Source organism: Sphingobium sp. TomMM15 (assembly GCF_055397045.1).
This window is the reverse complement of sequence record NZ_AP027315.1, coordinates 475,001-590,343: the sequence shown is the minus strand read 5'-3', so window position 1 is coordinate 590,343 and position 115,343 is coordinate 475,001. Positions and strand designations below refer to the sequence as shown.

Genomic DNA, 115,343 nt, shown 5'->3' with positions numbered 1-115,343 from the left:
CGACCTGACCGCGGGCCTGTTCTACTTTCATGAAAATACCCCGGCGACAGACATATTGGGAATCTTCCAACCCGTGGCGAACGGCGTCGTCGTGGATACATCCACCGTGGGCGTCATTCCCAACGTACCGGTTGGACCAGTTGCCGCCGACATCAACGGCGACGGCGTGGTCAATGCGGCCGACTTCAACCCATCGCTCGACAGCATATTCGGCAGCGGACTGACGCGGACGCGCGCCATCAATGACAGCTACGCAGCCTATGGGCAGCTCACCTATCATCTGACCGATACGATCGATTTGACGGGCGGCATTCGCTACACGATCGACAAGCGGGAAAACCGGATCTTCGCAGTATCCGGCGGGCAGGGCGGCCAGTTGGGCGTCGGCGACTACAAGGTCGATTACAAAAAGGCCACCTGGGCGGCGATCGTCACCTGGCGGCCGACCAATCAGGTGACCGCCTATGGCAAAGTGTCCACCGGCTATGTGGCTGGCGGCATATTGAGCGGCATCCCCTATAAACCCGAAACGCTAACAGCCTATGAGCTCGGCCTGAAGACGCAAAGCTGGGGCAACCGGCTGCGGACCAATATCGCTTTGTTCTACAGCGATTATAAGGATCTTCAGACCCAGAACTTTATCAATGGCCGCCAATTCTTTGACAATGCAGGAAAGGCGAGCATCAAGGGTTTTGAACTTGAGGCCGATCTGGTGCCGGTGCGCGGGCTAACATTGAGCGGCAATCTGAGCTATACTGACCTTGATTATAAGAGCTTCATCCTGAACGGGGTCGAAGTTGCCGACATTGCCCGCACCACCTTTGCCTCCAAATGGCAGGGCCGCGCCTCGGTCCAATATGACAGCCCTGACATGAACATGGGCGGCCATATCTCGGCACGGGTGGACGGCCGTTATCGCAGCCGCGCGCCGCTGGTCTCAACGCCCTTCTTCGACCTTGCGGGCAATAGCGCGGACCTGAACCGATATGCCTACACCAAGGCATATTGGCTGGTTGATGGCAGGATCGGCTGGGTGGACATGCCCTTGGGCGGGACAAAGGCGTCTCTGTCGCTGTTCGGCCAAAACCTGTTCAACGAACATTATAATCCGTTCGGATCGCCCGTGCTGCAACTGATAGCCAGCTACGAACGCGGGCGGACCTATGGTGTCGAACTTGGGGTGAGTTTCTAAAAGACAGAATGAAGAGGAGAGACATGATGGAAAACGAGATTGCGGCGCGCGTAAGCAGCGCGGATTTTGAATATTATAATGGCTCGGGGCCGGGCTTCACGACCGAAAGCTCCGTCTTGATCAGTTCTTCGCCCTATCTCAACCACCCGCAACTGCGCGCGCTGATCGCTCAGGAGATGCTGCGGCGGAACGGCGCTGAACTGCCTAACACGGCCTATATTCCCGATGTCGTGAAGATATTGATGGAACTGGAAAACTGGCCCCGTATCTTCCAGCTGTTCGAGGAAGAAAAGGCGCGGCTTCCTGAATTCAAGACATGGCTGGACGGCAAAAAAGTCTCGCTGTTCAAAAATGAGGAACTGGCCGGTGCTGAGCCCGGCACGCTACGTGCCGTGATCTACGATTTCGTGGTCAATAGCGGCTATAATATGGACCATTTCTTCCAGGGGATGGAGATAGAGACCGATTTCGACTTCTACATGAAGGAGCGGACCCATACCCATGACATCGAACATATGATCACGGGTTTTGAAACCAATCATGCCGGTGAAATAGCGCTGCTGGCAGCGAACATGCGAGCGCTTTATAAATATTTCACGCCCGAACTCGCATCCTTCTTCAACCGCGTCAGTTCCTATCTGCGCGCCAAGACGATGATGAAGAGCGGGCTTTTCTATCCTGAATCAGTGAAGATAGAGCTCGATGCTGAAGACATTGGCGCAGCACAAGGGCGTAACTGGAAGCATCCCCTCTTCCTCATACCTTATCGCGATTATCTCGACTGGCAGGTCACAGATATTCGCGAGGAATTTGGCATCACTAATCCGCCAAAGCCCGGTGAATGGGCATGGACCACCGCAATCAGCGAGGACCCGAGGCCAAGCCATCAGGGCATGCCCTCCATGGCGGCGGAGTAAGATCAGGATTGGCGCTGCCCCTCTGATGAGGGGCAGCCGCCTACTACATTGCCGCGAAGTCGATCACCGTTACAGCATCGCTGCCGTCCCAGTCGCGGGCCGCCACGATCCCCGCTTCGCACATGCCGCGCATATCGGGGCCGCAGATAAACTCGAACAATTGGCCAGGCTCGCCGGGGACGCGCAAATAGGCGACGCGCGTGGCAGGGTTATGCGCCGTGAAAAGCACTTCCATGCCTCCCGCCACCGCCATTTCAACGGCAGCGTCCAGATCATCGACTATGCGAGCGATGTGGTGAAGGCCCAGCAAGCGCGACCCATCATCAGCCCGATAGGGTGACGGGGCGTCGTTCGTGGCCTCGATCAACTCAATTTGCACGCCATCCTGATAGGATAATCCGACGTGCATGGTGACGCGCGTCGGTTCGCCACGATATTGGCCATCCAGCGCGACATTGCGGAATACGGTCCATGGACCCACGCCCGAATGACTGATCCAGCGATTTATGCTGGCATCGAGATCGTCCACCAATATCCCGATCTGGTCGATCGCACCGAATTTTGCCAAATTCATATTCCCATTTGCAAGGACAGGGTGCGAACGGCCTGCACCGCCCGCACCCTTTTTCTTTATTCAGCGGCTTCCAACGAAGCCAGCGCGTCATTCGCCGCGGCGGTGGGCACCAGATATTCGCCCGGACGGGCGCCGGTATAGCGGTTGCCGTCGAAGGTCTTGACCCCATTCACCAGCGTAAGCCGCATGGGCGCAGCCGGACGAGTGAAGCGCCATGTCGTACCGCCATCGCCATCGGGCACGTCGAACCGCTTCTCCATATTGCGATATTCGACCTCGCTCAGGTTGAAGACGGCAATGTCGGCGCGCCGCCCGACCTTGATCTCGCCCGTATCATGGAGGCCGAAGAAATTGGCGAGCTTGCCCGTTTTTACATGGATCGCCTGCTCCACCGTCAGCAAGCCTTCCCGCACATATTTGGTGAAGAGCAGGATATTCTCGCCGCCACCGCACAGCATCTGAAGATGCGCGCCCGCGTCGGAGATATTCCCCACCGTCTGCGGGTCCAGCATCAGCTGGATGGTCAGGTCCTCATCCTTCGGGAAGGGCGCCATATGCACGGTGGATTTGGTGCCATTCTCAAGAATCCACTGCGCCATTGCGTCCGAACGGTGCAGGCCACGCGACTCCGCAAATTCCTTCAACGTACCGCCCACGGGGCCGGTGCCATTTTCGCTATCCAGCAGATACAGGTCCTGCGGATTATTCATCGGCGAATGGGGCCATGCCTTGGTGTCCCAACTCTCCCGCGCCCGCGCCCGCCAATCGGGATCAGCAAGCAAGCGCGCCTTCTCCTCAGGTGTTTCGGCGAGGACAACCTCATGCCAGACATAGTCATTGGACTGGGCGAAGATCAGCGACTTGACGAGGCTCAGCGTGCTGGTCGGCGAGACGTGCGCATAGCCGGGCCAGACATCGATCCCCTCTTCCTTCAGCTTCGCAAGGGTGTCCTGCAACCGGGGCAGAATATCCTTCTGGAATTCCAGCGTCGGAATGCCACCCGCCACCTGCATACGGATCGCCCGGCCTTTCGTCAGCCGCCCAAGCCGCTCCAGGCTTTCCGGGCCCGTCTTGCGCATGAAGGTGTCGATGATGACCTGATAAGTCGTGCCGGGATAGCGCTCCATCACCGCAAATAGCGCTTCGAATTCCGCATCATCGGCGAGCAATGTCGGGATGGCGCGGTCGTCGCCATCATGATCGTGCAGATTGTCCGACAACCCAAGAGCGCCAGCGGCCAGCGCATCCTCCAGCAATTCGGCCATGCGCGCAATCTCTTCAGCCGTTGCCGCGCGATCCCATGCTTCAACGCCCATCGCAGCGAGACGCAGGGCAATATGACCAACGAACGCAGAGTAATTGGCAGGCAGGCTGATGTTGCGCGCCATCGACGCCTTATATTCCGACCACTTCTCCCAGTCCCAGGGGACATTCTGGAGGAAGGGCTTCAACGGAATATCCTCGAAGAAGGAGAAAATCTTGATCATCTCCAGCTGCGCGGCCTTCTCCTTCGAAAGCGGCGCGGCGCTAAAGCCGCAATTGCCCAGAATTACCGTGGTCGCTCCGTTGCCGGGCAAGGGGTCCAGATCCGGTTGCCACCACATCGTCGCGTCATAATGGGTATGGCTTTCGATGAAGCCCGGCGTCACATAGCACCCACTGGCATCCACCACTTCCTCACCGGCGACGGCGGTCAGACCCGCGCCGATCTCGGTGATCCTGCCGCCTGCCACGCGCACGTCAGCAGCATAGCCGGGCGCGCCTGTGCCATCGACCACCGTGCCGCCACGGATCAACATGTCCGTCATCTCTCTCTCCTCTTGAGGCTTGTTTTCCCTCGAGCCGAAGCCATTGCATCTCTGTCGCCCGTTCACCGGCGATCGTGCTGGATGCAGGCTATCGCGACCCGGCCGACCACCGCAAGTTCACTGCCGGACAAGTGGGTGACAGGATCATCGAGTGATCCCGATCGGGATTGATGGGTGATCCCATCCATCGGGACCAGGATGCATCGGTCAACTGGAGGCCATCAAGGCCCGGCGGCGCAAAGCGCCCTGACCAGGACGATAACGCTTCCCTATCAAGCCGCCGATTGAAGCCCTCCGTCGACTCCCTGATCCGCAATGCCCGTAGCTGTAGAGAGCCGTTCAGGCTCCATCATAAGTGCGACAAAATGCCACCACGCAGGAGTAGCGGGGCGCAGTGCCAACAACTGCCCCTGGCGACGCACCGCAACCCAGCGGCCATCTTCGCGTTCAAATTTCCACTGGGGATCGCAGTTGAGCGGCACCTGTTCGAATTCAGGCGCACCATTCTGCCGAGGACCGATCGCCCGGAGCTGACTGGGAACTTCGTGGCAGACGCCTCCGGGAAACTCGACGAGAACGGACATGATCTACTCCATGCCAGCGGGTGGTCAAACCGCCGCCTCGTCCAAACGCACGACAAATGATTGAGTTCTCGAAATAAGGATAGAACATGACGCATCATGTTCGGGATAGGGCCGTCGAGAGCAGCAGAGCCGCTCTCCTACAGGCATCGACAATCACGCCGAACCCCGAATGTCGGGGGTTCGGCGTGACATTCAATCGTCAGTCGACATTCTCGATCACCAGCGCGATGCCCTGACCGCCGCCGATGCACATGGTGATAAGGGCATAGCGGCCGCCGATCCGCTTCAGTTCATAAGCCGCCTTGATCGTCAGGATTGCGCCGGTCGCGCCGACAGGATGACCAAGCGCGATGCCCGACCCGTTCGGGTTCAGCTTTTCCCCATCGAACTGCAACGCGTTGGCTACCGAAAGAGCCTGCGCCGCGAAGGCTTCGTTGGCTTCGATCACGTCCATCTGATCCAGCGTCAGCCCGGCCCGTTTCAGGGCAACCGGCACCGCCTTGATCGGGCCTTCACCCATATATTCCGGTTCCACGCCCGCATGGCCCCAGGCAAGTATCTTCGCCAGCGGCTTCAGCCCGCGCCGTTCCACTTCGCTTGCCGTCGCCAGGACGACGGCGGCCGCGCCATCATTGATGCCGGACGCGTTGCCTGCGGTAACCGTCCCATCCTTCTTGAACGCAGGACGCATGGCGGCCAGCGTCTCGGCGCTGGTGTCGGCGCGGGGATGTTCGTCCGTGTCGAAAATGGTCACGCCCTTGCGCGTCTTGACCTCGACCGGCACGATCTGCTCCTTGAACCGGCCTTCCGCGATAGCCCGCACCGCGCGCTGATGCCCTTCGGCCGCCAGCGCATCCTGCTGTTCGCGCGTGATGCCATGCCGTTCGGCGCAGTTTTCCGCCGTCACGCCCATATGGTATCCGCCGATCGCATCCTGAAGCCCGCAGACCAGCGCGTCCTCTACCGGATTGTCGCCCATCTTCCGGCCCCAGCGCGTGCCATGATCATGATAAGGCACATTGGACATCGATTCAGCGCCACCCGCGACGGTGATCGACGCTTCACCCAGCTTCATCATCTGCGCGGCCGATACGATCGCCTGTACGCCCGATCCGCAAAGCCTGTTCAGTGTCAGCGCCGGAACCTCAAACGGAACCCCTGCCTGCAAGGCGATGGCGCGCGACAGCATGCCATCGCGGGCACTGGTCGGCATCACCTGACCCATCACGACATGCTCAACGTCGGAAGCCGACACACCGGCACGGGACAGCGCTTCCTTCACGACAATGCTGCCGAGCTGCGAAGGCATGAAGGGCTTCAGCGAGCCGCCGAAATCGCCAATCGCCGTCCTGACGCCGCTGACAATATAAATATCTTCCATCTCTGATCCTCTGAGCAATGGGATGCGCCGTTCCGCACTTGCAGGCGCTCATGCGCCCCCACACGCAACTGTCAAGGACAATGCGCACCGTGCCACATGGGTGGCGGCGGCGCCTGACCATATAGGAATGGCTATGCTTGCCGACCAGATCAGCCACGACATATGGCCAAATCCCGGTCGGCCCGTTACGAACAAACCCATGACCAGCACCGCCCAGCGCGCCATCAGCGAACATGTCGTCCAACGCACCAGCAAGGGCCAGCGCACCGCCGACCGCTTGCTCGACACGGCGGAACTGCTGTTCGCGCAGAAGGGCTATGAGGCGACCGCATTACGCGACATCGCAGCGGCGGCAAATATCCAGCAGCCCGGCCTGTACAAGCATTTCGAAAGCAAGGACGCCCTGTACCGGCAGGTTCTGCAACGGGCGCTCCAACCCTTGGCGGACGAGATGGAAGCGACCATCAGCCGGTCGCCGCGAGAAGCCTCCTTTCGCACGCTGTCCGACAAGCTGATCGATGTGCTGGCACAGCATCCCAATGTGTCCATGCTGCTTATCCGGTCGATCCTGTCGCCCCCATCGGATCGGGACGAGATCGGCATGGCCTGGGTGGAACGGCTGATGGATTATGGACGGCGGATCACACGCGCGGCCGAGGTCGAGCCTCCGGCCGAGGATCTGATCCTCCAGATCGTTGCCATCTTCAACATGATGTTCGGCTATTTCTGGGCCGCCCCTCTTTCTCGAGGATTGGCAGGCATTGACCCGCTGTCTCCAGAGATGATCGAGCGGCAAAAGGCGCTGCTAAGCCGATTTATCGCGACGATCGAACAGGACCAGCCTGACGGGAAAGTCATGGCAGGCGCCTCACCGGAATAGCGGTCAACGTGCATCTGCCTTGTTTCCGATCCGTAACGCCTTAAACTGCCTTCTCACATTTTTCGCGAGGCGGGACGCCGATCGCCCAGCCTGGTCCCGGAGTAATAGTACAAACGATGTCCGCCACCCGTCTTTCCAGCGTCGGTCGCCGCGCTTCCATCATTGCAGCGGCCAGGGCGGTTTTCGCGCGCCACGGGTTAGAGGGCGCGCGGACGCAGCAGATCGCCCGCGCCGCTGGTGTGTCGGAAGCCCTGCTGTTCCGCCATTTTCCAACCAAGACGCACATTTATCGGGCCGTATTGCGCGAGGTGATCGCAGACCAGAATAAGGTCTTCCGATCATTCGGTGACGCCGAAGCCAGCACAGAGGGCTTGCTCGAAATTTTGCGGCGTACCTTCAGATATGCGACCGCCGGGATGTACGCCCTCAATGCAGAAGGCTTGCGCATGGTCTTAGGCAGCCTTGCCGGCGACGGAGGCTACGCTCGCCTCGTCTATCGCCGGGCCTTGCGCCTGACACTGCCCAATCTGGAAAAGGCGTTGCAGGCGGCACGGGCCGACGGGGGAATACCCGGAGAGGCGCTTTCGACAACGAATGTCGGCGCTTTCATAGAACATATCAGCACGATGATGCTGGTGGCGCGCTGCCATGAAAAGACTGCGATACCCTATGAGGAAGATCGCGTGTTGCGCGACGCGATCCTCTTCTGCGCACGCGGGCTTGGCGTCGCGGAACCACGCATCCAGCGATTCCTGGAGCAGATGAAATCATGCGAGCCCGAAACCGCGGCATTCATCCGATCGGGAACGCCTGTCACGCCGTAGGATGTGAATTGGGAACCTTCTTCACCAGCTTCGGTGGATTCGAGATAGGCTCAAAGCACTGCCACGAACCCCCGCAGGAACATCAACGCCGCACGTTCCGCATAATGCCGCCGTTCAAGCTTTGAGATGGAATGCCCGCCCGCCAGCAGACGATTGCCACGCATCGCAAGCACCAATAGTTGGCGCGCGTGCCAGTCCGCACTCTCCTTGATGCCCAGGCTTTCCAGCCAGGGGATCAACCCCGTCACCCACGGCCTTCGCAGGATAAGGTAGACGTCCCGCGCCAATGCAGCGTCCCGGCGAGACTGACTGATGACGACGCGGTGCAACCGGATTGAGCGACTGGAAGCCAGGTTATCCAAGGCCGCTTCCACATATCGGCTTAATGCCGCCGGATCGGCTTCACCCGACGGCAACGCTGGCGACTGTGCCCCGCGCGCGCAGTCTTCGGCCATTATACGCATTGCAGCCGCAAACAGCCCGGCCTTGCTGGCGAAATGCCGGTAGAGCGTACCCCGCCCAACCCGTGCCTCTTCCCCGATAAGGTTCAGGTTGGCGCCTTCAAAGCCCTCATCCAGAAAATGGCGCCCTGCTACATCGAGCAAGGTCCGGATATGAGGAAGCGGCTCCTCACGCAGTGGCGGCTCGGCGTCGAATAACGGCTCCGGCGAAGGCAAGCCATTCGACTCTCCCGGCCGGATACCCTGAACGAAAAGCGCCACCGATTGTTGCACTATCCGCTCGCGATGTTCTGGCGAAGCGGGAGGAAAGCCCATGAGGACAACCGGGCCTTCCACCGCAAGCGATCCGAAATCCAGCGCCAGTTCCAGCGGCACCGGGCGGTCAACGCCCTTCTCCCTCGCATAATCCTCCAGCGCTAGCCGCACCGGCTCCAGCCGCATGCCCTGCCCGTTCTGCAACGACGACGCCAGGTCCGGCATCTTGTGCGCGACGCCAGCCGCAACCCAGAGCGCGCCGAACATTCCCTGATCCAGCGCCGAATCCAGAATCGCCCGTGCAAGTCCCGCCAGTTCGGACCCGCCTGTCGCGGCACTTTCATGCGCCGCCGCCGCGCGAGCATCGAACTCCGCGCCCTGCGCATCCAGCGCCGCCCGGAACAGCGCTTCCTTGTCGGGGAAGTAGCGGTAGATTGTTTCCTTGCTGACACCTGCGGTGCGGGCGATCGAATCGATGCTCACCGCGTCAAAACCGCGCTCGACAAACTGGGCGCACGCCGACGACAGCAAATGCCGGACGCGCGGCGACGCCAGTTGGCTCCCGGCCTCCGCTACCACTTTCATTCAGCATCCCCGCACATTGGAACCTGCTATAACAGGCTCAGGCACCGATGCACCCATGCTTCTTGACGAAAACCGAACGGTTCGATACCGTTCGGTCATATAGAAAGATGGAGAGCGATAAAATGGCATTGCCATGGACGGAGCGGCCGCTCGAACCGTTCGGCGTCGAAATCGGCCTTCGGCTGCAATGGCCGCTGCCCGACGGATTCGAACAAAGGCTGACCGAGCTATTTGATCGCCACAAGCTCATCCTGTTCCGCAATCAGAAGCTCAGCGAGGCCGATCAGGTCCGGCTGCTCGAAAATTTCGGCCGCGTCCTGGGATCGCACGGTGAATATCGCGAAATCTCCAGCGATGGCGCCCTCGGATCGGGGCCGCTCACCTGGCACAGCGATCTGGCTTTCACCGAAGAACCCTTCAAGATCATCTCGCTGCATGCCGTGGCCGTAAATGACGGACAAAGCTGGACCGACTTCGCCAACGGCGCGGCTGCGGCCGCCGCCCTGCCGCCCCAGCTGAAAGCCGCCGTCGCAGGCCGGGAGGCAGTCACGGTGATCGCCCCGATCCAAACGCACCGTACGGTCGGCTACGACAGTTCGACCGACCTGCCGCATCAGATACGCCCGGTCATCATCCCCCACCCCCGGACCGGCGAGTCCATCCTCTATATCAGCGACATGCAAACCGCCCGCATCACCGGCATGGACCAGCCGGAAAGCGACGCCACGCTGAATGCCCTGTTCGCCGAACTCTATCGCGAAGATCGCGTCTACCGCCACCACTGGAATAATGGCGACCTCGTCATCTGGGACAATATCGCCCTCCAGCATGCCCGCTGCGACCTCACCGGCATGACGCCCCGCCGGCTCCAGCGCATCGTCGTCGCGGACAAGAGCTTCTTCGACCTGCTGCCGCAATTCAAGGTGGGGGATGAACGGATCAGCGCCTGGGGTTCAGGCAACAAGCAATTGGTACTTGATTGAAGGAACGACAAAAGATGGTCGACATTCCCTATCTCGCACGCGGCCTGATGCCCGTCGAAACGGACAGCAGCATACTCATCTCATCGTCCAAATATCTCAACAATCCGCGCCTGCGCGAATGGCTGGCGATGATCCTGTTGCGGCGAAACGGTCCCGACGTGCCCCCGCCTGCGGAAATGTACGAGTTCCTCCCGATCCTGGATTCACTCCGCGACTTCGACGCGATCGAGGACATGTTCACGCAGGAGAGAAAGGTAAATCCCGAACTGGACGCCTGGTTCAGCGAAGGCTTCCTCTCCACCTACAAGATCGAAGATTTCCAACAATATGAACCCGGCTCCCTGGGCGGCATCTTCTACCAGCAGATGACTGCCGGAGATTATGAGATCCAGATCACGCCCTGGAAAGAGCCGGAAACGCAGCTTCAATTTTACAATCTACGTTCCGGCCAGACCCATGACTTCGAACATATCCTCTGCGGCGGCGGCTTCAATTTCATGGGTGAGCTGGTGCCCTATTGGTATCGCCTGACCAACGTGCCCAAACATATGCGCAACCCGCATCTCGCGGCGGAGGTCAACATGATCCAGATTTTCGGATCGCTCCGCTACACCGTGCGCACGATGCTGCATTATCCCGAAGTGTGGCCCACCGCCGTCAACGCCATTCAGCGCGGCATGAAAGTGGGCCAGCAAAGCGACGCCCTCTTCATGAAGAAGCTCGAAACCGTATTCCACCTGCCGCTGGCCGAAGCGCGGGAAGCGCTAGGCGTGCGCGGCGTCGAAGAGGTCGATACGTCACAAGAAGGCGCCTTCTGGGCGTCCGACGGCAAGACCAGCCTCGAACCCATCGCGAGGGCAGCCGAATGAACGCATGCGACCTGCTGATCCGTGGCGGCACCATCGTCGACGGCAGCGGCGGCGAGCCCTTCATTGGCGATGTCGCCATCCATGATGGAAAAATCGTCAGCGTCGGCGCCTTTACCGGAGAAGCTCGCGAAGTCATCGACGCAACGGGCCTCACCGTCACGCCCGGCTTCGTCGATATCCATACCCATTATGATGGTCAGGCCATCTGGTCGGAGGAACTCTCCCCCTCCTCCTCCCATGGCGTGACCACGGTCGTGATCGGCAATTGCGGCGTGGGCTTCGCGCCTTGCCGCCCTGCTGATCACGACCGTTTGATCCGCTTGATGGAGGGTGTCGAGGATATCCCCGGAGTCGTCATGGCCGAAGGGCTTAGCTGGGATTGGGAAAGCTTCCCAGACTATCTGAACGCCCTCGAAAGCCGTCCCCGCGACATCGACATTGCCGCCCTTCTGCCGCACAGCCCCTTGCGCGTATTCGTGATGGGCGAACGCGGCGCGCAGCGCGAAACCGCGACCCCTGCCGACCTGCAAAAGATGCAGGCCCTCACCCGCGAAGCCTTGGACGCGGGCGCGATCGGCTTCGCAACCTCGCGCCTCCTCATCCATCGCACAAAGGCCGGAGAGAATATCCCCAGCTATCAGGCCGATGTCGAGGAACTCAAAGCCATTACGGGCGCCATGCGGGATGCGAATACCGGCGTGTTGCAGATGGTGCTGGACGCCCCCTTCTCCAGCTGGACCGACGAGCTTTCTCACCTTCTCACCGTCGCAAAGGCGGCAAACCGGCCAGCCACCTTCACGCTCGGCACCTCCAACACGGGTGAACCCGTCTGGCAGGACGCGCTGCGCATCTGCGAGGAAGCCAATGCGCGGGGCCTGAAGATCAGCCCGCAAATACTCCCCCGCCCCGTCGGCATGATCTGCGGCTTTGAACTGTCCAGCCACCCCTTCTCGCTCTGCCCAAGCTATGAGGCGATCGCCGCTCTCCCCCTCGATCAACAACTCGCGCATCTGCGCGACCCGGAATTTCGCGCAAAGCTCATCGCGGAACAACCGCATGAGGGCCATCCCCTGGCGATGATGACCCGCAACTGGGACTGGATCTTCCCCCTGTCCGACCCGCCCAACTATGAACCACCGGCGGAAAGCAGCGTCGGAGCGCAAGCGCGCAGCGTGAACCTCACACCGGAAGAGGTCGCCTACGACCTGATGATGAACGGCGGCGATGGCAGGGGGATGCTCTACAACACCCTCGGCAACTTCTATAATGGCAGCCTCGACACGGTGCATGACCTGATCACGCATCCGGACACGGTCATGGGACTGGGTGATGGCGGCGCCCATTATGCGGCAATCTGCGACGCGAGCTATCCCACCTTCCTGCTGACCTATTGGACCCGCGATCGAGCCGGACCAAAGCTCAGCATCCCTCAGGCCGTCCGCGCCCTCACCTCACGCCCGGCAGAGACCATGGGCCTGCGCGACCGTGGCAGGATCGCGCCCGGCTACAAGGCGGATATCAACATTATCGATCTTGAAACCCTGCATCTTCATGCGCCCCATATACGTTATGATCTGCCGGGAGGCGGCAGGCGGCTGGACCAGAAAGCCACCGGCTTCGTCGCCACCATCGTCTCGGGCGAAGTCATCCGCCGCACCGACAACGCGACCGGCGCGCGGCCGGGGCGGCTGGTCAGGGGTGCTCAAACCGCACCAGCTAACATGGTGGAGGAATATGCCGGAGCGTTGTAACGTGGGTCACTGACCCACGGGAGAGATGCAAATGGCAACAGCGGTACATGTCCCGCAAGCTGACTGGTCCGCCCTGCGCGCCATGTTCGGCGATCGGTTCAGCGATAGCGCTGCCATCCGCGATCATCATGGCCGGGCGGAGACCTTCTACCCGGCCATGCCCCCGGACGCGGTTGTCTTCCCCCTCAGCACAGAGGAAGTCGCCGCAGCGGTCATCTTCTGCAAGGAACGGGGCATCGCCGTCACGCCTTACGGCACCGGCACATCGCTGGAAGGCAATTTTCTGGCGGCAAGAGGCGGTCTTTGCATCGACCTCTCCCGCATGGATCAGGTGCTCCGCGTCAGCACAGAAGACCTGGACTGCACCGTGCAGGCGGGCGTCACCCGGAAGCAACTCAACAGCGAACTGCGCGACACGGGCCTGTTTTTTCCCGTCGATCCGGGCGCGGATGCGTCCATCGGCGGCATGGCTTCGACACGCGCCTCCGGCACCAACGCGGTTCGCTACGGCACGATGCGGCAGAATGTGCTGGGACTGAAGGTGGTGCTTGCCGATGGCCGGATCATCCACACCGGCGGGCGGGCGCGTAAATCCGCGGCCGGGTACGACCTCACCGGGCTGTTCGTCGGGTCCGAAGGCACGCTCGGCATCATCACCGAAGTCACCTTGCGCCTCTATGGCCAGCCAGAAGCCGTATCCGCCGCCGTTTGCGAATTTGAAACAGTGCGCGGCGCGGTGAACGCAGTCATCCAGACGATCCAGATCGGCCTTCCCGTCGCCCGTATCGAATTGCTCGATCCGCTACAGATCCGCGCGATAAATGCCTACAGTCGGACCAACTATCGCGAATGCCCGACGCTGTTCCTCGAATTTCACGGCACGCCTGCGGGCGTTGCGGAACAGGCGGAAAACTTCGGACAGATCGCCACCGACAATGGCGGCGGACAGTTCACCTGGGCGACGAAGACGGAGGACCGAACCGCCCTCTGGGAAGCACGCCACAAGGTCCATTATGCCAATCTCGCGCTGCGGCCAGGGTGCAAGGCGATCGCAACTGATGTCTGCGTCCCGATTTCGCGGCTTTGCGACTGTATAGAGGAAACGCGCAGCGCCATTGAGGCAAGTGGCCTTACCGCACCGATCGTGGGTCATGTCGGCGACGGAAACTTCCATGTCATCCTCATCTTCGATCCGAACTCGGCCGAGGAAACGCAAAAGGCGAAGGCATTATCCGAACGGATCGTAGGCATCGCTCTCGCCATGGAGGGCAGCTGCACTGGCGAGCATGGCATCGGCATTGGCAAGAAAGCCCATCTCGTTACGGAGCATGGCGCCGCTGTCGAGGTCATGCGCCAGATCAAACGGGCTCTTGACCCGGCTGGCATCATGAACCCTGAAAAGGTTATCGACCTTTGACGCAGCCCTCGTTCATCGGAATCTGAGGATCACGCGGAAGGCAGGCGGCTTTCAGCGTCCAGCCTTCCGCTTCTGCTCCCGCGCTTCCAGCTGATCACAAGGATCGACAGCAAATGTCCAACGGCGGGACCGATCGCAAAGAACAGATGTACGCCCGCCACCCCTTCCGATCCTGAAGACCTTGGATCAAATCCGAGCAAGCCCACGACGGACAAGGCGATGCCCACGGCCACCGCATAGGCTGCGTTGGTCGTCACATTGAACACGGACGAAAACAGCCCGGCCCGCTCCACGCCGCTGCCCTCGCGATGACGGTCTGCCACATCATAGATCATTGACCGCAGCATCAGATTACCCGATCCCTGCGTCAGCCCCTGTCCCACGATCAGCAGGATGAACAGCCACATGCGATCCGGCGTCAGGAACAGTACCATCAGGTTGATCGCAACCTGCACGCCCTCGGCCATGATCAGCGTTCTTAGCCTCCCGAACCGGTAACTGATCCGCGCCCATAGCGGCGCTGCGAACATACCGAATGCATATTGCAGCATCAGCAGCATGGCCGGTGAAGCCATGCCCATGTAACGCGTCACGAAGAACAGGAACACGGCAGTGCGAAAGCCCTGCCCCAGCGCGACGAAGAAATCCGACGCCACGATCCGCCAAAGCGCTGCATCGGTCAGCACCGCCTTCAGCCCCTTCTGCCAGTTCGCGCCTGTGGGCGCGCGTTCCGGCAGCGGCGGCTCGCGAAAGAGAAAGGCGATCAGCACCATGCCACCAGCGAGGACAGCGGCGACCAGCGCCCCCATCGATCCAACCCGAACCTCAGGATTGCCCCGGCCCAGCGCGTCCAGCACGGCAGGCAATACCAGCACCAGAAAGATGCCGATGGAAGACCCTGTCTGTATATAGGCCTGGATACGCGCTCGCTCGACCGGCGATGACGCCATTTCCCCACCCCAGGCGTAAAGCGGCGTGGACGTGGCATTCCACCCCAGGCACAGCAGCAACAGCCACCCGCCAAGATAGAGCGGCGTGGCTCCGGCAGGCGGAGAAAAGACCGCGAGCAGCGACAGAAGGAACAGCATGCCGCCACCCAAAATCCAGGGTTTCCGCCTTCCAATGCGTGTGCGTGTGTGGTCCGAAGCCCATCCGATCACCGGATCGGCCGCAGCGCTCCACAAGCGGCTGATCATGAAGACCAGCCCGACGGTCGCCAAATCCATGCCGATGACCGTCGCGTAAAAGGCAGGCAAATAGGTCTGGAGCGGAATATTGAACCCGCCGGTCGCGATGCTCGTCACGGAAAATGCCGCGAGGCGCGGCCCCGACTCACGCGTCTGCCCGGTCATGCGAACCGCCATTCGTGAAGGTGAAAGAGCACACCAATCATCCCGGCTGAAACCTCCCTACTCTGTTCATTAGGCGCTGTCAGCCGCCGATCCCATCCCATATCCGCCAAATTCCGAACCCGAAACGCAAATTGCATTTTTTGCAACACAGGGTGTCTTATTATTCGTTTTACAGCGTGCTATCGGCCCCTTGTCTATCCACAAGGGGATTATCATGAAGCTTTCTTTTGCCTTCGCGGCGGCTCTGTCGCTCTCGCTTTCCGCTGCGGCGATCGCCGCTGACGCGCCCGCGATCAAGGCCAATGCACTTGTGAAGACGGTCGACGGCCGCAAGGTCGGCTTTATCGACCGCGTCCTGAAGAATAACGCTGGCGAAACGACCGGCGTCCAGATCATCTACAGCGGGCGTTTCGTGGTCATCCCGGTGACGACGCTCACCGCCGCAGAAAAGGGTCTGGTCACCAGCCTGACCGCCAAGGAAGTGAACCGCCTCTAAGGCGTGCCGGGGCGCTGCTGCGGGTCGGCTACGGCTGACCTGACCGCAGCGCCCTCTTCCCTAGCGCGGTGCGATGGCAGTCCTATTGCCGTTGCGAGTTGATGTTGCCGCCGTCCACGACGATCTCCGCGCCCGTCATGTAACTCGCTTCATCCGACATCAGGAAACGGATAACGCGTCCCAGTTCTTCCGGCGCGCCATAGCGGCCCAGCATGATCCGCCGCTCGAAATGCCCCGGCAAATGCGCCTTGGTCTCCGCAATGATCGGCGTATCGATCATACCAGGGCTAACCGCATTGATGCGCACCCCATCAGCAGCCAGTTCATCCGCCATCGAATGGACCAGCGATATCACCGCACCCTTCGCGGCGCTGTAGATCGGGATCATCCCATTGCCCAGCGTCGCGTTGATGGATGACAATGCGACAATAGCGCTCCCCGGCGACTTACGCAGGTCTTCACGAAAAGCCTGTGTCATAAGGACGATCGACCGGACATGCAGCGCCAGTCCCGCATCCCAGTTTTCCGGCGTCACTCCGTCGATGCCCGTGGCTTCGGCCGTGCCCGCGCAGTGCACGATGCCACCGATCGCGCCGATCGCCGCCCGTGTCGCGATGGCGGCGGGGGTTACGGCCTGCGGGTTGCGCAGATCGACGCTGAAACCCGCCGCGCGCACGCCATAGCGGCTCTCGATGATGCTCGCCGATCCGGCCGCACCTTCCGCATTGATGTCCCACAGGGCGACCGGCCGACCGACGGCAGCCAGCGCATGCGCCGCCGCCAGTCCGATACCGGAAGCTCCGCCCGTGATCACGACGCCAGTGCCGGGCGATCCCAGCCGGGGCGTGAAGTCGGCGTCATTGTCCAATATCGGCATGGCAGCGTTCCTCCTTATTGCTTCTCCAGATCGCGATAGGCCGCCGCGACAATCTCAGGCCGCATGCTGCCGTTCAACCAGGTCGGCCAATATTGCGTGAGATACAGGAGGAAGAACTTGCGCTCCGGGTCCATCCAGCATGCCGTCCCCGCAGCACCCGGCCAACCGAACACACCCGCTGGCACCGAACCCGGCCAGTCAAAGAAGCTGTTGGTCTGCTCACTCGCCTTCAGCGATACGGACATGCCTGCGCCCATGCCGACGTTCGACAGCGTATAACCGATCGGCACGTCCACATGCGTCACCGCGTCGGGCAGCAGGTTCGATCGTGCGATCCGCACCGTCTCCGGCTTCAGAATGCGTACGCCGTCCAGCTCCCCCTCGTTGAGCAGCATGGCGGCAAAACGCGAATAATCATGCGCCGTCGACACCATGCCGCCGCCGCCCGACGGATAATAAGGCCGCGCATAGAGGCTGTCCGCCGCATCATCGGCCAATGCCCATGTCCCGTCCTCCTCCTGCTGGGGAAGATCGGCAAAGCGGGCGGCCTGATCCGCCGTGATGGCAAAGCCCGTATCCACCATGCCCAGTGGATCGAACAGGCGCGTCTTCAGGAAGGTTTCGAACGGCATGCCCGACGCCACCTCGATCACCAGCCCAAGCACGTCCAGCGCGACGCTGTAATCGAACCGCGTGCCGGGATCGGTCGCCAAGGGCAGGGCGGCAATACGCTCGCCCAATTCGGCAAGCGTTGCCGGCACCGGGAGATCCCCCGGACCCGGCACCCAGTCCCGCGAACCCGGCGCCACGCCATGCTTCGTATAAAGCTCGCCCAATGTCATGCCGTCCATGCCAAAGCCCGCCGTATGGGTCAGCAGGTGGCGGACAGTGATCGGGCGAACCGCTGGCCGCGTCACTTCCGGGTCATCACCCTCGATGACGCGCATCTCGGCGAAAGCGGGCAATATCTCCCCGATCGGCTGGTCCAGACCAATGACGCCATCCTCGATCAGCATCATCGCGCCGATGCCGGTGATCGGCTTCGACTGGGAAAAGACGCGGAAGATGGACCGCTCGTCCACGCCATCCTTGCGCGCATAGCCCAGCACACCTTCGCCATGGTAGCGAACCGGACCATCCGCGGTTCCCCACGCAAGGATGCCGCCCGATATGACGCCCTGCTCGACAAATTCGCGCAGCTTAGCCTCGGTTTCCGGCAGGCTGATGACGTCCGGGCTAGTCTCGATCATGGCAGCAATCCTTCTTAGATGGCGAACGGTCAGCGCGGTCCCATGCGGATCGCGCCGTCCAGACGGATCACCTCTCCGTTCAACATCGGATTTTCAATGATATTCTGAACCAGCTTCGCAAATTCTGCTGGTTTACCCAGCCGCGACGGGTGCGGCACCTGCTTGCCCAGCGAATCCTGCGTCGCCTGCGGCAGGCCTTGCAGCATCGGCGTCAGGAAAATGCCCGGCGCGATCGTCATCACCCGAATGCGATGTTGCGCCAGATCGCGCGCGATCGGCAACGTCATGCCCACGACACCGCCTTTGGACGCTGCGTAAGCAGCCTGGCCGATCTGCCCATCAAAGGCAGCGACGGACGCCGTATTGACGATCACGCCCGCTTCTTCGCCATCCACTCCTGCGGCGGAGAGCAGGGCGGCAAAGCGCGAAATGACGTTGAAGCTGCCGATCAGGTTGATCTCGACAGCCTTGCGGAACGCGTCCAGCGGATGGGGCGAACCATCCTTACCCACGACACGAAAGCCCGGCGCCACGCCGGCGCAGTTCACCAGCACACGCGGCGTCCCCAGCTTCGCTTCGGCCGCTGCCAGGCCCGCATCGACGGACTCGGCGCTGGTCACATCGACCTTATGGAAGCTGCCGCCCAACCGTTCGGCGAGCGACGCGCCAGCTTCCTCGTTCAAGTCGAAGATCGCCACGCGAGCGCCAAGCTCGGACAGCCTTTCCGCAGTCGCACTGCCCAGTCCCGAAGCGCCGCCGGTGACGACAGCGCACAAATTCTTAATGTCCACGACCGTTCCTCCGTGGCTTAGAAATCAAGGCTGAACGACTGGTCGAACTGAACGAAGCGGCGCGCGATCTTCCACCCGTCGCTTGTCTTCACCACCGTATCCCGCTGACGGCCGGTTACGACGATCTTGGCGCTCATCGGCGCATGCCCTGCGTTGACGTTCATGAAGGCATATTCCGCATATACTGCGTCGTCCTTCTCGAACACGATCATGTTGAAGTTATAGTGGCGGTTCTTGCCTTCGGTCTGGTTGGCCGACTCCTTGGCATGTTCAACCTGAGCCTCGACGCCTTCATAGCGGATGGGCAGGCCCTCCATCTCCGTCACAACCTCGGGCGTGAAGAGGGAGGCAACGCCTTCCCAATCGCCAAAGTCGGAACAGCGGGTGAAACGCGCGACCAGTTCCTGAATCGCGATCTTGTCTTCCAGCGTGATCATCTCAATTCTCTCCGTTGATTTATTTATCGCCATACCAAGGGAAGAAGGACGGCATTTGCGACGCCTTCCCCGTGAAATCCGCTGGCCGTTTTTCATTGAAGGCGCGAACCCCTTCGCGGCCGTCCGCCTGACTGGTGTAGAATACCGCCAGCGATTCCGTCAGATGCGCCTGCCACGGATCGGGCTGCGCGCTGTTGCGGTTCAGCATCTGGCGGATCAGTGCGATCGAAACGGGCGAACGGTCCTTGACCAGTGATCGGGCAAAGGCCTTCGCCTCCTCAACCAGCGTCTCGGCCGGGAACACGCCGCGCACCAGTCCCTTGTCATGCGCTTCGGCGGCATCGAAGATATCGGCCTTGTACGCCCACTCCATCGCCTGCTCCAAACCGACAATGCGCGGCAGGAAGAAGGACGAACACGCCTCCATCGTGATGCCCAGCCGTCCAAAGACAAAGCCGAAGCGCGCCTTGTCCGAAGCAAAGCGGAAATCCATCGGCAGCAGCATGGTCGATCCAATACCCACCGCCGCGCCATTCACCGCGCCAACGATCGGCTTCAGGCAATCATACATCGCCATCGCCACGCGCCCGCCGGTATCCCGCACGCCTTTCAGGATCGCCGGATCATCGCCACGCTCGCGCAGATCCTCCATCGTCGGCGTCATGCTTTCGTCCAGGCCAAAGACATTGCCGCCGACCGACAGGTCCATGCCCGCACAGAAGGCACGGCCCTCGCCCGTCACCACGATCACGCGCACCGCATCATCCTGGCTCGCCCGGCCATAGGCGTCGACCAACTCTTCGCACATCTCGACCGTAAAGGCATTCAGCTTGTCCGGCCGGTTCAGCGTCAGCAGCAGGACGCCGTCATCCTCGACCTCATAGCGAATTGTATTGTAGCTCATGTTCATGCCTCCCCGGTCAGCGCCACGGCGCGGCCCAGCGCCTCGCGGCATTCGCCCACGATGCGCTCGATCAGTTCGGCGCATGTCGGAATATCGTCCATCAAACCGATGCCAAGCCCGGCCCAGACCAGCCCGCCATCCACTTCGCCACTCTCCAGCGCAGCGCGTCCACGCGCACCGGCGACCAGCGGCCGAATATCCTCGAAGGTCGCGCCGGGCTCCCGTTCCTTGACGTTCACCTCCTCCGCGACGGCATTGCGGAATACGCGCGCCGTGTTGCGCAACTGGCGGAAGATCAGCGTCGTGTCGCGCTCCGTCCCCTGCACCACCGCCTGCTTGATCGCCTCATGGATCGGCGCTTCCTTGGTCAGCATGAAACGGGTGCCCATGGTCACACCCTCCGCGCCCAGGGCCAGAGCCGCCGCCATGCTGCGCCCGGTCGCCATGCCGCCCGCCGCCAGGATCGGGATGTCCAGCGCCCGCGCCGCAGCGGGGATCAGCACCATGCCCGGAATATCATCCTCGCCCGGATGACCCGCCGCTTCGAACCCGTCGATCGACACGGCATCGACGCCTGCACGCTGGGCCGACAGCGCGTGGCGGACGGCGGTGCATTTGTGCACGATCTTGACGCCCGCCTGCTTGAAACGAGCGATGAACTCGGCGGGACTGCGCCCGGCTGTCTCGACCACGCCAACGCCTGATCCAGCAATGACTTCGGCATAGGCTTCGTAGGGAACCGGCTGCGCGGTCGGCAAAATGGTCAGGTTCACGCCGAACGGCTTGTCCGTCATCGTGCGGCACCGCTCGATCTCGGCCGCCAGCGCCTCGGGCGTCGGCTGGGTCAGCGCCGTCAGTATGCCCAGACCGCCAGCATTGGACACCGCCGAAGCCAACTCGGCGCGGCCCACCCACTGCATGCCACCCTGGATAATGGGATAGCGCGTGCCAGTAAGCTCGGTAATCCGGGTCTTCATTCCACCATTCCCCTTTGATCAGGCCGCTTCCGCCTCGCTCCATCCCAATTGGGCGAGCAGGGGATATTGCGCCGCCAGTTCTTCTGCATGCGCCGATGCGGCCGTTCCGCGTAGTGCCCTTGCCTTAATGCCATGATAGATGGCCGCAAGCCGGAAAAGAGCGAAAGCGCGGTAAAAGCCCATATGGTCGATCCCGTCCCGCCCGGTCCTGCGGCAATAGGCGGCGATATACTTCTCCTCGGGCATCAGCTTGAGCGCAGCGAAATCGGCGCCCCGCAGGCCAGACAAGATGGCGGGCGGCAGCCGGTACATCATCAGGTGATTGACGAAATCCGCCAACGGATGGCCAAGCGTCGAAAGCTCCCAATCCAGCACCGCCGCAACGCGTGGCTCGGTCGGATGGAACACCATATTATCGGCCCGATAATCGCCATGGACGATCCGGCTTTCATCCCCAGCGGGAATATTCGCTGGCAGCCATTCGATCAACCGGTCCATATTGACGTCGCGGCCAGCCGCCTCGTCATTCAGATATTGGCGCGACCATCGCGCGATCTGCCGCTCGAAGTAATTGCCCTTCTTCCCGAAATCATCGAGACCCAGAGCCACGGGATCGAAATGGTGAAGCTGCGCCAAAGTCGCGTTCATCGCGTCGAAATAGGCAATCCGTTCCTCCGCCGCGACAGTCTCGAAACGCGAACTCCAGAAAACGCGCCCTTCGACGCACTCCATGACATAGAACCAGCTGCCGATCACCGCATCGTCCGTGCAAAGCCCGTAGATGCGGGGCACCGGAAAACCTTCCTTGCCCAGCGCCGCGATCACCCGCGCCTCGCGATCCACGGCATGGGCGCCGGGCACCGTAACGCCGGGCGGCTTGCGGCGCATGACGAAAGAACGGCCCGGAACGTCCAGCCTGAAGGTCGGATTGGACTGCCCGCCCTTGAACTGCCGCACGGTCAGCGGCCCTTCCGCCTCGGGCACATGCTCCTTCAGCCACGCCCGCAACGCGCCCTCATCGAACCGATGCGCCTCGCGCACTTCGGACAGCCCGGCGTTCAGTTCCTCGGCATTCATGACTTTGCCAGCGCCTCGCGCTTGATCTTCTTGGCAAGCGACCATTTATGCACCTGCGTCGGCCCGTCATAAATGCGGAAGGCGCGGATTTCGCGGAATACCTGCTCCACGATCGTGTCATGGCTGACCCCAGTCCCGCCCATCACCTGGACGCACCGGTCAGCCACCCGAAACAGCGTCTCCGACACAGCCACCTTCGCCATGGAGCTTTCCGTGATCGCCTTGTCCCCAGCGTCCAGCACATCCGCACACCAATCGATCATCAACTCGCACTGCTTCAGGTCAATCAGATTGTCCGCCAGCATGAAGCCAACGCCCTCATGGTCGATCAGCGGCTTGCCGAACGCCTGACGCTTCACGGCATAGTCCGTCGCAATCTCATTCGCGCGCGTCGCAGCGCCCAGCCAACGCATGCAATGCGTCAGCCGCGCGGGAGCCAGCCGGACCTGCGCATAGGCGAACCCCTCATGCGGCGCGCCCAGCACGGCCTCGGGCGGCAGGCGCAAATCATCAACCTTCACCACCGCATGACCGCCCGGCATCGAGCTGTCGATCGTGCCGATCAGCCGTTCCTGCACCAGCGCGGGGTGCGGCAGCGGCACCAGGAACATAGTCGCTGCCGCCGCGCCGTCATCCCGCTCCGTCTTCGCCATCAGGATAGCAAAGCTGGCTCCAGCAAATCCGGTCGCGAAAGCCTTGCGTCCATTGATCACCCATTCACCGCCCTCCAGCTGCGCCCGGGTCTGCATCATCGACGGGTCCGACCCAGTCCCGCCTTCCGTCGCAAGTTCGGTCATCAGGAAACAGGAGCGCCCATTCCCCGCAACCATCGGATCGAGGTAGCGGCTCTTCTGCTCTGCCGTAGCGACCTTGCCCAACAGGAACATATTGCCTTCGTCTGGCGCATTGGTGTTGCAGGCGAGCGGCCCCAGCGGCGACAATCCCGAAGCGCGCAGCACCCGCGCCGTCGCCCGGTGGCTAAGATGCGTTCCGTCCGCGCGGATATGCGGCGTCAGGACACCCGCCTCCCGCGCTTTGGCCCGCATTTCCTGCACCAGCGCATCCAGCGGACCATGATCGTCCCGACGGCCATCCGTTTCATAAGGAACGACCACGTCGCGGACGAAATTCTCGACCCTTCGAGCAATCGCCGCATCACCCTCATGATCTGCCATGGCTTGTCTCCGCGCCTCTCGTTTCTTGGCGCTTGCCAAGGGAAGAACCGCAATGCAAGGTGTAATTAGAAAGCCATATAAGAGCTTTCGTGCCCGTCATAGCAGGGCAGGTCGCACGGAGAGGACCGATAAAGAGATGAAGCATCTGCCACTCCGCAAGGAAGTGCATCACGGCAGGCTGGTCAATTGTCATCAGGATCGCCCCGCAGACATTTACGCCATGTTCCTGGACGCCGTCAGCCGGTCGCCCGACGCGATCGCACTGGTCGACGGCAACGAGCGGTGGAGCTACGCCGTTCTCGCCGCCCGCGTAGCCGCCTGCGCCGCGCGTTTGACATCTCTCGGCCTCGCGACGGGCGACAGGCTCGCCATCCTGCTGTCCAACCGCGCCGATTATTCCACGCTGCTACTGGCGGCGGCAAGACTCGGCCTGATCGCCGTGCCCATGAATATCCGCCAGCGCGCGCCGGAAACCGCTTATATTCTGGACGACAGCGGCGCCGCAGCCATCATCTATGACGACGCGCTGGAAGACCAGTTGCCCGGCCGCTCCGACCACCCCCAACTGCGCCACTGGCTCCGCTATTCCGACGAAGCCGCCCATTGGTCCAAAACCACACCCGAAGCGCTGACCGACGCCCCCCACCGATCGGCTGTTAGCGAAGATGACCCCTTCTGCATCCTCTACACCTCTGGCACCACGGGCCGCCCCAAGGGCGCGGTTCTCACGCATCTCGGCATCGTCACCATCTGCATCGGCAGCCAGCAGCACCTGCAATTGAAGGATGGCGAATCGATGGTCCTCGCGGTCCCTGCCTCGCACGTCACCGGGATCGGCCTCATCCTGATGCTCAGCATCCGGGTCGCGGGGAAGGTGGTGATGCAGCAGGCGTTCAAGGCCCGCCCCTTCCTGGAACTCGCGCAGGCCGAACGCATGAGCTACGTCGTCATGGTCCCGGCCATGTACAAGCTATGCCTGATGGAACCGGATTTCGCGGACTTCGACCTGTCGAGCTGGCGCATTGGCGCGTTCGGCGGGGCGCCCATGGCCGAATCCAGCATCGAAACACTTGCCGTACAGCTCCCGCAACTGACGCTGGTGAACATCTACGGATCGACCGAAACCTCCTCCCCGGCCGTCATGATGCCGCTTGGCGACTGTCCCGCTCATCCGGACAAGGTGGGGAAGGCGCTTCCTTATGCCGACATCATGATCATGGATGAGGAGGGCCGCGAACGCCCGCGCGGGGAGCAGGGCGAAATCTGGATCGCGGGCGCGATGACGATACCGCGCTACTGGAACAACCCCGAAGCAACGGAACGGGGCTTTACCGCCGGCTATTGGAAATCGGGTGACATCGGCACGATGGACGCGAACGGCTATATCCGCGTGCTCGACCGGATGAAGGACATGATCAATCGCGGCGGCTTCAAAATCTATTCGGTCGAGGTCGAAAACATGCTCATGTCGCATGAGGCCGTCACCGAGGCCGTCGTGATCGGCAGGCCCTGCCCTGTCCTGGGCGAACGGGTCGAAGCGTTCGTTGTCGCACCCGACCAGGCAGACGGCGCAATCCTGCGCGACTTCTGCGCACGGCATCTGTCTGACTACAAGGTGCCCGACCATGTCTACATTGTGGAGGGGCCGCTTCCCCGCAATGCCAACGGCAAGCTGTTGAAAACCGCGGTTCGCGAATGGCTGCCCCAAACGCCGGTCAGCGGCCCCACATGAAATACATCAATCGTTGTCATAACTTGCAGCGAGGGCCGGAATAAGTTAGGACTCTCTTGGTTAGCGAGCCGCCTCAGCTTTCCCTGTCTACAAATTAAGGGGCGGCCGACGATGTAGGTACTCAGGAGAGTTCACATGACCACCCAGTTCCGCCCAGTGGCCCCGCCCCAGATCATCGAAAGCGCCTATACCGACGACCAGCATCGCCGCATGCTGAACGTCGTGCGAGAAAACGGCCCCTGGTCGTTGATCCTGGCACAACATTTCAAGTCACCCGAAGAAGTCGTTGCGACGACCTCGGGCGGCCTTCCCCCAGGCTTTACCCCCACATGGGACATGTTCCTTTCGCCGGTATTCCGTGGCTATCTCGCGCAAGGATCGACGGTCCAGCATCCCGATATCGAAGACTGTTTCTTCAACAAGAAATTCCTCGATCTGGTTCGGGGATATTGGAAGGCCGAGTACGCCCGGCCCGAAAATATGCTGTTCAACATTCAAGGGCCGTGTCCCGGCGCTGGGGCGCCCCATGTCGACGGCACCCGCTTCCGTGGCATCTCCATGCAGACATCGCCGGTATGGCTGATGAACATCATGGTGAAGTCCGGCCTGTTCGAACATTGGCGCGCGAAAAAGGCGCAGGTGATCACCTGGTATTATAAGGGCAAGGTCGGCGGCGGCTTCAACTACTGGCCCGATGGCCCGCAGGGCCAGCCCGCCCAGATCAAGGCGCCGATGTGGAGCCGCGCGGTCGTCGTTGAAAATGAAATGATGTACCACACGGCAGAAGCCAGCGGCCCCGCCGCCCTGCGCCGACCCGAAGGGCTCGCGATCAATTCGCTCATGAGCGCCGATCCCGAAGATCCCAATGGCTGGCAGATCACCACGGACGGCAAAGTCATCCAGAAGATACCGGAAGACGAGTTCCGCTTCCTCATCCACTGGGGCGCGGACATCTTCATGGACTATCGCGAACTCAAACAGTCGCTCGACCACACCGACGACATCAGCCATGATCAAGTATTCGACATGCTGATCACCGATCTTCGCGCACGCGGCGCCACTTTCGAAGTGCCCAGCGATCCGCTCACCGATCAACAGTTCATCCGCCTGCTGGTCCAGACCTATGATCCCGGCAAGCCGTCCATCTTCCCGCCGGAACCAGAGGAAGCACTGGCAGCCTGATGCCTCTCTCCTTCGGCCTGGCGGGCAGGACCGCGCTCATCACCGGGGCGAGCAGCGGACTCGGCGCGCATTTCGCGCGCACGCTCGCTGCTGAGGGCGTTCAGCTGGTCCTGGCCGCCCGTCGGGGCGACCAGTTGGAAAGCCTTGCCGCATCGCTCCCCCACGCGCGCGCCATCTCGCTCGACGTACAGGACGCCGCGTCCGTCGATCGCTTGTGGGAAGAAGTCGGCGCCGTCGACATCCTGATCAACAATGCTGGCGTCGTAAGCGCTGGTCCAATGCTTGATCAGGATGCGTGGCAATGGGATCGCGTCATGGATACCAATGCGCGCGGCGCTTATCTGGTCGCGCGCGGGGCGGCGCACGCCATGATTGCGGCCGGTCGGCCGGGCAGCATCATCAACATCGCGTCCATCCTTGGCCTTCGGCAGGGCGCACAGCTTGGCCCCTATGCCATTTCAAAGGCCGCCTGGGTGCAGATGACCAAGGTCATGGCGCTGGAATGGGCGCGCTACGATATCCGCGTGAACGCCCTGTGCCCCGGCTACATCGTAACGCCCTTGAATGAGCATTTCTGGGGAACGGACGCGGGCAAGGCGATGATCAACCGGATACCGCAGCGCCGGATAGGAAGCTCGGAAAATCTGGACGGCGCCCTGCTCCTGCTCGCGTCGGACCTTGGCTCCTACATCACGGGCGCGGAACTGGTCGTAGACGGCGGCCATCTCGTCAGCTCGCTCTAACCGCCTCCGCCTCTCCGGAACCCACGGCTGGACCCTTGACGCCGGGTGGATCGCTGTTGCTTCCTTGCTCACGGAAGGAACCCGATGCGCATTCTCGTCCTCGGCGCGACCGGCTATCTCGGATCGCACATCGCCCGGCACCTTACGGCGTCCGGCCATCACGTGAGCGGCCTCAGCCGCACTGGCGAAGGCGATCGCGCGCTTACCGATCATGGCATAGCCCCTCTACGGGGAGACCTGTCGCCTCTGGACGCCGTCATCGACATGATGCGCCAGCACGACGCCACCATCTACGCCGCCCAACTGCTGCTTCAACAGGAACATGACACGGTCAGAAGCTTGCTCAATGCAGCGGACGGGCGCGGTCATCAGTTCATCTTCACCAGTGGCACCGGCCTCCTGTCGCAACGCACGGACGGCCTGTGGAGCGAGGACAGTTTCGCCGAGGATGACCCGTTCGAACCCTCCAAATATATCGGCCTCCGGTTCGACACGGAAAATATGGTCCGCCGCGCAGGATCATCGGGCGGAGTGCGCGCCATGGTGATCAGGCCGCCGATGATCTGGGGGCATGGCGGCTGCGGCCATCTGCGCATGTTCTACAGCGACGCCGGACGCACAGGCGAAGTCGGCTATCTTGGGCAGGGCCTCAACCTCTATTCCAACGTCCATGTCGACGACTTGGCAGAGGTTTACCGCCTGGCGTTGGAACGGGGTTCACCCGGCGCGCTTTATCACGCCGTCGCAGGCGAAGTGAACAACCGCACTCTGGCTGAGGCAGTCGCCCGCGACCTCGGCATAGAGGCGCGCAGCATCGACTTCACCGAAGGCGTTCGCCGCTGGGGAAAGTTCGAAACGCTGATCGGCATGGCGACATGCAGCCGCTCCCGCAGCCCCCGCACCCGCCGGGACCTCGGCTGGACACCCCGCCACCTCGATGTGCTGAGCGACATAGGCCATCCCGCCTATCGAGCGCTTGCCGGTCGATAGCTTCCGCCAACCCGGAAGAGGCGCAGCACCGCTTTAACACCGCCGCCTGCCCCGCTTCAGTGAAGCCATCATTTTCAGGAGAGGCCCATGCAAAGCTGCGAAACCTTGTACGAACGGGCCGACATAGCCCGCGCCGACCGTCCCATACGCCTCGGCTCCCTGCTCTTCACCATGGTCGAGCCGCGCCCCGGCCATGAGGTCGCCTATAATCGCTGGTATGAGCGCGATCATTTCTACAGCGGCTGCATGATCGGCGCCTACACCGTCTCGGGCGCGCGCTATGTCGCCACCCGCGCGGAAAAGACCAAGCGCTTCGGTTCAGGCACCATGGACCTGTCGAAGGGCTCCTATCTCGCGCTCTATTGGATTTTGGACGGGCATCATAAGGATTGGGACGCATGGGCCGTGCGTCAGGTCAATGACCTCCATGCCACCGGCCGCATGTTCAAGGAACGCGACCATATCCACACCAGCTTCTACAATTTCGACGCGGAATATAATGCGCCGGGCAGCGCCATGCCGATCGAACTGGCGCTCGATCGCCCCTATGGCGGCCTCGTCGCCTTCATCGTCGATCTCAATCCGGGCAAGACCAGCGCGGACCTCTCCGCCCTGCTCCGCGCCCGCGACCTGCCGGGCGATGTGGCGCTGACCGGCTCCCCCCTGCCGCTCGATCCCACCAGCCCCAAGGATGTGCCGGTTGAGGAGAACGACCGCGCCGTCTTCCTCAGCTTCTCGATCGAGGACCCCAAAGCCGTCTGGGACACCGCCTATGTGCCGCTCGCCCAAGCCATCGAGGAAAGCGGCATCGGCCGCATCGCGATAGCCTCGCCCTTCATACCCACGATCCCGGGCACCGACAGCTACACCGACCAGCTTTGAAAACTAGGGCCGATCGACATTCAGGAGATGGCGAGCCGAAAATGGTGGTTTTCCGCGACCCGGAGCGCAGCGTACTCACAGTACGTGAGCACCGGAAGCGCGGAGAGCCGCCATTTGCAGGCCGCCAGAACTGAATGTCGATCGGCCCTAAGGGGCGGCACAGGAAAGGCCGTCCCCTTATTGGATGCTCACCGCCCCGTTCCGGCGAATGCGATCATTATAGCGGTAGATGACCGACTGCATGCCCGACAGCATCTGCCGCACATCATTGTCGTTCACGAACAGCGGATCGCCCACCACGCCGATCGCATAGGAAGCAACGCCATGCGGCACCCGCAGCGGCATGGCGATCGAGTCCACAGGAATGGTCGCGCTCCGGCGGCACAGCGCAAACCCGCGCGCCCGCGTCGTGGAAATCCGGTCCACCAGATGTTTCATCAGCGTCGGCCCCTTCGGACCCAGGCCCAGCCGCTGCGTCCGGGTCGCCAGCTGTATGATGTCGACATTGGATTGCTGCGCCAGCATCGCCGCCGCAAAATTGGTGCCCGGCCGCCAGCTATTGTGCTGGAAACAGATCATCTCAGTGGAATAATAGGGTTCAGCGTCAGGCTTCGCCGCCCAGCCGCCGGACATTTCAGCAACACTCTCCGACCAGCAGTCATTTTGCTGCGTGACGAAGACTGATCCGCCGGTCTCCCGCCGCATATCCTCCATCACTTCATTGATCCGGCCGCTTCCAAAAAAGCTCTGCTCGATCGACGAAGCATTCGCGACCAACTTGTAGGATGGTGCATAGAGCTTCGTCGCCTGATTATAGGTTAGATAGCCAGTGCTCGCGAGCGTGCGCAAGATTTCGTCAGCGCTTGAATTGGGGATGCCCAATGCTTCGCTGATCTCGATCGTGCGTGCAGGCTCGCCCGACTTCATGAAATATTCCAACACCTCCAGCGTCCGCAGGCACGACTTCACGCTGCCCCTGCCGCCAGACCTGCCTTCCGCCTGTGAGTTAGCGCTCATCCCGCCTCCTATAACGTCCTTGCGGGCGCCGGTTCTGCCGGTCACCGGAATTTTGGTGGCGATTACCATATTCCGGGCGCCGCATCGATTCAAGCGTCCGGAATCCGCCACGGCGGCAACGATTACGGGCATATGGAAAGCCGTCATTGCGGGTCGCCAGCGCGCTTTCAATACCCTCTATATTCGAACAATGCACGACAGACAAAGTCGCCCCCACATCAGCACGAAGCCTGTAAAGCGCCGCTTTCGCAATGGCCGCATGCCGCTCAGCTATACCGAATGGACGCATGAAGGCGCGCCGCTCGCCATCCTCCTTCATGGCAGCCGGGACCATAGCCGCAGCTGGGACGCGCTGGCGAACGCACTGCTTCCCGATTACCATGTGATCGCCCCCGACCTTCGCGGCCATGGCGACAGCAGCTGGTCGCAGGACGGGCGCTACGACTTCGCCGCCTATCTGTCCGATCTCGCCGCGCTTGCCGAACAATTGGCGCTGGGTCCGCAGCGTCAGGCCATCCTGATTGGCCACTCCCTCGGCGCGCACATCGCCTTGCGCTTTGCCGCAATCTATCCCGAAACGATAAGACGCGTCGTCGCGATCGAAACCGTTGGCGCGCCTCCCGATATCGAAGCCTATCGCTTCAGCCAAAGCATCAAACAAACGACCCGCAACTGGCTTGAAGAGCGCCGCGCCGCTTCCCTTTCCGCCCCGCGCATCTTCGCGTCCGTGGACGAAGCGGTCGAGCGTATGCGGGAACGCCATGCCTTCCTCACGCCTGCGCAGGCACGGCACATGACGCGCCATGGTCTGCGGCGGGCTGGCAAGGCTGGATGGCAGTGGAAGCATGATCCCTATCTCGCCGTATGGGCATTCCCCGACATCTCCATGGAGGATGTCCGGGCGCTGTGGCGCAACATCGCCTGCCCGACCCTCCTCCTTTACGGCGAACGCAGCTGGCCCTCCGGCCTGCCCGCCGACCTACTCGCCCATCTCCCTGACGTGCGGGAAGTGCGCCTGCCCGGCAGCGGCCACTGGCCCCAGCATGACGCCTTCGACGCATGTCTGGCGGCGATCATGCCCTTCCTAGGGCCGATCGACATTCAGGAGATGGCGAGCCGAAAATGGTGATTTTCCGCGACCCTTGAAGCGAGTCACGCGCCTCGCTTCAACGCAGCGTACTCAAAGTACGTCAGCACCGGAAGCGCGGAGAACCGCCATTTGCAGGCCGCCAGAACTGAATGTCGATCAGCCCTAGCCGAGTGAACCGCTATTCGTTGCTCTTCTTGGTCGCCATCACCCTTGGATCGAAATGGTTGGCGGCCATCCACCCCCCATCCACGAACAGGCTGTGACCCGTCACATATTCCGATAGTCCGGACGCCAGGAACAGCACAGCCCCAGCCACGTCCCGCGTCGTCCCCGGCCGTCCGATCGGCAGCACGCTCGCCTCCATCAACGCCCGCGATTCCGCCGTTTCAGGCAATCGTGGCGTGGTGATGCTCCCCGGAGCCACGGCATTGGCGCGAATGCCATGCCGCCCCCATTCGGTCGCCATCGACTTCACCAGATGCATGAGGCCCGCCTTGGCCGCGCCATAGGGCGCATGCATCGGCGACCCAACCGCTCCGTCCACCGAACCGATGCAGATCAGCGATCCCGGCACCCCGCGCGCAATCATGGACTGGGCGACCGCGCGCGCCGTCACGAAGAAATAGCGCAGGTTCCGGGATTGATCATGATCCCATTCCTCCAGCGTCACGTCGAGCAGCGGCTTGAACAGCGCCTGCCCCACGATCGTCACCAATATATCGAGCCCGCCCAGCGCCCCCTCGGCATCCGCCACGGCTTTCTTGACCGATGCCTCATCCAAAATATCGGCCTCGATCGCTATACCCGCGCACCCAATCGTCCGCACCTCGCTCGCGACCTGCTCGGCCCGCTCCATGACGCTGTCCAGCACGGCGACATCGCATCCCGCCTCCGCCAGCAGCAGCGCGCTCGCCTCGCCCATGCCACGGCCGCCCCCAACGATCAGCGCCTTCTTTCCTTCCAGGCCCAGCAATGACACGCTCATCCTCCCCATCCTCTCTGTTGTGTGCGCCCGCTCATGCGGCGTCGGCCAGGAACATCTTCTTGATTTCGGTCAGGCTGACCTTCAGCGACGGCGTGCGCGGCAGCGCGTCCACGATCCGGATTTCCACCGGCACATGGGTCGGCGGCAGTTCGGCCCGCACATGCGCCAGCAGCGCCTGTTCATCTACCGCCCCGGCGCTCCGGCTCAGTTCGACCGCCGCCACCGGCACCGCGCCCAACCGCGCGTCAGGGATACCCACCACCGAAGCATCGACAACAGCCGGATGCTGGCGCAGCACATCGACCACCCGTTCAGGCAATATCTTGAAGCCCCCGCGCACGATCGCTCCGTCATGCCGCCCGCGATGGAAGACATATCCGTCCTCATCGATCATCACCAGGTCAGTGGTCCGCACCCAATCAGGCCGCACGGACGGGCAATGGACCTCCAGCAATCCTTCCGCCCCGCGCGCCACTTCCGCGCCGCTTTCCGGATCAACGGCCCGTATCTCCACGCCGGGCATGGGAAGGCCCGTGCTGCCGCGCTTGCTGTCTCCACGCTCCGCCCGCATCTGTGGCGTCCAGCGAACGATGGTGCCGCAAAATTCCGTCGCGCCCATGCCCCACAGGATCGGCAGATTGTAACGCTGTTCAAACCGCTCCTGCAGGTCGGGGTCTAGATAGGCCGATCCCCCAGACACACTCTTCACGCTCGCCATGTCCCCGACCGACACATTGGCATCCATGATCATCGCAATCGCCGTCGGATTGAGGCCCAGCGTATCAGGCCGGTGACGGCGCAGTGCATCCACTAGCCCATCGACCGTGAACCGCTCCATCAGCACCAGCGGCGTATTATTGACCGCAGCGCCCGTCAGCAGGCACACGCCCCCCACACCGCCCAGCGGCCAAATATTGATCTGCACCGGCGGCGCGCTGCCTGACTCCGCGCCAGGCGCGCTCATCACGGCCCGCTCCAGCAGCTTCAGCGGCATCGGAATGCGCTTGGGCGTCCCCGTAGTCCCGCTCGACAGCACTTCGATTCCGCCATCGGGCAAGGCATCGTCGAACGAGGATCGCCTGCACTTCTCCAATCCATCGACCAGCATGGGCGCGTCATCGATCCCGCCAAGAGCGATTCCGGCGCAACCAGCCTGTCCCGCAGCCTCCCAAAAGTTCGGCCAGTCCTGCTCATCCGCCAATATCGCGGCGGCGCCCAAATTCTCGATATTGTCCGAAATCGCCGTCGCGGGAAGGAAGGGATAGACGAAACTCACCGACCGCCGGTGCGCCAACAGCCCCACCACCGCCGCCGCATGGGCCAGCCGGTTGCGGATGATGATGCCGACCTTCGCCGATGGCGGGCATCCGGCGGCGTCGAGCAGCGCGACAACGGCATCGCCATAGCGCGCCACCTCGCCCCAGCTCACCCACCGGCCCTCAAACTCGATGCCGCGATCATCTTGATGGTCGCGCAGATTGGCGCGAAGCTGCTCTATAACGTCCTGGCTCACTTGGCGTCGTCCTTAATTGCGCACGCCTTCCAACAGGCCCTTGAGGTTCGACGACATCACCATTTCCTTCTCCGCCATCGAATAGCTCGCCAATTCATGAAGGAAATCGAGTGGATGTTCAGTCCCCTCCGGATGCGGATAGTCGCTGCCGAACAATATCCGGTTCACCTGCATATGTTCTCGCAGTTGCCCGAAATCATCCTCGACAAAGGGCGTCACGAAAATGTTCCGATGAAATTGGTCAACGGGATCATTCATGAATTTCTGCGGCATCTGACCATAAACATGCTTCAACTGCTCGATCAGCGGAATGACCCACTTCGCGCCATTCTCGACACTCACCACCCGAACCCCGGGGAAGCGGTCGAAAACGCCACCACAAATGATCGCCGCGATCGTATCGGAAATCGCCCGCTCGATAATCCGCAGGCAGTTGACGAACGGATCGGATTCAAACGGCAGCCACTCGGCGCCGCCTGTCCACATCTCGATCAGATGATCATAGTCAGAATTGGACGCATGGATCGACACGAATATCTTCGCCTCCTCGATCCGCGCCCAGAAGGGATCGAAATCCTTCAGCCCCATCGACCGCCCACCGCGATAACCCGGCACTGGTGAAGGCCGGATGCAGATCGTCCGCGCGCCCTGCTTGATCAGCCAGTCCGTCTCGGCCAGCGCCCGATCCATGTCCGCCAGCGACACCACCGGCACGCCGAACAGCCGGTTCTCCCGCGCAAAGCCCCACTCCTCGCTCGTCCATTGGTTCAACGCATGCAAAGCATCATGCAGAAACTCATGGTCATAGCTCATCCACTTTTCGATCACCGAAAAGAGCGTCGGGAACATGAGCGCCGCATGCACATTATGGCCGTCCAGCACCGCCAGCCGCTCCTTGCCCGTCCGCCAGGATTCCGGCGGAGCGATCGGCTTCCCCGTCATCTGCCGCATCGTCAGACCTTCGGGATTGTCGGCCTTATAATATTTGACGTGCGTCCCCGGCGCCGCGACCCGCTCGAAGGTCGGATTGGGGATATAGTCCGAAATCTGCCCCTTGATCGCCAGCCGCTTGCGGCCATCCACTTCCACGAAGCGAAAATCCTTGTGCCACTTCTTGGGCAAATGCCGGAACAGCGCATCCTCTGGCTCGTAAAAATGATTGTCCGCGTCATAGACGGGGAAGGGAAGGCTGGGCGTCGTCATCGCAATGTCTTTCGGTCAGCTATGATAAGTTGGTACTTGTTGTCCTGCACCCGCCCGCGTCTGGCAATTAAGCGGGACGGCTTTCCGGCTACGCGGAATCCTCGGAGCCAGTAGATTTCAGCGCTTTTACAAAGGCAGCAATCGCCGCGACCGCATCCCGCGCTTCGCTGGTTTCAGGCGCCAGCAAAGGCCAGACATGGCCCATGCCCGGCGCAACATGCAGCGTGACCCGCCGATCCGCCAGCGCCAGCCGCTTGGCAAAGGCAACCGCCTCATCCAGCAACACCTCCGCGCCTCCCGTCAGCACCAATGTCGGCGGAAAGTCCGCCGGGTCAGCATCCAGCGCCGAAACCAGCGGATCGCGCGGATCATGCCCCTGCAAATAAAGCCGCGCGCTATCCAGCACGGCGGACTTCGAAAACATAGGATCACGCGCCGCATTGCGATCAAGGCTCTCGCCCCGCGCCGTCAAATCCAGCATCGGCGACACCAGAACAGCACCCGCAGGCCGCTCACCAGCACGCGCCGCCAATATGCACAGCGCCGCCGCCAACCCGCCTCCGGCCGAGTCCCCCCCGACCACCACCGACTGCCTGTCCTCCAACCCCCGATAAACCGCCACAACAGCATGCAAAGCCGCCGGAAAAGGATGCTCAGGCGCAAGCGGATAAAAGGGCAGGATGACCCGCCGCCCCGCCGCATCCGCGATCCTTTGCGCATAATCCACATAGGCAAGCGGCGACCCCAGCCGATATCCCCCGCCATGCAGGTAGATCATCTCGCCCTGCGCATCATGCTCGCGCGGCTCAATGACCAAACAACGCACACCGCCAATCACCGCCTCGCCCGCCCGCTCCGCAGCATCAGCTGGGCCAGCCGCCCGCGCCCGCCGCTCGACCAGCGCATCATCGGCAGCATAGCCCGCCCGCAACGGCGGCAACTCCCAGGCGTCGGCTTGCGTCACAGCACAAACACCCCGCGCGCCAGCTTCCCTTCCTCCAGATCGTGGAAGGCCCGTTCGAAGTCGGCAAGATCATAACGCTGCGTAACCAGCTCATCCAGCAGCAGCTTACCCTGCCGATATTGCGCAATATAGGACGGGATATCCTGATGCGGCCGCGACGCCCCATAGCGCGCGCCCATCACCCCGCGATCGACAAAGGAGAGCGGCGTCAATGATACCTCCGCCATCGTCCCCATCGCGGTCGTCCCGACGATCACGCAATTGCCGCCCCAACCAAGGCTCGCCATCGCATCGTTCAGCACCCGCGTACTACCGACGCATTCGAACGCCCAATCGACGCCGCTGCCGTGATCGGGATTTCCGCCCGACACGATGTCCTTGATCCGCTGCGGCACATCACCCTGCGATGCATCGATAAAGTCAGTCGCGCCGAACTCCCGCGCCTTCTCCTCGCGCGTTGCCAACAAGTCGATCGCGATGATCCGGCTCGCTCCCGAAAGCCGCAAGCCCTGCAACACGTTAAGCCCAATGCCGCCGATGCCGAACACCGCCGCCGTCTCGCCCGGCTTCACCCGCGCCCGGTTGACGACCGAGCCCACCCCGGTCAGCACGCCACAACCCACGACGCAGGCAATGTCGAGCGGCACCGTCGGATCAATCCTGACCGCCTGATTGGCCTTCACCACCGTCTTCTCGACAAAGGTCGACGTCGCCGCAAAGCTCGATACCGGCTCTCCATTGCGGCTGAACGGCTGGGCGCGATTGCCATAGGACTGGCGGCAATGGGTCGGCCTGCCACTCTCGCACGGCCCGCAGCGCCCGCAATTGGCCAGCGTATGCAGCGCCACATGGTCGCCCACTGCCAGTTCGCTGACGCCCGGCCCCAGCTTCTCGATGACGCCCGCCCCTTCATGGCCCAACACCGCAGGCGCAGGCCAGTCGATCGTGCCGTTGATGACCGAAATGTCGGAATGGCAAATGCCGCTCGCCACGATGCGCACCAGCACCTCGCCGGCGCCCGGCTCCCGCACTTCCACATCCTCGACAAAACGGATCTTGCCCTGCCCTTCATAGATCAGCGCCCGCATGTTCAGCCTCTCCCAACTTCATTCATCTGCTTTTCCGGCTCGTCCGGCGTCGCGCTGGCTATCCGGCAATGCCGCGCAACGGCTTCGCCCAGAACGGTGATACGGCTCAGCGGCAAAGGCCGGTCAAAACCGAACAGCGACAATGTACAAAGCACCGCGCCATCCGCACCAAATACGGGGGCGGATATCATCATCACCGGATGCAGCCGGTCGGGCTGCGCCTCGATCATCAGATAATCCTCGCCCATCTGCCCGATCCGTTCGGCAACGCGCTTCTGCCAGTCTCCGGCCAGCGGCTCTTCCGCCATGCCAAGCACGGCCAGCCCGGCCGCCGCCTGCTCGGGGCTGCGTTGCGTCACGGCATAGCCGCGCTGCCGCACCATCGCGAGCGACTGGCGCAGCCGGTCAGCGTCGATCGCCCCCGCCGCCTTGGCGAGCCAGCCATCCACCTCCCGCTCGTTCGCCCAGGCAAGAAAGGGCGTACCAAGCGGCGGAATGAGCGGAACCCGCTGCCCCACCGCCAGACCCGGCATACGTCCCGGCCCTTCCGACGCAAGCGCGATCAACCGGTCATCCAGCCGCGCGGTCAGCAGGCTGTCCAGGTCCAGTTCGGCGGACAGCAGCGCGATCTGGTTCCGCGCAGCCGCCACCACCGGATGGCATTGCAGAGCGGCATGCCCAATCGCGATCAACGCCGGGCCAAGCCTATAAACCCGCCCCCGTTGCGCCCTGACGAGATATCCATCCCGCGTCATTGCGCCCAACAAGGCGTGGCAGGATGCGGGATTAAGGTCCAGCTGCCGCACCAGCTCCGTCAACGAATAGCCGCGCAGTGGCGCCGCCGCCATGAAGTTCAAAATGTCGATGGCGCGGGACGCGGCCAGGGCCGGACGGGGCATCGCTATTCCCTCAGCTCAGTTCCAGATCGTCCCAGTTCACCACCGTGCACATGCGGTGATAATCGGGGCTGAGCCACGGCGCATTGACCTGAAGCCTGCGATGCTCGCGGTTCACATAATAATTCTTCTCGATACCGCCCTCGGGCGTCATCTGCAGCCAGCCCTGCGCCTCGGCATCCAGTTCGCGATTATAGCGCTCGTACGCCTCGGCCTTCACATCGACGCGCTCCTTGTCTTCCTTCAACATGCGCATGACGCACTGCGCGGCATAGCTCGCCCAGATCAGCCACCATTGCGGCAGGCCCGTGCCCCCCGTCAGCGGCTGCGAATTGGGGCCGTACAGCATGAACAGGTTCGGGAATTGCGGCACCATCATCGACAGATAGGCACGCGGCCCATCGCCCGCGTCCCATGTGTCGTGCAGGTCCTTGCCCTCCAGCCCCTTGTACCGCGCGGGCCAGAGATATTTGAGCACATCGAACCCCGTCGCGGCGATGACAACGTCGAAGTGCCGCTCCGTCCCATCCGCCATCACAAAGCCCGTCTTCGTGAACCGCTCCACCGATCCGGTCAGCAACTCCACATTGTCGCGGGTCAGTGCGCGATACCATCCATTGTCCACCACCGGGCGGCGCGACATCGGTGCATAGTCCGGGATCAGCTTCTCGATCAGATCCTCGCGACCACCGGTTTCCTGCCGGATATAATTGGTCAGGAAGGCGCGCATCTCGTCATTCGCCTTGCTGACCTTCCCCCCCTGCGCCTGCCATTCGCGATCGACGCGCTGCAACCGGTCGATGTCGAACAACGGCATCGTCGCGGTATAGCGCGACCAGTTCCAGTATCCGGGCATATTCTCGTTGAGCCAGGCCAGTTCCGGCTCAATCGGCGCGCCATATTTCTCGCGCGGGCTGATCCATTGCGGGGTCCGCTGCACGACGCTGACATGCCCCGCCTTTTCCGCCACGGCGCTCAGCAATTGCACGCCCGTCGATCCATTGCCGATGATGGCGACCCGCTTGCCGGTCAGGTCCAACCCCTCCGGCCAGGCGGATGGATGGATGATCTGCCCGCCGAACTCCTGCACGCCCTCAATGTCGGGCACCTGCGCATTGGCAAAGGTGCCGCAAGCGGTGATCACCACATTGGCGACAATCTCCTGACGCCCGCCCGGCGTTTCGACATCCAGCCGCCAGACGTTGCGGCCTTCGTCAAACACCGCCCCCTTCACATCATGGCCAAAGCGGCTGTTCGCCATCACCCCATATTTGCGCGACACATGTTGCAGATATTCGCGGACATCCTCACCCCGGTTGAAATGCTCGCCCCAGGGATACAGCTTCTCGAAACTATATTCATAGGTGATGGACGGCGTATCGACCCGCACATCGGGATAGCGGTTGATCGTCCACGTACCCCCCGCCTCAGGCTGACGATCGAGCAACAGATAGGGCAGACCCAGCAACTCACATTGCACGCCCGCCGCGATCCCCGCCGGGCCGCTGCCGATGATGACGATGCGGAAACCCTCTGGAATCTCCGGCTTCTCACCCTTCCATTCGACGGCGCAGGGAACGGCACGGAAGGCCGGAAGGTCACGCCGCGCCTCAAACTCGACATCGGTCATCTCGCCCGACAACATCGTCATCAATCGGCGCAGATCCTCTTCAGGCGGCTCCGACAACTCCACCGCACCGGCATTGTCCGCCAGCCACTCGACCGCGCGCTCCTTCAGCAGCGCCTTCTGCCCTTCGCTCATCTGCGCGGCGGCAGGCAGGGCAGCAATCTCCCCATCCCCGCTGTTCTGATACAGCGCGATCCGCAGCGCGTTCAGGTCCGCCAGTTCAACCGCGCGCCGAATGCCATCAGTGTCGATCGCCTTTGCCGCCGTCGCCATTCATCCCGTCCCATCTGCTGTCGAGCGCATGCGAGCGCGCCAATCTTGTTTTTTGCAATATCGAATCTCTGGCCCGAGGTAAGCCGAACCCGCCCCAATTCCGCCATGCCGGAACAGGTGCCAATTGCGGCTCGTCAGTAACCGAGAAAATTGGACTCGCGCCGCTCCATGAAGGCCCGCGCCGCCTCGCTCGCATCATGCGAAAACAAGCTGATCTGCGCGTTCGCAGCCGCCTCCTGCGCCATGCTTTCCTCCAGCGCGATGACCCCCGCCGCATTGAGATTACGCTTCATCGCCGCAATGGCCGCTGTCGGCCCGCCCGCCAGCTTCGCCGCCAAAGCCGCGCACTCGGTCTCAAGTACCTCATCCTCGACCAGCCGATTGACCAACCGGTTCGCCAGCGCTTCATCCCCCAGCATCGGCTCATCCAGCAGGAACATCTCCCGCGCCCGCGCCGCGCCCAGCAGCCGGGTAAGCAGATAGCTCCCCCCCGGATCGCCGCACCGCCCAGCGCTGGCGAAAGCGAGCTTGAACTTCACCGTCCGCGACGCAATCCGCAAGTCGCACGCCGCCGCTATGACCAAGCCGCTCCCAGCCACCGGCCCCCGCAAACAAGCGATGGTAGGCTTGGGCATGCGATGCAGCAGCAGCGGAATCTCAGCATGAATGCTCATCCGCGCCGCGGCCTCATCGGCCCGCATCGGCTCGTCCCGCGCCGCCTTGCCCTCACCCGACAAATCATAGCCCGCGCAAAAACCGCGCCCTGCCCCCGCCAACACGACACAGCGCACCGCCGGATCAACGGACCAGCCACGCAGCATCAGCGCGATCTCATCCAGCATCGCCTCCGTCACTGCGTTCAACCGATCGGGCCGGTTCAGCGTCAGCGTGGCAACACCCCCATCCACCTGCGTCAGGATACTCATGAGTGCGACTTCACCTTGTCCATGCCAGCGACGATGAACTCGCCAGTCTGGCCATAGGCCGACGCATGGCCCAGCTGGTGAATATCGAAACAGCTTTGCAGCGCCGTGCTCTGCCCCATGATGTCCAGCGTCTGGTTCACCGCGCGCTTCGCCATGGCCAGCGCGTGCGGGTGCATCTGCGCAATCTCGCGGGCCAGCGCCAATGCCTCTGCATCCAGATCCGCGCGCGGCACGACCCGGTTCACCATGCCCCGCCGTTCCGCCTCATGCGCGTCGATCGGCTTGGCGGTGAACAACATCTCCTTCGCCTTGCGCGGCCCCAGCTCCCATGTGTGGCCATGATATTCGACCCCGCCAATGCCCATCAGCACCACCGGATCGGAAAAGCGCGCATCATCGGCCGCGATGATCAGGTCGCACGGCCAAGCCAGCAACAGCCCGCCCGCGATGCACGCCCCCTGAACCGCCGCGATCGAGGGCTTGGGAATATCGCGCCAGCGCTTGGAATAGCCGAGATAATGTTTGGCCTCCCATTCATGGATGCCCAGCAACCCGCGCTCCGGTATCGTCTCGCGAATGCGGTTGAACGACCCGTCGCGAATGGCTTCCGCGCTGACATCATGCCCGGCGGAAAAATGCTTGCCCTCCGCGCGCAGCAGGATGACCCGCACGCACTCATCCGCCGCAGCTTTTTCCCACGCCTCATTCAGCTGCTGCAAAAAAGGTTCGTTCTGCGCGTTCGCCCGGTCGGCGCGATCCAGCGTGATTGTCGCGACCCGTTCCTCGACCGCGTAACGGATATATTCTACCATCTGCCTTACTCCTGGACCGCTGGTTGCGCGCGATCGGCGCTGCGGGCATCCGCTACCAGCGCCCTTCCGCACTACCGGAAGCGCGCTGCCGCCAAATTGACATCCTACGCTTCAGGATGGCCAAGCAGGAAGGCGCGAACAAGATGGAATTGGCATGAATCTCGAACTCAGCGAACAGCAGGCGATGATGCAGGAAACGGCCCTGCGCTTCTTCGATCGGGAAGAGGTAGTGCAAGCCGCACGCGCGTCGAACGGCGCAGTCGATGCCAGCCTCTGGAGCGAGGCTGCGCAAATGGGTTTCATCACCATGCGCGCGCCAGAAGATCGCGGCGGCCTCAACATGGGCCTCATGGAAGCAGCGCTGGTCTGCGAAGCGGCGGGGCGGGGGGCTGCACCATTGCCGATCGCCGACGGCATCGCCGCCTGCGCGCTGCTAGGCCAGCTTGAAGGCGAAGCCGCCGCCGCACTGCTCGAACAAGCAACGTCCACCCCCATCAGCCTCGACCCGCAGAACGGCTGCATCCAGCTAAGCTGGGAATCCGACGCCATCCAAGCCCTCCTGCCCACCGGCGAAAGGCGCGCCATCGCCAGCGGCAATGCAGCAAGGCAGTCCTTCGAAGCCGCCCTCACCGAACGAACGCTGCTGCGCTCCGCATGGCTCGTCGGCGCAGGCACCCGCGCCATCGAAATGGCCGCCGCCTACGCCACCGACCGCAAGCAGTTCGACCAGCCGATCGGCGCATTTCAGGGCGTGGCCTTCCCCCTCGCCGACTCCATCACCGACATGGAGGGCGGCCGCCTGCTGCTATGGCGCACCATCTGGGGCGTAGCGCAGAAGCAGCCCGAAGCAGGGGCGCTCGCAGCCCTCACCAGTTGGTGGACCGCCACCACCGCCCGCGCTGCCGTGCGCCGGGCGCTACGCACCTTCGGCGGCTACGGCCTTTCCAACGAGTATGACATCCACCTGTATTTCCTCGCGATCGACCGCGTCGCACTGGCGGAAGGCGACCCCGAAGACCGGCTGGCCGAGGCAGGCGACCGCCTTTGGGCCGGTGCAACAACCGCGTTGCCAGACGCAGGCGACCCCGGCGTAGAAATGGGCTTCACCCCGGCCGAAGAAGCCTTCGCGGCACAAGTACGCGCCTTCCTCGAAACCGCAGTCACCCCCGAACTGCGCGCCGAAGCCGCCACATCCACCGACGGCCACCTTCCAGACCTCCACCGCCAGCTAGCCGCCGCTGGCCTCGCCTATCCCGATTGGCCCCGCGAATGGGGCGGACAAGACCGCAGCCCCATGGAAGTAACCGCGCTCGGCCGCGTGTTCGAGGAATATGGCCTCTCCCGCATTCCCATAGGCTGCACCAACATGGGCGCGCGCATGACGATGAAGTTCGGCTCGCCTGAACTAAAGGCCGAAGTCCTCCCGCGCCTCGCCGATGGCTCCGCCCTCGCCTGTCTCGGCTTCACCGAGCCCGCGTCAGGATCGGACATGTACGCCGCCCGCACCCGCGCCGTGCGCGATGGCGATGACTGGATCATCACCGGACAGAAGATGTTCACGACCGGCGCCCATATCTCCGATTATATACTGATGCTCGCCCGCACCGATCCCGACGCGCCCAAGCATAAGGGCATCACCCTCTTCTTCTTCCCCATGAACCTGCCGGGCGTCACGATCCAGCCGGTCGACACGCTCCCGGATGAACGCACCAACATCACCTTCTACGACGATGTGCGCGTGCCCGACCGCTATCGCCTCGGCGACATCAATGGCGGGCTTAAGGTCATGGCCGCCGCCATGGAAATCGAACATGGCGGCGAAGGCTATCATATCTATCACCACAGCCTGATGCGCGCCGCCCTCGATTGGGCCAACAGCAGCGACGCGTCGGGCAAGAGCCCGATCCACAAGCCAGCCGTCCGCGCCCGCCTTGCCCGCGCGCGCGCGCATCTGGAGATTGCCGACCTGCTCTGCCGCCGCGTCACCTGGGCGATCGAAGCGGGCCGGATGACCCGCGCCATCGGCCCCATGGCCAAGATGTTCACCACCGAAATCTACATGGCAGATGCCGCCGATCTCGCCGCCCTCGCCGCGCCCGGCACGCTCACCCACCAAACGCCCGCCTTGGCGAAGATCGAGGAATCCTACCGCCAGTCCATCGGCCAGACCATCTATGGCGGCACCAGCGAAGTGCATCGCACCATCATCGCGCAGCATCATCTCGGCCTGCCGCGCGCCTGACCTGCGGGCTTCCATATGCGCGGAAAGTTGCGCGCCCGCGTTGATCCTGACGGCGATCCGATGATCTTGGCCCCATGACTAAGCCGTTGCGCAAGACGGCGGCTCCATGGGAGACAAGCTGATGACGAACCCGGCACCGCTGATCATGTCGGACGCACTCCCAACGGCCGACCCCGATGCGCTCGCAGCATCCGCGCCGCTCAAGGCGCAACGCCGCACAGCAATGCTCCTGATGCTCGCCTTCATCTACAGCCTCAACTATCTCGACCGCCAGATCGTCGTCATCTTGCAGGAACCCATAAAGGCCGACTTCCAGCTCGCCGACTGGGAACTCGGCCTGCTGACCGGCGGAGCGTTCGGCATTTTCTACACCTTGATGGGCATTCCCATCGCCCAGCTGATCGACCGGGGCGTCAATCGCGTACGGCTGATCGCGGTCTTCACCGCCAGTTGGAGCGTCATGACGGCCCTGTGCGGCCTCACCCGCAGCTTCGGAGCCTTCTTCACAGCACGCATGGGCGTCGGCCTTGCCGAGGCAGGCTTCGCCCCCGCCGCCCACTCCCTCATCTCAGACCTCTATCCGCCGCGCGAGCGACCCGCTGCGGCAGGCATCTTCGCCATCGGCGTGCCCGTCGGCATCATGGCGGGCCTTTCCATAGGCGGCATCGTCGCGCAGGCGACCGACTGGCGCACGGCCCTTCTGCTGGCGGGCGCCCCCGGCATCCTGATCGCGATCCTCTTCCCCCTTATCGCCCGCGAGCCGATCCGTGGCGGCACGGAAGACCCCTCCGATCAACCGGCCGAAGCCACCCAGTTTTTGAGTTTCCTTCAAAGCCTGCGTGTCCTCTCACAACGGCGCGCCTTCCTGCACATCGTCGCCGGAACCGCGATCATGGCCTTCGCCCAAACCGGCATTTCGACCTGGCTGCCCTCCTTCCTCATCCGCAACCATGGCATGAGCCTGGCGCATGTCGGCGTCGGCCTTGGCCTGCTGACCGGCATATGTGGAGCTATCGGCACCTGGGCAGGCGGCTGGCAAGGGACGCGGCTTGCCAAATCGGGCCTCCACATGGCGCTCTGGCTGCCGATCGCGGGCATGCTCCTCTGCATCCCGCTGGACATCATCGCGCTCAGCATGGCGGATGGGCAGGCCGTTCTCCTCGTCCTCATCCCCAGCTACATCGTCGGCTCCTTCTGGACCGCGCCCTCGATCGCCCTCACCCAAAGCCTCGCGCCCGTATCGATGCGCGCGCGGGCAAGCGCTGTGAACATCGTCGCGGCGAACCTGATCGGCGTATCGATGGGGCCTCTTGTGGCAGGCGTGCTGAGCGACGCCTTCGCCTATCTGCGCGGCGGCGACGCGGCGCTCGGCCTGCGGGACGCCATGATCTGCCTCACCGCCTTCTTCCTGTGGGCCGCCTGGCACTGGACCATGGCGATGCGCGCGCTGAAGCAAGAAAGTACAACGACTGTACGAATTGATTGCACAGCGCAACGGTTATAAAATACAGGTGAACCGAAACACCGGACGAATATCGGAGAGAGGATAAGCCATGGCTACCGGAAACGCGAAGAGGCAGGTCACGCACAATATGGGCGCAATGGACACACGCCCCGTAAAACCTCTGGAATTTGACGGCCCCCTGCCGCAACCGACCAAGGACATGGACCAGATCCGCGCCGATCTTGACCGCGCGGGCTACGCCATCGCGGCCGAGGTCGTGACCAAGGACAAGGCGCGCGAAATGCGCGACTTCCTCGCCGCCGAAATCGCCCGCGAAGAAGCGATCGATGAAGAGCGCGTCCGCCGCTTTTACACCGATAATGACGACCTTAATCGCCGCATGTCGGGATGCCATCTGATGAACCGGGAACGCTTCTTCCGCGACATCCTCGAACATGAACTGCCGCTTCAGCTCACCCGCGAACTGCTGGGGCCGCAGACGCTGGACGAATCCTATCTGGTGCACAGCTATGGCGCCAACGTCACCCGCCCCGGCAGCGCGCAACAGGGCATCCACCGCGACCGCAGCGGCGCGATGCCGCTGTCGGCAGGCGCCGCGCAGACCCGCTTCATCTGGTGCCTCGATGATTTCGTCGAAGCCAATGGCGCGACCCGCATGGTTCCCGGCAGCCACCGCGACACGGAGCCACAATCCTGGGCCGTCCAATATGAATCCGTGCCCGCCGAAGCGCCCGCCGGATCGGTGCTTATCTATACCGACCTGCTGCTGCACGGCACGGGCGCGAACACGTCAACCGACCTTGAACGCGCTGGCGTGATCATCGGCTATTGCCCGCCCTGGTGGAAACCCATGATCAACTTCCCGATGACGATCGACCCCGAAGTGATGAAAGGATCGTCCAAAATCCTGCGCCAGATCCTTGGCTACAGCTCGGTCTCCGTCGGCTTCGACGAACCCTGGACCTATGCTCCCGACGCGGTGAAGGAACTGATCGTCACGCCCGAGATGGAATGGTGAGGTAAGAATGCGGGGCCTGCCGCGACCGATCCGGCCAGGCCCGCTTCTCCGCTTTCAGCTCCTCTGCACATCAACGGCTTCACCTTCGGCCGATGAGCTGCCGCACGCCTTTTCCGGATAGGCGGCAAAGCTGCGCCTATGGGTGAACCCTATTCCATATTGGGAATAAATCTTCGCCGTACAGCAGAACCAACGAGAGCGAACCGGCGCATGACATCGCAGACATTCGATTTGATCATTCGCGGCGGCTTGGTGATCGACGGCACCGGCCTCCCCCGCCGCCGGATCGATGTCGGCGTCAAGGACGGCCATATCACCGCCCTCGGGCTCCTCGCCGAAGCGACGGCGGAGCAGGAGATCGACGCCACCGGCATGATCGTCGCACCGGGCATAGTAGATCCGCACACCCATTATGATCCGCAGATCACCTTCGATCCCTACGCCACCATGTCCTGCTTCCATGGCGTCACAACCGTACTGGCGGGCAATTGCGGCTTCTCGGCGGCGCCCGTGCGCAAGGATGATCGTGAATTCCTGACCGACATCTTCGCCAGCGTAGAGGATATGAACCCCATCGCCCTGTCCGGCGTACCGTGGGACAATTTCGAAACCTTCCCCGAGTATCTGGCGTCCTTGAAAGGCAGGCTCGGCGTCAACTTCGCCTGCTATGTCGGCCATTCCAATATCCGCCGCTGGGTCATGGGCGAAGGCGCCTACGACCGCGACGCAACGGCCGAAGAGATCGCCGCCATGCAGGCGATCGTGGATGAAGCGGTCAAGGCGGGCGCCGCTGGCCTCTCCTCTTCGGCCGCCCCCACGCATCTCGATATCAAGGGACGCCCAGTACCCTCCCGCCGCGCCAGCCGGGACGAACTTCTGGCGCTCAGCGCCGCCGCCGGACGGACGCGGCCGGGCACCATCTGCTACCTGCCCGCGAGCGCCATCGGCGGCATGACGCAGGAGGATTATGACCTCCTGCTCCAGATCGGCGAGGCATCGGGCCTCCCCGTGATCATTCAGGGCATCGGCGGGGCAAGCAAGGTCGATGTGCCAACCGCCAGCTGGGACACGGCGTCCCGCTTCCTCGACGATGCAACCGCGCGCGGTACGCCTGTCTATTCGCTGCTGATGAGCCGCCCGTTCGACCGCACCGTCGAAATCGGCCCCAACAATGTCCACTATAAGGCGTGCTTCGCCTTCAACGACCTGTTGAACCTGCCCGACGCGGAAAGGCGCGCCGCACTGCGCGACACAATATGGCGCGACCGGGTTCGCAACTCCGTCGAAGAGTGCAACCGTGACCCATCGAAGGGCACCACGCTCCCCCCGCCGCAATGGCCCGACGTCTATGTGGTGCAAGTTGCCGAGGAACGGAACCGCCCCCTCGAAGGCAAGTCGATCGCCGCGCTAGCGCAGGATTGGGGCGTCGCGCCTATGGACGCGATGCTCGACCTGGCGCTGGACGAGGATCTGCGCACCACCTTCCGCTGGCGCACCGAAAGCCCCGAATGGGCGGCGGCGGTCGATGTGGCACAGGGGCATCCCAACATGATCGTCGGCGTGTCGGACGGCGGCGCACATCTGCACAAGGATGATGGCGCGGACTGGAGCTCCTATTTCCTGCGCTCCTGGGTTCTCCAGCGCAAACGCTGGACGCTGGAAGAAGGCATCCGCCAGATAACGCAAGTCCCGGCCGCGATGCTCGGTTTCGCCGATCGCGGCACGCTCCGCGTCGGCGGCTGGGCCGACATCATGATCTTCGACCCCGAAACCATCGGCCCATGGCGCAAGGAATTCGTGCATGACCTGCCCGGCGGCATCGGCCGTTGGAAGGCACTGGGCACCGGGGTCAAGGCGACCATCGTCAACGGCCAGCCGATCGTCATCAATGGACAGCTGACCGGCGCCCTGCCGGGCCATGTCGTGGCGCCGGGCGCCCCTCTGGCCGCTGCCTGAATCATCGGAAGGAAATCGTCATGATCGAAGTCATCAAGCTGACCGGCGCGATCGGCGCGGAAATAAGGGGCGTCGACCTTTCCACTGATCTGTCGCCCGAAACCGTCGCCGCGATCAGCGACGCGCTCTATGACAATTATGTCGTCTTCTTCCGCAATCAAAAGCCCTTGTCGGAGGAAGAACATATGCGCGCCGGGCGTCATTTCGGCACGCTCGACCTCTCGGAAATTCAGCCTGATCCCGCCGCCCGGCGCGAAGTGCTGTGGATGGAAAGCAATTCAGCCAAGGGCGCGGGCGCTGAATATCTCCACCGCGACCGCACCTATCTCGAAGCGCCGCCGATGGGCTCGCTGCTCCAATGCATGGTGAAGCCCGACGTCGGCGGCGACACCTGCTGGATCAGCTCGGTCGCCGCCTATGAAGCGCTGTCCCAGCCGATCAAGGACCTGATCGATGGCCTCAGCGCCCTTCATTCCATCCAGCCGCTCGCAACCCGCAGCCAATCCATGCGCGACATGCTCGGGGACAAGGTGCATAGCTTCTCCACCGCCATCCACCCGCTGGTGGAAGTGCATCCGGTCAGCGGACGCAAGGCGCTCAACATCAACGCCAACTGGACGACGCAGATCATGGGTGTGTCGCAGGAGGAAAGCCGCATGCTGCTCGACTTCCTGCTCAATCATGTGAAGCGGCCGGAATTTCAGGTCCGCTTCTCCTGGAATGTTGGGGACATCGCTTTTTGGGACAATCGCACGACACAGCATTGCGCGATCGCGGATTACAACACCCGCCGCGTCATGAAGCGCGTCGCTCTCGTAGGCCATCCGCCCAAAGGTCCGCATGATCCCGTAACTGCCTCAGCGCACTGACAACCGTCGCATATTCACGGGCAGCACTTCATATTTGCGGATTGGATTACCTATGCGCTTGCGAATCCGATGCATCTGCGCCATCCCTCCCTGAATAATTGCATCCGGCCATGAAGTTTTTGCGACGCGGACCGGTTGCCTGCCAATGTGAGGAGAGAATGATGGCGCCGACGGAGGAACGCCCGGCCCACGCGGGCTATGCGCTCTATATCTTGCTGCTGCTGCTCGCGATCAATTCGTTGAGCTACGCGGATCGCCACGTCTTCTCCGTCCTTATTCCCGCGATCAAATCGGAATTCGGCGCGTCCGATTCGCTCCTCGGCCTCGTCGGCGGACCCGGCTTCGTCGCCAGTTACGTGTTGTTCAGCATGCCGCTCGCGCGCCTCGCAGACCGTTGGTCGCGACGCGGGGTCCTCACTCTGTCCGCAACCTTATGGAGCGCGGCAACGGCAGCATGCGGCGCGGCTGGCAATATATTACAGATGAGCATCGCTCGCCTGATGGTCGGCATCGGCGAAGCGGGTGGCCTGCCGCCTGCGCAATCGCTCCTCGCCAGCCTCTATGACGAACGCCGCCGGTCTAGCGCCATGGGTGTCCTTTCCGCCTCCACCTATATCGGCGTCGTCCTCGGCCTGACCGGCGGCGCAGCCGTGGCCGCGATGTGGGGCTGGCGCTGGGCCTTTTTCGCGCTCGCCATTCCCGGCTTCCCCCTGGCGCTGCTGCTCTGGCTTACCGGCCCCCGCCGCAGCAAGGCTATGCAGGTTACCGTCGATGGGCCGTCCGAAAGCCTGTGGCGCGCCATCCGCCGCTGCTGGTCGATCCCCTCCTTGCGCCTGCTTGGCCTAGGCGTCGGCACCTTCAACATATTCGGCTATGCCGCCGCCATCTGGACGCCCGCCTTCTTCATGCGCTCCCATGGCATGACCCTTGTCGAGGCAGGCACTTGGCTCGGCATCGGCGCGGCGATCGGCGGCATCACGGGCAGCCTGCTGAGCGGCGTCATCGTGGACCGCCTGCGCGTCCGTGGCGAAGCTTGGCAACTGCGCGTGCCCGCCATCGCCTTCCTCCTCGCCTTCCCGGTCTTCATCGTCATGTTCACCCTGCCGGGCGGAACGGCGGTGCAGATCGGCGGCCTGCGCGTCCCTGGCGTCGCACTGCTTTCCATCCTCACCGGCATGATGGCGGCCATGTGGGCAGGCCCCTCCTTCGGAGCCGCCGCCCGCCTCGTCCTGCCGCATCAACGGGCGCAGGCAACGGCGATGCTGGTTGTCATCATCAACGTGATCGGCAGCGCATTTGGCCCAGTGATAGGCGGGGTCGTCAGCGACTTGCTGGCTGACCGGTTCGGCGCCGAATCCCTCCGCGTCAGCCTCTTCTCGCTTTCGGTACTGACAATTTTCGGCGGGCTGCTTTTCTGGCGGGCTTCGGTTCATTATCCCCACGATCTGACCCGCGTCGGCGGCCCTGATGAAGCCCCCTCGCCGCTCGGCCAAGGGAAGCTGAAAGAATCGACGCTCTGATCGCAGAGACAGGAGAAGAGAGCATGAAAACGCACGCAATCGTGACCGGCGCCGCCGGCATATTGGGCCAGGCCGTCACTCAGGCGCTAAGCCAGGCAGGCTATAAAGTGACCGGCATAGACCGCGCCGACAGCGCGGGCCCCGCGACGCAGGGCGCCTATCTGGGCGGCATCGACCTCGCCGATCCCGGCGCAACGGCAACTGCGGTCAATCAGGCGATCAACGCCAACGGCCCGGTCGCAGCGCTCGTCAATGTCGCGGGCACCTTCCGCTGGGAAACCGTCGCGGATGGCGATGTCTCGACTTGGGCGACGCTGTTCGACATCAACCTGCGCACCGCCGTCAACGCCGTCCGCGCTGCCCTCCCCTCCCTGCGCGACGGCGGCGGCGCCATCGTCAGCATCGGCGCGGCCTCCGCCATCAAGGCTGGGGCAGGCATGGGCGCCTATGCCGCCAGCAAGGCGGGCATCGCGAAGCTGACCGAAGCGCTGGCCGAGGAAGAAAAGGACAATGGCGTTCGCGTCAACGCCGTCCAGCCCTCCATCATCGACACACCCGCCAACCGCGCGGACATGAGCGACGCGGACTTCAGCCGATGGGTGTCCCCCGCGCAGGTCGCCAGCGTCATCGCCTTCCTCCTGTCGGACGGCGCAGCCGCCGTGACGGGCGCCTGCATCCCCGTGACGGGCCGCTGCTGATGCGCGCCGCCATCTTCCGCGGAGCAGGCCAGCCGCTCGCCATCGAAACCGTCGCCGATCCGGTGCCAGCCGCCGACCAGGTCATCCTTGAAGTTGCCAATGCCGGGATTTGCGGGTCAGACCTCCACATGGCGGAAAGCGCCCATACGCCCTCGGGCCTCATATTGGGGCATGAGTTCGCCGGGACCATCGCCGCCCTTGGCCGCGATGTGAAAGGCCCGTGGAAAGTCGGCGACCGCGTGACGGCCCTGCCGTTGAACGCCTGCCATCACTGCCCCGCCTGCGATGCCGATCTGCCCGCGCTCTGCTCGACCAACCTCTTCACCGGCACCAACCTCCTCGCGCAGGGAGCCTATGCGCAGCTCGTGACGGCCCGCGCCGACATGGTCCAGCGCCTGCCCGAAGGCGTCACCCTTGAAGAAGGCGCGCTGGTCGAGCCGCTCGCCGTCGGCCACCATATCGTGTCCCTGGCCCACATGCCCAAGGATGCGGCGGTTCTGGTGCTGGGCGCTGGCCCCATCGGCGTTGCGGTCGCCCTGTTCGCCCGCCACGCCGGTGCGCGCCATGTGGTGGTGAGCGAGCGCTCTCCCGAACGCCGCGCGCTGGCGCAGCAAGTCGGCGCCACCGCCGTCATCGATCCGCAGGCGCAGGATGTCGCCGCCGCCTTCGCTCAGGCAACCGGCGAAAATGCGCCCCGGATCATCTTCGAATGCATCGGCGTTCCCGGCATCTTCAACCAGGCGATGCAGCTGGCCGCCGTCCGCGCGCAGATCATCGTCGCGGGCGTGGTGTTGCACGATGAAACGATCACCCCCGTCATCGCCCTCGGCAAGGAACTGACGATCCGCTACAGCCAGGCCTACAACGAACGGGATTTCGAAGCGGTGATCCACGCCATCGCCACCGGCGCGATCAAGCCAAAGCCTATCCACACCTCCACCGTCAGCCTGGATGAACTGCCCGCCGCCTTTGAGGCGCTGCGCAGCCAGCCGCGCGAATGCAAGGTGCTGATCCGACCCTGAACTGGCGGCGATGCACGCTAAAATCGCCCGCCAGCTACGCAAGAAGTTGACATTATGGCCCGGAAGGGCACAGTTCGCGTGAATATTGCGGGAGGGGATTAGCGCAGCGGCCTGATGGCGGCAGCGCTCCCCGTCCGCTTTGGAACCCGGATCGGAATGGGGCTATAATGAGCAATTGGGACAAGGAAGTCGACATTCTGGTGGTGGGGTCGGGCGCGGGCGGCCTGCTCGCGGGCCTCGTCGGCGCGAACAACCGCGCAGACGTGCTGATCGTTGAAAAGGCCGACCTGTGGGGCGGCACATCGGCCACATCGGGCGGCGGCATCTGGATTCCGGGCAGCGACGTCGCCAGGGCGGCGGGCTTTGAAGATAATCTCGACAACGCCTTCACCTATCTGCGCGGCCTGTCCGCCGACAATGTCCCCGACGAAAATATCCGCGCCTATGTCGATAATGCCGCGCCCATGCTGCGCTGGGTCATGGCGAACACGCCGGTCCAGTACATGGCCTTCCCCTATCCCGATTATCATGCGGAAAATCCCGGCGGATCGGCGCAGGGCTATCGCACCCATTTGCCCATGCCGATCGATGGCAAGCCGCTCGGCAAGGAAATCCGTACCCTGCGCTTCGCCTCGCCTGCGGCCAGCCTGTTCGGCTATCTCAACTGGCATTTCAGCGAAACGAGCGAACTGCTCTACCGCACGAAGGGCTGGATAAAGAACCTCGTCGTCAACATGTCGCGCTATTGGCTCGACCTCCCCTTCCGCCTGACTTCACGCAAGGATCGCCGCCTGACGCTCGGCAATGCGCTGACCGGCGGCCTGCGCATGGCGCTCGACAAGGCGGGCGTGCCCGTGTGGCTCAACACCCCGCTTGGCGAACTGGTCCGCGAAGGTGGCCGCGTCACCGGCGCCGTGGTCGAAAAGGATGGCACGCCCTACCGCATCGGCGTGCGCAAGGGCGTGGTCCTCGCCGCTGGCGGCTTCGACAAGAATCAGGCGATGCGCGACGCCAATTCGCCCCTCTATCCGACCTCGCGCTATTCGGGCGGCGTCACCAGCAACACCGGCGACGCGATCCGCGCAGGCGAAGCTGTCGGCGCGAACATGCTGAACCTGCAATCGGCTTGGGCCGCGCCCGTCTTCTACGTGCCCGGCGAGGATCGGGGACGGCTCTGCACCGTCGAGCGCGCGCTCCCCGGCTGCCTCATGGTCAACCAGAGCGGCAAGCGCTACCTCAACGAAGCCGCCTCCTACCATATTGTCGGCCAGCAAATGGCCCGGCGGGAAGCGGAACATAATGACGCCAGCCCCAGCTGGATGATCTTCGACCACACCTATCGCCATAAATTCCCGATGGGTCCGCTCTATCCGCTCATGCCCACCTTCATCCATAACAAGGGCGTGCGCAGCATCCTGAAACAAGGCCGCTCTATCGAGGAACTGGCAGGCAAGATCGGCATCGATCCTGCGGCCCTTTCGGCCACCATCGCCCAGTTCAACACCCATGCGGCCAAGGGCGAAGACCCCGAATTCCACCGTGGCGAAGCCGCCTATGACAAAATGTATGGCGACTTCCGCCACGGCCCCAATCCCTGCCTGCGCCCACTCGACAAAGGCCCCTTCTACGCCATGCCCATCTATCCGGGCGACATCGGCACCAATGGCGGCCTGCTCACCAATGCAAAGGCGCAGGTTCTGGACGACACAGGCGCGCCGATCACCGGCCTGTACGCGGTCGGCAACAACGCCGCCTCAGCCATGGGCGAAAGCTATCCCGGCGCAGGCGTCACCATCGGCCCCGCAATGACCTTCGCCTATGTCGCCGCTCGCGACATGACGGGCGGGAACGCCTGATCCTGACAATGGAGAAATGGCGCGCGCGGCTGACCGGAAACGGCAGCTTGTGCGCCATTTTTTCAGCGGGGAGCTGAAGGCTGGAGCATAATCATGTTTAAGTGATCGTCACCCCGGACTTGATCCGGGGTCCCGCTTCTTATCTGACGCTGCCGAGGCAGCGGGACCCCGGGTCAAACCCGGGGTGACGGAAAAGCAGCCTTAATGACGATGCTTCCGTGTAAGAAGATCACGCACCGCCCATCGCCCGAGCCACATCCGTAACCACACGCCGCCATTCGATCCGCACCAGATCATCGCCAATCGCGGCCTCCAGGAACAGCCGGTTGCCCTCAAACGCATAATGGCGTGGCTGGTCTGATCCGATCCAGTCCGGATACCATGCGCCATCGACATGGTGTGTGATGATCCCCGCTTCCGCATCGATCGAAAAGCGCCCGAAATAGCCGCTATAGCCGCGCATCGACGCCCCAAGCGCCGTGTCGCTCACCTGATAGACGCTGGGCTCACCGAACCTCTGCCGGTTCGCCTGCATCAGGTGGCAGCTCATATGTCCGTCGGCGCTGTACATGATCTGGCCGACGGCATCGGTGCCGAACGGATGGTCGCGCGTGCCATCGGCATGAAAAGTCGTCCACAGGACCAGCTGCCACCCGCCAACAAAGGCGGCAAAGGCCTCTTGCGCGCTCATGTCCGGGCGGGTGAGCCGCTCGGGCAATCCGTTCACAGCCATTTCTCGTCCTCTCTCCGGTTCATTCTACCGCCGATGATGCCTCCCGCGCCTCGCATGTCCACAAAGAAAAAGGGCCGGGTTTCCCCGGCCCTCCCTGATCATTCTCCGCCGAAGCGATATTTCAGGCGCAGCCCGTACATGCGGGGTTCGCCATAAAGGCTCGTTTGATACAACAACCCACCCTGCTGATACACATTGCTGTTGCTGATCCGATAGAGCTTGTTGGTCGCGTTGGTGACGAACAGGCCGACATCGAACCCGCTGCCCGCAACGCCGTTCCAGTCAAGCGACATGTTGAGCAAACCGAACGGTTCCAGATAGGCGCCCGGCTGTAGCGCGGGCACGTTGCCGGGATCAGTATACTGACGCGAGCTGTGCGAATAGTTCGCAAAGAAGTTCAACTCACCCATGTCGTCGCCCACCGGCACCGTAGCATTGGCATGAATGCTCCAGATATAAGGCGAGACATATTGGAAGGGCAGGCAGCTCAGGTCCACCGTGCCGCCCGGCGCCACGACGCCGTTACAGCCGAAACCGCCGGTGGACGTGGTGAACTCGTAATTTTTGTACTTCGCGTCGGTGTGGCTGAAGTTGCCGCCGATCTCCAGACCCTTGAACGGCTGCATCGAAGCTTCGACTTCGACGCCCTTGATCCGCGCATCGGCATTACGGACAACCGCGCCGCCAGCAGCCGACGCCGGATTATAGTCCGCTCCCGCCCGCTGAATGTCCTTATAGTCCAGCAAATAGGCGCTGGTGTTCAGGCGGAACGGAACATCGGCAATCCGGAAGTCGGCTTTAAAGCCAGCTTCATAGGATGTGACGGTTTCCGGCTGGAAGGTGCGGGTAGTGGTGAACACGGCCTGCTGGTTGAAGCCGCCCGCCTTGTACCCACGGCTCACCTTGCCGAACAGCAGCACGTCGCGCATCACCTTGTAATCAAGGCCGATCAGCCAGGTCGAAGCCTTGCTGTTCAGTTCCGCGGTGTAGGTGCAATCCGCAAGCGCAGTACCGATCGGCACGATGGCGCTGGTCGATCCACATTTTGCGGTCGTCCCGCCGATCTGCGGCAAGAAGGAAGTGGAGAAACCACGGATCTTGTCCCAGGTGTGACGATAGCCGCCGGTCAGGCGCAGGCTCTCCAGAGCAGGTGACACCGCCCCGAAATCAAACGTTGCCTGAGCGTAAAGCGCCTTGGACGTCTGGGTCGTGCCGTAGGTGCTGTAGTTCGCAGGGCACACGGCAATGCCCGGAGTGCCGACATTTGTCCCGGTGAACGCCGCCGGGCAGTAAACGATCGCGGCGCCAACCTGCTTGCCGCTTGGGCGCTGGTCATAATAGAACCCGCCGACTGTGTAGGTCAGATGCTTGTCCAGCGCGGAACCCTGCAACTGTAGTTCTTCCGTGAACTGCTTCAAGTCGTCGCGCGGGAAGCCCGGATCGGATGCGTTGAAATAGGTGAGCGGCGTGTTGTCGCCGGGCAAAACCACTCGGCCCGGTGCAGGCAGGCGATTGGGATCGACGTCGTGCTGCTGCAGGATCGTGCCGTCGCTGTCATAGGCATAATCCAGCTTCAACTTCTGGAAGCTGACGATATTGCGCAACGTCAGTTCGTCACTCAACTCGATGTCGGTCGTGTTGGAAACGCCCCAGGTCTTGGTGCGCGAAAAGATATCAATGCCCAAAGCGGTCTGACGCGGCCCTAGTGCGTTCGCCTGTGCCGACGCGGCGCGGTAGACATCGCACGATGCGATAGCGCCAGGAATGGTCGCGCCTTCATAGCACAGGTTAAGCGCAGACAGACCGGCGATGTTAAAGCCATTGTGGATAAAGCCCGCGCCGTTGTTCTTGGAATTCGAGCCATAGATCATCGTATAGTTTTGGATGGTCTCGGTGGGCTTGAAGGTGATGCCGATGCGACCGGAATACCAATGTTCGTTGTCGCGATCCTTGTTCCACACGACATCGCGCGTAAAGCCGTCGCGATCATGGAACGCCCCCACGACGCGGACCAGCAACTTGTCCTCGATCACCGGGACATTGACCGCGCCTTCGACGTATCGGCGGTTATAATTGCCAATCTCGCCCTTGATCCAGCCGCCAAACTCGTTCGTCGGCTTCTTGGGCACCAGCAGCACCGCGCCGCCGGTCGTGTTACGGCCGAACAACGTACCCTGCGGGCCGGACAGGACCTGCAAATTCTCCAGGTCCACGAAGTTGCCGGGTCCGCCTTGTTGGCTGAGCGTGATGCCAGCGGGCAGCGGCACTTCGTTCATATAAACGACGACGCCCGGCGATGCCTGGAACGTGGCGCCCTGGCCGCGAATGGTGAAGGATTGCGACTCGCGCGACCCTTGTCCGTTGGGGCCAACGACCAGCGACGGAACGCTCGCCTGAAGGTCCTGCTCCTTGGCAATGCCCTGCTGCTCCAGCCGGTCGGCGGACAGCGCGGTGATCGCGATCGGAACGTCCTGATTGCGTTCCTCGCGGCGGTTGGCGGTCACGACGATGTCGGTCAGGCCGATATTCTCGTCCGCGCCCTGCGGCTGCGCTTCGGCCTGGGCCAGGGCCGCCGGCACAAACATTGTAACGGCAACACCAGCCATCATGCTGGTGGCAAGCAGCGGCAACCGCCGCCGCGCGCGGATAACAGACGACATTCACACTCTCCTATGCATATGATGCAGGGCTGGCGGCGTTCTCACCGCCACCCCGATCCTCTCCACTGTGTTTTTTTGGTTAAGCTGATCAGCGCCACAGAGCCGAAACAGCCCCGCCTCCGCCGACATGGCGATGGTTCAGGCTGGCGCGTCGATGTTCGAAATGAATGGTGCCGCGGCGTCTTCGTATGCGTTCATCTCACGATGTCATGCAGGCCGCACTCTAACTCCCCCTTTTTAAGGCCCGTGCCCCACCCCCGTTCGCCGGGTGTTGTGTAAGCACTCACTTTCACAGGCCTATTAACACGACATGTTGTGAAATCAATATCTCAACCGCTGTCAATTCTGCATTTCATTCATTATTTTGAAGCCAACATCCCAATCTTCCGTCCACTGAAAAGCAGATCAAACTGCCTCTCATGTGGTAATTTCCCTACGCCAGGACAGGCCGTTAACGCGCGAAGGCTTGCGTCGGGTAATCGGACAGCTTTACCCTGCCCGGATAGCATAAAGGAGAGTGAACATGCCGCGCTGGGTGCACCGGCCCGAAGGGTCGAATTGGGGCGATTTCGGTGAGGATGATCAAATCGGCCGGATGAACCTGATCACGCCCGAACGCCGCCGCGCCGCCATGGCGGAAGTCGTCGAAGGCATAGCCTTCACGCTCAGCCTGCCGCTCAACGTCCCAACCATTCCCCTCGCGCCTTTTCGTCGCCCTCCGCTGCTCAGCGCAGCCTGCGATGAGGAGGGCGAAATGTACAACCGCCTCGACCCCAATGGCGAAGAATCCACCTGCGATGACCGGGTCCTGCTCTACACCCAGCATTCCACGCAGTGGGACGCGCTGTCACATCGCGGTCGCGCCTTCGATGCGGACGGCGACGGCGTAGCGGAGCTGGTCTATTATAACGGCTTCCGCGCTGGCGATCATATCGGCGGACCCCACGGCCCGGCTGGCGAGAACTGTGCCCGCGCGCTCGGCATAGAGACATTGGCGATGGCGGGCGTGCAGGGTCGCGGCGTCATGGTGAACCTGAAAGCCGCCTATGGCACGGAGTACCGGCCCATCTCCCGCGACGATCTGCTGCGCGCGATGGATGCACAGGGCGTGGAGGTGCGTACAGGCGACTTCCTGCTCCTCTATACCGGCGTCGACCGGATGGTTCTCGACCGGGAAGCGAGCGGCAAGGATACGCCGCTGGCCATGGCGGGGTGCGCGCTGGACGGCCGTGACGAAAGCCTGCTCCAATGGATCGTCGATAGCGGCATCACCGCCATCTGCTCCGACAATATCGCGATCGAGGCGCTCGACCTCATCCTTTCGCCTGAACCACCCCCCATCCGCCTGCCCATCCACGACCTATGTCTTTTCCGGCAGGGAATTTTCCTGGGCGAGCTTTGGTATCTGGAGCAACTGGCCGCATGGCTGCATGAACGAAAGCGCCATGCTTTCCTGCTCACCGCGCCGCCCCTCCGCCTGCCGGGCAGTGTTGGTTCACCCGTGACGCCGATCGCGACCGTATGAGGGCTAACCGGAACCGCGTCAGTTCTTCTTTGCGGCGCTATCCTCGTTCAACATTGCGCCTGCGCCGTTCAGGAACAGGCTTGTCACGGTTTCGGCATTGGCCTTGATCTGTGCCGGGGTCATGGCCTTTGTATTATAGATCACGCGATACTGCCACCGCCGTAGCAGCAGGGCGACATACAAATCAGCCAGCATTTCAGCACGCGGCTTGCTGAAACCATGCTCCCTTAAAATCTGCTGCAACGGATCAAGCTGGAACCGCTCGAACTGACGGCGCGACACGTCCTCCAGTTGAGGAAAGCTGATGCTTTCGCGATAGATGATGCGGGCCAGCCTGACCTGCCGGTCATGGTTTATCCGGGTGCTTACATGCAGCGCGTAGCGCATCAGCTGCTCACGCAGCGTGCCCTTGCAATCCCCCGGGAAGTGATGACGGATGGCCGACATTTCCAGACAGGCTTCGAACAACGCGACCTTGTCGGTATAGCGATTATAGACCGTCCGAGTGGATACCCCCGCGCGCTCGGCGATCGAGCGCACCGAGGCACCATGGAAACCATGGTTCGAAAATTCCTCCAGCGCCGCTTCCAGCATTGCCTCTTGTTTCAGCTCAGCCTCGCGCGCATTGGGCCTGCCTACCCGCCGCGTTGCCCCCTCAACCCTTTTTTCCGCCTCGCTGCTGATCATCGACTGGCCTCGTCCCCCCTTGGCCTGGCACCATGAACCCGCACGAACGCCGTGCAGCTCTAACGCTCGGCTATAGGATATATTGACCGGTCCAGATAGTGGCGGAACGCGCAAGAATGCTTCCGACAGCGGATCCCGGGCGGGGACCCGATCAGGGCACAAGTTGGAGGCCGCTTAGCGCGCCTTCATGCCACGACCGTTGGCACGGGCGGCATGTCCGGCACATTATGGGCGTAACCCATTTCCTCATATCGTTCCGCGATCCTCCACCCCTTGTCGGTGCGGATCAGCTTGTCGCGATACCAGAGGCCGATGAAGAACACCTGCTCCGCGCCATCTTCGCCCTTATAGACCATGGGATTGAAAAGAACGGTCCGGCTGCGCGCCGTGCCCCCGTCCAGTTCCAGCTTGGTCGTTGCCACCATATGCTGGAATAGCGGGAATCGCTCCATGGCCACGGGCAACCATGCCTTGATCTGAGCGACACTGCCCTTCGCGCCGCCGGTTTCGCTGTAATCAATCACCGCGTCGGGCGTGAAGACGTCGTCCAGCCCATCCCAGTTCCGCTCATCAATGGCATAGCTATAGCGCGACAGAAGATCCTGAATCTCCAGCCGATCCGATATTTCCTGAAGCGACAGCATCAGACATCCTCCTTCTGATTTTATAAACCGAAACAGGCCCGTCGGGTTCGCGCTTGTCAAGTTTTTCCGTGTATGAGCCTTGAATTGCGTAGCAAACTGACGCAAGCATCAACCAACAAAATGACAGGTTAAGGAGAGGTAGCATGCGTCTGGATGGCAAGACGGCGATCGTGACCGGCGCGGCTTCGGGAATCGGTCTGGCGGTGGCAAAGCGGCTGGCGGCCGACGGCGCCAAGGTGATCATCGGCGATCGCAACGCGCAGGGTGTAGAGGAGACGGCACAGGCCATCGGTTCGGCGGCTACCGCCCTCGTGCTCGACGTCGCGGATGAAGCATCCTGCCAGGCCATAGTTGATCGCGCGGTCGCACTTCATGGCGGGCTCGACATCCTCTGCAACATCGCTGGCGTGCTGGATTTCGGCCGCTTCGAAGATGTCGACCGCACCCGGTGGGACCGCGTCATCTCCGTCAACCTGACCGGCGTCTATCAGATGTGCCGCGCCGCTATGCCTCACCTGGTTCAGCGCCGCGGCAATATCGTCAACATGGCGTCCGCTGCTGGCCTCGTCGGCGTACCCTATAATTCGGCCTACACCGCGTCCAAGCACGGCGTAGTCGGTCTGACCCGCGCGCTGGCGCTGGAATTTTCGAAGGAAGGCGTGCGCGTAAATGCCGTCTGTCCGGGCGGCGTGGACACGCCGATGCTGCATCAGACCCCGCCGGACAATATCGACTGGCAGATGGTCATGCGTTCGGCTTCCTGGCTCGACAGCGGCGCAATGGCGACCACCGATGACATCGCCGACACCGTCGCCTTTCTGGCATCACCAGAGGCCCGGCGCATCACCGGCGTTGCCTTCCCCGTCGACGGCGGCCAGACCGCAGGCTGATCCTATCCAACCCCAAGCTTTTTGAAGAAGAGTGACGACCATGGCGACCCAGCCCGACCAGATCCCGACCCAGCCCCTCGAACGGGAGGCGCTGCTGCAACAGGCGCGTGAAAGGGCAGGACTCGCCGACTTCGGGGACGAATGGTTCTTCGAACCGATGGATCACTTCATCGAAGCATCGAACCGCGAAGGACGCCTGACCCCGGCCGGGCGCGCTTCGACAACGGAAGTGATCGTCAAGGGCCTGGTCAGCCGCCTGCGCATGGTGGAGGACATCAAGCGCCACCCTGAAATCCTTGACGAACAGGTAGACGTCGCGGGCATCATCCTCGGCCTGCCGCGCACCGGCAGCACCATCTTCCAGCGCCTGCTCGCCAGCGCGCCGGGCATGACGGGCCTGCGCTGGTACGAGGCGCAGAATTTCGCCCCCTTCCCCGGCGAAGAACGCGGCAATCCGGTGGACCGCCGCGCCTATGCGCAGGCGATGATCGACGGCTGGCTCCAGCTTTCACCCGAACTGGCGTCCATCCATCCGCTCGAACCCGACGCGCCGGACGAAGAAATCCTGGTCCTTGGCCAGATGTTCGTCAGCACGATGATCGAGGGCATGAATTATGTGCCCAGCTTCACCCGCTGGCTTAACACTTACGACCAGTCCAAGGGACATGAGGACCTCAAGACAGTCCTCAAATATCTCCAATGGCAGGACCCTTCGCGCAAGGGCCGCAAGTGGATATTGAAGAGCCCCTCCAACCTCCCCTATGCGGAGGTCGCGGCAAAGGCTTTCCCGGACGCGCTGCTCATCATGACGCATCGCGATCCGTTGCAGACCGTCCCCTCATACGTCTCCATGCAGGCCGCGCTTTACAAGCTCAGCGCCACCCTCACCGACGCGGAAGTCGGTGCCTTCTGGTTCCCGCGCCTCGTCGAATGGATGCGCATGTTCGAAACGGCGCGTGAACGGATCGGCGAGGACCGCTTCATCGACATCGACTATCGCGAAGTCGGCAAGGAACCGATGGCGCAGGCCGAACGCGTCCTTTCCCGCATGGGCATCCCCGTCGATGCCCAGCTTGGGGAAGTGCTTGCCGAATTCCTCGCGGGCAACAAGCGTGAGCAGCGCCCGATGCACGATTATTCGCTCGAACGCTTCGGCCTGGATGAAGAAGCGATCAAGCGCGAATTCGCCACTTATCGCGAACGCTACATTTCCTGACGATGGAAGTCCGGCCTGGCATATTGCGCACACCCGAAGCCTGCTTCGATGCGCTGCCGGGCTATGACTTCGAGCCCCATTATGTGGAGGTGGCGGATGCCCGCCTGGGGCCGCTCCGCATGCATTATGTAGACGTAGGGGATCGGAACGCCCCTATCGTCCTCATGCTGCATGGTAATCCGACCTGGAGCTATCTCTACCGCCACATGATCGGCCCGGTCGCGGCGGCCGGTTACCGGGTCATCGCGCCCGACATGATCGGCTTCGGCAAATCCGACAAGCCCGCCTTTCGCGCCGATTACAGCTTCGACCGCTTCGTCCAATGGATGCGCGCCTTTATCGAAACACTCGACCTGCGCGGCGTCACCCTCGTCTGTCAGGATTGGGGCGGCCCCATCGGCTTGCGCGTCCTGTCCGAGTGTCCCGAGCGCTTCAGCGCTGTCCTGGCCACCAATACGCTGCTGCAAAATTGCGACCCGCCGCCGCTCGGCGTCCCCAACTGGCCCGGAGAACAGATCGCCGCCTGGGTCGAAACCTGCCGCACCAGCGAAGACTTGCCGCTCGACTTACTCGTCGGTCGCGCCTGCGTCACCGATGTTCCGACAGAGGTGCTCGCCGCCTATGCCGCGCCTTTCCCCGACGCCGCCTACAAAAAGGGCATGCTGCAAATCACCTGCGGCATCCCGATCGCCGAAGGCGCGGAAGGACTGGAGGCCAACCGCGCCGCCTGGCGCTTCCTCGAAAGCTGGGACAAGCCGTTCCTCACCGCCTTCAGCGATCAGGACCCGGCCACCATTGCCTGGGAAGCGATCTTCCAACGCCGCATCCCCGGCGCAGAAGGCCAGCCGCACACCCGCATCTCCAATGGCGGCCATTTCGTCCAGGAAGATCAAGGCGCAGCACTCGCGCAGGTGCTGATCGAATTTCTAAAGGCCAATCACTAAGTCCGTTCGCTTCGAGCGCAATCGAGAAGCGAGAGCACACCGTGTCTCGACTTCGCTCGACACGAACGGCAATTGAGTGCGAACTCCAGTTACCACCCCTAATGAAACCCCTGCCGGAACGCGCGCGGCGTCAGCCCCGTAGCCCGCCGAAACGCGGCACTGAAAGCGCTCGCCGTCGCAAAGCCCAACGCTTCCGCGATCCGGTTCATCGGCAGCAATCCCCCCCGGATCATGTCCTGCGCCCGCTCCATCCGGATCGCGGCGGCATGGTCGGACAGCGCCATGCCCGTCGTCGCCGCGAAGGATCGCGACAGGTGCGACCGGCTGATCCCGCACAGGCTGGCAAGCGCCTGCGTCGTCGGCCATTCCCCATCGCTTGACCGCAGTGCTTCCTCAATCCGCGCAAGCTGCCAGGGCGCAAGGCCACCCTGCGCCGCATCAGCCTGCCGCGCCCGCCGGAACAGCCGCGCCAGTTCCACCATCGCCAGCTGCACCAGCGCCTCAACCGCCATCTCCGCGCCAAAGCCCGGCGTCACCGTTTCCTGCTTCAGCCGCTCCGCCAGCGCCATCAGCACAGGTGAGTTGATCGCCGCGCACCGGCTCAACCGCCGCGAGTCCCAGTCCGACAATCCCGTTACAGCGGCAAAGCGCACCGGGTCGAACCGGCAGGTCAATATGTCCAGCGTGCCCCCATCGCCCCGCGAATGCATCGCGATGCCACCGGGCCGCAACATCAGGCGGCCAACCTTGTGCCGCCTCCGGTCACCCATATCGAACATGATCTCGCCCTGCGTACCTTCGGCGCGCGGCATGACAATCGACAGGATCGGCGCTTCGTCCAGTTCCCACATCTCATTGGGCCGGGGCAGCTCATAACGGCGAAGTTCGACACACGCAGCACTGCTGACGGCAGAGGCCAGCACCGTCCACGGCCCGCCATGGCCGCTCGGCGTAGCTTTGGCATCGGTCAAAAGCTGCTGCGTCATAACCACAACGATAATCTCATGCGACCGAGAGAACAAGCACTGGCTATGCGCAGAAAAAACTGCCATCTACAACGCAACAAAGCAAAAGATGGAGAGTGTTTCATGAGCAGAACCATAGTCGTAACCGGCGCTGCATCGGGAATCGGCGCCGCCACCCGCGACAGGCTGGAACGTGGCGGCCATCGCGTCATTGGCGTCGATCTGCGCAATTCCGACATCGATGCCGATCTGGGCACCGTCGAAGGCCGAACCGCCATGGTCGATCAGGTGACGCGCCTTGCGCCCGATGGCATCGATGCCGTGCTTGCAGGCGCGGGCATCTCACGTCAGGATATGGACCGCGAAACCATCGCCATCAATTATTTCGGCGCGGTCGCAACGCTGGAAGGACTACGACCCCTGCTGGCGAAATCCGCCCGGCCCCGCGCCGTCGCCATCTGCTCCACCGCCGCCATGTTGCCGTCGAACAGCAAGGTGGTCGAACTTTGCCTAGCCGATAAGGAACAGGCCGCGCTTGACGCCATGGCCGCCGACGGGGGCAACGCCTATGCCACGTCGAAAAACGCCTTGTCCCACTGGATGCGCCGTGCAGCGGTAAGACCTGAATGGGGCGGCGCAGGCATCCTGCTGAACGGCATCGGGCCGGGCGTCGTAAAGACGCCGATGACGACGCCGCTGCTCGATCAACCGGAAATGGTCAAGCTGATCAACCAGAGCAATCCGATCGCGATCAAGGATTATGCGGGACCCGAAGACATTGCCGAACTGCTCGATTTCCTGCTCAACATGGAAAATAACTATCTTCTCGGCCAATTGATCTTCATCGACGGCGGCAGCGACGCGATATTGCGGCCTCAGCAAGTCTGACGCCAAAGGGGCGGCAGCCCACGATAAACAGAAATAGGCCAAGGAAAGGAACAGCGATGTCGGCTTTGCAAGGCAAGGTTGCCCTGATAACCGGAGCGGGACAGGGCATTGGGCAGGGCATCGCCCTCGCCCTCGCCAGTGAAGGCGTCAACCTGCTCCTCGCCGGGCGGACGTTTGAGAAGGTGCAGGAAACCGCGCAGCTTGCGCAGGAACGCGGCGTCCGCGCCGTCGCCGTCTCCTGTAACGTCAAGGACGCGGACGATCTCGCCGCCGCCGTCGACCGGGCAGTTACCGATCTGGGCGGCATCGACATCCTGATCAACAATGCGCAGGAAGTGCCGCTCGGCCTGCTCGATGAAGTGACGGACGAGGCTTTCCTCGCCGGATTTGAATCCGGCCCGCTCGCCTCCTTCCGCCTGATGAAGCTGGTGCGTCCCCATATGGCGTCGCGCGGCGGCGGCACCATTTTCAACTTCGCCTCGTCCGCTGGCATCCGCTGGGACATGACCGGCTATGGCTGTTACGGCGCGGTGAAGCAGGCGACCCGCGTCCTGACGCGCGCGGGTGCGGCGGAATGGGGGCGCCAGAATATCCGCGTCCTCACCATCGCGCCGCATGCTGAATCGCCGGGCCTCAAATGGTGGATCGAAAATAATCCCGAAGAGGCAAAGGCCTTCTTCCGCACCATCCCGCTCGACCGCATCGGTCGGCTGGAGGAAGATATCGGTCGGGCCATCGTCGCCCTGTGCGGATCGGACCTGTCCTATCTGACTGGCGCCACCATTCCGCTCGATGGCGGACAGGCCAATTTCGACTGACCTGAAAGATTGATGGAGAGATCTGAATGGAAAAGCTGATCTATGCTCTTTGGGCGCCGGAGGGCGCAAGCCGCGCCGATTATGCGGAACGATTGAAAGCCACACTTCCCGCCGCACTCAGGGAAGCGGGCGCCAGTGCGATCCGCCTCAATGTCCGCGACGCAACCGTGGAACCCGCCGTGCCACTCCTGCAGACATGGCAACAGCCGCAGCAGGACGCGCTTGTGCAATTCTGGCTGCCCACCGCCAATGCCCATTTCCGCGGCCCTATCGACAGCATAATGGCCAAACATAGCGGCCGGTTCGCGGCATGGCTGGTTGCGGAATCCACCATCATCCCCAACCGGGATCATGTGCCGCAGGCGGGGGCGCGCACCTGGGGCTGGTCGCAGGCCAGCTTCATCTCCTTCCGTTCCGACATGAGCTGGGACGATGCCGTCGCGCACTGGCACAGTCACCACACCCGCGTCGCCATCGATACGCAGGCGAACTTCGAATATGTCCAGAATATCATCGTCCGTGCGCTAACGCCTGACGCGCCCGACTATGACGCCTTTGTCGAGGAATGCTTCTCGCCCGAAGCGATGACCGTTTCCCCCGCCTTCTTCGACGCGGTGGGCGATGAGGAAAAATTCGCGCGCAATACAAAGGACATGGCGGAAAGTTGCGCGGGCTTCATCGACTTTTCGCGCATCGACATCATCCCGACGAGCCAGTTCGACTTCGCGCATCTGGACGGCAACTAAGGTCTCGAGACAGTTAGGCTAACCCGCATCCGGCTGCCGATCCGGATGCGCCGCCTGAACAGCAGGCAGCGCCAGGGCAGCCTCTCCCGCCGCCACCAATCGGGGATAGGGCGACAAATCGACCCCGAACCGCCCAGCATTATAAAGCTGCGGCACAAGATAGCAGTCGGCTAATGTCGGTCCGCTCCCATAAGCGAAGCCCGCCCCATGCCGCGCGACCAACTGCTCAAGCGGCGCAAAACCCTCCGCGATCCAATGCCTCACCCACTCCTTCACTTGATCCTTGGATGCGTGAAACTGGCTCTGCAATCGGTTGAGGACACGCAGATTGTTGAGAGGATGGATGTCGCAACCAATCAACGCCGCCATCGCACGCACAACCGCAACTTCATCCGCATCGTTGGGCAGCAAAGGCGGCTCGGGCCACTTGCCGTCGATCCATTCGAGGATGGCGGGACTTTCTATGAGGGTCCTACCCTCCGCCTCCAAAGCGGGCACCAGGCCATGAGGCGCGATAGCGAGGTAATCGGCGTCCCGCTGCTCCCCCGCGCGCAGGTCATGACTGACCTGAACATAGTCGACGCCTTTGAGGTTCAGCGCGATGCGCACGCGATAGGCGGCGGACGACCGCCAATATCCGTGCAGGGTGACAGGCGCGGTCATGCCGGCATCGCCACGGCCCGGCATTCGCCAAAGCCGATCGAAACGAAACCCGGCGCGTTAGCCGTCGCGCGCAGGAAAATCTCGTCGCCGTCCTCGACAAAGGAACGCTTCTCTCCATCAGGCAATATCAGCGGCTCTCGCCCGCCTTCGGTCAGTTCCAACATGCTGCCATAACCCTCCCGCCCCGGCGCGGAGATCGTACCCGTGCCCAACAGGTCACCCGGATTGAGGTTGCATCCATTGGACGCATGATGCGTCACAATCTGGTTGACCGTCCAATACATATTGCTGGCTGGCCCGGTGCTGAGGCGAAATGGCGGCTGCCCCTTCTCCCGCATGCGCTGCGTCTGGATGAATACTTCCAGCGTCAGGGCAAGCGCCCCATGTCGCTGATCCGCATCCGAAGAAAGATAGGGCAATGGCAGCGGATCACCCTCCGGCCGAGCAGGTTGAGCCATGCGGAACGGCGCCATGGCCTCGGCCGTCACGACCCAGGGTGAGATAGTCGACTGGAAATTCTTCGCCAGAAACGGCCCAAGCGGCTGATATTCCCACGCCTGGAAATCCCGCGCAGACCAGTCGTTCAAAAGGCAGAACCCGGCAACATGATCCCCCGCCTCATCGATCGGGATCGGGCTGCCCAGATCATTGCCCGTCCCGATCCAGACACCCAGCTCCAGCTCATAATCAAGCCGCGCGGTCGGGCCAAAAACAGGCTCCCGCGCATCTGGCGGCTTGCGCTGTCCACACGGCCGCCGCACCGGCACGCCGGACGGGCGTATGGACGACGCACGGCCATGATAGCCGATGGGCACATATTTATAGTTGGGGAGCAGCGGATTATCGGGCCGAAACTGTCGTCCGACATTGTTCGCATGATGAATGCCCACATAGAAATCGGTGTAATCGCCAATGCGCGCGGGCAACTGCATCTTAACTTCGCCTGATGGATAGAGCATCGCCTCCACCGCCGCACGGTTCGTAACGTCGGAGAGCAATGCGCTGATCCGCCACCGCAGAGCTCGCCTCTGTTCCGGCGCAAGCGCGAGCATCCGGTTCAACACCGAGTCCGCGCAGACCTCCTCCCAATTCCCGCCAAGCAGCCCCGCTTCCGCGCAAGCTCGCAGGTCGATGATCATGTCGCCAATCGCCACTCCGATCCGCGCATTCTCCTCACGCGGCGCGAAGATGCCCAAAGGCAGATTCTGGATCGGAAAGTCCCTATGCCCCTGCGCGCTTTCAACCCAACTGGTCAGCGCGGGATCATGGGTCTCATCGCATTCCCACCAGTTCATCAGCGCTCCTCCTCCGGCGGCGAAGGAAGCTGCGCCTTGGCAAAGCCCTTCCAGCAGCCATCATAATCGCGCTGAAGCAGCGGCGTCTCCATCGCCCATCTAGTAGGCGCATAGGGCAACCGGCTTTCGAACATGAACGCCATCATCGCGTCTGCCTTCACCGGGGCGAGCTCAGCCGAAACCGCCCTGCCATGGCTTTCGACATCCGGCCCATGCGCGGACATGCAATTGTGGAGCGACGCGCCGCCGGGCATGAATCCGGACGCCTTGGCATCATATTCCCCTTCGATCAGGCCCATAAATTCGCTCATGACATTGCGATGAAACCAGGGCGGCCGAAATGTATCCTCCGCCACCATCCATCGCGGCGGAAAGATCACGAAGTCGACATTCGCCGTGCCGGGCGTATCGCTGGGCGACGTAAGGACCGTGAAGATCGATGGATCGGGATGGTCATAACTCACCGTTCCCATCGTGTTGAATCGGCGCAGGTCATAGCGGAACGGTGCAAGATTGCCGTGCCATGCGACCACATCGAACGGACTATGGTCCGCCCTGCTCGTCCAGAGCGACCCCATATATTTCTGCACAATCTCAAACGGCCGCTCGACATCTTCATAGGCCGCCACCGGCGCTTCAAAGTCCCGCGCATTGGCAAGCCCGTTCGCCCCGATCGGCCCAAGTTCCGGCAATCGAAAGGCCGCCCCGTGATTTTCGCAGACATATCCCCGCGCTGCCCCGTCGAGCAGTTCGACACGAAAACGCACGCCCCGCGGTATCAGAACCATGTCCAATGGCGCAGCCGTCAGGACACCCATTTCGGTCACGATCCGCAACGCCCCTTGCTGCGGCAGGATCAGCATTTCGCCATCAGCAGAAAAGAAGGCCCGGTCGATCACGGACCGATTGGCGGCGAACATATGAACGGCGCAACCCAATCCCTGCACCACGTCGCCATTCACCGCATAGGTAACCAGCCCGTCGATGAAATCAGTCGGCGCTTCCGGCATGCCCAACGGGTCCCACCGCAATCTGTTCGGCGACATGAGACCGTCAGGAAGCGGCCCCGATCGCAAAAGCCGCGCACCTTCATAAGGCTGATACGGACCATGCTCCGCCGATGGCCGCATCCGGTAAAGCCAGCTCCGCTGGTTCTGGTGCCGGGGCGCGGTGAAGGCCGTGCCCGAAAGCTGTTCGGCATAGAGGCCATAAGGCGCATGCTGGGGCGAATTACGCCCAATTGGCAGCGCCCCCGGCACCGCTTCTGTCGAATGGACATTGCCGAAACCGCAAAGCGTCATGTCAGCCTCACTCGTCAACAGTGATTACGCCGCGCCGTATCTGGTCCAACTCAATACTTTCGAACAATGCCTGAAAATTGCCGTTACCGAAACCTTCATTGCCTTTCCGCTGGATGATTTCGAAAAAGATCGGCCCAAACATATTCTCCGTGAAGATCTGGAGCAATATGCCCTCTCGCTCCACGTCACCGTCAATGAGTATCCGGTTCTTCCGCAACCGCTCCAGATCCTCGCCATGTCCGGGCACGCGTGTGTCGACCAGCTCATAATAGGTATCGACAGTATCCTGCAGCCGAACGCCTCGCGCACGCAGCTTTTCCACCGTCGCGTAGATGTCATCCGTGGTAAGCGCCAAATGCTGGATGCCCTCGCCATGATATTGGCGGATGAATTCCTCGATCTGGCTCTTGTCGTCCTGACTTTCATTCAGCGGTATTCGGATCGCCCGATCCGGTGCGATCATGGCCTGGCTCAATAGCCCGGTAGCTTGTCCCTTGATGTCGAAGAATTTCTGTTCCTCGAAATTGAAGAGCGTGCGATAGAACTGGCTCCACACCCGCATATGTCCCCGCCGGACATTGTGCGTCAGGTGGTCGAGCATATCGAGACCCACATTGTTCGCGGTCTCCGCCCACCGCCATCCGGGGAACTCCGCCCAATTCTCATAAAGATCTTCGCCGTCCCTGACGAAGTAGAGATACGATCCCCCAATGCCCTGAATGACCGTATCATCCTCCTCGGTCGGCTGCGCGCCATGTTCAAGCGCCCACGCCATCGCTGCGTCCGGGTCTGCCACCCGGAAGGCCATGGCGCTGGCCGACGGGCCATGCTCGCCGCGAAACGCCGCGACCCGCCCCGCATCGTCCCGGTTCAGCATCAGGTTGATGCGACCCTGCTTATACCGCGTGATGTTCTTGGAAGGATGACGATGCGTCGGGACAAAACCCAATTGCTCAAACTGCGCCGCCATTGCATCGGGGTCTGGCGATGTAAATTCGACAAATTCAAACCCGTTGAGGCCCAATGGATTGTCAGCCATTTGTATCACCCTCTTTTCCTTGATCTTGCATAATCCTGCGTTCCCCGGCTGAAGACTTGGTCCTGAGGGATGATTTCGTCCGCCTCTATGGACTCCTCTTGCTTCAGCTCTTCATAAAGCGGGGCAAAGTCCGTCTCGACTGTCTGGCGCAGCAGGTCATCGAAGCTGTCGATGACGAAATAGGACTGTTGATAATCATCGATCCGATATTTGGTGCGCATGAGCCGCTTCAGGTCGAAACCAATCCGGTTGGGCGATGGATCATCCAGCGCAAACAGGGACTCGCCATGAGAAGAGACGATCCCCGCACCATAGATTTTTAGGTCCGGCCCCTCGCGCATCAGGCCGAACTCGACCGTATACCAATAAAGGCGCGCCAGCTTCTCGATCGCGCCCATGCCGTCCGCGCGCAGCCCGCCCTCGCCATAGGCCTGCATGTAATCGGCGAACACCGGATGGGCGAGCAGCGGCACATGGCCGAACACGTCATGGAAAACGTCCGGCTCCTGCAAATAATCCAGCTGATCCGGCCTGCGAATGAAGCGTCCCGCCACAAAACGCCGGTTCGCCAGATGTTGGAAGAACGTCCTGTCCGGCACCAGCCCCGGCACCGCGACGACTTGCCAGCCTGTCCTCTTCATCAATCGTTCGGACAATTCCTCGAAATGGGGAATGCCCGGCTTCGCGATCCGCAGAATGTCCAGACCGTCCGTAAATTCCTTCACCGCCCGGCCCGGCAGCAGGGCCGCCTGCCGGGCGAACAGCTCATCCCAAACGGCATGCTCCTGGGGCGTATAGCTTCCCCAGTCCTGAGAAATCGTCCAATCCTCCGCAGCGCCTGCGGGGCGTTCGATGGTTGAGGCAGCCATCTGAAGGTTATGACACGGCCCCCATGTGAGAGGGTTTCAATTTCATGCAAAATCGGCGAGTTTAAGAAACCAAGTCATCACGTCAGGCCACAACATGAAAGATTTTCGTCAGATTGATGAGATTGACCGCAGGATCATCTCGATTCTCCAAAAGGATGCCACGGTCAGCCATGCCGAACTGGCCGAACAGGTCGGCGCCTCTACCGCTTCATGCTGGCGCCGGATAAAGGCGCTGGAAACGGCCGGCATCCTCACTAGCGCAGTCCGCCTCGTGAACCCGGAAAAGGTCGATCGCGGCGTCAATGTGCTCTGCAACATCCGGATGCGCAGCCATGCGCGCGACGCAAGGCAGGCGTTTGAGGATTTCGTGGATGGCCACCCGGAAATCGTGGAGTGCTTCTCCATGTCGGGCGAGTGGGACTATCTGCTCCGCATCGTGGTTGCCGACGTCGCGGACTATAATCTGTTCCTAATGCACACATTGCTGGGCCATCCGTCCGTCGCCAGCGCCGCGTCCCATTTTGCCCTGTCGATGACCAAATATACGACCGCCCTACCCGTGTGAGCAGCAGGAAGCGGCCTGCGACCGTCAGGAGCGTCTCGTCCCGCCTCCCGGGGCAAAGCGGGACGCTTTTTTCGTGGGCGGCCGGGTCTTGCGCTTGGCGGCCGATCAAGCCAAGCAAGGATCATGCACCAGGGAAATAGGCGAAGCGGCGCAGGTCGGCCGCGCGCGGCAGAGATTGAAGAACGCGCGGAAGCCTTGCTCGAAGCGGCCGAACAGGCGTTGATAGAACTCGGCTATGAACGCGCCACCCTGACCTTGATCGCCCAGCGCGCGAGCGTTTCGAAAAAGACCATCTATGCCAAATATGGCGGCAAGCCGGGATTGTTGCGGGCCGTGCTGGACCGGATTGCCGACCGGAACATGGCCGCCGATCTCCGCCTGCTCGATCGAGATAACCCCGTGGAGGGCCTTTACGAGTGGGCTCGCATGATCATGCGCAGCACCCGGACCAGGGCTGCGCATGCCGTCACCGCGATCAGCATGCGCGAAGGACTGCGTTTCCCGGAATTCCGCGATGCGATGGGGGAGGCACGGACCCTGCGCCAGCAGACCCCCCTTCGCTCCTATCTGGAACGCCTACGGGCGCGGGGGCTTATCCGGCCCGTCGACTGCGAAGAGGTCTCGTCGATGTTCCTGTGGATATTGTCGCAGGACATGGTCGACGCCGTTTCCGCGGGCACGGTCGAACCGCTGACCGACGAAGAAGCCGATGCAAAGGCGCGACGCGTGGCAGAACTGATCGCGCAGGGATTGATGCCCAAAGCGGACAACGCCTGCACCCTTTAAGGTTGTGTGGCGATTCAGTTCAGGGCGAGGCGAAAATGGTGAATTTCGAGAACCGGCGCGCAGCGTACTTCAGTACGTGAGCACCGGAAGCGCAGAAAGTCCCCATTTGCAGGCCGTCATGGGCTGAATCCCCACACAACCTAAAGCGCGATAAGGAGCGGCCTTGGCCGCCCCTCGTCATAGCCGCTCAATATTGACGGCCAAGTCCACCGTCATGATAGATGGACGCCCCAGTCACAAAGCGGGACTCATCCGACGCCAGATAGACAAAGGCATGGGCCGTATCTTCCGGGAAGCTTTCGATGCCCAGCGGACACATGTTCACCAGCTCCTGAATACCCGCCTGCGCCGACTCGTAGAGGCCAAGCTGTACATATCCCTCATAACCTTCCTTCAGCAGCGGCGTCGTCGTCTGCCCCGGATGCACTGAATTGACCCGGATGCGCTTGGGGCCAAATTCGATCGCGCCGCACATGGTCAACATGCGCTGCGCCGCCTTCGACACATGATAGCTGAGGTTATGGGCGTTGGGCATGTGAGACGCCATGGACACGGTATTGATCACCGAACCACCGCCCGAAAAGCGGTTCACGGCATCGGCCAGAGCAGGCGCGCAATGCTTCATGCCCAGAAAGCCGCTATCGTGATTGACAGCCATAACCGTGCGCAGGTCCTCCAACGACGTAGCTTCGATACCGCCATGGATGGAAATACCGGCATTGTTCACCAGAACGTCGATCGCGCCGAATTCCGACATGACCGTCGACACCAGCTTGGCCCAGTCCGCTTCCAACGTCACATCCTGCGTGACGAGCTTGAACCGGCCCGCACCATGCTTTCCGTCCATCTCGTTGCTGACTGCTTCGTCGGTACGAAGATCGGTAGCGATCACCGCGCGCGCACCTTCCCGCAGGAATGCGTCACATACCGCCACGCCGATATTACCCTGACGGCCTGCTCCCGTTACGATCGCGACCTTGCCTTCCAAACGCGCCATTATTCCTCATCCTTTCCATATTTCGGGAAATGGGTATCGATGAGTTCCATAACGAGTCAAGGCAAGAATATGGATTTCAAGCCATGACAGGATGCGCCAGACCGATACGTCTGGCCGATCCGAGTTTTTTGACAGCCGCCTGCCGGGGGCGCATGGGCATCCTATGCAACTTGCCCATTTCGACATCGACATTTTCCTCCGCGATTATTGGCAAAAGCGGCCGCTGTTGATCCGCAATCCGTGGAAGGACTGGGACAATCCGCTCGATCCGGACGAACTGGCCGGACTCGCCTGCGAAGAGGGCATCGAATCCCGCCTTATCACGCGACAAGCTATTCAACTGACGATGGAAAGCGGTCCCCTGCCAGAGACGCGCTTTGGCGAACTCGGAACCGGGCCATGGACGCTACTGGTGCAGGCGGTGGACCACCACGCCCCCGGCGTCGCGGCCCTGCTGGAGCCCTTTCGCTTCATCCCCGACTGGCGCATCGACGATGTGATGGTCAGCTACGCCACGGACGGGGGGGGCGTCGGGCCGCATTTCGATCAATATGACGTCTTTCTGGTGCAGGGCCTCGGCAAACGACGCTGGCGCGTCGGACCAATATGCAGTTCGGCGACACCTTTGCTGCCGCATGACGATCTACGCCTGATCGCCGACTTCGAAGCGGAGGGTGACTGGATATTGGAACCCGGCGATATTCTGTACGTGCCACCCTGCTTTGCCCATGATGGCGTGGCGGTTGGCGATGATTGCATGACCTATTCGATCGGGTTTCGTGCGCCTTCCCGCGCCGACCTTGTCGAAGGCTGGTCCGCGCATCAGGCGGACGGCTTGGCGGAGGAGGATCGTTATGCCGACTCCGATCTCGCCCGACAGTCCAATCCGGGAGAAATCACCGCGCCTGCGCTCGACCGGCTGCATGCAATGGTGATGGAGGCATTGGCCGATCGCGATGCCTTCGCCCGCTGGTTCGGACTTCATACCAGCGCGCCTAAATATTCCGATGCCGATTGGCGGCCCGATGAACCGATTGCAGCCGATGCATGGCTTGCCCAAGGGGCATCGCTCCAGCGCAACCCGGCCAGCCGGTATTCCTTCATCCGGCAGGGATCATCCATTCTGCTGTTCGTGGACGGCCATTGCTTCGATTGTGGGGCCGACACTGCCTCCCTCGCCGAACAACTCTGCTCAAGCCCCCTGGTCGCGACCAATCCGGACCTTGCGCAAAACCCCGGCGCGGTCGCGCTCATCAAGGCGCTGATCGATCAGGGCAGCCTCGCCTTCGATGAGGAGGATTGATCAATGGCCCTCATCCTCTTCAACAAACCCTATGGCGTGCTGTGCCAGTTTACCGATGAGAGTACCGGACCCCCACGGCCAACACTCGCGGCGTTCATCGACAGGCCGGGCGTCTACCCTGCCGGGCGGCTCGACCTCGACAGTGAGGGGCTGCTGCTGTTGACCGATGACGGGCGGTTGCAGGCGCGTATCGCCGACCCCCGGTTCAAGACGCCCAAGACCTATCTGGTTCAGGTGGAGGGCGATCCCGGCGAGGCGGAACTGGAGGCGCTGCGAAGCAAGGTCAAGCTGAAGGACGGGCTTACCCTGCCCGCGCTGGTGGAACGCATCGACCCGCCTGCCCTCTGGCCGCGCGATCCGCCGGTGCGCTTCCGCAAGAGCGTGCCCGACTGCTGGCTCCGCCTCACGATCCGCGAAGGGCGTAACCGGCAGGTGCGCCGGATGACGGCAGCCGTCGGCCACCCCACCTTGCGCCTTGTCCGGTGGAGCATTGGAGACTGGACGCTGGACGGCATTGAGCAGGGACAATGGCGGGAGGCATGATATCCCGCAGGCCTCTCAGCCTTCGATTAGCCGTTTCAACGCTTTGAGATCGCGGTTGACCCATCGGATGTCGGCCGCGAACCTTTCATCATCCATGCCCGGCTGGCGAAAGAGCGTCAGCATGACTTCCGCGCCTTCCCCATTTTGCACGACGCGCAAGGGGACATGGACCTGATCGCCAGCTCCCAGATCCACCTGATGATCCATCACCCCCAGATCATTATGGGGCGTGAAGCGGATACGGATCGGCCCTTCCGGTCCATCGGCCAGCCAACCGTCCCCATCTTCGCGCAAACCCGATTCCGCCAGGCCAGAGGCCCATTGGGGGAAAAATTCGGGACGCCACATCCTTTCGTAAAGAGCCCGCCATTCCTGATTGATCGACACGCTGAAAGTCCGGGCGGGTAACACTGCTGTCTCCTGTCGTGATGTAACGGAAAACCCCTTTAGCCTGTTTCATGAATGTCCGAAAAGGCCGCAAAGCTTGCCGACCTAGGAACATCCTGCCTTCCCAGTGGATCGGCAAAGCGAAAAGGGCCGCCTTCTCTCTTGACGGCTCGATTTACCCGCGCAGGGAGAATGCATGACCTATCGCCGGATCAGTTCGACACGCCTTTGCATCCTCGCCCTCGCCACCGGCATGGCGTCCGTCGCCGCGTCCGCGGCAGACCCGGCGCCCTTCGACCTCCCCGGCCCCGAACTGCTGGTGACGGTCAGCCGCGCAGGGCGAACCCTGCCGATCGGGCAAGTGCCCGCACTGGCGTCGGGCGACGTCGTCAGGATCGAAGCCAATCTGCCCGAAGACCAGTCAGTCCGCTACCGCTTGGTGTCGGCATTCCTGCGCGGCGTCACCAACCCGCCACCCAAGAGCTGGATTTCCAGCGCCGAAACATGGCAGAGCAAGGACCGGAAACGGATATTGAAACTGACCGTGCCGGATCATGCGCGCCAGCTGGTGCTGTTCATGGTGCCCGATACCGGCGGCGACCTCAGCACCATTTCCGACGCGATCCGGGGCCGTCCGGGCGAATTCGTCCGCGTGACACAGGACATCAACAAGGCTTCGCTCGACCGGAGCAGGCTCAATGCCTTCATCCTCGGCATCCGATCGCAGGAAAACAGCCACCCTGAATATCTGAGGAATGTCGCCCCGATCCTGTCCTCAAGCCTTGCCGTCAAACTCAACCCCGACTGCCTGGCGAAAATCGTCGAGTTCCAAGCCGCCTGCCTCGTTGAAAATCGCGACAGTCTGGTGCTGGGCGACATCCACAGCAATTCGCTCACCGAAACCATCATCGGCGCCCCGACCGACCTCGCCCTGCAACTCAGCGCGACGCGAGAGGGGGGCTATGGCTTTTACAGCCCTTATATCGGCGTAGTCCGCGACCTTGCGCGCATATTCGGCGCGTTCAACAATCCGGAATTCAACTATCTGCCCGCGCTCGGCATTCAGAATGGCAAGTCCGTGTCCTTGTTGCTGAACAGTGCGCCCTCCTTCCGCAAGCCCAAGTCCGTGCTCGTGGCCGCCTTGCCCGCGATCGAAAAGAATGTTCCCCCACCCCTACGCCGGAGCAGCGACGCTCCGATCTGCGGGACACGGCCGGGCATCGTCCTGGGCGTCGATGGCGCGCCGCTCGTCTTCGCCACCGACTATGCCCACAACATGGTCTTGCGGCTGACGGACAAGGACGGCCACATGGTCGAAGCACCGCTCATCGCGCAAGCCGACAAAGGCGGCTACATATTCGCGCCTTCCTTCAAAGTTGAGGACTTGAGCGGGCCGATGAAGGGCCGCTTGCACGGCCACTGGGGTTTTGAATCCTTTGACGGGCCGGAATTTGCCCTCCAATTCCCGCAAGCGGGCAGCTTACGTCCCTCCGCCGACCAGCGCCTGATAGCGGGAAGGAATGACAGGCTGCTGCTGACCGGCCCCACGACCGCTTGCGTGAAGAATGTTGCCGTCCAGCTGCCGGAAGGGCGGAGCGTCGCGGTAAAATGGCAGGCATCCGGCGACGACGCCATTGCCATCGACATGCCTCTCTCAGACGTCACGACGGCAGGCAATGTGACCGTCGCGATCCAGTCGTTCGGCGGGGAAAAGCCCGAATTGCTGACCATCCCCGTCGAAGCGGATCAGAGCCTCTCCCAGCCGCCTCCCCCTCTATAATGCTGGCAAGACGCGCGGCGGGTGATAAGGCGCGCTTTTCCTCAAGCGCCCCCGGCGCATCAATAACGGATCGAGTGGCATGAAGACCAAGCACTGCCTTGAAGCAAATGATGTAAAGGCGATCCTCGCCGCAGCTGAAGCAGAGGCTTTGGCCAATGGCTGGGCCGTGACCATCGCGATCGTCGATGACGGCGCGCATCTGCTTGGCCTCATCCGTCTGGATGGCGCCGCTGCCAGCACCGTGAAGATGGCGGAGGCAAAGGCATCCACATCCATGCTCGGCCGCCGGGAAACGAAGGTCTATGAGGATCTGGTGCTCAATGGCCGCGTTTCGATGCTGTCGGCGCCCGGCATGCCCGCCATGCTCGAAGGCGCCGTCCCGATCGTCATCGACGGCGACTATGTCGGCGCCGTGGGCGTTTCCGGGGTGAAGTCGGATCAGGACGCCCAAATCGCGCGCGCCGGAATCGCCGCGATCCTGCCGCAGGGCTAAGCAAGGGCCGCGACTCTCGCCACCCATTTTTGCAAGGCTCCCGCTTCACGCCGCCACCAACATGGCTTGCGCGCGTTGAAGCGTCGTTCGATGCTTCGAATGTAGGAGCCTGCTCTGGAAAATCTTGCTGGCTGGGTCGCGCCCATAGCGACCATGATCGCCGCGATGATGACTGCCGCCAATCTGGGCGCGCGCGTCACCGGCTGGGGTTTTGTCGTGTTCACCCTTGGATCGATCGCCTGGTCGGTCGTCGGCCTGTCCTCCGGCCAGACGAACCTCGTCGCGACAAACGGCTTCCTCACCTTCGTCAACCTTATCGGCGTGTGGCGATGGCTCGGCCGCCAGCGCGCCTATGAGGATGGGGGCAAGTCGGCCGCCCAATCCAGCCGCCGATCGCCCTACCCGACCCTCTTTACGGCTACCGGCATCGCGGGCCTGCCGGTCACGGCATCCGACGGGGAGACGGTCGGCAAGGTCGTCGAAGCCCTCGTCACCTGCGAAAACGGCAGTGTCAGCTATGTCGTCATCAGCGCCAGCGGGGTGGGCGGCATCCATGAAGTTCTGCGCGCCGTGGCCCGTGACGATATCCGCTTTTCCTGCGATCGCTTCACACTCAATCGGGACAGCGCCTGGTTCGAAGCATTGCCGCCGCTACAGGATGGCGACTGGCCAGCCGCCCCCGCCGAACTGCCCCAGGGCGATGCACCATGACCGAAGCGTAAGGGGGGAAGGCTGCGACCTGCCGTTCGTCGCAAATCCGTTGCCTTCGGCGGAACGGATCGCGATTAGCAGGGAAAGGGAAAAAAGAGGGGCAAGGGTCCATGAAGGTCAGGATAGTCGCATGCGTGGCCGCGCTCGGTGCCGCGCTGCTTCCAGCAGTTGCGCTCGCGGACGATCCGCATGACCCCACCATGCGCAGTTCTGCGGCACGGGCACGTGACCGGGCAATCATCCGGCAGATGAACCAGCAGCAGCTCGCCTATGTTCGCGACCGCGATGCGCGGATCATGCGCAACTATCGCCGTGCGCAGGGCGGCGGCGAAGGCTATGCCGATGCTCGCGCGGATTATGATCGCCAGATGGCGTCATGGCGGCGCGCAGTGGCGGCCTGCAACGCCGGGCGTTGGGAATATTGCGACAATTAAGGGTGCATGATCCCGACGCCCGTTCGAATTGAGCGACGCGAGCGAGGGACTCGAACCCTCATCGCACGTTCAATCCCAATTCGCTGAGCAATTGCCCCGCCTGCTCCCGCGATATGGTCGCGCCACGAAAGCGGGATGCATCCTCCAGCCTTACGCCGCCAAGGTCAGCACCGCGCAGGTCCGCGCCTTCGAACCGGGCGCCGGTCAGCAGCGCCTCCCGCAGGCTGCAATCCTCGAAGGACGCCATGCGAAAATCGCATTTGCGCAGGTCCGCCTGAGAAAAATCGACCCGTGCCAGCCTCGCCTTCATAAAGGAACGCCCGGTCAGCTTCGCACCGATCAGCAGCGTTTCTTCAAAATGGATGTCTAGCGCCCGAACATCCGACAGGTCGGCACCCGTAAGCTTGCAGCCGAAAAAATGCGTCGCTTGCAACATACTACGCTTCAGCGAAGCGCCATTGAGATCGCTGTTGGCAAAGCGCGCTTCGCCAAGATCACAAGCTGTGAAATTGGCCGAAGCGGCGCGGCACGACTGCCAGTCGCTGCGATCAAGTTTTGCGCCGGTGAAATCGGTGCGTCGCATGTCGCATTGTTGAAACGACCATTGGGACAGGTCCAGATGCGACAAGTCCTCACCCTCCATCACGCACTCGGCCAACGAACGCGGCGCGCCCATCAGCGCTTCGATATCCTGGCGCGCCAAAGTCTGCCCGCGGATCACTTGGCTATCACTAACATGCTGCATCTGGATGCTGTTAGACATGATCTCCCGGGCAGACCAGCTATGCTAAAGCTGCGCTTCCCCGCCATCGACGAAATAGTCCGACCCCGTCACATAGCTTGCCTCATCAGACAGCAGGAACAGGGCGACCGCCGCCGCTTCCTGCGCCGTTCCAAGGCGGCCTAAGGGATTGTTCCCGGCCATCTGCAGTTCGACCGCCGCAATATGCTCTTCGGGCAGGCCGAGGCGGTTGAAAAAGTCGGTCGCGATCGGTCCGGGGCTCAATGTGTTCACGCGGATGCGACGCGGGGCCAACTAATAGGCAAAGCCTCTTGCAAGCGAGCGGACGGCCCCCTTGGTGGCGCCATAAAGGGCGCTTGCGGGCAGCCCCTTGTCCTTCGCGACGGATGCCGTGATCAGGATTGAACCGCCGTCGCGGATCAACGGCGCCATCGCCTGCGTCCCGAAGATCGGCCCGCCGACATTCAGGTCCATGAGGTTCCGGTAAAGGTCAGCACTGATATGGCCAAGCGGCGCGCCTGCCCCGACGCCTGCGTTCAGGAACAGGCCATCGATCTTGCCGAACAGGCGGGCAGCTTCCTGCGCGAGCGCTTCGGCGGCTTCCGGACGGGACGCGTCATTTTGCAGGACATGCACGCCGGGCAACTGCGCCGCGACGCTGTCCAGTCTTTCCCGGTTCGATCCAGTGATCAGCACCGATCCACCTTCCTCCATGATCCGCTGGGCCGCGGCGAGGCCGATACCGCTGGAACCGCCGGTAATGACGACGGACTTGTCCCTGAACCTCTGCATGCCTCTTTTCTCCATCGACAATCTGTTCTGATCCATGGCTTGCCCACCTGGCGGAAAAGCTGATCGCCAAGTTGGACGCAGCCGCACCGCCGATCAACAAGGATGTTTCCCTTGCGGACCAACTGGCGTCAGTGATCTCGTATAGCATACGTAAATTGACAGAAGAGCCCAAACCCTTATTTCTGACAAGATATAAGAGTGGGAGCGGTCAAGATGACGGGCGGTTTGAACATCGGGGACAGGACGGCGCTCGACGCTGCTTCTCAGCCGGGTATTTCCGCGCGCGGGCGTGGGCGACCTCCCCGGCTGTCGCGCGGCACGATCATCCAGGCGGCACTGGTCCTGCTCGACGAAATGTCGATCGACCGATTTTCCATGGGTCTGCTCGCAAAGAGCCTGAAAGCCGGGGTCATGACCCTTTATAATTACTTCCCCAGCCGCGACGATCTGCTGATCGCCGTCGCCGACGAAATATATAGCCGGTTCGATTATCCGGCAAAGGGCGCGCCCTGGCAGGACGAAGTGCGCCAGTGGTTGTGGGCGACAGAGGATCTCTTCCAGCGCTATCCCGTCGCGATGAAGCTCAGCTTGTGGGATGGCCATGCGTCGCCGGGTTGGTTGCGCACATGGATACCCGTGGTGGAATTGATCAGGGCGCAAGGGCTGACCGGCCCCGACCTTGCCTTTGCGGTGCGGTGGTTCACGACATCGGCTCTCGGCTTCATCACGTCCCAGCCGCCTCCTCCAGAGCACAACAACCAGCGGACGACCGCGCATATCCATGCCCTGACGGCCTATGAAGCTGCGTTGTTGCAGGGTCTTCAGCACGACCTGCTGCAGGTCGATCGGAAAGCGGCCCTCACCTACGGCTTCACCCACATCATAGCCGGCCTGGAACGCATCATCGCGGAGGCGGCGAACGCGCAATCGGAAATGACGGGAGAATGACTTTGAGCAATGCAGGCGACACGCGATTCGGCTTCACAAAGCTGATCGTGCAGGATGAAGAAGCCATGGCCGCCTATTATGGCGCGGTGTACGGGCTCAACAGCCTGCACCGCGTGGAATCGGGCGATCCCGCCGTTATGGGGCGCCTGCGCGAAGTGATTATGGGTCCGGGCGAAAGCATGGGCGCAGAATCGTTGACGATGATCAACTTTTTAGATAGGCCTGCTCCACGCGACCGGGAAGTGATCCTTGGATTCATCACCACGGACCTCGACGCGCTTGCCGAACGGGTGCTCGCGCACGGCGGCAAGCATGTCGGCCCGGTTCGCGAAATGCCCGAACATGGCGTGCGCGTCCTGTTCACCAGCGACCCTGAAGGACGGTTGAGCGAGAATGTGGAGATGATGGCGAGATAACGGCAGGGCGACATCGCCCCCGCATCCCCCACAGATCCCCAGCTCTCATGGAGAGACATATGGATATGAGAACGAAGACTTTGCCGAACATGCTTGACAGTGGCAGCCGCCCCCTTCCGCTGGCTGATGGCCCCGAACTGCGCGCAGCGCTTAAGGCGGCCAATCTCCAGACCTTGCTGATGGTCTATGTGCATCTGACGCATGATGAATCGATGCTTCAGAACTTCCAGGTCCACATTCACCCCCCTTACACCAACCCCGACTATGTGATCCCGCAGGACTGCATCGACGACCTGCATGAAAAGCTGGTCCATGTGCTGACGACGCCGGGCGCGGCCAAGTCGGAAGATCCACCGATCGAACTGATGCAAAAGATGATGAGCATCGGCGTCGGCGAGCCGGTGGAGGACGAATTCGTCCCCATGGTCGTCGAACAGGGCGGCTTCAAGCGCAGCCCCGCGCGCAAGGAACAGTCCGGCCGCACGCCTCCTCCGACTGGCTTCAAGGTGCTGGTCATCGGCGCGGGCCTTACCGGCATTCTCGCCGGGATCGAGCTGGAGCGCGCCGGTTACGATCATGTGATCATCGAAAAGAATGAGGAAGTCGGCGGCACCTGGTGGAAGAACCGCTATCCGGGCGTCGGCGTGGATACGCCCAGCCACTTCTATTCCTATTCCTTCGAAATCAGCCCGGAATGGAACCACTACCATCCGCATGGCGCGGACATGCGCGAATATTTCCGCGCCGTGGCCGACAAATATGACGTCCGCCGCAACATCCGGTTCAAGACCATGGTGCACAGCCTGGTCTTCGATCAGGATGAAGCCGTGTGGAACGTCACCATCGAGGATTTGAACACCGGCAAGCGCGAAGTCATCAAGGCCAATGCCGTGTTCAACGCGTTCGGCACCACCGACCGCTGGAAGCTGCCCGAGATCCCCGGCATCGAAAGCTTCAAGGGCATCATCACCCACTCGGCCGACTATGACGAAAATATCGACCTGAAGGGCAAGAAGGTCGCCGTCATCGGCACCGGCGCCAGCTCCGCGCAGATCGTGTCCACGATCGTCAAGGAAGTGGATGAACTGGTCGTCTTCATGCGCACCAAGCACTGGATGATCAACAATCCCGAAGTGAAGGCGGAAGTCCCAGACCCGGTGAAATGGGCGCTGCGGCACATCCCTTATTACAAGGAATGGTTCCGTTTCCGCGTATTCTGGTTCGCCGCCGATGGCCTTTACCCCAATGTGGTGAAGGACCCGTCCTACCCCGAAGACGGCATCGCCGTGTCGGCGCTCAATGAAGGTATGCGCCAATATGCATTGTCGCACATGCATCACAAGCTGGCGGGACGCCCTGACCTGATCGAAAAGCTGACGCCCGATTTCCCGATCTTTTCCAAGCGCGTCGTGATGGACGCGGGTTGGTACGATGCCCTCGTCCAGCCGCACACGACGCTGGAGACGGCGGGCATCGCCGAAATCCTGCCGAACGGCATCCGCACGAACGACGGCAAGTTCTACGAACTCGACGTGATCATCTGCGCGACCGGCTTCAACGCATCGTCGCTGGTGCAGGATCTGGAGATCAAGGGCCGCGATGGTCATGATCTGGCGGTGGACTGGGCGGACGAGGAAGAGCGCGCCTATATGGGCACGACCATCCCCGGCTATCCCAACTACTTCCTGTCGACCGGCCCCAATATCGGCCCGAACCACGCAGGCGGCCTCAACATCGTCAGCGAATCGCAGGTCCATTATCTGATCGAATGTCTCGATCACATGATCGCGACCGGCGCCCGCACGATCGAAGTGACGGAGGAAGCCTTCCTGCGTCACAACAAGCGGATCGACGACCAGATGAAGCACATGATCTGGACCCATCCCAAGTCGAAAAGCTATTATCAGAACAGCAAGGGCCGGCCCGTCGGTCCCTGGCCGTTCCGGCTCGTCGACATGTGGAACGAGCTGCAAGAGCCCGTGCTGGAAGACTATAAGTTCGACTGACCATAAGGACGGGGGGGAGGAGCCGGGCTGCTGCGCGGACAGGCGCCTCCCCTCCCCAAATGATTGATCAGGACAGGTGGGGCCTTGACCGGCATCGGGGGGGGCCTAAGTTAGGCGCTCGTCGTGCATCATATGAGGGTCGACGCTGATGGACGCTCGCCTTTCCGCCGCCTGTCCTTTTCATCGCGAGGGCGATGACCGCAAGTCAGCCGCAGCCGCCGACGCCGGTGGGACCGTCGATCCCGATATGCGCACCCGCGATTTCGCCGAAGCGCGTGCCATCCTTCGCAATCAGAATGTACGCCAGGCCGGTTTCCTCGCCGAACAGGTCGGCAAGATCGGCAGCGCGACGCGCCAGCCAATCCTGTTCCTCGAAGGCGAAACGCATCGCGTTCAGCGCAGCGCTACCGCCCGTTTCTTCACGCCCCGCATCGTCACCACCCACTATCGCGAGTTGATGGTAGAACTCAGCGACATGCTGGTTTCCCGGTTCGTGAAGGACAAGACCGCCTTCCTCGACCAGCTCAGCCTTGAGCTAGCCGTCGCTGTCGCCAGCCATATCGTCGGCCTGACCGACAGCGATCCAAAGGGACTGGCACGGCGGCTGGACGTGTTCTTTACCGGCGATTTCCGCCCGCATCCGGGCAAGTTGGCGTCATTGGTCAAATTCGTGCAATCCCAATATCGGGTGCTGTCCTTCTATTATCATGACGTCGCGCCAGCGATCCGCGCGCGGCGCAAGCAGCGGCGGGACGATGTCATCTCCCACCTTATCGACGAAGGTTATAATGGCCGGGAGATATTGACCGAATGTCTGGTCTATGGCGCCGCTGGAATGGCGACGACGCGCGAGTTCATCGTCATGGCCGCCTGGCATATGCTGGAGCGTGAAGATTTGAGGGCCGCCTTCCTCGCCGCAGATGAAAAGGGGAAGATCGCCCTGCTGGAGGAATTGCTGCGGCTCGAGCCGGTCGTCGGCTATCTCTACCGGCGCATGCCAGCCGACGAGGCGGAGGCAGCGGGCGCGCCTCCCGGTGCCGCTGTCGCCATCGACGTACGCGCCGCGAACACGGACACAACGGCCTTTGGCGAGCGGCCTTGCGAGTTTGTGCCGGGCCGGGAAGTCAGCGCCAAATATGGCAATGCGGGCCTCTCCTTCGGCGATGGCGAACATCGTTGCCCCGGCGCACAGGTCGCCCTTCAGGAAAGCTGCCTCTTCCTCGAACGCTTGTTGCAGGTGCCGGGCCTGAAGCTCGACCGCGCGCCGACACTAGCGTGGAATCCGCTGGTGACGGGCTATGAACTGCGCAATGCCCTCATTTCCTGTGACTGAGCGAATACCGCCTGACTGATGAGCAAGATAAGCGAAGAGGATATCGACCGGCTGGTTCCCGCCTTTTACGATCGGGTGCGCGCGGACCCGATCCTTGGGCCGATATTCAATCAGGCGATCGACGACTGGCCGCTTCATCTGGAAAAGCTCAAGGCATTCTGGTCATCGGTGATGCTGGGAACCGGCCGGTACAAGGGGCAGCCGATGGTCGCGCATGTCCGGCACGAACCGCACATGACCGCCGATAATTTCAGCCGCTGGCTTGCCCTATGGCGACAGACGAGCGGTGACATCCTCGCGCCAGACGTCGCAGCGGCCTTTCAGGAGAAGGCCGACCGGATCGCGGAAAGCCTGCAATTGGGCGTTCAATTCTACCGGGACAGGAAGGCTTAAGCCGGGTGAGCAGGGACGATCGCAACGCAACCGTCCGCCACCAATGCCGACAACCGGACCTCAAAATTCGCGCAGGATTTCGCGCAGCGTCTTGCCCTCATATTCGGTGCGCACCGCGCCCGCCTTCTGAAGGGCAGGGATGACGCCATTGACCAGATCGGGCAGCTGGCGATTATAGCCGGAGCCTTCGATCAATATGCCGTCGCCACCCACTTCGTCCATGACCGCCATCAGCTGATCCGCGACCTCTTGCGCCGTGCCCCTGAATCGGGAGCCGCTGCCCCCTTTCCCTGAGGAAAACAGGTCGCGAAGGGATTTGCCCTCCTCCCGCCCGGCCTTTTTCATATGTTCCAGTGCGCTGGTGTGGCCGCCTGCCACAATGTCCTGCGGCACGGGCGCATCCACATCGTAGAGCGAAAAGTCGATGTCGAGCGAGGATGAAGCCATGACGATATTATGCTCGAACGCCGCCTGCTTTTCGGCTTCGGTCATTTCGGGCGGCTCTCCGCCGTCGGGCAGGATGTTGACCGGCGTCAGGAAGAACACCTTGATGCTATCAGGATCGCGGCCCTGTTTTTCGGCGCGGTTGCGGATGTCCTCGCGATAGGCCTTCATGCCCTTCACCCCGCCGGTCATCATGCCCAGCACGACTTCGGCATTCTTGGACGAAAACTGCCGTCCACGCTCGGACGCGCCCGCCTGCGCCAGAACGGGATAGCCCTGCGGCGATCGCAACGTGTTCAACGGCCCGCGCGAACGGAAATGCTGCCCCTCGAAATTGACGGTATGGACCTTGGTGTGATCGACATAGACGCCTGTCTCGGTGTTCGCGACCAGTGCCCCTTCTTCCCAGCTATCCCACAGCTTCTTGCACAGTTCGACGAACTCATCGGCGACGTCATAGCGCTCGCTGGGGGGCAGCAGCTTTTCCATGCCGAAGTTCAGCGCCGCGTTCTTCTCGCTCGACGTCACCATGTTCCATCCCGCGCGCCCCTTCGTCAGGGAGTCGATGGTGGAGAGCAGCCTTGCAAGCAGATAGGGTGGGTAGAAGGTCGTCGAAGCCGTCGCGATCAAGCCGATATGCGATGTTTCCTGCGCCATCACCGGGAGCAGCGGCAGGGGATCGAGCTTGGGCGACAGCGTCGCATTCTTAAGGTCCAGCTCCATCGAACCGCCGTAGCGATCGCCAACGATCACCGTGTCTTCGAAGAAGATGAAGTCGAACTTCGCCGCCTCCAGCATCTTGGCCAGTTCCTTATGGTAGGAACCATCCGCCCATTGCGATCCAAGCTCCTTGCCATCGCCCGGCCAAGACGTCGCGCCGAACTTCGTGAAATAGCCAAGGTGGAATTTCGTGTGGGCCATCGACGGAAACCTTTCTCACCAGTATTTCCACGCCTGTTTCCCCCTATGCGTCCGCAGCACATGGGGAAAGCAAACATGCCGCCGGACCCGCTTCAACGGCCCCGACGCTCGCTGAACATTATCAATAGTTGACGTTGTTCAACCAAACGGCGAGTGAATTTATCCGCCCTTGCGGAACGCCTTTTTTCAGGCTGCTTTCGCAGGCGGCAGCCCGGCGTCGGGAATATCCAGCTGCACCTCCCTATTGCGCGCATGATATCTGCTCATTCCGAAGAATATGGCAGCCGCAAAGGCGCAGAGTGCAAACACGCCGACAAATACCGGTTCATAACTGCCCGCAAAGTCACGCAGCCATCCTGCGGCAGGCGACATGAAGAAAGAGAATGGCAGCGTCATGACGCTCAGCAGACCCAGGACCTTTGGCAAGGCCTCAAAACCATAAAGCTGAACGACCAGCGCGCTGATCGGAGGGAAAACCGAGGCGCCGCAAAAACCGGTCAGTAACGCCGCGACATTCAATGCGAACATCCCTCCTGACAGGCCCATGATCGCCCAGGCCGCAGCGAAGCCCAGGCCGACGAGGCCGAGAGTCCTGGCCGAACCGACCCGGTCGCACGCAAAGCCCGCCACCAGCGAGCCGACGATGCTGGCCACGCCTGAAACGGCGAGCAGCACTGCTCCCGTCTGCAAAGACCCATGATATCCCTCGACGATGGGCAGAAGATGCGCACCACCCATGATGGCCGTGCCATTCAGGATGCCGTCACCGACCGCGATCAGCCAGAACAGCGCGCCGCTCAAAATGGCGATCTGCGTCGGACCCGATGTCACCCCCTCGGCCCAGCCGGATTCGTCCGACGCTTCGACCGGAGGATCGATCACCGTCAAGGTCAGCGGCAGCAAGAGCAGATGCAGGCCGGCGAGCAACAGGAAAAAGCTTTTCAATCCATAATTTTGGATGATGCTCACCCCAATGACGGGCAGGACGGTCACGAATAGGGGCAGAAAGGCAATGCCCATCACCTTGCCCCGCGCTTCGGGATACCAGCCACTCGCCAGGACCGCAGGCGGCAGAGCAGAAAACAGGGCAGCGCCGGGACCGATCAGAAGGCCGCACACCGCCAGCGCGATCGGCATGGTCGGCGCATAGGCCAGCGCCGTATATCCGATCAGGGAGATGAAGACGCCGGTCGACATGACCCGGCGAAGGCCCCATCGACCAATCGCAACCGCTATCAGCGGGCCAAATGCGGTGAGCGACAGGACGGCAAGGGAGAGAGCCATCGTGGCCATGGCCAATGACGCATCGTACCGATCCTGCAATGCAAGGACGCTGACGCCCAGACCACCGAACGCACAACCCGTCCCGACATTTTGCGCGAACATGGCCCGCAAAAGCATCCCGCGCCTGCGTCGCTGCAGCGCGATGCCCTGACCACCCATGCTCACAACTTCAGTCATGCATTTACCGCCTTTGCGACCGGACGAACGATCGTCCCTAAAAATTGTCCGACCACCGCCAGGAAGATGGTAGGCCCATCACTTCTCCAGCGAACGCTTCTTCCAAAGTTCAGGCAAAGTGTTGGCGGCGACCCGGCGCGAATCGACGGGATGCTGGCCCACCCGTTGACGTTCGTCAACTGTTTCATAAGGCGCCATTCCATGAAGGCCATGGTTCGTTCGCGAAAGTGCGTGAACACCGCGCCAAAGACCCGTTCTTCGACCTCAATATGGATCGGTCATTATGGTTCCCAGGCGGTCCTGCGGCCGGCCAACGGAGTTCCTGGTCGAGGAACTCAGCCGCGCCGACACCGACCTAAACCCGCATCTTGCGTCCCTAGAGCATTTTCGAAGCAGATGGCATCATCTGCTGGCTCGGAAAATGCGGAAAACAAAGGACGAATAGAGCATGATCCGATCCAGTCTGATCGGATCATGCTCTAGATAAAGCTACTCACATCCACGCCCGCCAGCGTATTGACCCCGACCAGTATCACGCTCTGTTCGAATGTGCCGTCGCCATTGCCGTCGTAGAAAATCCAGCCGTCGGTCGTCCCGGCAATGAAGGTCACATGGTTGACGCCCGCCGTCACCTTGGCAGCGTTCAGCGCGTCGGCGAAATTGTTGGTCGCGATCGCCGCCTCGGCATAATCGACGGCGGGCAGGCTGCCGTTCAGGAAATCGAAATCGATGCGATCCCCTTCGCCGATACGGAAGTCATTGATGCGGTCATAGCTGGAACTGTTCAGCGATGATGCCAGCCCTGCGAAGACGAACGTATCCGCTTCCGTGCCGCCCGTCAGCGTATCCTTGCCCGCGCCGCCGATCAGGATGTCGGCGCCCGCTCCGCCCTTCAACGTGTCGGTCGATGCCCCGCCATCCAGAAAATCGTCGCCCGCTCCACCATCCAGAAGGTCGCCGCCGTCTTCGCCAAACAATCTGTCGTTGCCGCCATTACCCACCAGCGAGTCATTGCCCAACCCGCCCCATAGGCTGTTGGCGCCGCTATTGCCGGTCATGGTGTTGGCCAGATCGTTGCCGATGCCGTCGATATTGCCAGCGCCGGTCAGCACCAGCTTTTCGACTTCCGCCGCCATTTGATAGCTGACGGACGCATTGACCTGATCGGTGCCGCCGCCCACGGCTTCGATGACAATGTCATCATTGGCGGCATTGCCGTCATCGGACCAGCTGTCCACCACATAGACGTCATCGCCCAGGCCGCCGGTCATGCTGTCCGCGCCTGCTCCGCCATCCAGGCTGTCATTCCCCAGCCCGCCGATCAGCGTGTCGTTCCCGTCGCCGCCGAACAGCAGGTCGTTGTCGTCACCGCCGTCCAGCAGGTCGTTGCCGCCATTGCCGGACAAATTGTCCTGCCCCAGCCCGCCGAAAATCTGGTTGGCTGCCTCATTCCCGACGATGATGTTGGCAAGATCGTTGCCGATGCCATTGATCGGGGCAAGGCCGGTCAGGGTCAGCTTTTCGACCTCCGCCGCCATCCGGTAACTGACCGATGCGTAGACAAGGTCGGTGCCGCCCGACGCCAGTTCGATCACCTGATCATCATTCCCGGCAAAGCCGTCGTCGGAATAGGTATCGACATAGAAGGTGTCGTTGCCCGTGCCGCCATCCATATAGTCCGCGCCTGCGCCGCCATCGATGATGTCGTTCCCCGCCATGCCATAGATGGTGTCGTTGAGCGCCGTCGTCTGGTAACCCAGCACGCTCGTCGTCGGATTGATGCTGTTGTTGCCCGACGATCCGATGATGGTCTTGCCGATTTCCGATATGTCGGTGATGCTGATAGACAGCAACTGGTCATCGACATAGCTGCCATCGGTCGCCCGCACGATCAGCTGGTACACGCCATCCTGGTCCGCATCCAGGCGGTTTTCATAGTCCACCGGGGTCAGGAAGGACACTGCGCCCGTCACCGCGTCGATCGTGAACAGCGACGCATCGGCCCCGCCCGCGATCGCAAAGCTCGGGGCCGTCCCGTCCGCATCGGCGGCCATCACGGTCGTGACCGCCGCCTGGTTTTCCGCCATGCTGATGGCCGCGCTGGCTCCGCCTCCGTTGGAGGTGATGACCGGCGCATTGTCATTGACGTTGGTGATGTTGATCGCCAGCGTTTGCGCGACATTGTTGGTGCCATCGCTGGCCGTGACGACGACATCATAAGTGCGATCGCCATTGGCATCGCCGGGCGCTTCGAAATCGGGCGCCGCCTTGAAACTGAGCGCTCCGGTCACCGCATCGATCGTGAACAGCGCGGCGTCCGCTCCGCCGCTGATGCTGTATCCCAGCGCCGTGCCATCGGCATCGCTCGCCTGCACGGTCGCCGCCAGCAGGCTGTTTTCCGCAACCGACAGTGCCGCCGATGCCGCCCCGGCGTAGGATGTAAGGACCGGGGCATTGTCGTTTAGGTTGGCGACCGTAACCGCCAATGTCTGCCGATCGGCGTTCGCGCCGTCGCTGGCCTGCACGATCACGTCATAGACATTGTTATGATCGGCATCCGCCGCCACCTCATAGTCCGGCCCCGTCTTGAAGCTCAAGGCGCCGGTCGCAGCGTCGATGGTGAACAACGCGGCGTCGGCGCCTCCGGCGATCGAATAGCTGATCGATGGGCCATCGGTGTCTGTAGCCGTAACGGTGGTGACGGCGGTCGCATTCTCATTGATAGTGATCGCGGCGGCAGCGCCTCCGCCGTTGGAGATGATGACCGGCGCGACCCCGTCCGCCACGTCGCGCACGGTGACGGATAGGCTTTGAGTATCCACGCCGCCATTGCCATCATTGGCGGCGACGATCAGCTGATAGACATTGTCGCCGTCCGCGTCTGCCGGATTTTCGAAGTTGGGCGCCGCCAGAAAGCGCAGCGCGCCCGTTACGGCATCGATAGCGAACAGCGCCGCGTCGGCACCGCCCGCAATCGAAAAGCCTATGGTCTGGCCGCTGTCCGTATCCGTCGCCGCGACGGTGGTGACCGCCGTGCTGTTTTCATCGATGGACAGCGCGGCGCTCACGCCACCGCCATTGGATGTGATGACCGGCGGTGCGTTAAGACCCGTCGACGGGATCGTCACATCGGCGAACTCGAAAAATTCGACGTTGCGGATCGTCTTCGTCCCCTCGGGCGATCCGGGACGCAGATCACCGGCAATATAGCTGCCGTCGGGTTGAAGCGTGAAAATATAATCCGCCCGGTTCCCGGAAAAGACCAGCGTGTCGATGTCGGCGCTACCGTCGATTAGGTCGTTGCCCGCCCCGGCCAGGATGCGGTCGTTGCCCGCCCCGCCGTGCATATAATCATTGCCAGCCCCACCATCGAGCAGATCGTCGCCCGTGCCGCCGTACAGCTCGTCATTGCCAGCGCCGCCATACAGCTGGTCATTGCCGGAATCGCCGTTCAACGTGTCGTTGCTGGATGTGTTCGCGTCATCGCCATATAATATGTCGTCGCCAGTGCCGCCCGACAGCGTGTCGCCGCCTGCCTGGCCGTAAAGGATGTCATTGTCATCCCCGCCGTTCAGCTTGTCGCTGCCCCGGCCACCCCAGATGAGGTCATTGCCAGCACCACCGTCAATGATGTCGTCGCCCGATATATTGTTGAACCCCAGATCGTCGCCATACAGCCGGTCGTTGCCCAGCCCGCCTGAGATGTTGTCGCTGCCGCGCCAGCCGAAGATGATGTCGTCGCCTGCGTCGCCCTGAAGGTTGTCCTTGCCCGCGCCGCCCACGATGATGTCGTTGCCCGCGCCGCCCTGAACCAACACGTCCTTGGCATAATCGATGCCGCCGACGCCATGGTTGGTCAGGTCGATGACATCATCGCCATCGCCCAGCCAGAACTGCTCGATATTGTCGAAGCCGCCAAAGCCGCCCGAAATGGTCCCATTATTATAGAATATGGCGTCGGACAGGTTGGACCCATAGACGATATCGGTGCCGGTGCTGCCCAGCAGCAGATCCATGGAAATCTGGATATTGGACGCGGCGATCTGATATTGGGTCCCCGCATCGGTCAGGATCGCCGTGTTCCACACCAGCTGCGCCAGCACGGCATCGGGCCGCACGATATCCAGGTTCGACAGGCGGGTGAAGGCAAAGAACAGGTCCTTCTCGGCCGTGCCGGTGACTGTCGAGCTGCCGACAACATTATAATAGCTGGCCATATCGTCTCCCCATCTCGTGCCAGGATGGCTGGGGCCTGCCCCCGGCCCGGAGCGTATGGAAAGCTGATACCCTCGAAACGGCCTGCGCCGCGAAGATCATCGGGATAAAGGTGCCACCCTTAAGGGTAAGGCTCCACCAATAGGCCTATTGCTCGCGGAACGACCGCCACATCAGGTCAGTCAACGGGTCGAACATATATTGCAATGCCGTGCGCCGCCGCAGGGGCACGACCACCTCCACCGGCATGCCCGGCTTCAGGACGAAATCGCCGCGCGCATAGCGCCTGATGAGCGCGATCTGCTCCGGCGGTATCTGCACCTCCCCCACGAAATAGGACACGCCTGTCTTTTCCTCGACGAAGCTGTCCGCCGATACCCGCGTCACCCGCCCGTCGATGATGGGCAGGCTGCGCGCCGGAAACCCTGCAAAGCGCACCTCCGCCCTTTGTCCCACCGCCAGATCGTCAATGTCGGCAGGGGAAAAGCGCGTCTCTATCACCACCGCGCCGTTGCGCGGCACGATGTCCATCAACACCTGGCCGGCGGCGATCACGCCCCCCACCGTATGCACCGACAATCCGACCACCGTCCCGCTGACCGGCGCGCGCACTTGCGTCCGCGCCACTTCATCACGGGCCGCCGTCCATTTGGGCAGGACATCGCCCAGCTGCGTTTCGACGTCCCGCAATTCGGCCGTCACCTTTTCCTGCAACCCTTGCTTCGCCTCCAGCGCCTTCAGCCGCGCTTCCCCGGCCATGCTGACGGAGCTGTCGCGCGCCGCCAGCAACCGCGCGCGTTGCCCGATCAGGTCGGCCTTCGCCCGTTCCAGCGCGCGAATGCGGGTCTTGCTGACAAATCCCTTGGCCGCGACATCTTGCAGGCTGTTCAATTCGTCGCTGATCAGCCGTTCCTGCTCGACCACCGCCGCGACCTGCTCGCGATAGCCCAGCACCTGCGATCCGGCCTGGCTGCCTTCCTGCATGGCAACGCCCTGTTGCGTCGCCAGCAGCGCCGATCGCGCGCCCATTTGCGCCCGTTGCGCCTGCATGGCGGCGTCGGCATCCGCGATGTCCGCCCCGGTCAGCGACTGGAACTCGACTGGCACAGCGATCGCCGTCCCCGCCAGCTCCGCCCTCAGCCGAGCGCGCTGCGCCATCAGCCAGATGGCCTGGGAAGCCAGCACCCGCTCCTGTGCCGTGACCGCCGGTGCGGCAAGACGGATCAGCACGTCGCCCTGCCGGACCTGCTGTCCTTCCTTCACCAATATCGCCGCGACGATCCCGCCGTCGCGATGCTGGACGCTCTGCCGCTGCCCCGCGACGGTCGCACGACCCGGCGCCAGCGCCGCCGCGTCCAGTCGGGCAAACGCGGCCCAGCCCAGGAACAACAGGAAAAACGCCGCCGCAATCAACAGACCGGCCCGCACTTCCCGGCGGATATCCGGACCCACGGCGGGCACCGTCCCGCCCTCTCCATTGGTCAACAGGAGCACGCGCCGCGACCGCATCAACATCACGCCCCCTCCGCCGAAGCCAGTGATCGTGTCGCGGTGAGCGCGTTCAGCACCTTGTCGCGCGGGCCATTCATCCGCATGCGGCCACGGTCCAGCACCAATATCCGATCCGCTGGCGCCAGCAGGCTGGTGCGATGCGCCGTCACCATGATCGCGGCGCCGCGCGCCTTCGCCTGCCGCAGCGCGTCGATCAACCGCGCCTCTCCATCGGAATCGAGATGCGCATTGGGCTCGTCCAGGATCAGCAGGGCCGGATCGCGAAACAACGCCCGGGCAAGCGCGATCCGCTGCGCCTGTCCCATCGACAGCCCCGTGCCGCCCCACTCCAGCATCGTCTCATAGCCTCGCGGCAATCCCAGGATCATCTCATGCACGCCGCACAATCGGGCGGCGGCGATCACCTCGGCATCGATCCTGTCCCTGTCGGCGGCGGCGCTTCCTTCTTCAAAAGCGAAGCGGGCGATGTTGTCCCGGATCGTTCCGGCAAAAAGCGAAGGCTGCTGGGGCATATAACCGATATGCGCCGACAGCGCCTCGTCATCCCATTGCGCATAATCCGCGCCATCGATGCGGATCGTACCCCGGCTGATCCCTATTGCCCCGGCGGTCAGGCGTGCCAGGGTCGACTTGCCCGCCCCGCTCGGCCCGATCACCGCCACCAATTCACCCGGCGCGATGGTGAAGGACACATTGTTGATGATCAGCCGATCCGACTGACGATCATGCACGGAAATATTCTGGGCATCCACCCGGCCGGTCGGCGCGGGCAAGGCGGTACGCGGCGCCGGATCGAACTCGCCCTCCAGCCAGATCTTGATCTCCGCATAGGATTCGCGCGCCTGCACGAAACTGCGCCATTGGCCGACCAGCTGGTCGATAGGGGACAAGGCACGCCCCAGCAGAAAGGATGAGGCAAATATCGCGCCGCCCGAAATCTGCCCGTCGATCGCCAGCAAGGCGCCCAGGCCCAGCGCGCCCGATTGCAGCGCATTGCGCAGGAAACGGCTGACCATCACCCACCTTCCCGCCGCGAAGCTGGCATTGGCCTGCCACTTCAGCATATCCGCCCGCTCGGCCAGGTGGCGGCGCACCATCGGGCTGCGCATGCCCAGCGCGCGGATCGTTTCCATCCCGCGCATGCTCTGGTCCATGCTGGCATAGGATTGGCTCGCCGCCGCATTGGCCTGCGCCAGCGGAGAATAAATCACCCGCTCGCTCGCCCACGCTATGACAAGCAGCACCACGCTGCCCACCAGCGCCAACAGGCCGATCCAGGGATGGATGATGGTGCACACGATGATGTAGATCGGCGTCCACGGCACATCGAACAGCGCGTTCATGACCGGGCCGGTCAACGCCTGCCGAAGCTGGTCGCATTCGCGGATGGGCTGTTGCCGCCTGTGCTGGCCCGTCGCGGCTGGCGGCTGGCGCAGGGCCGCGGCGATCAACGTCCGCGCGAACCGCCGGTCCAGCGCGATGCTCGCCCGCACCATGATGCGCGAACGAACATATTCCAGTAGCGACAGCGTGGCGAAAGCCAACAGCACCACGATGGTCAGGAACCCCAGCGTCGTGGCCCCCCGGGTCGGCACGACGCGATCATAGACCTGCAACATGTACAGCGTCGGCGCCAGGAACAACAGATTGGCAAGCGCGCTGAACAGGGCGGCCCACATCACATGCGCCCGCACCGCATTCAGCACGGCTTTCATCTCACGGCCTCGCCAACGCGCGAGCAAACGCTGCCGACGACGACTGAAACTGGCAGCGCCATCCTACCTCCCCAAAGCGCGACGGTTCAGCCCCACTCATCCCGTCGAACGCGCTACCGATCAACAGCGCAAAGGGATGCAGGGTGGCAAATCGGGTTGGTCAGACAAACTCTTGCGATCGGCCGTGCGACGCGCTGCCGTCAAGAGCGGCGAGAGACCGGGGTCACGTTAGAAAGGATCGCCGACGCGCAGGCGGGGTTTGACCGCCTCCGCGTCGCTCACCCTGTGATGTTCAGCTATCCGGGCCGAGGTCGGGCACCCATGCAGCGCCATTGATATGCGCCCCTCCATCGACGAACAGCGTGTTGCCGGTCAGGTATCGCGCGTCCTCGCTGGCCAGGAAAAGGGCAACGCCGCCGATGTCGGCCTCCGGGTCGCCCATTCGGCCCATCGGATTAGCTGCCGTGGTGGCCGCGGCGATCTCCGGCTCCGTACGTTCAAACTCCCGGTAACCGGCGGAAACGGCGGCAGGGCAGATGATGTTGGCGCAGATTCCGTAGCCTGCCCATTCTCTTGCCGCGCTGCGCGTATAGGCGCGAAGGGCTTCCTTGCCGACATTATATTCGGCGGTCCCCATATGCGCGTTGACGCCGTTGAGCGACCCGATGTTGATGATGCGGCCCCAATGTCTGCTACGCATGTGCTGGAACGCCGCCTCCATCGACCATTTCGCAGCGTAAAGGCACATGTTCATGCAGGATTCGAACTGCGCGTCGGACAGGTTTTCGATGCGCTGCAATCCGCCGCCGCTAAAGGCGTTATTGACCAGGACGTCGATAGAACCGAACCGATCGACGCAGGCCTGAACGGCACCGACGACGTCATCACGCACCGTAACATCACATTTGCGGAAGTCGGCATCCACCCCGAGGGCGCGCAGTTCCTCCACGACCTCCACGCCTTTGTCCGCATTGAAATCCGCGACCAGGATCGACCCGCCTTCCTGCGCAAACCGCAGCGCCATGCCCCGGCCAATTCCATCCGCCGCTCCGGTAATCAGCGCCGAACGCCCGGCCAGCCTTTTTCCCACGCTCACGCCTACATCTCCTACATCTATTGCATCGTTCCTGACGACAGGGTTAATCAAACGATGACGCTTGTCAACAAACTAAGTCTGTGGTTTATCGCTCGGCGATGGTGTTTACAGGCGATAGTCGGCAAAGTCCGGAAGAGGTTTGGAGGGTATGGCCCGATGATGAAACAGAGTGAAGAAGTTCAACCACCCGTGGCGCTGGTCACCGGGGCGACGCGGGGCATCGGCCGTGCAATAGCGATCGCCCTTGGCCGCGCGGGCTTCGCCGTCGCAGTGACCGGGCGCACCATGGCGGAAGGCGCTGGCCGTATGGAGAGCATGGGGAACACGCCTGTGCCGGGCAGCGTGGCATCGACGGTGGAAGCGATAAGGGCGGCTGGCGGTCAGGCAATGGGCGCGCGGATCGACCTGCTCGATCGCGCATCCATCGATGAAGGGGTCGCGGCGGTACTCGACCGCTGGGGGCGGATAGACGTTCTGGTGAACAATGGCATCTACCAGGGGCCGGTTATCCTCCAACCGATCATGGACGTCGCGCTGGAAGACGCGGAAAGAGCGATCACCGGCAATTTCCTGAACCAATTTCACCTGAGCCAGATCGTGCTGAAGACGATGGTGGCACAGGGTTCAGGACGAATGATCTTCATGACGACCTTGTCCTCCATCGAAGTCGCCGCCCGATCCCCGGGGGTCGGCCTCTTCTATCTTGCGCCCAAGGCAGCGTTCAATCGTATCCCGGACCACATCAACCAGGAACATGGCAAGGATGGGATCAGCGCCTTCCTGATCGAGCCGCGCTTCACCATGACGGACACGCTGCGCGCGGCCATGGGCGATCAGGCTGAAACGCTCGGATCGGGAGAAGCAGCGCGCGATCCGGAGGAAACCGCACAGACTGTCGTGTGGTTGGCGAGCCATGCGGACGCACCGGACCTGGCCGGACCAGAAATGATCAACGCGCCGGACTTCTTCACCGAACGAGGGATCGCGCCGCCGGGATGATCCCGCCCGCATTAATGCGCGCGGGATTACAGCGAATTGTCACCACGCGCACTGGCGGTGCGCTTCACCGACGAGAAACGCTACTTCGTGTCGGGAGCCATGGTTTATCTCGATGGCCCGCTCCGTCAGATCAGCGCCAGGAGCAAGTGGCCCAAAGCCGTAGAGCGATCAATCCGCCCTCTGGCTTTGGGCCGTAAGAACGCGCTCTTCGCGGGCTCTGACGAAGGCGGCGATAACTGGGCGGTCATCACCACGCTAGGCCCTATCGCCCACAACTGGTTTCGTGCGCGATGACGTGATTGCCATGGACCTCTGCTTGAGCGGCCCCATCGGTGAACTGGTCGGCCACCCGACACAAGGGATTGGCGCCTGTGCCGACAGTGCAATAGCTCAATTGGTTGACGCGGCGCCTCCGTCGTAGGGACGGTCCGCTGCAACCTCGTCCCGGCGCTTGGCCTCCAAAAACCTCATCAATGGGCACGAAGGTCGTTAGCAAGCACAGGAGAGAAGTTCCCAGTCTGGATGCCGACACAACGCGTGAACCCTCTTCGCCCGTTATCGCATCGCCACACGGCAGATAGATCCGTCCGGGATCTGGAAAGCTTGATAGCGGCCCATCTTGAACAGCTTGACGCGACGCTTAACACCCATATCAGCTCCCTGGCCTTGCTATATCATATGTCAGCTGAGAGCGCCTATCTTATCGACACCGTCATTTTCGGCCTGTTACTAAAGCATTTTCGAAGCAGATGGCATCATCTGCTGGCTCGGAAAATGCGGGAAACAAAAGACAAATAGAGCATGATCCGATTCAGTCTGATCGGATCATGCTCTAGTCTTGCAGGTGTCGCTGCAAATTCAAGCTTGGCGTTTCAGCCCGTGGCTGCATTGGACCACTATTTTCGCCTCAACCACCGCAGGGACGACGCTCGGGGACTATGCCACGCGATCCCCGGCACTCGGTATTTGCGAAATGTGCGATTAACCTCTCCTTTCTCCTCCTCCGTTTTGCTGTCGGGCCATGGGGTCAGAAATAAGTTCATCCACTGCGACGCTTCGCAATCTGCTGGAAGTGTCGCGCGGACGCGAAGAGCACGAGCTGTTCGAAGATCTGCTACGCCGACCGGTGTACGCATCGAACGCATTATATCGCAGGGACAAACGACGCCCGCTGACCGCCCTTATGTGCAGGAGTGGGATGAATGGGTGCTGATCCTGGCAGGCTCTGCCGAAGTCACTCTGGAGGGATTTGGGCAGAGAAGCCTAATCCCAGGTGATCACCTATTCATTCCCGCAGGTGTGCCGCATCTCGTGATCTACACAGCCAACCCAAAAATTTGGCTGGCCATCCATGTCGGTCAGCCACGGCCGACGGGACACTGAGGGCAGCCACACTGTCGCTGTTGCTGTCGCGGCCAAGACGGTCAACATCGTCAACAGCGGCACTATCCAGGGCGGCGCTGGCACCGATTACTTCCCCAACACGCCGATCATCGACAATGCGATTGGCCAGCCCAACGGCTATCTGGCAGGAGCCATCCATACCAGCGGCGACCAGCTTGAGGATGAGAGCGGCTACCTGCCCTCGACCGATCATGTGACGAACACCGCCACCGGCGTCATCATCGGCTCTATCGACCTGAATGCTGGTGATGACCGGATCGACAATGCCGGGCAAATCAGCGGCGATATCTACATGCGCGAGGGCAACGACGCGATCGTCAATGCGGGTACCATCACCGGAACGGTACGGATGGGCGAGGGCAATGACAGCTTCACGCACCTGCTGAGCTCAGCCGTGCTGAATGGAACGGTCGATGGTGGCGCGGGGGAGGACACGCTTTCCTTCGATATCACCGGTACGACCTACACCGGGTCGATTGATCCATCACTCCGTCAGCTGTTCGCCAGCTTTGAAGTCGAGAAGATCATTGGCACAGGCAAGGTCGTCGTTCAGCAGACGGTGGAAGTCTCTGGCGGTGGTGAGCTGAACTTGACTCAAGGGTCGAGCATCGTCGTGGCGCCGGGTCAAACCGCGATCAGCGGCGGCACGCAAAGCGTCAGCATCTCGAATAGCGGCGAGGTCGTTGGCAATGTGGACCTTGGCGAAGGCGACAATCTTCTGACCAACGCGACCGGCGGCTCCATCACCGGCAATATCATCACCGGCAACGGCGCGAACACGATCAGCAACCAGGGCGGGGCGATCAACGGGAATGTCGTGGCTGGAAGTGGCACCGACAGCCTCGTCAATAGCGGCACTATCTCGGGCAATGTCGATCTTGGCGCGGGCGCCGATATGCTGACGATCGGCACCGGCGGCAGCTTCGGCGGCACGGTTGCTGCAGGCGGCGGGACCGATGTCCTCGCCTTCAATACCGGCAGCAGCTATGCGGCCCAGACGACGATCGACGGTTCGGCGTTCACGGGCTTCGAGCAGGTGAATAACACAGCTGGCGTCAACAGCTTCACCGGCGACCTCAATGTCGAGGAAGTAACCGTTTCAGGCGGCCGCTTCATCGGTCAGGCAGGATCAACCCTGACCGGATCGGTTGATGTCACCAGCGGCGGTACTTTCGGCACCGCAGGGACTGTGAGCGGCGACGTCACGATCGGCACGGGCGGCACGCTGTCGCCGGGCGCATCTCCTGCTATCATGACGATCAATGGCAATCTGACCATCGCCAACGGCACGACCACCACCTTCGAATTCGTTCCTATCGGGCAGAGCGATCAGATCATCGTCAATGGCGGCTCGGTAACGATCGGCGATAACACGACTGTCAATCTCACCGGCTCGCTGACACCTGGCGCGTCGCGTGACCTGATCGTGGTGAACGGCGGCGGCGCCATCACTGGCGACTTTGACATCGTCAATCGTGATCCGGGCATTGTAGGCGTCCTCCGCAACAATGGCTCCACCTTGCAGTTACTCGGCACCTTCGTGGCGCCCACCGGGATCTCCACCCAGGCCAATGCTGCTGTCGGTTATGTCAACGACCTGCTAATCGCGGGAACCGCGAGCACTGCGCTGATCAATGCCGTTCCGACACTGTTGACCGGTGGCACCGCGAATGCAGCGGCCTTCGGGCAGCTGACGCCCGAAGCTTATGCCAGTGCGTCTCAACTTGGCGTGGAGCAGGGACTGGCACTAGCGAAGGCGGGCCGCGCAGGGCTTGCCGAAACCACGCGCGAGACAGCTGGTCTCTTCAGCTTTGCGCAGGGTCTGGGCGACTGGCGCACGCTTAAAGGTCGTGGTTCAGTTGGCACATCGACGGCCAAGAGCCACAGCTATGGTGTCGTTGGCGGCATCGGCTTTGGCAGCGCAACCGGATCCATCGGTGCGTTCATCGGCTATATCGACAGTCGCCAGACGATCGCGCGCCTTGGTGCACGGACGAACTCCGATGGCCTGGTTGCAGGTCTTTCGGGTCATTTCATGAGCGGTGGCTTCGACGGGACAGTGACGATCGCCTATGATTGGAGCGAGGCGAACACCCGCCGGGCGGTACCCGGCGCCACCGCCCTCTCCGGCGACTATCGCCTCCGCAGCTTGGTGCTCGACGGTACGGTCGGCTACAGCTTCCCTATGGGCAGTTGGGGGGTCCATCCCGAAGTGGGCGTCACTCATATCTCCACCCGTCGTGGCTCGGCGAGCGAGACAGGCAGCGCCGCTTTCGCCCTGTCTGTGGATGGCAACAAGACCAGCGCGACCTTTGTCGACGGCGCCCTCAAGCTGAAGGGCGGCACTGGTGAAAGCGCGATGTTCCACCCATGGGCATCGGTAGGTCTGCGTCACCAGCTCGAAGGTGAACGCTCCGCCGCTCGCGCGGGGTTTGTCGGCAACGCCGAACGGTTCACGGTCATCGGGGCGGGCCGCAAGGAAACCATGGCAACGCTTGGCGCTGGCGCTAGCTATGACCTTGCTGCGGGACTCAGCCTCTATGGCGCTTATCAAGGCGAATTTGGTGGAGGTCAGAGCCACAACGTCAACGTTGGCGTGCGCTTCGCCTTCTAATAGCAAGCTCTACGAGAACTCTTGAATTCGCAACGGCGCTGCTGACCGCAAGGTCGGCAGCGCTAACTTTATAGCGCTTTCGGGAGAAAATCGCCTTGAGAACGCCCAGCACGACACATGCTCATTCAGGCCGAGTAAGCGTTCCCGATTCCAGCCGTTTATTCATAATCACGATCCCGTCAGATTACCCTGATGCAGCAGGCCGGAAATTGACAGCGCTTGCGGTGCCGAGGGTTTCCGGGGGCGCGCTCTGCCGTCAGTGCCTCGCGACGGGGAAATCTGCGAAACCAGTTTTGAAGTTCCGTTGCGTCCCACATAATGACGCCAGAGATCCGATCAATTCTAAGAGATAATGCTGAACAGTATGCCGGATTAATCAAGATCATTGATCTATTTTAATAATCGAAATGACGTACTCAACGATTTCGCTTCGAGGTTCAGTACCCAGGAGAGTGGCTTTCTTTTGCAACGCTGCTTGCTTTTTACTTTTACTTGACATTCCAACTGCTAAAAGAGACTTACTGGATTTTGTCTGCTTTATGACTACAGGGGGAATTCTGTGCGTTTCCATGTTCGCGCCGCTGCAGTTGCTGCAGCTCTTTTGGCAACTGGCCTGGCCATCGTACCGGCTGAGGCTGGCACTGGATGCAATGGCGTGGTCAACATCTTCGTCTGGGGCTGCGCTCCCTGGGACAATAATAATGGGCCGCAATTCCCCTATCACCGTAAGAAGCAGGTCGATATGCGCGTACCTGCGGGAGCCAAGGTCCACGTCAAGGACGGTGCGGCGGTTGTGGAATTTAACGGCCAGAAATATCCGATTGTCGGTGGCGCAGGGGTCGTTTCCGCGGGCGGCGCTAATGTTGTGTCAGCCGGAGGGGCGAACGTCGTCTCGGCTGGCGGCGCGAACATGAAAGTTTGGGTGCAAAACTGAAGCTGCATCTCGGGAGGATGGCGAAGATCTCGGCCGCCCTGGCTTTCACGGCGACCGTAGGTTCATTAGCCCCCATCGCCTATGCGGTTGTGAGTATCCGCTGCTGTGCAATCGCGGGCAGCGGAGCTGAGTGGACCGGCTGGGTTCTGATTGGTCTCCTCGTCCTTCTGACAGGAACCGCTTCAGCGGCCTTTACTGCGGCGATCGCCGAGTTCTGCACTCGCGGGGCGCGGCGGCGCTGAAGTAAAGAGACATGAACGCGCGTATTGCGACCGCACCTGGCCGAACGAGGTGGCAAGGGATGGGTGCGCGCCACTTTGGGGGAGTAGATAAATTGATCCGTAAAATGCTGATCGGCCTGACGGCCTTATGTATGGCTTCTGCCGCTGTTGCCGGCGATCCCTTCGAAGATGCACGTTATTATCTCGGTGTTAAACAAAATGCGGAGGCGCTGAAGATTGTCGATAGCGGGCAGTTCGATGTGAACATGCAAACCGATGAGGGATACAGCCTTCTTCACTACGCAGCCGACGCCGGCAATCTCGAGATGGTAAAAGCGCTGCTCGCTCGCGGTGCCGATCCAAACCTAAAATCAAGATCCGGCAGCACGCCTTATCAGATGGCTATCGGTACCATGGTGCAGGCAGAGATCCGCAAGGCCATGGCCAAAGCTTCGACCGTAGCGGGAATAACGGGTCAGGTGGGCGCCGCTGCGGGCGTCCGCTCGCAGCCAACTACCTCTGGTGGAAATGGCATGTGCGCAATGGTGCGCTCGGAACCCGTGAATGACGGGCGCTCCCCTGCCATGCGTCCGCTTCTGAAAGCGAAGGATGCGATCTGGTACAATCATCCCGACGAACTCGCCGGATTGATCGAGGACTGTGTAGGCGTTGACGATCAGGATCAATATGGCTGGACGCTACTTCACCATGCAGCCGATCGGGATCGGGTTGCCTTGGCCAAGATCCTTCTGGATCACGGAGCTAAGCGGAATATTCGCAACAAGGATGGCCAAACCGCGCCCCAACTCGCTACCTCGCCCGAGATGAAGGCGCTGCTGGGTTCTGCGGTTGTTAAGCCTGCCACTACAACGGCGCCCGCAGCCAGCCGCAAGGTGGAATGTCAGCAGAAATATCGGGCAGACGCTGCTCTCTCCTCCGACACGACAGGGAAGATGCGCGCCATGCGACGATGGCAACAGTGCCTGGATACAGGCCGTTACTGGTGAAACTCTTTGAGCCGCTGACGGATATCCCTGACGGTTTTTAGCCTGCATCCGGCATTAAGCCGAGCGGGCCCTGTCCGGCGCAGGCGCACCTATGGTGCCCAGGTCGAGATGCTGTGTGGCGCCTTGGCAGCATTCGGCTGGTCACGATTACGGCCATCTCCATGGTAGGTCTGCCTACGGCAAGGCGGTAAGAACAGATGCCGATATCATCGCGCTGATCTCGGCGCTCACCGAATTGCGCGGTGCGCAATCCAACCCGTGTAATTTGCCTCCGACGGCTTATCTGCAAAGCGCTTCGGGTGACAAAGCCCTTTTCGGCCGCTCAACGGTCAACTTTCGCTCCTTAAATGCGGGAACGTCCGGTTCCGGCGACTGTCGATCAAACTCTTGCCGTTTCAGGACTCCGGTCGGGACGGCTGCCGAAACCCGTCATTCACGTTTCGTTGAGCAGACCGGCAAAAGTAATGCCTTCATTTTAGCCGTTCAATTCAAGGTGGCGAAGGCAACCTGGCGCGTCCGGTGTTGCCGCCGCTGATCAACTGCCGCCTTGCCACGTTACTTCACGAACTCTCCGCGGTTCTGTGAAATTTCATTTTCGTAGCGAACCGATTTTTCGCCGGGTTGTGCGGCCACGCCTGGATCACATTTCAATGTAGATGCAGGGCTCGATCCTGTCTGACAGTTCAAAGGATATATCGGTCCTGACGCCTAAACGTCGAAGCCTTCGTAGCTTGTAGGACCTTGACAACCACCTCGACGCGGTTCTCGGATATAGAGCCGATCAACCGCACAATCGGGGCCAGCATTGTAGACTTAGAGCCAATTTGCGATCCTGCCTTGGAGCTGCGAGCATCACGCCGTGCGATTAACGTTTTAAACCATTGACCCTAAATCTGTCATGGGGCCCAGCACCTTCATCGTCTCCGCCCGGTGGTCGTTGGCTTTTTTAAAGTCAGCAGAAATGACGATCGCCGGTAATTATCATCTAAGAGGTTCGAGCAATGATAGACCGCCGTAATTTTCTGAACACGGGAATATTGACGGCAGCCGGGGCGCTGATCGTCCCTGCGCGCGCTGCGGAAACCCCGGCGACCCTGTCGCTCTCGCTCAATGGATCGGCGCAAGGGCCGCTGGTGCCCCGCGACTTCGTCGGCCTGTCCTACGAGACGCAGCAGCTTGAAACGCCCGATTTCTTCAACGCGCGTAACCGCCCGCTGGTCCGCGCTTTCCGTGACCTGACGCCCGCTGGCATTCTGCGCATCGGCGGCAACACCAGCGAGTTTTCCTGGTGGAAAGAGAGCCCCGGCGACAAGCAGCCGCCGCGTATCGAACGGCCGATCAAGCCGGGCCAGCCGCGCCCGGACCTCAGCTACGCCGTCACGCCAGCAGCCATCGATGCGCTCAAGGGCTTCCTGGATGCGATCGGATGGCGCTGCATCTACGGCCTTAATCTCGGCAATGGTGTGCCGCGTGACCTGGCGCGCGAGGCAGCCTATGTCCAACGGCGGCTTGGCAAGCGGCTGGTCGCGTTCGTCATCGGCAATGAAGTTGACGTATTCAGCTCGCACCTGCGCGATCCCAAGACCTGGGGTCCCGACGCCTATCTTGCCGAATGGCTTGCCGCTGCCCAGGCGATCACGGCGGTCAGCCCGGATGTCCGCTTCATCCTGCCCGACGTCGCTTACAAGCTCGACTGGCTGCCCGCCGTCGCCGACCGCTGGGCCTCGATCAAGAATCCGCCGCGGATAGAGGCACTGTCGCATCATTTCTACAAGGGCGGTCCCAACGATCCGCGGATCAAGCCCGACCGCCTCCTCCTGCGCTCGACCCGGGAAGCCCAGGAAGGCAAGCTGACTAGCGACGCCGCGCGCAAGATGGGTGTTGCCTACCGCATGACGGAAGGCAACACCGCCTACCACGGTGGCAAGCCGGGCGTGTCGGATAGCTATGTCGCCGCGCTCTGGGCCGCTGATTATATGCTCCAGCTCATGTCGCTGGGCTATTCCGGCGTGAACCTGCACGGCGGCGCTGGCCCTGCGGTTGCCAACTCGGTCGGCGGCCTTGCGGGCGAAAAGATGCTGCCCGACGCGCAGCCCCGCCCGCGCCCCTTCTACACGCCGATCGGCAATATGGACGGGCAAGTGCAGCCGCAGCCGGTCTATTGGGGCATGAAGTTCGCCGGGCTGTTCAGCGGCGCACGCATGCGGACCGTCCAGTTGGACGCGCAGGGCCTCAACGTCGTCGCCTATGCAGCCGACACGGCTCAGGGCACGCTGCTCGCTATCCTTAACAAGGAAGTCGGCACCGACGTCCGCCTGCCGCTGCCCCGCCACCAGAGCGTCGCCGCGTTGAGCGGCCCGTCCCTCGACAGCCGTGAGACCCGCCTGGACCTCGGCTCCCGCAGCGTCGCTGCTGGTGCTGTCGACATTGTGCGGTCATCGGCCACTATTGTCAGATTGAGCAAAGTCGTTGCGGCTGTTTGATTGCAGCTTCGGATCCTGCCGGGGTTGGCGTCGTCAAACGCGGCAGGCCTGAAACCTAACAGGGCGAGCTTTTCTGAGTACTCGAAGGAGCTCGATGACAGCCGCAAGCAGTGCTAAAAGTATACGGTTGAGTGCATTATCCTCCCCGCTTGGATAGGTGTCTCGTTATAGCAGCGTATAGGGAGAGGAACGGTGATGAGCAGTGGCGAGTGGACGCGCCGCGATCACCTTGCGCGAGCCATGGCGCAAGGATCTAGAGCGTTTCAAGAATGAAGCGGGGTTAGAGCGCATACGATTTCACGGCATATTCAACGATGAACTTGGCGTTGGCGCGGGCGGCAATTTTCAAAATGTAAACGCAGTCTACGACGGGCTTCTGGACAGAGGCATTCAGCCATTCGTGGAGTTCAGCTTCATGCCGCGCGGACTGGCGAGCGGAACCAAGGACTTCGGCTTTTATCGCGCCAATGTAACGCCGCCTACCTCATCTGAAAAATGGGGAGAACTCGTCGAGAAGTTCATCCGCCAAATTATGCAGCGCTACGGCAGAACTGAGGTGCGGCAATGGTATTTCGAGGTGTGGAACGAGCCTAACCTCAAGTCCTGGTTCTGGACCGGCAGGCAGGAAGAATATTTCGCGCTTTACGTGGCGGGAGCGAAGGCGGTGAAGGCAGTTGATCCTGCGATAAGGACCGGTGGCCCGGCAACATCCGCCGTGCAATGGATCCCGCAGTTCCTGAACTTTTGCGAGAAAAACAATCCGTGTGAAGATTGGTCGCGAAGCCGACCGTCTCGTCATCAACGAAGAGGAGGTCGCGCTGGTCCGCCGAATCTTCCAGCTATACGCGGATGACCATAGTCTTAAGCAGATCTGCAAGATCCTGAACACGGAAGGGATCTCATCTCCCTGCGCACGGGAGCGCGGAAAGTATAGTGCAGGCATCTGGAATCCATCCAGGCTCTTGGGGGAAGTGAAGCTGGGTGAAGGCATTCTCAACAACGTGATCTATATCGGTCGGCGCGTCTTCAACCGTCGCAAGTGGGCCGAGATTCCGAACGAGAATCGCGGCTTCTCACGCCGCCCGCGCCTCAATCCGGAAAGCGAATGGATTGTGCGCTATGAACCAGACCTGCGCATCATCGATCAGCAGCTCTGGGACCGGTCAAAGCTCGCCAGGCGGAAGCCCGCGCGGCTCGGGACGTGAACTTCGGCCTCATCGGAAATCCACTTGCTGGCGCCAAGCGAGCTGCCCATTTTTCTCAGCGGTCTGGTGCGCTGCGGCGTCTGCGGCGACGATTTCGTCAGCGTCGGCGGTCGGCGGCGGTTCAAGGCCGCCAATAGGCAGGTGCGTAGCAACCGCTCGATCACCAGCAACCATCTTGAAGAGCGGGCTTTGTCCGGCCTGCGGGACCGTCTGCTCACTCCAGACATCATCTGCCGCTTCGCTGTGCATCTTCAACGCGAGCTCGATGCGGAGCAGCGTGCGGCCTATGGCCGCCGCGATGAACTCGAAGACGCGCTGGTCGAGACGCGTCAACGCGCCGCCAAAATTCTCCGCCGGGTCGAGGAGGACGAGGCTGCACTGCGCTCACTCACCACACGGCTCAAGGAGCTGGGGGCCGAAGAGGAACAGCTGGAACGCGAATTGGCGGAGCTGCCGGAGCGCACGGTGATCCGCCTCCCTACTAATTACGAAGCTATCTACCGCACCGCTATCGCCGAACTTAAGCAGCATCTGGCCACGCGTGAGGCCAATGTCTCGCTTAGCGCGATCCGCGCACTGATCGAGGGTGTGGTTGTCCACGCGGGCAACTGCCGGGGCGGCAAGCATCGCCGACTAGAGTGTAAGCGATGTTTCGCACCCACCTTGCATGACGCGGTGATTGAGGCAGACGGTGGGCGGTATGGAAGCCTACAGCCTTACGAGCGCACTGGACACCCGCACTGGAGTTGGTCTGGAGCCTGTCCGCCGTCCTGAGGTGCTCGGCAGCATGGCAGGTCGGCGACGGATCTGGACGCTGGAGCAGAAGCTGGCGATAGTCGGGGAGATGGCGCGTTGCGGCAACATCGCCGAGTTCTCCCGCCAGCACGACATTCGCACATCGTTGCTCTACACTTGGCGCCGGGAGCTGCGCTATGCGTTGGAAGCGGGTCGGGCCGCCAGCCATGCGGAACCGATGTTTGTGCCGGTCATGGCCGACAGTCCCAAGCCATTGTCGAGCGATGTCGCAATAGAGGTTGAGGTAGGAGGCGCCGTCGTTCGGATTGGACGTATGGCTAAGGCCGATCTGGTGGCGGCGGTGATCCAGGCGTTGCAGGTACAGCGATGATCGGGATCGGTCCGGGCACGCGGGTCATGGTGGCGACACGCCCGGTCGATTTTCGCAAAGGGCCTGATGCCCTGGCGGCGCTGGTGAGCGCGCAATATGGCGGCGATGCATTTTCTGGCGTGATCTACGTCTTTCGGGCCAAGCGTGCCGACCGGATCAAGCTGATCTGGTGGGACGGGACCGGCCTGTGCCTGATGGCCGAGCGTCTTGAGCGAGGCGGCTTCAAGTGGCCTGGCATCCAGGACGGCGTGATGCGCCTTTCTGACGCCCAGTTGGGTGCGCTTCTGGAGGGATTGGACTGGCGCCGGGTCCATGGCGGCCGTCGGCCGCAGGCCCCGCAGATTGCCGGTTGACGGGGCTCTGCCCTACTGATTCACTCTTTCCATGCTGACGCAAGCGGACCTGCCTGACGATATGGACGCGCTCCGCGCGCTCGTTCTGGAGCAGTCCCGGCTGTTGGTGGAGGAGCGGGCAGCATCTGAGGCCGGGCTGACAGAACTGGGCGTTGCCAAGGGTGAGGCAGACGCCGAGATCGAGCGTCTTCAGTCGATCATCGATGCCTTCATGCGGCACCGTTTCGGTCGCCGGTCCGAGCAGCTCGATGCCGATCAACTGCAGCTGGGACTGGAAGATGTCGAGATTGCCCTTGGACATGCCCGTGCTGCCAGAGAGGTTGTGGCACCGCGGTCTCGCAGCGATCAGCCACGTAAAACCAACCGCGGCTCCTTGCCCGCGCATCTCGAGCGGATCGAACAGATTGTCGATATTGAGGAGAAGGCCTGCCCTTGCTGCAGCGGGACGCTTCATCAGATCGGCGAAGATGTTGCCGAGCGGCTAGACGTCGTTCCCACGACCTTCCGCGTGCTCGTGACACGACGCCCGCGTTATGGCTGTCGCTCCTGTGAGGGCGCGATCGTCCAGGCTCCCGCTCCGGCGCGGATAGTCGAAGGCGGGATCCCGACCGAAGCGCTGATCGCCTAGGTGCTGATATCGAAGTATGCCGATAATGTTCCTTTATATCGACAGGCTCAGATTTATGCCCGGCACGATATCAGGCTTGATCGCTCCACCCTGGCGGACTGGGTGGGCCGGGCAGCATGGTATCTGCGGCCATTGCGTGACCGAACGCTTGAAGAGTTGCGGCGATCCGAACGCCTGTTTGCCGACGAGACCACAGCGCCGGTGCTTGACCCAGGACGCGGCAGAACAAAGACCGGCCAGCTATGGGCCTATGCCCGCGATGATCGGCCATGGGGTGGCGTAGGTCCGCCGATGGTCGCCTATGTCTATGCGGCAGATCGGAAGGCCGAACGCCCCGACACCCATCTCGGAGATTTTGCAGGCATCCTGCAAGTCGACGGCTATGGCGGATACACAGCGCTTGCCAAACGCCGCAGACAGCAGCTCAGCCTCGCCTTCTGTTGGTCACATGTCCGGCGCAAATTCTATGATCTTGCGGCCAGTTCCCCGGTCGCGACCGAAATCCTGCGTCGGATCGCCATGCTCTATGCCATCGAGGATGAGGTGCGCAGCTGCGCGGCTGAGCAGCGCCGCAGCCAGCGCGTCGAATGCAGCCGCATCATCGTTGAGGATCTCAGGCTCTATCTGGACGCCCGGCTCCGCCAGATCAGCGCCAAGAGCAAGTTAGCCGAAGCCATCCGCTATGCGACATCGCGCTGGGATGGCCTCGTCCGCTTCATCGACGATGGTCGGATCGAACTCGACACCAACACCGTCGAGCGATCAATCCGCCCCCTGGCTTTGAATCGAAAGAATGCTCTCTTCGCCGGCTCCGACGAGGGCGGCGATAACTGGGCGATCATCGCCACGCTCATCGAAAACTGCAAGCTGGGCAGCATCAATCCGCATGACTGGCTGAACCAGACGCTCACCGCGCTCGCCAACGGCCACCCCGCCAATCGCGTGCATGAGCTCATGCCCTGGATCGCCGTGGGCTAAGAACACCGCTTACACTAGAGTTGCACGGCGACCTGTTCCAAATGGTCGCGCTTACTAAGGCTGCTGTTGCTGGAAGCGTCAAGGTTCAGAACGCACGAAAGGCCCAGTTCCATGGAACTGGGCCTTTAAGTGGTACACCGTTGGTTGCGGGAGCAGGATTTGAACCTGCGACCTTCAGGTTATGAGCCTGACGAGCTACCGGGCTGCTCCATCCCGCGTCACCAAATGCAAAAGGGCGGCTTTATGGGCCGCCCTTTTGTGAACATGTGATGGGTTTTTATTTCAAAGCGCAAGCTTCAATGCCTGGCGACGCCCTACTCTTCCGGGGCTTGAGCCACAGTACCATCGGCGCAGTCTGGTTTCACGGCCGAGTTCGGGATGGGATCGGGTGGGTCACAGACGCTATGGTCACCAAGCAATGAAGCTTGCGCTTTGGGTTATAGTCGATGCCGTGCACGGTATTTGGTATTTCTATTTGTTATCTGGCTTGAGGTGATCACCACGCTCAATGGCTGACGCTGTTTCCAGCATTGTCATTGATGGTGGGACTCTCAGGCGCGATCAGAGCAATTAGGACCGGTTAGCTCCATATGTTACCACACTTCTACATCCGGCCTATCAAGGTCGTGGTCTACGACCGCTCGAAGAAATCTTATCTTGAGGGAGGCTTCCCGCTTAGATGCTTTCAGCGGTTATCCCGTCCATACATAGCTACCCTGCTGCGCCCTTGGCAGGACGACAGGTACACCAGAGGTATGTTCAACCCGGTCCTCTCGTACTAGGGTCAACTCCTCTCAAATTTCGACGCCCACGGCAGATAGGGACCAAACTGTCTCGCGACGTTCTGAACCCAGCTCACGTACCACTTTAATTGGCGAACAGCCAAACCCTTGGGACCTGCTCCAGCCCCAGGATGTGATGAGCCGACATCGAGGTGCCAAACGATTCCGTCGATATGAGCTCTTGGGAATCATCAGCCTGTTATCCCCGGCGTACCTTTTATCCGTTGAGCGATGGCCCTTCCACGAGGGACCACCGGATCACTATGACCGACTTTCGTCTCTGCTCGACTTGTCAGTCTCGCAGTCAGGCGGGCTTATGCCATTGCACTCTAACAGACGGTTTCCAACCGTCCTGAGCCCACCATCGCGCGCCTCCGTTACTCTTTAGGAGGCGACCGCCCCAGTCAAACTACCCGCCACAGAGGGTCCCTGCACCGGATAACGGTGCGAGGTTAGACATCAGAAAACAACAGGGTGGTATTTCACCTATGGCTCCACGACAACTGGCGTCATCGCTTCAAAGCCTCCCACCTATGCTACACAGTTCTTTCCTAATGCCACTCTGAAGCTGCAGTAAAGGTGCACGGGGTCTTTCCGTCTAACCGCGGGTACTCCGCATCTTCACGGAGAATTCAATTTCGCTGAGCATATCCTGGAGACAGTGGGGAAGTCGTTACGCCATTCGTGCAGGTCGGAACTTACCCGACAAGGAATTTCGCTACCTTAGGACCGTTATAGTTACGGCCGCCGTTTACCTGGGCTTCAATTCAGAGCTTGCACTCCTCCTCTTAACCTTCAGGCACCGGGCAGGCGTCAGGCCCTATACGTCGTCTTGAAGCCGACTTAGCAGAGCCCTGTGTTTTTGCTAAACAGTCGCTACCCCCTGGCCTGTGCCCCCCACAAAAAGTTGCCTTGATGTGGGGCCTCCTTCTTCCGAAGGTACGGAGGCAATTTGCCGAGTTCCTTCAGGATACTTCTCTCAAACGCCTTGGTATACTCTACCATTCCACCTGTGTCGGTTTAGGGTACGGTCTATACGGAGGGGCTATTTCCTGGGACAACTTCACTGCCCGGACCAATCCAATAAGGCCGAACAATTTACGCCATCCGTCACACACCTCCAGGCCCACGAATATTAACGTGGTTCCCATCGACTACCCCCTTCGGGCTCGTCTTAGGGGCCGGCTTACCCTGCTCAGATTAGCTTTAAGCAGGAACCCTTGGAATTTCGGCGACAGTGCATCTCACACTGTTAATCGCTACTCATGTCTGCATTCGCACTTCCGATACCTCCACGACCCATTACCAGATCGCTTCAACGGCCTACGGAACGCTCCGCTACCGCGTGATCGTAAACGATCACACCCTAAGCTTCGGTGCACGTCTTGAGCCCCGTTACATCTTCGCCGCAGAACCTCTTATTTAGACCAGTGAGCTGTTACGCTTTCTTTAAAGGATGGCTGCTTCTAAGCCAACCTCCTGGTTGTTTTGGAAGTTCCACATGCTTTCCCACTTAGACGTGACTTGGGGACCTTAGCTGTAGGTTAGGGCTGTTTCCCTTTTGACGACGGACCTTAGCACCCGCCGTCTGTCTGCCGAACTAGACTCGTTGGTATTCGGAGTTTGGTTAGTATTGGTAGATCTCGCGACCCCCGCAACCATCCAGTGCTCTACCCCCAACGGCAATCATTCGACGCTCTACCTCAATAGATTTCGCGGAGAACCAGCTATTTCCCGGCTTGATTGGCCTTTCACCCCTAAGCACAACTCATCCGATAATTTTTCAACATTAAACGGTTCGGTCCTCCAGTGCGTGTTACCGCACCTTCAACCTGGTCATGCATAGATCGCCGGGTTTCGGGTCTAATGCATCAAACTCTGTCGCCCTATTCAGACTCGCTTTCGCTGCGCCTACACCTAACGGCTTAAGCTTGCTTGATACACTAAGTCACAGACCCATTATGCAAGAGGTACGCGGTCAGGTCTCAAGGACCCTCCCACTGCTTGTAGGCATCCGGTTTCAGGTACTGTTTCACTCCCCTCATCGGGGTGCTTTTCACCTTTCCCTCACGGTACTGGTTCACTATCGGTCATGTACGAGTATTTAGGCTTGGAGGGTGGTCCCCCCATGTTCAGACAGGGTTTCACGTGCCCCGCCCTACTCAAGTCCTGTTGTTTCGCTTTCGCATACGGGACTGTCACCCGCTATGGTCAAACTTTCCAGAATGTTCTGCTAACTAAACAACAGGCACTGGCCTGGTCCGCGTTCGCTCGCCACTACTAACGGAATCTCGGTTGATGTCTTTTCCTCCGGGTACTGAGATGTTTCAGTTCCCCGGGTTCGCTT

General features: G+C 61.8%; 97 protein-coding genes, 1 tRNA gene, 2 rRNA genes and 3 pseudogenes (2 of these 103 running past the window's edge). 56 read left to right on the top strand and 47 right to left on the bottom strand.

Features of this window, described 5'->3' with window-relative positions; genetic code table 11:
• A protein-coding gene (locus ACZ51H_RS15430) for a TonB-dependent receptor (protein WP_464802977.1) crosses the window boundary here: on the top strand, nt 1-1,192 show its 3' portion. It extends 1,277 nt beyond the left edge of the window; only the last 1,192 of its 2,469 coding nucleotides appear in the window; the start codon falls outside the window, past its left edge; its stop codon occupies nt 1,190-1,192.
• 26 nt (nt 1,193-1,218) lie between these two features.
• The gene (locus ACZ51H_RS15425) at nt 1,219-2,109 is read left to right on the top strand and encodes a hypothetical protein (protein ID WP_460988434.1); all 891 of its coding nucleotides are present in this window, start codon (nt 1,219-1,221) and stop codon (nt 2,107-2,109) included.
• Nucleotides 2,110-2,152: 43 nt separating this feature from the next.
• Here ACZ51H_RS15425 and ACZ51H_RS15420 read toward each other — a convergent pair whose 3' ends face one another.
• The 4 genes from ACZ51H_RS15420 to bktB all read right to left on the bottom strand — a co-directional run bounded on the left by ACZ51H_RS15420 (nt 2,153) and on the right by bktB (nt 6,456).
• Complete coding sequence (locus tag ACZ51H_RS15420; protein WP_464773114.1) at nt 2,153-2,683, bottom strand: VOC family protein; 531 nt, start codon at nt 2,681-2,683, stop codon at nt 2,153-2,155.
• A 56-nt stretch (nt 2,684-2,739) separates the two neighbouring features.
• Nucleotides 2,740-4,491, bottom strand: a complete 1,752-nt coding sequence (locus ACZ51H_RS15415) for an N-acyl-D-amino-acid deacylase family protein (RefSeq protein ID WP_464802976.1) — start codon at nt 4,489-4,491, stop codon at nt 2,740-2,742.
• A gap of 272 nt (nt 4,492-4,763) precedes the next feature.
• A complete protein-coding gene (locus ACZ51H_RS15410; protein ID WP_464773116.1) occupies nt 4,764-5,075 on the bottom strand; it encodes a hypothetical protein in 312 nt (103 codons plus the stop codon).
• Between the two features lie 199 nt (nt 5,076-5,274).
• A complete protein-coding gene (gene bktB, locus ACZ51H_RS15405; protein ID WP_464773117.1) occupies nt 5,275-6,456 on the bottom strand; it encodes a beta-ketothiolase BktB in 1,182 nt (393 codons plus the stop codon).
• 199 nt (nt 6,457-6,655) lie between these two features.
• Between bktB and ACZ51H_RS15400 the strand changes: the two genes are divergently transcribed.
• Complete coding sequence (locus ACZ51H_RS15400) at nt 6,656-7,336, top strand: TetR/AcrR family transcriptional regulator (protein ID WP_464802975.1); 681 nt, start codon at nt 6,656-6,658, stop codon at nt 7,334-7,336.
• Nucleotides 7,337-7,452: 116 nt separating this feature from the next.
• Nucleotides 7,453-8,160, top strand: coding sequence for a TetR/AcrR family transcriptional regulator (locus ACZ51H_RS15395; protein WP_464773119.1), 708 nt, complete (start codon nt 7,453-7,455; stop codon nt 8,158-8,160).
• A gap of 50 nt (nt 8,161-8,210) precedes the next feature.
• Here ACZ51H_RS15395 and ACZ51H_RS15390 read toward each other — a convergent pair whose 3' ends face one another.
• Complete coding sequence (locus ACZ51H_RS15390; protein WP_464773120.1) at nt 8,211-9,461, bottom strand: TetR/AcrR family transcriptional regulator; 1,251 nt, start codon at nt 9,459-9,461, stop codon at nt 8,211-8,213.
• Between the two features lie 122 nt (nt 9,462-9,583).
• Here ACZ51H_RS15390 and ACZ51H_RS15385 point away from each other — a divergent pair, with 122 nt between their 5' ends.
• From ACZ51H_RS15385 to ACZ51H_RS15370, 4 genes are read left to right on the top strand one after another with little or no spacing between them, the layout of a single operon-like run.
• A complete protein-coding gene (locus ACZ51H_RS15385; protein WP_464802974.1) occupies nt 9,584-10,444 on the top strand; it encodes a TauD/TfdA dioxygenase family protein in 861 nt (286 codons plus the stop codon).
• A 14-nt stretch (nt 10,445-10,458) separates the two neighbouring features.
• A complete protein-coding gene (locus ACZ51H_RS15380; RefSeq protein ID WP_464802973.1) occupies nt 10,459-11,313 on the top strand; it encodes a hypothetical protein in 855 nt (284 codons plus the stop codon).
• Entirely contained in the window at nt 11,310-13,064 is a 1,755-nt protein-coding gene (locus ACZ51H_RS15375) for an N-acyl-D-amino-acid deacylase family protein (protein ID WP_464802972.1), read from the top strand. The genes ACZ51H_RS15380 and ACZ51H_RS15375 overlap by 4 nt, the downstream gene beginning before the upstream one ends.
• Before the next feature lie 31 nt (nt 13,065-13,095).
• Nucleotides 13,096-14,481 carry an FAD-binding oxidoreductase gene (locus ACZ51H_RS15370; RefSeq protein WP_464802971.1) on the top strand — a complete coding sequence of 462 codons (1,386 nt, stop codon included), beginning with the start codon at nt 13,096-13,098 and terminating at the stop codon, nt 14,479-14,481.
• A gap of 29 nt (nt 14,482-14,510) precedes the next feature.
• Here the strand turns inward: ACZ51H_RS15370 and ACZ51H_RS15365 are convergent, their stop codons facing one another.
• On the bottom strand, nt 14,511-15,833 hold the full coding sequence (locus tag ACZ51H_RS15365; RefSeq protein ID WP_464802970.1) for an MFS transporter: 1,323 nt from the start codon (nt 15,831-15,833) through the stop codon (nt 14,511-14,513).
• 214 nt (nt 15,834-16,047) lie between these two features.
• Between ACZ51H_RS15365 and ACZ51H_RS15360 the strand changes: the two genes are divergently transcribed.
• The gene (locus ACZ51H_RS15360) at nt 16,048-16,329 is read left to right on the top strand and encodes a hypothetical protein (protein WP_464802969.1); all 282 of its coding nucleotides are present in this window, start codon (nt 16,048-16,050) and stop codon (nt 16,327-16,329) included.
• Nucleotides 16,330-16,411: 82 nt separating this feature from the next.
• Here the strand turns inward: ACZ51H_RS15360 and ACZ51H_RS15355 are convergent, their stop codons facing one another.
• From ACZ51H_RS15355 to ACZ51H_RS15320, 8 genes are read right to left on the bottom strand one after another with little or no spacing between them, the layout of a single operon-like run.
• Nucleotides 16,412-17,206, bottom strand: a complete 795-nt coding sequence (locus ACZ51H_RS15355; RefSeq protein WP_464773126.1) for an SDR family NAD(P)-dependent oxidoreductase — start codon at nt 17,204-17,206, stop codon at nt 16,412-16,414.
• Between the two features lie 14 nt (nt 17,207-17,220).
• A complete protein-coding gene (locus ACZ51H_RS15350; RefSeq protein ID WP_464773127.1) occupies nt 17,221-18,456 on the bottom strand; it encodes a serine hydrolase domain-containing protein in 1,236 nt (411 codons plus the stop codon).
• A gap of 29 nt (nt 18,457-18,485) precedes the next feature.
• Nucleotides 18,486-19,247, bottom strand: a complete 762-nt coding sequence (locus ACZ51H_RS15345) for a 3-hydroxyacyl-CoA dehydrogenase (protein ID WP_464773128.1) — start codon at nt 19,245-19,247, stop codon at nt 18,486-18,488.
• Between the two features lie 17 nt (nt 19,248-19,264).
• Nucleotides 19,265-19,684, bottom strand: coding sequence for a nuclear transport factor 2 family protein (locus ACZ51H_RS15340; RefSeq protein WP_464773129.1), 420 nt, complete (start codon nt 19,682-19,684; stop codon nt 19,265-19,267).
• A 19-nt stretch (nt 19,685-19,703) separates the two neighbouring features.
• Nucleotides 19,704-20,588: a crotonase/enoyl-CoA hydratase family protein gene (locus ACZ51H_RS15335; protein ID WP_464773130.1), complete on the bottom strand. Its 885-nt coding sequence runs from the start codon at nt 20,586-20,588 to the stop codon at nt 19,704-19,706.
• Nucleotides 20,589-20,590: 2 nt separating this feature from the next.
• The gene (locus ACZ51H_RS15330) at nt 20,591-21,565 is read right to left on the bottom strand and encodes an NAD(P)H-dependent flavin oxidoreductase (RefSeq protein ID WP_449469763.1); all 975 of its coding nucleotides are present in this window, start codon (nt 21,563-21,565) and stop codon (nt 20,591-20,593) included.
• A gap of 18 nt (nt 21,566-21,583) precedes the next feature.
• Complete coding sequence (locus tag ACZ51H_RS15325) at nt 21,584-22,642, bottom strand: phosphotransferase (protein WP_464802968.1); 1,059 nt, start codon at nt 22,640-22,642, stop codon at nt 21,584-21,586.
• Complete coding sequence (locus tag ACZ51H_RS15320; protein ID WP_464802967.1) at nt 22,639-23,817, bottom strand: acyl-CoA dehydrogenase family protein; 1,179 nt, start codon at nt 23,815-23,817, stop codon at nt 22,639-22,641. The genes ACZ51H_RS15325 and ACZ51H_RS15320 overlap by 4 nt, the downstream gene beginning before the upstream one ends.
• A gap of 136 nt (nt 23,818-23,953) precedes the next feature.
• Here ACZ51H_RS15320 and ACZ51H_RS15315 point away from each other — a divergent pair, with 136 nt between their 5' ends.
• From ACZ51H_RS15315 to ACZ51H_RS15295, 5 genes are all read left to right on the top strand, one after another.
• Entirely contained in the window at nt 23,954-25,549 is a 1,596-nt protein-coding gene (locus tag ACZ51H_RS15315) for a class I adenylate-forming enzyme family protein (RefSeq protein WP_464802966.1), read from the top strand.
• Nucleotides 25,550-25,684: 135 nt separating this feature from the next.
• Nucleotides 25,685-26,731 (top strand): hypothetical protein, encoded by a 1,047-nt coding sequence (locus ACZ51H_RS15310; protein WP_449469757.1) that lies wholly within the window; start codon nt 25,685-25,687, stop codon nt 26,729-26,731.
• Nucleotides 26,731-27,474, top strand: coding sequence for an SDR family oxidoreductase (locus ACZ51H_RS15305; RefSeq protein WP_464802965.1), 744 nt, complete (start codon nt 26,731-26,733; stop codon nt 27,472-27,474). The genes ACZ51H_RS15310 and ACZ51H_RS15305 overlap by 1 nt, the downstream gene beginning before the upstream one ends.
• 84 nt (nt 27,475-27,558) lie before the next feature.
• The gene (locus tag ACZ51H_RS15300; protein WP_464802964.1) at nt 27,559-28,464 is read left to right on the top strand and encodes an NAD-dependent epimerase/dehydratase family protein; all 906 of its coding nucleotides are present in this window, start codon (nt 27,559-27,561) and stop codon (nt 28,462-28,464) included.
• Between the two features lie 87 nt (nt 28,465-28,551).
• Nucleotides 28,552-29,346 carry a hypothetical protein gene (locus ACZ51H_RS15295; protein ID WP_464802963.1) on the top strand — a complete coding sequence of 265 codons (795 nt, stop codon included), beginning with the start codon at nt 28,552-28,554 and terminating at the stop codon, nt 29,344-29,346.
• 177 nt (nt 29,347-29,523) lie between these two features.
• Here the strand turns inward: ACZ51H_RS15295 and ACZ51H_RS15290 are convergent, their stop codons facing one another.
• Nucleotides 29,524-30,363: a helix-turn-helix domain-containing protein gene (locus ACZ51H_RS15290; protein WP_464802962.1), complete on the bottom strand. Its 840-nt coding sequence runs from the start codon at nt 30,361-30,363 to the stop codon at nt 29,524-29,526.
• Between the two features lie 259 nt (nt 30,364-30,622).
• Between ACZ51H_RS15290 and ACZ51H_RS15285 the strand changes: the two genes are divergently transcribed.
• The gene (locus tag ACZ51H_RS15285; RefSeq protein ID WP_464802961.1) at nt 30,623-31,492 is read left to right on the top strand and encodes an alpha/beta fold hydrolase; all 870 of its coding nucleotides are present in this window, start codon (nt 30,623-30,625) and stop codon (nt 31,490-31,492) included.
• 139 nt (nt 31,493-31,631) lie between these two features.
• Here ACZ51H_RS15285 and ACZ51H_RS15280 read toward each other — a convergent pair whose 3' ends face one another.
• The 9 genes from ACZ51H_RS15280 to ACZ51H_RS15240 all read right to left on the bottom strand — a co-directional run bounded on the left by ACZ51H_RS15280 (nt 31,632) and on the right by ACZ51H_RS15240 (nt 41,740).
• Entirely contained in the window at nt 31,632-32,438 is an 807-nt protein-coding gene (locus tag ACZ51H_RS15280) for an SDR family NAD(P)-dependent oxidoreductase (protein WP_464802960.1), read from the bottom strand.
• A gap of 31 nt (nt 32,439-32,469) precedes the next feature.
• Entirely contained in the window at nt 32,470-33,951 is a 1,482-nt protein-coding gene (locus ACZ51H_RS15275; RefSeq protein WP_464802959.1) for a class I adenylate-forming enzyme family protein, read from the bottom strand.
• Nucleotides 33,952-33,963: 12 nt separating this feature from the next.
• Entirely contained in the window at nt 33,964-35,154 is a 1,191-nt protein-coding gene (locus tag ACZ51H_RS15270) for an amidohydrolase family protein (protein ID WP_464802958.1), read from the bottom strand.
• Between the two features lie 88 nt (nt 35,155-35,242).
• A complete protein-coding gene (locus ACZ51H_RS15265; RefSeq protein WP_464802957.1) occupies nt 35,243-36,118 on the bottom strand; it encodes an alpha/beta hydrolase in 876 nt (291 codons plus the stop codon).
• Complete coding sequence (locus ACZ51H_RS15260) at nt 36,115-37,206, bottom strand: alcohol dehydrogenase catalytic domain-containing protein (RefSeq protein WP_464802956.1); 1,092 nt, start codon at nt 37,204-37,206, stop codon at nt 36,115-36,117. The genes ACZ51H_RS15265 and ACZ51H_RS15260 overlap by 4 nt, the downstream gene beginning before the upstream one ends.
• A gap of 2 nt (nt 37,207-37,208) precedes the next feature.
• The gene (locus ACZ51H_RS15255; protein WP_464802955.1) at nt 37,209-38,105 is read right to left on the bottom strand and encodes an IclR family transcriptional regulator; all 897 of its coding nucleotides are present in this window, start codon (nt 38,103-38,105) and stop codon (nt 37,209-37,211) included.
• A 10-nt stretch (nt 38,106-38,115) separates the two neighbouring features.
• Nucleotides 38,116-40,002 (bottom strand): flavin-containing monooxygenase, encoded by a 1,887-nt coding sequence (locus tag ACZ51H_RS15250; protein ID WP_464802954.1) that lies wholly within the window; start codon nt 40,000-40,002, stop codon nt 38,116-38,118.
• Nucleotides 40,003-40,136: 134 nt separating this feature from the next.
• On the bottom strand, nt 40,137-40,928 hold the full coding sequence (locus ACZ51H_RS15245; RefSeq protein WP_464802953.1) for an enoyl-CoA hydratase-related protein: 792 nt from the start codon (nt 40,926-40,928) through the stop codon (nt 40,137-40,139).
• Nucleotides 40,925-41,740, bottom strand: coding sequence for an enoyl-CoA hydratase (locus ACZ51H_RS15240; RefSeq protein ID WP_464802952.1), 816 nt, complete (start codon nt 41,738-41,740; stop codon nt 40,925-40,927). The genes ACZ51H_RS15245 and ACZ51H_RS15240 overlap by 4 nt, the downstream gene beginning before the upstream one ends.
• 154 nt (nt 41,741-41,894) lie before the next feature.
• On the opposite strand from ACZ51H_RS15240, the gene ACZ51H_RS15235 reads away from it, so the two are divergent.
• The 9 genes from ACZ51H_RS15235 (at nt 41,895) to ACZ51H_RS15195 (ending at nt 54,386) form a co-directional block, all read left to right on the top strand.
• On the top strand, nt 41,895-43,982 hold the full coding sequence (locus tag ACZ51H_RS15235) for an acyl-CoA dehydrogenase family protein (protein ID WP_464802951.1): 2,088 nt from the start codon (nt 41,895-41,897) through the stop codon (nt 43,980-43,982).
• Between the two features lie 106 nt (nt 43,983-44,088).
• Nucleotides 44,089-45,486 carry a spinster family MFS transporter gene (locus ACZ51H_RS15230; RefSeq protein ID WP_464802950.1) on the top strand — a complete coding sequence of 466 codons (1,398 nt, stop codon included), beginning with the start codon at nt 44,089-44,091 and terminating at the stop codon, nt 45,484-45,486.
• A 49-nt stretch (nt 45,487-45,535) separates the two neighbouring features.
• Complete coding sequence (locus tag ACZ51H_RS15225) at nt 45,536-46,465, top strand: phytanoyl-CoA dioxygenase family protein (protein ID WP_464802949.1); 930 nt, start codon at nt 45,536-45,538, stop codon at nt 46,463-46,465.
• A 210-nt stretch (nt 46,466-46,675) separates the two neighbouring features.
• Nucleotides 46,676-48,421, top strand: a complete 1,746-nt coding sequence (locus tag ACZ51H_RS15220; protein ID WP_464802948.1) for an N-acyl-D-amino-acid deacylase family protein — start codon at nt 46,676-46,678, stop codon at nt 48,419-48,421.
• A 20-nt stretch (nt 48,422-48,441) separates the two neighbouring features.
• A complete protein-coding gene (locus ACZ51H_RS15215) occupies nt 48,442-49,290 on the top strand; it encodes a TauD/TfdA dioxygenase family protein (protein WP_464802947.1) in 849 nt (282 codons plus the stop codon).
• Between the two features lie 158 nt (nt 49,291-49,448).
• Nucleotides 49,449-50,810: a spinster family MFS transporter gene (locus tag ACZ51H_RS15210; RefSeq protein WP_464802946.1), complete on the top strand. Its 1,362-nt coding sequence runs from the start codon at nt 49,449-49,451 to the stop codon at nt 50,808-50,810.
• Nucleotides 50,811-50,833: 23 nt separating this feature from the next.
• Entirely contained in the window at nt 50,834-51,508 is a 675-nt protein-coding gene (locus ACZ51H_RS15205) for an SDR family NAD(P)-dependent oxidoreductase (RefSeq protein WP_464802945.1), read from the top strand.
• Entirely contained in the window at nt 51,508-52,530 is a 1,023-nt protein-coding gene (locus ACZ51H_RS15200) for a zinc-binding dehydrogenase (protein WP_464802944.1), read from the top strand. Before ACZ51H_RS15205 ends, ACZ51H_RS15200 begins: the two co-directional genes overlap by 1 nt.
• Nucleotides 52,531-52,697: 167 nt before the next feature.
• A complete protein-coding gene (locus tag ACZ51H_RS15195) occupies nt 52,698-54,386 on the top strand; it encodes an FAD-binding protein (RefSeq protein WP_464802943.1) in 1,689 nt (562 codons plus the stop codon).
• 229 nt (nt 54,387-54,615) lie between these two features.
• Here the strand turns inward: ACZ51H_RS15195 and ACZ51H_RS15190 are convergent, their stop codons facing one another.
• Complete coding sequence (locus ACZ51H_RS15190) at nt 54,616-55,119, bottom strand: lipocalin-like domain-containing protein (protein WP_464802942.1); 504 nt, start codon at nt 55,117-55,119, stop codon at nt 54,616-54,618.
• Between the two features lie 98 nt (nt 55,120-55,217).
• Nucleotides 55,218-57,779 (bottom strand): TonB-dependent receptor, encoded by a 2,562-nt coding sequence (locus ACZ51H_RS15185; protein ID WP_464802941.1) that lies wholly within the window; start codon nt 57,777-57,779, stop codon nt 55,218-55,220.
• 523 nt (nt 57,780-58,302) lie between these two features.
• On the opposite strand from ACZ51H_RS15185, the gene ACZ51H_RS15180 reads away from it, so the two are divergent.
• Nucleotides 58,303-59,304: a cyclase family protein gene (locus ACZ51H_RS15180; RefSeq protein WP_464802940.1), complete on the top strand. Its 1,002-nt coding sequence runs from the start codon at nt 58,303-58,305 to the stop codon at nt 59,302-59,304.
• 18 nt (nt 59,305-59,322) lie between these two features.
• On the opposite strand, the gene ACZ51H_RS15175 is transcribed toward ACZ51H_RS15180, so the two are convergent.
• Together ACZ51H_RS15175 and ACZ51H_RS15170 are read right to left on the bottom strand one after the other, a co-directional pair.
• Nucleotides 59,323-59,991: a TetR/AcrR family transcriptional regulator gene (locus tag ACZ51H_RS15175; RefSeq protein ID WP_464802939.1), complete on the bottom strand. Its 669-nt coding sequence runs from the start codon at nt 59,989-59,991 to the stop codon at nt 59,323-59,325.
• Between the two features lie 185 nt (nt 59,992-60,176).
• Nucleotides 60,177-60,635: a nuclear transport factor 2 family protein gene (locus ACZ51H_RS15170; protein ID WP_464802938.1), complete on the bottom strand. Its 459-nt coding sequence runs from the start codon at nt 60,633-60,635 to the stop codon at nt 60,177-60,179.
• 143 nt (nt 60,636-60,778) lie between these two features.
• Between ACZ51H_RS15170 and ACZ51H_RS15165 the strand changes: the two genes are divergently transcribed.
• Genes ACZ51H_RS15165 through ACZ51H_RS15155 form a run of 3 tightly spaced genes read left to right on the top strand, consistent with a single transcriptional unit; the run spans nt 60,779 to nt 63,685 of the window.
• The gene (locus ACZ51H_RS15165; protein WP_464802937.1) at nt 60,779-61,525 is read left to right on the top strand and encodes an SDR family NAD(P)-dependent oxidoreductase; all 747 of its coding nucleotides are present in this window, start codon (nt 60,779-60,781) and stop codon (nt 61,523-61,525) included.
• A gap of 40 nt (nt 61,526-61,565) precedes the next feature.
• Nucleotides 61,566-62,741 carry a sulfotransferase family protein gene (locus tag ACZ51H_RS15160; protein ID WP_464792961.1) on the top strand — a complete coding sequence of 392 codons (1,176 nt, stop codon included), beginning with the start codon at nt 61,566-61,568 and terminating at the stop codon, nt 62,739-62,741.
• Between the two features lie 2 nt (nt 62,742-62,743).
• Nucleotides 62,744-63,685 carry a haloalkane dehalogenase gene (locus tag ACZ51H_RS15155; RefSeq protein WP_464802936.1) on the top strand — a complete coding sequence of 314 codons (942 nt, stop codon included), beginning with the start codon at nt 62,744-62,746 and terminating at the stop codon, nt 63,683-63,685.
• 98 nt (nt 63,686-63,783) lie between these two features.
• Here ACZ51H_RS15155 and ACZ51H_RS15150 read toward each other — a convergent pair whose 3' ends face one another.
• Nucleotides 63,784-64,656: a helix-turn-helix domain-containing protein gene (locus ACZ51H_RS15150; protein WP_464802935.1), complete on the bottom strand. Its 873-nt coding sequence runs from the start codon at nt 64,654-64,656 to the stop codon at nt 63,784-63,786.
• A 117-nt stretch (nt 64,657-64,773) separates the two neighbouring features.
• Here ACZ51H_RS15150 and ACZ51H_RS15145 point away from each other — a divergent pair, with 117 nt between their 5' ends.
• The 3 genes from ACZ51H_RS15145 to hsh3 are packed head-to-tail and all read left to right on the top strand — an operon-like array spanning nt 64,774 to nt 67,102.
• Complete coding sequence (locus ACZ51H_RS15145) at nt 64,774-65,538, top strand: SDR family oxidoreductase (protein ID WP_464792959.1); 765 nt, start codon at nt 64,774-64,776, stop codon at nt 65,536-65,538.
• 56 nt (nt 65,539-65,594) lie between these two features.
• Nucleotides 65,595-66,356 carry an SDR family NAD(P)-dependent oxidoreductase gene (locus ACZ51H_RS15140; protein ID WP_464802934.1) on the top strand — a complete coding sequence of 254 codons (762 nt, stop codon included), beginning with the start codon at nt 65,595-65,597 and terminating at the stop codon, nt 66,354-66,356.
• A 26-nt stretch (nt 66,357-66,382) separates the two neighbouring features.
• Entirely contained in the window at nt 66,383-67,102 is a 720-nt protein-coding gene (gene hsh3 / locus ACZ51H_RS15135) for a 7-beta-hydroxysteroid dehydratase Hsh3 (protein ID WP_464802933.1), read from the top strand.
• Nucleotides 67,103-67,120: 18 nt separating this feature from the next.
• On the opposite strand, the gene maiA is transcribed toward hsh3, so the two are convergent.
• From maiA to phhA, 5 genes are read right to left on the bottom strand one after another with little or no spacing between them, the layout of a single operon-like run.
• Nucleotides 67,121-67,765 (bottom strand): maleylacetoacetate isomerase, encoded by a 645-nt coding sequence (gene maiA / locus ACZ51H_RS15130; RefSeq protein ID WP_464802932.1) that lies wholly within the window; start codon nt 67,763-67,765, stop codon nt 67,121-67,123.
• Nucleotides 67,762-69,060 carry a fumarylacetoacetase gene (fahA, locus tag ACZ51H_RS15125; protein ID WP_464802931.1) on the bottom strand — a complete coding sequence of 433 codons (1,299 nt, stop codon included), beginning with the start codon at nt 69,058-69,060 and terminating at the stop codon, nt 67,762-67,764. The genes maiA and fahA overlap by 4 nt, the downstream gene beginning before the upstream one ends.
• Complete coding sequence (gene hmgA, locus ACZ51H_RS15120; protein ID WP_464802930.1) at nt 69,060-70,361, bottom strand: homogentisate 1,2-dioxygenase; 1,302 nt, start codon at nt 70,359-70,361, stop codon at nt 69,060-69,062. Before hmgA ends, fahA begins: the two co-directional genes overlap by 1 nt.
• A gap of 7 nt (nt 70,362-70,368) precedes the next feature.
• The gene (gene hppD, locus ACZ51H_RS15115; protein ID WP_464802929.1) at nt 70,369-71,400 is read right to left on the bottom strand and encodes a 4-hydroxyphenylpyruvate dioxygenase; all 1,032 of its coding nucleotides are present in this window, start codon (nt 71,398-71,400) and stop codon (nt 70,369-70,371) included.
• A gap of 5 nt (nt 71,401-71,405) precedes the next feature.
• Nucleotides 71,406-72,269 carry a phenylalanine 4-monooxygenase gene (phhA, locus tag ACZ51H_RS15110; protein WP_464802928.1) on the bottom strand — a complete coding sequence of 288 codons (864 nt, stop codon included), beginning with the start codon at nt 72,267-72,269 and terminating at the stop codon, nt 71,406-71,408.
• Between the two features lie 94 nt (nt 72,270-72,363).
• Here phhA and ACZ51H_RS15105 point away from each other — a divergent pair, with 94 nt between their 5' ends.
• On the top strand, nt 72,364-72,834 hold the full coding sequence (locus ACZ51H_RS15105; RefSeq protein ID WP_464773164.1) for an Lrp/AsnC family transcriptional regulator: 471 nt from the start codon (nt 72,364-72,366) through the stop codon (nt 72,832-72,834).
• A 123-nt stretch (nt 72,835-72,957) separates the two neighbouring features.
• Nucleotides 72,958-73,620 (top strand): TetR/AcrR family transcriptional regulator, encoded by a 663-nt coding sequence (locus tag ACZ51H_RS15100; RefSeq protein ID WP_464802927.1) that lies wholly within the window; start codon nt 72,958-72,960, stop codon nt 73,618-73,620.
• A gap of 187 nt (nt 73,621-73,807) precedes the next feature.
• On the opposite strand, the gene ACZ51H_RS15095 is transcribed toward ACZ51H_RS15100, so the two are convergent.
• On the bottom strand, nt 73,808-74,617 hold the full coding sequence (locus ACZ51H_RS15095; RefSeq protein ID WP_464802926.1) for an SDR family NAD(P)-dependent oxidoreductase: 810 nt from the start codon (nt 74,615-74,617) through the stop codon (nt 73,808-73,810).
• 163 nt (nt 74,618-74,780) lie between these two features.
• Here ACZ51H_RS15095 and ACZ51H_RS15090 point away from each other — a divergent pair, with 163 nt between their 5' ends.
• Both ACZ51H_RS15090 and ACZ51H_RS15085 read left to right on the top strand, forming a co-directional pair.
• A complete protein-coding gene (locus ACZ51H_RS15090) occupies nt 74,781-75,920 on the top strand; it encodes a JmjC domain-containing protein (RefSeq protein WP_464803464.1) in 1,140 nt (379 codons plus the stop codon).
• 3 nt (nt 75,921-75,923) lie between these two features.
• A complete protein-coding gene (locus tag ACZ51H_RS15085; RefSeq protein WP_464802925.1) occupies nt 75,924-76,463 on the top strand; it encodes a pseudouridine synthase in 540 nt (179 codons plus the stop codon).
• A gap of 15 nt (nt 76,464-76,478) precedes the next feature.
• On the opposite strand, the gene ACZ51H_RS15080 is transcribed toward ACZ51H_RS15085, so the two are convergent.
• Nucleotides 76,479-76,874 (bottom strand): polyketide cyclase, encoded by a 396-nt coding sequence (locus ACZ51H_RS15080; protein WP_464802924.1) that lies wholly within the window; start codon nt 76,872-76,874, stop codon nt 76,479-76,481.
• Nucleotides 76,875-77,046: 172 nt separating this feature from the next.
• Between ACZ51H_RS15080 and ACZ51H_RS15075 the strand changes: the two genes are divergently transcribed.
• From ACZ51H_RS15075 to ACZ51H_RS15060, 4 genes are all read left to right on the top strand, one after another.
• Nucleotides 77,047-78,630, top strand: coding sequence for a hypothetical protein (locus ACZ51H_RS15075; RefSeq protein ID WP_464802923.1), 1,584 nt, complete (start codon nt 77,047-77,049; stop codon nt 78,628-78,630).
• 79 nt (nt 78,631-78,709) lie between these two features.
• Nucleotides 78,710-79,123 (top strand): GlcG/HbpS family heme-binding protein, encoded by a 414-nt coding sequence (locus tag ACZ51H_RS15070; RefSeq protein WP_196226758.1) that lies wholly within the window; start codon nt 78,710-78,712, stop codon nt 79,121-79,123.
• A 153-nt stretch (nt 79,124-79,276) separates the two neighbouring features.
• Nucleotides 79,277-79,834, top strand: a complete 558-nt coding sequence (locus ACZ51H_RS15065) for a PRC-barrel domain-containing protein (RefSeq protein ID WP_464802922.1) — start codon at nt 79,277-79,279, stop codon at nt 79,832-79,834.
• A gap of 110 nt (nt 79,835-79,944) precedes the next feature.
• Nucleotides 79,945-80,268: a hypothetical protein gene (locus ACZ51H_RS15060; RefSeq protein ID WP_464795642.1), complete on the top strand. Its 324-nt coding sequence runs from the start codon at nt 79,945-79,947 to the stop codon at nt 80,266-80,268.
• Nucleotides 80,269-80,326: 58 nt separating this feature from the next.
• Here the strand turns inward: ACZ51H_RS15060 and ACZ51H_RS15055 are convergent, their stop codons facing one another.
• Complete coding sequence (locus tag ACZ51H_RS15055) at nt 80,327-81,031, bottom strand: pentapeptide repeat-containing protein (protein ID WP_464802921.1); 705 nt, start codon at nt 81,029-81,031, stop codon at nt 80,327-80,329.
• A gap of 24 nt (nt 81,032-81,055) precedes the next feature.
• Nucleotides 81,056-81,802: pseudogene (locus tag ACZ51H_RS15050) on the bottom strand (SDR family NAD(P)-dependent oxidoreductase).
• 213 nt (nt 81,803-82,015) lie between these two features.
• Here ACZ51H_RS15050 and ACZ51H_RS15045 point away from each other — a divergent pair.
• The 5 genes from ACZ51H_RS15045 to ACZ51H_RS15025 all read left to right on the top strand — a co-directional run bounded on the left by ACZ51H_RS15045 (nt 82,016) and on the right by ACZ51H_RS15025 (nt 86,898).
• Nucleotides 82,016-82,750, top strand: coding sequence for a TetR/AcrR family transcriptional regulator (locus tag ACZ51H_RS15045; RefSeq protein WP_449469674.1), 735 nt, complete (start codon nt 82,016-82,018; stop codon nt 82,748-82,750).
• Nucleotides 82,747-83,166 (top strand): VOC family protein, encoded by a 420-nt coding sequence (locus tag ACZ51H_RS15040; RefSeq protein WP_449469672.1) that lies wholly within the window; start codon nt 82,747-82,749, stop codon nt 83,164-83,166. The genes ACZ51H_RS15045 and ACZ51H_RS15040 overlap by 4 nt, the downstream gene beginning before the upstream one ends.
• Before the next feature lie 59 nt (nt 83,167-83,225).
• Nucleotides 83,226-85,172, top strand: coding sequence for a flavin-containing monooxygenase (locus tag ACZ51H_RS15035; RefSeq protein ID WP_464773176.1), 1,947 nt, complete (start codon nt 83,226-83,228; stop codon nt 85,170-85,172).
• A 148-nt stretch (nt 85,173-85,320) separates the two neighbouring features.
• On the top strand, nt 85,321-86,505 hold the full coding sequence (locus tag ACZ51H_RS15030; RefSeq protein ID WP_464802920.1) for a cytochrome P450: 1,185 nt from the start codon (nt 85,321-85,323) through the stop codon (nt 86,503-86,505).
• Between the two features lie 18 nt (nt 86,506-86,523).
• A complete protein-coding gene (locus tag ACZ51H_RS15025) occupies nt 86,524-86,898 on the top strand; it encodes a group III truncated hemoglobin (RefSeq protein WP_464802919.1) in 375 nt (124 codons plus the stop codon).
• A 60-nt stretch (nt 86,899-86,958) separates the two neighbouring features.
• On the opposite strand, the gene ACZ51H_RS15020 is transcribed toward ACZ51H_RS15025, so the two are convergent.
• The 6 genes from ACZ51H_RS15020 to ACZ51H_RS14995 all read right to left on the bottom strand — a co-directional run bounded on the left by ACZ51H_RS15020 (nt 86,959) and on the right by ACZ51H_RS14995 (nt 98,262).
• Nucleotides 86,959-88,263 carry an NtaA/DmoA family FMN-dependent monooxygenase gene (locus ACZ51H_RS15020; RefSeq protein ID WP_464802918.1) on the bottom strand — a complete coding sequence of 435 codons (1,305 nt, stop codon included), beginning with the start codon at nt 88,261-88,263 and terminating at the stop codon, nt 86,959-86,961.
• A 186-nt stretch (nt 88,264-88,449) separates the two neighbouring features.
• Nucleotides 88,450-89,724, bottom strand: coding sequence for an MFS transporter (locus ACZ51H_RS15015; protein WP_464802917.1), 1,275 nt, complete (start codon nt 89,722-89,724; stop codon nt 88,450-88,452).
• 479 nt (nt 89,725-90,203) lie between these two features.
• Nucleotides 90,204-93,941 carry a cadherin domain-containing protein gene (locus ACZ51H_RS15010; protein WP_464802916.1) on the bottom strand — a complete coding sequence of 1,246 codons (3,738 nt, stop codon included), beginning with the start codon at nt 93,939-93,941 and terminating at the stop codon, nt 90,204-90,206.
• Nucleotides 93,942-94,086: 145 nt separating this feature from the next.
• Entirely contained in the window at nt 94,087-95,454 is a 1,368-nt protein-coding gene (locus ACZ51H_RS15005) for an HlyD family type I secretion periplasmic adaptor subunit (RefSeq protein ID WP_464795631.1), read from the bottom strand.
• Nucleotides 95,454-97,166 carry a type I secretion system permease/ATPase gene (locus ACZ51H_RS15000; protein ID WP_464802915.1) on the bottom strand — a complete coding sequence of 571 codons (1,713 nt, stop codon included), beginning with the start codon at nt 97,164-97,166 and terminating at the stop codon, nt 95,454-95,456. Before ACZ51H_RS15000 ends, ACZ51H_RS15005 begins: the two co-directional genes overlap by 1 nt.
• A gap of 292 nt (nt 97,167-97,458) precedes the next feature.
• Complete coding sequence (locus ACZ51H_RS14995) at nt 97,459-98,262, bottom strand: SDR family NAD(P)-dependent oxidoreductase (protein ID WP_464802914.1); 804 nt, start codon at nt 98,260-98,262, stop codon at nt 97,459-97,461.
• Nucleotides 98,263-98,418: 156 nt separating this feature from the next.
• Between ACZ51H_RS14995 and ACZ51H_RS14990 the strand changes: the two genes are divergently transcribed.
• The 12 genes and pseudogenes from ACZ51H_RS14990 to tnpC all read left to right on the top strand — a co-directional run bounded on the left by ACZ51H_RS14990 (nt 98,419) and on the right by tnpC (nt 112,214).
• The gene (locus ACZ51H_RS14990; RefSeq protein ID WP_460988520.1) at nt 98,419-99,261 is read left to right on the top strand and encodes an SDR family NAD(P)-dependent oxidoreductase; all 843 of its coding nucleotides are present in this window, start codon (nt 98,419-98,421) and stop codon (nt 99,259-99,261) included.
• Nucleotides 99,262-99,279: 18 nt separating this feature from the next.
• A pseudogene (locus ACZ51H_RS14985) lies at nt 99,280-99,519 on the top strand (IS66 family transposase); the annotation flags it as partial.
• 1,093 nt (nt 99,520-100,612) lie between these two features.
• Nucleotides 100,613-103,279 (top strand): autotransporter outer membrane beta-barrel domain-containing protein, encoded by a 2,667-nt coding sequence (locus tag ACZ51H_RS14980; protein ID WP_464802913.1) that lies wholly within the window; start codon nt 100,613-100,615, stop codon nt 103,277-103,279.
• 601 nt (nt 103,280-103,880) lie between these two features.
• On the top strand, nt 103,881-104,213 hold the full coding sequence (locus tag ACZ51H_RS14975) for a hypothetical protein (RefSeq protein ID WP_460988524.1): 333 nt from the start codon (nt 103,881-103,883) through the stop codon (nt 104,211-104,213).
• 346 nt (nt 104,214-104,559) lie between these two features.
• A complete protein-coding gene (locus tag ACZ51H_RS14970) occupies nt 104,560-105,441 on the top strand; it encodes an ankyrin repeat domain-containing protein (RefSeq protein WP_464802912.1) in 882 nt (293 codons plus the stop codon).
• Between the two features lie 1,001 nt (nt 105,442-106,442).
• Nucleotides 106,443-107,924 (top strand): hypothetical protein, encoded by a 1,482-nt coding sequence (locus ACZ51H_RS14965; RefSeq protein WP_464802911.1) that lies wholly within the window; start codon nt 106,443-106,445, stop codon nt 107,922-107,924.
• A 202-nt stretch (nt 107,925-108,126) separates the two neighbouring features.
• Complete coding sequence (locus ACZ51H_RS14960; protein ID WP_464802910.1) at nt 108,127-108,777, top strand: GH39 family glycosyl hydrolase; 651 nt, start codon at nt 108,127-108,129, stop codon at nt 108,775-108,777.
• A complete protein-coding gene (locus tag ACZ51H_RS14955; RefSeq protein ID WP_464802909.1) occupies nt 108,689-109,129 on the top strand; it encodes a recombinase family protein in 441 nt (146 codons plus the stop codon). Before ACZ51H_RS14960 ends, ACZ51H_RS14955 begins: the two co-directional genes overlap by 89 nt.
• A gap of 24 nt (nt 109,130-109,153) precedes the next feature.
• Nucleotides 109,154-109,903 (top strand): hypothetical protein, encoded by a 750-nt coding sequence (locus ACZ51H_RS14950; RefSeq protein WP_464802908.1) that lies wholly within the window; start codon nt 109,154-109,156, stop codon nt 109,901-109,903.
• A 13-nt stretch (nt 109,904-109,916) separates the two neighbouring features.
• Nucleotides 109,917-110,255: a transposase gene (locus tag ACZ51H_RS14945; protein WP_464802907.1), complete on the top strand. Its 339-nt coding sequence runs from the start codon at nt 109,917-109,919 to the stop codon at nt 110,253-110,255.
• Nucleotides 110,252-110,608: an IS66 family insertion sequence element accessory protein TnpB gene (gene tnpB, locus ACZ51H_RS14940; protein WP_464802906.1), complete on the top strand. Its 357-nt coding sequence runs from the start codon at nt 110,252-110,254 to the stop codon at nt 110,606-110,608. Before ACZ51H_RS14945 ends, tnpB begins: the two co-directional genes overlap by 4 nt.
• A 31-nt stretch (nt 110,609-110,639) precedes the next feature.
• Nucleotides 110,640-112,214 (top strand): annotated as a pseudogene (tnpC, locus tag ACZ51H_RS14935) (IS66 family transposase).
• A 141-nt stretch (nt 112,215-112,355) separates the two neighbouring features.
• On the opposite strand, the gene ACZ51H_RS14930 reads toward tnpC, so the two are convergent.
• From ACZ51H_RS14930 to ACZ51H_RS14920, 3 genes are all read right to left on the bottom strand, one after another.
• Nucleotides 112,356-112,432: transfer RNA gene (locus ACZ51H_RS14930), tRNA-Met, on the bottom strand.
• Between the two features lie 83 nt (nt 112,433-112,515).
• Nucleotides 112,516-112,630: ribosomal RNA gene (gene rrf, locus ACZ51H_RS14925) — 5S ribosomal RNA — on the bottom strand.
• A gap of 134 nt (nt 112,631-112,764) precedes the next feature.
• Nucleotides 112,765-115,343: ribosomal RNA gene (locus tag ACZ51H_RS14920) — 23S ribosomal RNA — on the bottom strand (it continues 220 nt past the right edge of the window).

Bases quoted from the DNA above. Each gene is read 5' to 3' on its own strand.
- ACZ51H_RS15075 (WP_464802923.1), top strand. From the start codon at position 77,047: ATGACCTATCGCCGGATCAGTTCGACACGCCTTTGCATCCTCGCCCTC.
- ACZ51H_RS15360 (WP_464802969.1), top strand. From the start codon at position 16,048: ATGAAGCTTTCTTTTGCCTTCGCGGCGGCTCTGTCGCTCTCGCTTTCC.
- ACZ51H_RS15210 (WP_464802946.1), top strand. From the start codon at position 49,449: ATGATGGCGCCGACGGAGGAACGCCCGGCCCACGCGGGCTATGCGCTC.
- ACZ51H_RS15425 (WP_460988434.1), top strand. From the start codon at position 1,219: ATGGAAAACGAGATTGCGGCGCGCGTAAGCAGCGCGGATTTTGAATAT.
- ACZ51H_RS15185 (WP_464802941.1), bottom strand. From the start codon at position 57,779: ATGTCGTCTGTTATCCGCGCGCGGCGGCGGTTGCCGCTGCTTGCCACC.
- ACZ51H_RS15155 (WP_464802936.1), top strand. From the start codon at position 62,744: ATGGAAGTCCGGCCTGGCATATTGCGCACACCCGAAGCCTGCTTCGAT.
- ACZ51H_RS15020 (WP_464802918.1), bottom strand. From the start codon at position 88,263: ATGGCCCACACGAAATTCCACCTTGGCTATTTCACGAAGTTCGGCGCG.
- bktB (WP_464773117.1), bottom strand. From the start codon at position 6,456: ATGGAAGATATTTATATTGTCAGCGGCGTCAGGACGGCGATTGGCGAT.
- hmgA (WP_464802930.1), bottom strand. From the start codon at position 70,361: ATGACGCTTTGCGGTTTCGGCAATGTCCATTCGACAGAAGCGGTGCCG.
- ACZ51H_RS14990 (WP_460988520.1), top strand. From the start codon at position 98,419: ATGATGAAACAGAGTGAAGAAGTTCAACCACCCGTGGCGCTGGTCACC.
- ACZ51H_RS15105 (WP_464773164.1), top strand. From the start codon at position 72,364: ATGAAAGATTTTCGTCAGATTGATGAGATTGACCGCAGGATCATCTCG.
- ACZ51H_RS15090 (WP_464803464.1), top strand. From the start codon at position 74,781: ATGCAACTTGCCCATTTCGACATCGACATTTTCCTCCGCGATTATTGG.
- ACZ51H_RS15000 (WP_464802915.1), bottom strand. From the start codon at position 97,166: ATGAAAGCCGTGCTGAATGCGGTGCGGGCGCATGTGATGTGGGCCGCC.
- ACZ51H_RS15065 (WP_464802922.1), top strand. From the start codon at position 79,277: ATGATCGCCGCGATGATGACTGCCGCCAATCTGGGCGCGCGCGTCACC.
- ACZ51H_RS15190 (WP_464802942.1), bottom strand. From the start codon at position 55,119: ATGGCTGTGAACGGATTGCCCGAGCGGCTCACCCGCCCGGACATGAGC.
- ACZ51H_RS15045 (WP_449469674.1), top strand. From the start codon at position 82,016: ATGACGGGCGGTTTGAACATCGGGGACAGGACGGCGCTCGACGCTGCT.
- ACZ51H_RS15005 (WP_464795631.1), bottom strand. From the start codon at position 95,454: ATGTTGATGCGGTCGCGGCGCGTGCTCCTGTTGACCAATGGAGAGGGC.
- ACZ51H_RS15235 (WP_464802951.1), top strand. From the start codon at position 41,895: ATGAATCTCGAACTCAGCGAACAGCAGGCGATGATGCAGGAAACGGCC.
- tnpB (WP_464802906.1), top strand. From the start codon at position 110,252: ATGATCGGGATCGGTCCGGGCACGCGGGTCATGGTGGCGACACGCCCG.
- ACZ51H_RS15330 (WP_449469763.1), bottom strand. From the start codon at position 21,565: ATGAAGACCCGGATTACCGAGCTTACTGGCACGCGCTATCCCATTATC.
- ACZ51H_RS14980 (WP_464802913.1), top strand. From the start codon at position 100,613: ATGTCGGTCAGCCACGGCCGACGGGACACTGAGGGCAGCCACACTGTC.
- ACZ51H_RS15415 (WP_464802976.1), bottom strand. From the start codon at position 4,491: ATGACGGACATGTTGATCCGTGGCGGCACGGTGGTCGATGGCACAGGC.
- ACZ51H_RS15410 (WP_464773116.1), bottom strand. From the start codon at position 5,075: ATGTCCGTTCTCGTCGAGTTTCCCGGAGGCGTCTGCCACGAAGTTCCC.
- ACZ51H_RS15030 (WP_464802920.1), top strand. From the start codon at position 85,321: ATGGACGCTCGCCTTTCCGCCGCCTGTCCTTTTCATCGCGAGGGCGAT.
- ACZ51H_RS15290 (WP_464802962.1), bottom strand. From the start codon at position 30,363: ATGAGCGCTAACTCACAGGCGGAAGGCAGGTCTGGCGGCAGGGGCAGC.
- ACZ51H_RS15295 (WP_464802963.1), top strand. From the start codon at position 28,552: ATGCAAAGCTGCGAAACCTTGTACGAACGGGCCGACATAGCCCGCGCC.
- ACZ51H_RS15165 (WP_464802937.1), top strand. From the start codon at position 60,779: ATGCGTCTGGATGGCAAGACGGCGATCGTGACCGGCGCGGCTTCGGGA.
- ACZ51H_RS15140 (WP_464802934.1), top strand. From the start codon at position 65,595: ATGTCGGCTTTGCAAGGCAAGGTTGCCCTGATAACCGGAGCGGGACAG.
- ACZ51H_RS15385 (WP_464802974.1), top strand. From the start codon at position 9,584: ATGGCATTGCCATGGACGGAGCGGCCGCTCGAACCGTTCGGCGTCGAA.
- ACZ51H_RS15335 (WP_464773130.1), bottom strand. From the start codon at position 20,588: ATGAGCTACAATACAATTCGCTATGAGGTCGAGGATGACGGCGTCCTG.
- ACZ51H_RS15100 (WP_464802927.1), top strand. From the start codon at position 72,958: ATGCACCAGGGAAATAGGCGAAGCGGCGCAGGTCGGCCGCGCGCGGCA.
- ACZ51H_RS15025 (WP_464802919.1), top strand. From the start codon at position 86,524: ATGAGCAAGATAAGCGAAGAGGATATCGACCGGCTGGTTCCCGCCTTT.
- ACZ51H_RS15175 (WP_464802939.1), bottom strand. From the start codon at position 59,991: ATGATCAGCAGCGAGGCGGAAAAAAGGGTTGAGGGGGCAACGCGGCGG.
- ACZ51H_RS15200 (WP_464802944.1), top strand. From the start codon at position 51,508: ATGCGCGCCGCCATCTTCCGCGGAGCAGGCCAGCCGCTCGCCATCGAA.
- ACZ51H_RS15085 (WP_464802925.1), top strand. From the start codon at position 75,924: ATGGCCCTCATCCTCTTCAACAAACCCTATGGCGTGCTGTGCCAGTTT.
- ACZ51H_RS15010 (WP_464802916.1), bottom strand. From the start codon at position 93,941: ATGGCCAGCTATTATAATGTTGTCGGCAGCTCGACAGTCACCGGCACG.
- ACZ51H_RS14945 (WP_464802907.1), top strand. From the start codon at position 109,917: ATGGCAGGTCGGCGACGGATCTGGACGCTGGAGCAGAAGCTGGCGATA.
- hsh3 (WP_464802933.1), top strand. From the start codon at position 66,383: ATGGAAAAGCTGATCTATGCTCTTTGGGCGCCGGAGGGCGCAAGCCGC.
- ACZ51H_RS15245 (WP_464802953.1), bottom strand. From the start codon at position 40,928: ATGAGTATCCTGACGCAGGTGGATGGGGGTGTTGCCACGCTGACGCTG.
- ACZ51H_RS14970 (WP_464802912.1), top strand. From the start codon at position 104,560: ATGCTGATCGGCCTGACGGCCTTATGTATGGCTTCTGCCGCTGTTGCC.
- ACZ51H_RS15285 (WP_464802961.1), top strand. From the start codon at position 30,623: ATGCCGCTCAGCTATACCGAATGGACGCATGAAGGCGCGCCGCTCGCC.
- ACZ51H_RS14965 (WP_464802911.1), top strand. From the start codon at position 106,443: ATGATAGACCGCCGTAATTTTCTGAACACGGGAATATTGACGGCAGCC.
- ACZ51H_RS15390 (WP_464773120.1), bottom strand. From the start codon at position 9,461: ATGAAAGTGGTAGCGGAGGCCGGGAGCCAACTGGCGTCGCCGCGCGTC.
- hppD (WP_464802929.1), bottom strand. From the start codon at position 71,400: ATGGCTGACAATCCATTGGGCCTCAACGGGTTTGAATTTGTCGAATTT.
- ACZ51H_RS15170 (WP_464802938.1), bottom strand. From the start codon at position 60,635: ATGCTGTCGCTTCAGGAAATATCGGATCGGCTGGAGATTCAGGATCTT.
- ACZ51H_RS15370 (WP_464802971.1), top strand. From the start codon at position 13,096: ATGGCAACAGCGGTACATGTCCCGCAAGCTGACTGGTCCGCCCTGCGC.
- ACZ51H_RS15015 (WP_464802917.1), bottom strand. From the start codon at position 89,724: ATGACTGAAGTTGTGAGCATGGGTGGTCAGGGCATCGCGCTGCAGCGA.
- ACZ51H_RS15350 (WP_464773127.1), bottom strand. From the start codon at position 18,456: ATGATCGAGACTAGCCCGGACGTCATCAGCCTGCCGGAAACCGAGGCT.
- ACZ51H_RS15070 (WP_196226758.1), top strand. From the start codon at position 78,710: ATGAAGACCAAGCACTGCCTTGAAGCAAATGATGTAAAGGCGATCCTC.
- ACZ51H_RS15145 (WP_464792959.1), top strand. From the start codon at position 64,774: ATGAGCAGAACCATAGTCGTAACCGGCGCTGCATCGGGAATCGGCGCC.
- ACZ51H_RS15380 (WP_464802973.1), top strand. From the start codon at position 10,459: ATGGTCGACATTCCCTATCTCGCACGCGGCCTGATGCCCGTCGAAACG.
- ACZ51H_RS15060 (WP_464795642.1), top strand. From the start codon at position 79,945: ATGAAGGTCAGGATAGTCGCATGCGTGGCCGCGCTCGGTGCCGCGCTG.
- ACZ51H_RS15225 (WP_464802949.1), top strand. From the start codon at position 45,536: ATGGCTACCGGAAACGCGAAGAGGCAGGTCACGCACAATATGGGCGCA.
- ACZ51H_RS15205 (WP_464802945.1), top strand. From the start codon at position 50,834: ATGAAAACGCACGCAATCGTGACCGGCGCCGCCGGCATATTGGGCCAG.
- ACZ51H_RS15320 (WP_464802967.1), bottom strand. From the start codon at position 23,817: ATGGCAGATCATGAGGGTGATGCGGCGATTGCTCGAAGGGTCGAGAAT.
- ACZ51H_RS15230 (WP_464802950.1), top strand. From the start codon at position 44,089: ATGGGAGACAAGCTGATGACGAACCCGGCACCGCTGATCATGTCGGAC.
- ACZ51H_RS15420 (WP_464773114.1), bottom strand. From the start codon at position 2,683: ATGAATTTGGCAAAATTCGGTGCGATCGACCAGATCGGGATATTGGTG.
- ACZ51H_RS15215 (WP_464802947.1), top strand. From the start codon at position 48,442: ATGATCGAAGTCATCAAGCTGACCGGCGCGATCGGCGCGGAAATAAGG.
- ACZ51H_RS15220 (WP_464802948.1), top strand. From the start codon at position 46,676: ATGACATCGCAGACATTCGATTTGATCATTCGCGGCGGCTTGGTGATC.
- ACZ51H_RS15180 (WP_464802940.1), top strand. From the start codon at position 58,303: ATGCCGCGCTGGGTGCACCGGCCCGAAGGGTCGAATTGGGGCGATTTC.
- ACZ51H_RS15095 (WP_464802926.1), bottom strand. From the start codon at position 74,617: ATGGCGCGTTTGGAAGGCAAGGTCGCGATCGTAACGGGAGCAGGCCGT.
- ACZ51H_RS15315 (WP_464802966.1), top strand. From the start codon at position 23,954: ATGAAGCATCTGCCACTCCGCAAGGAAGTGCATCACGGCAGGCTGGTC.
- ACZ51H_RS15355 (WP_464773126.1), bottom strand. From the start codon at position 17,206: ATGCCGATATTGGACAATGACGCCGACTTCACGCCCCGGCTGGGATCG.
- ACZ51H_RS15040 (WP_449469672.1), top strand. From the start codon at position 82,747: ATGACTTTGAGCAATGCAGGCGACACGCGATTCGGCTTCACAAAGCTG.
- ACZ51H_RS15160 (WP_464792961.1), top strand. From the start codon at position 61,566: ATGGCGACCCAGCCCGACCAGATCCCGACCCAGCCCCTCGAACGGGAG.
- maiA (WP_464802932.1), bottom strand. From the start codon at position 67,765: ATGACCGCGCCTGTCACCCTGCACGGATATTGGCGGTCGTCCGCCGCC.
- ACZ51H_RS15255 (WP_464802955.1), bottom strand. From the start codon at position 38,105: ATGCCCCGTCCGGCCCTGGCCGCGTCCCGCGCCATCGACATTTTGAAC.
- ACZ51H_RS15195 (WP_464802943.1), top strand. From the start codon at position 52,698: ATGAGCAATTGGGACAAGGAAGTCGACATTCTGGTGGTGGGGTCGGGC.
- ACZ51H_RS15400 (WP_464802975.1), top strand. From the start codon at position 6,656: ATGACCAGCACCGCCCAGCGCGCCATCAGCGAACATGTCGTCCAACGC.
- ACZ51H_RS15035 (WP_464773176.1), top strand. From the start codon at position 83,226: ATGGATATGAGAACGAAGACTTTGCCGAACATGCTTGACAGTGGCAGC.
- ACZ51H_RS15340 (WP_464773129.1), bottom strand. From the start codon at position 19,684: ATGATCACGCTGGAAGACAAGATCGCGATTCAGGAACTGGTCGCGCGT.
- ACZ51H_RS15365 (WP_464802970.1), bottom strand. From the start codon at position 15,833: ATGACCGGGCAGACGCGTGAGTCGGGGCCGCGCCTCGCGGCATTTTCC.
- ACZ51H_RS15305 (WP_464802965.1), top strand. From the start codon at position 26,731: ATGCCTCTCTCCTTCGGCCTGGCGGGCAGGACCGCGCTCATCACCGGG.
- ACZ51H_RS15325 (WP_464802968.1), bottom strand. From the start codon at position 22,642: ATGAATGCCGAGGAACTGAACGCCGGGCTGTCCGAAGTGCGCGAGGCG.
- fahA (WP_464802931.1), bottom strand. From the start codon at position 69,060: ATGAACTGGTGGGAATGCGATGAGACCCATGATCCCGCGCTGACCAGT.
- ACZ51H_RS15055 (WP_464802921.1), bottom strand. From the start codon at position 81,031: ATGTCTAACAGCATCCAGATGCAGCATGTTAGTGATAGCCAAGTGATC.
- ACZ51H_RS15270 (WP_464802958.1), bottom strand. From the start codon at position 35,154: ATGACGACGCCCAGCCTTCCCTTCCCCGTCTATGACGCGGACAATCAT.
- ACZ51H_RS15375 (WP_464802972.1), top strand. From the start codon at position 11,310: ATGAACGCATGCGACCTGCTGATCCGTGGCGGCACCATCGTCGACGGC.
- ACZ51H_RS15310 (WP_449469757.1), top strand. From the start codon at position 25,685: ATGACCACCCAGTTCCGCCCAGTGGCCCCGCCCCAGATCATCGAAAGC.
- ACZ51H_RS15300 (WP_464802964.1), top strand. From the start codon at position 27,559: ATGCGCATTCTCGTCCTCGGCGCGACCGGCTATCTCGGATCGCACATC.
- phhA (WP_464802928.1), bottom strand. From the start codon at position 72,269: ATGGCTGCCTCAACCATCGAACGCCCCGCAGGCGCTGCGGAGGATTGG.
- ACZ51H_RS15260 (WP_464802956.1), bottom strand. From the start codon at position 37,206: ATGCGGGCGCTGATCTATGAAGGGCAGGGCAAGATCCGTTTTGTCGAG.
- ACZ51H_RS15240 (WP_464802952.1), bottom strand. From the start codon at position 41,740: ATGGTAGAATATATCCGTTACGCGGTCGAGGAACGGGTCGCGACAATC.
- ACZ51H_RS15395 (WP_464773119.1), top strand. From the start codon at position 7,453: ATGTCCGCCACCCGTCTTTCCAGCGTCGGTCGCCGCGCTTCCATCATT.
- ACZ51H_RS15280 (WP_464802960.1), bottom strand. From the start codon at position 32,438: ATGAGCGTGTCATTGCTGGGCCTGGAAGGAAAGAAGGCGCTGATCGTT.
- ACZ51H_RS15250 (WP_464802954.1), bottom strand. From the start codon at position 40,002: ATGGCGACGGCGGCAAAGGCGATCGACACTGATGGCATTCGGCGCGCG.